We start from the raw sequence: 115,343 nt of genomic DNA on the forward strand, positions 1-115,343 counted from the left end.
GACTTTTCCGACGTTCTCTATTACATTCTCGTTCTTCTACAACATTCTCATTCTTCTACAACATTCTCGTCCTTCTACAACATTCTCATTCTTCTACACTGCTTTCCTGCAGCTTGAGTGTTTTAAGTTTCCCATCAAGGGTTTCAAGTTCCTGTTTCAGGAGCTTTATTCGGTTTTCAAGGGAATCAGCTTCAGATCCGATCTGTGACTGAGAAGGTGCAGGGTAGTAATATCCGGGGTAGTAATATCCAGGGTATTCACCCCGGGCAACAAATCCTCCGCCTCTTCCAAAACCAGGGGTTTTCCTGCACCTGAAACCCCTACAGGCTCCGCGGCCTGCACCTCGACCCATACCGCGCCCGGCTCCACCGCCAGCGCCCCGGAATGCGCCCGCCGGACCTCCGGTCATATAACCCGGGCTGTCACTGCCCGAGCAGTAACCCATGGTCCGTCCTGTCTTTGATCCCTGGCCCATCGGACCTGTTCTATCTCCATATGGCATTGTTTCCAACTTCCTTCATTGTATGTTTTAATTTAACATGAATTGTTTTATTCAGTTGTGGAATGGAGTAGCAAAGGAGCACTGATTGTACCTCCCTCCCACTTTTTTTTTCGAGCGCCCTTTAACTCATTTCCTGACCATAGGGCTTCCACATTTCTCACACTTCACCTGGCTGCAGGAGACTCCCGGAGTATGGGGAGTTTCATGCCCGCAGGCAGTACATACACAGTTTCCATCAGGTCCGCCGAACCGTCCGCCCTGGCCTCTGCCCTGTCCGCGGCTTCTTCCGCCACCAACCGGACCCTGGCCTGAAGGACCTGTTCCGTCTCCTCTTGGCATCCTGTAATCTCCTCCTTCAATTCTTATTGCTTTTCCATAAACAAGCGCTTCAGTTACTTTTTCAAGTGCTTTTTTCAGAGCCCTCTGAAAGGTAGACTGGTGGACCTCCATACGGACCGCAGCCTCGCCCTGGGAAAGGTTTTCCAGAAAGCTGAGCCTCATGGCCTCGAGTTCGTCGATTGTCAGCAGGATTTCTTCAGAAATTTCGCCTTCAGAACTCAAAGGCCTGAACTGCCTTGCCGAATGTTCGAAATCCACCATCCTTCTTTTTCTAGGACGCATAATTATGCATAATAATGCAAAACATAAATAGTTTTGCATTCGTACAGGCTCTTGCCCTAAAATAACATTCCAAAAATCGAATCGAAAAAAAACTTGCAAGAGTCGAAAAAGAAACTTGCAAGTATAGTATCAGCTCACACTTCATGGGAGTTTTCAAACCCATATAATCTGGGATCATCCGGGTTAACAGTCACTTCCTGACCATTGGGGTCCCACACTTTTCACATTTAATTTCAATACAGGGAACTCCTGTCTTGTGGGGTACTTCGTATCCGCATTCAGGGCATATGCATGTCCCTTCCGGACCACCAGTTCCTCCTCTGCTTCTGCATTGTCCTCTGCCTTCCCGGCTTTTACCCACCGGACCACTACCATTTCCGCCTGGCATCCTGTAATCCCCTCCTTCAAATATGAGATAAATTTCCCAGAAAACTGAACCTTATGGCTTCAAATTCGTCAACTGTAAGGACTATTTCCACAAATGAACCCTCTTCTAAATATTCAGGTTTGAAATGCCTCAAATGATGTTTAAAATTCACTATTTTTCATTTCCTTGGACGTACTATGGACGTACTATTATGCATTATTATGCAAAATGTCCTACATATAATTTACCCTAAATACTTTCTCCCAAAAAAATAGGTCAGGTACAGGATAAAAAAATCGTGAGGTCAGGTATTAATATATGAAGCCTGAAAAGCACCGTTAAATGTTAAGCAACCTGGAATTCGATATCGTGAAAAAAGGCTTCGAATGGCTCTCCACCCAGCAGATTCAATCCGTAAAAGAACTTGCAAGTACAGTATCGGCTCATGCTTTATGGGAACTCCCGAACCCCTATATTACCCGTCTAATCCGTAAAAAAGAAGGTGAATGCTGGAACTCCTCAATTAGAGATACGGCAAGAGCCTGTTCAGCCCTTTCGACTGAAGGAATTATATTCAAGGCACCGGAGAGGTGGCTGTTCTCCATGAAAAAAGAAGGCTCATGGAACGAAGACGTTTATGATACTGCCTATAGTCTTGGGGCTCTTGCTGATATGGAAGTTTCTGACAGGGAAGGATGTAACTGGTTATATGAAAACTACGGTCCTGCCTGGGAACAGGTTGGTACTACTTCCCTTATAATCACAGCCCTCAAAAAACAGGAAAACCTGACAGGAAACAGGGATTTTGAGGTTTTTATCCGGGAAAGGGCTGAGTGGGTCCTTTCAAAAAAAGGACAGGACGGAGGATGGGAGCATATTTCCACAAGCAACCTGGCAATCCAGGCTCTTCTCCTTGCAGGATTCAAAAAAGAAGTGGGAGATTCTATAGACTGGCTCCTTGGAAAAGTCCGTGAAAGCGGAGCCTGGGGAAACAAAGTAGACGACATAAATGCAACTGCTCTGGCTCTGAGCACACTCGGGATATATGAACTATCCTGAACGGGAAAAATTAAATTCATTTCTTTAGCCAATTTCTTTTTTATTCGGAGATTTTTCTCCGTCCCTTTCATCCGGATTTTTATATAGGACTTATTTTCTTCTCCGTATTTTATCAGGACCTGCCTATAAGATGCGATTTTCCCAAAAATATAAATAAGAACTCGAATCTGGCCAGGTATTCACCAATAAACATATATATTAAAGAATATTATTTTATTCATTAATTAAGATCGCTATAGAAAAAAAACAACAAATAAAATTTTAATCTATTTTGTCTAGGAGGAAACCTGATCATGTAGATCGAATGGACTCTAAATCCGTTCAGCCGGGTTAGATTCCCGGGGTTTCCGCCACGTTTCTGAATCCCGGAATGGCACTTGCATAACATTCCACTGAAATTTTTATAGAATCAGGAAACTCTTTCCAGAGTCTATAAACTATTCTATTGCCTGGGATTATCGATCTCTTTTCCGGGGTAGCTGTCAGCAATTGCTGGCTCCACGCTTATGTTCTGTAAGCCGGGGTTCTGAATACTGTTCTTGGAAATTATCCGGGTTTTAGTTCACCGAGGGTAACACTATGGATAAAAAACCACTAAACACTCTGATATCTGCTACAGGGCTCTGGATGTCCAGGACCGGAAAGCTTCACAAAATCAGGCATCATGAGGTATCAAAAAGAAAAATCTACATCGAAATGGAATGTGGAGAACGGCTTGTTGTGAACAATTCCCGGAGCTGCAGGACAGCACGGGCCCTGAGGCACCATAAGTACAGGAAGATCTGCAAACACTGCAGGGTTTCAGATGAGGACCTAAACAAGTTCCTCACAAGAACAAACGAAGACAAAAGCAACGCGAAAGTCACGGTAGTTTCTGCTCCAAAAATAAGAAAAGTAATGCCAAAATCAGTTGCAAGAACCCCAAAACCACTTGAAAATACGGCACCGGTACAGACTCTGCCTTCTGAGTCTCAACCTGCACCCACTACACCAATTTCTGCATCAACAACAGCACCTGCATCAACTTCTACAACAGCACCTGCGCCAGCTTCTACAACAGCACCTGCACCAGCTTCTACAACAGCACCAGCTTCTGCATCAACAACAATCTCCACTTCGGCAATGCCTGCATCTACATCAGCACAGGGAACAACAAAATCAACTACATCTCCGGCGGCTTCCCAGACCATCCCTGTTCAGGCGAGTGCTCCTGCACTTACAAAGAGCCAGATTGACAGGCTTCAAGGTCTGTTAAGCCCGAAGGATGAGATTTCCCTGGATTCCGGAACGCCCTTCAGGAAACTTGAGTCCGAACTGCTGTCCAGGAGAAGAAAGGACCTGAAGCAGATCTATGCCGAAGAAAGGGAACATTACCTGGGAAAACTCGAACGCGAGATTACGAAATTTTTTGTTGATCGGGGTTTTCTGGAGATAAAGTCCCCGATTCTGATCCCTATGGAGTATATTGAAAGGATGGGCATTGATAACGATAAGGAACTCTCAAAGCAGATCTTCAGGGTTGATAATAACTTCTGCTTAAGGCCCATGCTTGCTCCGAATCTCTACAACTACCTGCGCAAGCTTAATAGAGCCCTGCCTGACCCGATAAAAATCTTCGAGATCGGGCCCTGTTACAGGAAAGAGTCTGACGGCAAAGAACACCTGGAAGAGTTTACCATGCTGAATTTCTGCCAGATGGGGTCAGGCTGCACGCGCGAAAACCTTGAAGCCATAATTAAAGATTTCCTGGACTACCTGGGGATCGACTTCGAAATTGTAGGAGACTCCTGTATGGTCTACGGGGATACCCTTGATGTCATGCACGGAGACCTGGAACTTTCCTCAGCAGTTGTCGGGCCCGTGCCCATGGACCGGGACTGGGGAATAAACAAGCCCTGGATAGGGGCAGGTTTCGGGCTCGAACGCCTGTTGAAGGTTATGCACAATTTCAAGAATATTAAAAGAGCTTCAAGATCCGAATCATACTACAACGGGATTTCCACCAACCTGTGACCTGTGATTCCATAAACGCAGATAAAGACCCGAAAAATGTCGGGGAAGATATTAGAGAAGCAAATGAGACTCAAAACGGAAACAGATCTTAAAATGGCAAACTGGTCTGAAAGGACCTGAAATTAAAAAGATCTGAAAGAATGTCTGCAAACCTATAAGAGGGTGAAATTTTGATCCAAAAAATGGCAACCAACGAACTTGACAGTTTCGGGGAAAAAATCATTGACGGCTTTAACTTATCTGACGACGATCTGAGGGCTCTGCTCTCCCTTGAATCCGATGAAGAGCTGGAAAAGCTGTACTATGTAGCCCGAAAGGTCAGAAACTATTATTTCGGCAACAGGGTGTTTCTTAACTGCTTTATCTATTTCTCCACTTACTGTAAGAATCAGTGCGCTTTTTGTTATTATAACTGTAAAAACGAGATCAAACGCTACCGCCTGACCAAAGAAGAAATCAAAGAGACCTGCAAAACCTTAAAAGGAGCAGGTTTTCACATGATTGACCTGACCATGGGAGAAGACCCGTATTACTATGATGAGCCTGACCGCTTCGTGGAACTTGTCAGAATAGTGAAGGATGAACTTGGGCTTCCCATTATGATTTCTCCGGGAGTGATAGATAATTCCACCCTTCTCAAAGCCAGGGAAAAAGGAGCAAATTTCTTCGCCCTGTACCAGGAAACCTATGACCTGGAACTTTATAAAAAACTTCGGGTAGGACAGTCCTTCGAAGGGAGGTATAACGCCCGCCATTTTGCAAAGGAACAGGGGTACTGTGTAGAAGATGGGATTCTCACAGGAGTTGGAAACGACATTGAATCGACAATTAAGTCCTTGCGGGGAATGAAAGCAAACGACCCCGATATGGTCAGAGTTATGACATTCCTGCCCCAGGAAGGAACTCCGCTTGAAAGTTTCAAAGAGAGCTCAAACCTTTCGGAACTAAAAATAATTGCAATTCTCAGGCTCATGTTCCCGAAATGTCTGGTCCCGGCTTCCCTTGACCTGGAAGGTATCGACGGCATGGTGCACCGCTTAAATGCGGGTGCAAACATTGTTACCTCCATCCTTCCCTCGGATTCAAAGTTAGAAGGTGTTGCCAACTATGACCGCGGCCTTGAAGAAAGGGACAGGGATATAAGAAGTGTAATCAAAAGACTTGAAAGTATGGGTATGGAACCTGCCCGACAGGCGGAATTTGAGGCTGTCCTGGGGTGCTAGCTTGAGAACCATATGCCTTATAGGCGGGAAACTCCAGGGCTTTGAAGCTGCTTATCTGTCTAAGAAAGCCGGAATGAAAGTGGTTGTTATAGATAAAAATCCACAGGCCCTTATAAGAAATTACGCTGATGAGTTTCACTGTTTTAACGTAATAAACGAACCGGAAAAACTTCTAGAGATCTCAAAAAATGCTGACGCCATATTGCCGGTAAATGAAAACCTTGAATGTATAGAGTTCCTGAGTTCCATAAAAGAGAATTTCTCCTGCCCGGTACTCTTTGATTTTGAGGCTTACTGGATCAGCAGGGATAAGAAAAAATCAAAAGAATACTTTGCGTCCATAGGAGTCCCGACCCCACAGGACAAACCATCTGAACCCCCTTATTTTGTAAAACCCCCCTGTGAAAGCAGCAGTGTAGAAGCCAGGATAATTTATGACAAAGAGGAACTTGGAGAGCTTAAACCGGGCATGCTGATAGAAGAGTATGTAGAAGGAGACGTGATTTCTCTTGAAGTTATAGGAGACGGGACCCATTTTGCAGTGGTAAAGGAAACCCTTGTACATATTGACAAAACCTATGACTGTCATATGGTAACTCCTCTTCCTCCGGACCCTTCTTTCAGGGAGATATCCTATTCCCTTGCAGCAAACCTGCCCTTAAAAGGGATTATGGATGTGGAAGCAATCTCCGGCCCCCAGGGATTAAAAGTAATCGAAATCGATGCCCGCTTCCCGAGCCAGACTCCAACTGCGGCTTATTATTCTTCAGGAATTAACCTCATTGAACTCTTATTCTGCGCCTTCACAGAGGGAGTTGAAGAGACCAAAACCCTTCCTGAAGACAGATACTGCATTTACGAACACCTCATGCTTGCAGAAAGTGGAGCCCTTCTCCCTGTGGGAGAACAGATACTTTCCATGGGGAATGATTACGGAAAATATTATGAAGAGCCTGGCATTGAGATATTCCTGTGCAAAGGAGAAGACCCTGTATTCACCCTGATCTTCTGGGGCAAAGATAGGGAAGAAGCCGAAACAAAAAAGAGAACAGGACTTTCGATTCTGAGAGATCGCTTCGGAGCGGTCGTGTAAAACGGCAAGGATTTGCTCAAAATAAGAATATATTTAAAACAGAGTAAGGAGATAAAAAATGGCACTTTTAACCCCAGAAGACCTGGAAAACATTAACAGACAGCTTCATGAAGCTGATTCTGCTGTCCGGAGAGTTACAGGGCTTGATATAAAAGGAGTCTGCAAAGACTTCTACGGCACAACCCCATGCTGTGAAAAAATAGGCATTGTACCTGTGACCTCGGGAAACGGGATCATAGGAAACTTCTCGGAATCCCTGCATGCAATTACAGAATATTTCGGATTTGACAGTTTTGTTACGGATATTCCTGACGTGAGCGGGTACTACGAGGCAGTAAGGAACGGAGCGCAAATTATCCTTATGGCGGACGACAATACCTTCCTTGCCCATAACCTCAAAAACGGAAAAATAGCCAACAACCAGCCCTGTACAGGCATAATTTATGCGGAAATAGCCTCCAGATACCTGAAAGCCGATTCAAAGGATGTGCTTGCTGTTGGCCTGGGAAAGGTGGGCTTTCCGGGAGTAGCGCACTTCGTACATAAAGGCTTCAGGGTCTACGGATATGATGCTGACAGCACAATCCTCGAGAAAACCGCATCCAGCCTCGGGATTACTCCTTTCGACCCCAACAACCCCAGAAAATTCTCCATTATTTTCGAGGCTACCCCCTGTGCGGACACGGTCCCCGAATCCGTGATTTCAGAAAACTGCGTAATTTCCACCCCCGGAATCCCCTGTGCTATTTCCAACGAGCTTCAAAAGAAGTACGGAGTTGAACTTGTAATGGAACCTCTCGGGATAGGGACGGCATCAATGCTGTATTCGATTCTCTAAGCGCCCCCTGCAACACCTGGATTGCGTCTCCCGAATTGCGAGTCGGGAGCCCGCGGTCCTTTTCGCTGCGCTCAAGAGGAAGAAATTATTACGCAGGGGAAGGGTCAGTAAAGGAAAAGAGTGGGAAAATAGTTCCCACGAATTTTATTTTGCGCCGGTGATGCGGAGTTTGGTGATGTCGATGGCCTCTTCAGGGCAGATGCTCACACACCCGAATTCCGCTTCGGGAGCACGGGGTCCGTTTCGCTACGCTCAAGCGGACGAAATTATTACACAGGAATTATTACGCAGGTAAAGAGTCAGTAAAGGAAAAGAGAGTGGGAAAATAGACCCCACGAATCTTATTTTGCGCCGGTGATGCGGAGTTTGGTGATGTCGATGGCCTCTTCAGGGCAGATGCTCACACAACGGCGGCAGCTTGTGCCGAGGCATTTCTGGCTGTCGTATTTTGCGATCATTTTGCCATCGGTTTCGACGATTTCGAGGGCGTCTTCAGGGCATTCTTCTACGCATTTCAGGCAGTAGATGCACTTATCCACAGGGACTTCGAGGATTATGCCTATTTCTTTGAGGATGGCAAGCCCGCCAACTCCGACATGTTCTATATCCTTGCTGACTCGCTTTTCGATAATGGCGTGTTCCAGGGTTTTCGGGAGTTTGGGCAACCCGTAGAGTTCAAGCATCTGGTCGTACATTTCAAGCGGCATTCCCATGGTCCAGTAGGAGAGTTCGCAGAGATAGAAGTTATTGAAGGTCTCGCTGGTCGCCATCATGAGGTGATCGGCAGTAATTCTTTTTGCAATCTCGATAACATCCTCCAGCCTGGACCTGTTCAGAACAAGTTCCCGTGCAAGAGCAAGAGAGGTGTTTCCGAACTGGACAATTTTTTTGGCATAACCCGGGGTGGCCCCGAGCCTGCGGGAAGCTTCAGCGTCTACATAGGCTCCGGAAGCCCCTGACATGTATGCATACTCAAGGTCTTCATACTTTATTCCGGACTCCACAATGAGAGTCATGTGAGCTGCACGGATCGCCCCTATGGCCTTTCCGGCTTCTTCCACATCTTTTTCAGTGATTTCAATTCCAGGGCCAAGAATCAGCTTCCCATTGGGAAGTTTCGGAGATTTAGTTATCAGCCCGCTTCTCATGGCCAGGGAAAAAGCCGAGATTACCCCGGTACCTGTGATGCCCACGGTTTCCCCACCATAGGACTCCTTAATCTCGCCTGTGACCGGATGGATAAGGTAGGCATCCTGCTTTTCCATCTCCTTATCAAGGACTATAATTTTCCAGTATTCGCCCTCGGGTTTCACGTCACAGATAGCCCCGGGGCTTGCAAGCATGCCGGAACTTATGCCCTGCCCTTCAATCGCAGGGCCTGCGGCAGCACTTGCCGTGATAATCCTGTCCCCAACCTTCAGGGCCATTTCGGCGTTTGTCCCGTAATCGGTAACAAGTGCAGGTTCGGTCTGGCTAAGGAAATCAGTTTCCAGCATCATGGCAAGGGCGTCTGCTCCGATCTCATGCCTGATTGCGGGGGGCACGATAACTTCACAGTTAGGCAGGTCCGTATCCCCGAAAAGCTCTGAGGCTGGAAACACACGGGCATCTCTTTTTACATCCTGGACTCCGAGCATTTTCTGCTTGTTTTCCCCTGCGTATGCCAGATCCCTGATTTCTATGTTCTGGAAAAGGGAAAGCTGGATAGGGTTTCCGCAGACTGCAAGTCTTTCTACTTTAGAAAGGTCTGCATCGAATTTCAGGAACATTCTCCTGATAGTTTCGATAATTACTCCATGAGCCACATCCTCACCTGTTGTGATTGCAAAATCCAGGTGATCCATGACATTTCCTCCGGGGAGAGGATGACCCATGGTTATGACTGTTTTTAAAGTTTCATTCGTTTCAAGATCAATAAACTGGGCTCTAAAACCGCTGGTACCCAGATCAAGTGCTATTCCGTACATTTTATAGATCCTCCGGGAGTATGCATTATCAGGGGTCTCCTGGCACCATGGATAGCCCCATAAAAGAATGGAATATGATGAGTAGCTTGTTCTAATCCAGTACAGGAAAGGGAATATAATATTTTGATAACTTATTCAATATATAAGTTAATATATAAGTTATTCCTGTCCCACCCAAATTGCGCTTCGGGATCTCAGGAAATCGGAGATTTTCTGGAAGTTGCACTGAAAGTGCAACAGTACGCGGTCCTTTTCGCTTCGCTCAAGAAAACTAATTTGGGAGTTATAGCAGTAGTTTTTCTCGAGAGGACTTAAAAAGACACTGGTACAGCTTTTCCGCGTATTTCCGGTTTTCTGTGATTCATCTCTTCACCTGATATTGGTGAAGGGATTTTAAACCTGACTATACTTTAAAGAAGTTAACCTTAATTAAATCCATGGATCTCTTTATAATAGATTAAAGTTTCCCCATAAACAGGCATATAAAACAAATTTAGTTGTTTTGAGAGAATTTCCAACTAGTATAAACGGTTTAATTGATAAATTTTTATAATATAGAATTTAATTAATGAATAATAATACATATTTATATATAGTAGATTTTTTGATAATTAACGCTGTCTATATAACATAGAGAGGGATTATAGATGACAGAATACACACCAAAAGAAAGATTATACCGTGCATTAAGGAAACAGCCAGTGGACAGAATGCCCGCAGTCTGTTTCACCCAGACAGCAACTGTTGAACAGATGGAAGCCTGCGGAGCCTTCTGGCCCGAAGCCCATGCCGACGCAACAAAAATGGCAACCCTTGCAGAAGCAGGACACACAGTAATAGGCTTTGAAGCTGTGAGAGTCCCCTTTGACATCACAGCCGAAGCAGAACTTTTTGGCTGCGGGATAAAGGCTGGCGACCTGAAGCAGCAGCCGTCTGTGATCAAGCACGTTGTCAAGAACCTGGAAGACCTGGACAAGCTCAGGGACTACAAACTGAATGAAGGCAGAATTGGACAGGTACTCGAAGCCGTCAAGATTCTTTCCGAAAAACACGGAAAAGAACTCCCAATTATCGGTTCTATGATCGGCCCCTTCTCCCTTGCCCAGCACCTCAATGGGGACGCCTGGTTCGGAAACCTTTTCACCGGCGAAGACGTCGTCCCTGCACTCCTTGACTTCTGCTCGGACTTCAATATAGCATACGCAAAAGCAATGGCTGAAAATGGAATGGATACCCTTGCAATCATCGACCCCACAGCAAGCTACGAACTCATCGGCGGGGAATTCTACGAAAAGTACGCTCTCCCCTACCAGAAAAAGATCGTTGATGCAATGAAGGAACTCGACATAGCTACAGTCCTCCACATCTGCGGAAACACCACCAAAGGTCTTTCGATCATGGAAAAGACCGGGGTTGAAGGGATCAGTGTTGACCAGAGAGTTGACATCGCAACCGCAAAAGGTAATGTGGAAAACACACTCATCATCGGAAACCTCGACCCGGTAGCCGTACTCTGGAATGGAACCCCCGAAGACGTCGCAGCAGCATCAAAGAAGGTACTTGATGCCGGAGTTGGACTACTCGCACCGGGATGTGGGATTGTAAGCATGACCCCTACTGCCTGTCTCCAGAAAATGGTTGAATGTGCTAAAAACCACAGGTATTAAACGGAGTGCAGACAAAATTACCAGACTGAAAAACAACAAAATAACAATAGAAAACTAAAGTACCGGTATTCAAACCGGTTTCTCTTTTTAAGATTCTCACTGAAAGTTCAGCCTGAAAAACAACTTTTTCTGATTATGCCGATTCTGCTGGACCCCGATTTTTCAAACAACGGGTGTGTTTTGCGAAAGGTAAATCTAATATTTAAAATTTTCTATTATAAGAGAAAATATAATAAATATACTTTGAAGCCGAAGAGGTCATATATTAAGTGTAAGTCAGAAAAAGTACTATAACTTATATTTATAATTTTGGATTAATTGCCATAAGAGGGGGCCATCAGTAGAAAAAAGTGAGAAATGATCTGAATTTCAGGAGGCGGAGCCTAAAAAAAGTCGCGCATAAAATTTTCTGCAATAATATATTATAAAGAAATATAGTGTTTATTTATATAGGAGAATTTCCATATTTAATTTGAGGAATTCGAATCTGATATTCAGGACAATTCCAGCAGTTCCAGCAGGTATACTGTTGGAGAATTTGGGATATAAATTGCTACTTCGACTGGGAAAATAACAAATTTACAGTCTCCAGCAAAATTCCCCGGCTACAATGTAACGAGAAATGAAATTATTCACAAAGAGCCCCAAACTCTATTTGGGCAAAATGGCAAATGTAAGTGAATAATTCCAGTAATAGGCAATTAAGAAAATACCGCAAAGACATCCCTCACGCCTAATGGCTAAATAAGAGGCAGCAGGGACTTGCGATATAGTGATAACCCCATGCAACGCTTAATGGCTGGCGGAGCCTGGATTCAAGCTTTAAACCTTTACGAAGGACCGTTGTCTATTATTGTCAACATTGTACCCCAACGATACCGCATAGAACAGCGAGCTCAATGGAGGTTTTACAAAAATGGCGAACCAAGAGATTTTTGATAAGTTACGCGATGCGATAGTTAACCAGAACATCGCAGGCACTGCACAGTTAGCCAGGGAAGCCCTGGATGCAGGAATTTCCGCAATTGACATTATTACAAAGGGTCTTTCCGTTGGAATGAAGGTTGTGGGGGACAAATTCGAAGCCGCCGAGATTTTCCTGCCCCAGATTATGATGTCTGCAAAAGCAATGAACAATGCAATGGAAGTCCTTACCCCCGAACTTGAAAAGAACAGAAAAGAAGGAGAGGAAACCGGACTTGCAATCACCTTCGTTGCAGAGGGAGATATCCACGACATCGGACACCGCCTTGTTTCCACCATGCTCGGAGCAAATGGATTTGAGATCCTTGACCTCGGAACCGATGTCCTTAATGAAACCGTTGTAGAAGAGGCTGCAAAACACAAAGGACAAAAGGTTATCCTTGTCGGCTCAGCCCTCATGACCACCTCCATGCTCGGCCAGAAAGACCTCATGGACAGGCTCAGGGAAGAAAACCTCAGGGACAACGTAAAATGCATGTTCGGAGGAGCCCCCGTATCCATGAAGTGGATCGAGGAGATCGGAGCGGATGCAACCGCAGAAAACGCTGCAGAAGCTGCAAAAGTTGCACTTGATGTAATGAAATAATCCTGGGAGGCAAAAGAACATGACGTTCAGAAAATCATTTGATTGCTACGAATTTTACGACAGGGCAAAAGTAGGAGAAAAGTGCACTCAGGACGACTGGGACCTTATGAAAATCCCCATGAAGGCAATGGAGCTCAAGCAGAAGTACGGGCTTGACTTCAAGGGAGAGTTTGTTCCAACAGACAAGGACATGATGGAAAAGCTCTTCAAGGCAGGATTTGACATGCTTCTTGAGTGTGGTATCTACTGTACCGACACCCACAGGATCGTAAAGTACACTGAAGATGAAATCTGGAACGCAATCAACAACGTCCAGAAGGAATTCACTCTCGGGACCGGCAGGGATGCAGTCCGCGTTTCCAAGAGAGAAGTCGGCGACAAGAAGAAGCCAATCGTCCAGGGCGGACCCACTGGTTCTCCTATTTCAGAAGAGGTCTTCATGCCTGTCCACATGAGCTACGCTCTGGAAAAGGAAGTAGATACGATTGTAGACGGTGTCATGACCTCTATCCGCGGGAAAGCCCCTATTCCAAAAAGCCCCTATGAAATCCTGGCAGCAAAGACGGAAACCAGGCTCATAAAACAGGCATGCGCAATGGCAGGCCGCCCGGGAATGGGCATATAGGGCCCGGAGACTTCCCTGTCTGCTCAGGGAAATATATCCTCTGACTGCGTTGGTGGTCAGATAAGCTCGGATAGCCACGAAGTCTCACAGCTCAACGAACTCAAGATCGACCTTGATGCAATCTCTGTAATTGCCCACTACAATGCAAACAGTGATATCATCATGGATGAGCAGATGCCTATCTTCGGAGGATATGCAGGCGGGATTGAAGAAACCACAATAGTCGACGTTGCAACCCACATCAATGCCTTTGTCATGAGCAATGCAAGCTGGCACCTTGACGGTCCTGTCCACATCCGCTGGGGCTCCACCAACACAAGGGAAACTCTTACTATTGCAGGCTGGGCATGTGCAACCATTTCCGAGTTCACAAATATGCTCTCAGGTAATCAGTATTACCCATGTGCAGGACCATGTACCGAAATGTGCCTACTCGAAGCCTCTGCTCAGTCCATTACTGACACCGCATCAGGACGCGAAATCCTATCAGGTGTCGCAGCTGCAAAAGGTGTCGTAACCGACAAGACCACAGGTATGGAAGCCAGAATGATGGGAGAAGTTGCAAGGGCAACCGCTGGAATGGAAATCTCAGAGGTAAATAAGGTTCTAGACAAGCTCGTGCCACTCTATGAGAAGAACTACGCAAGCGCTCCGGCAGGAAAGACCTTCCAGGAATGCTACGACGTAAAGACCATCACCCCAACTGAAGAATACGTCCAGGTATACAACTCTGCAAGAAAGCAGCTCGAAGACCTCGGACTTGTATTCTAAGCCGAAAGTTATAGCCTGAATTTATACTGAATAAACGGCAAGCCAGCGAGTTCTCGCTGGCTAATTTTTTTTGGAAAAAAACAGCCCGGATTCGGGACTAATGTTTTGGGGTATTCCACTTCTGGATTTATCTATAGAACCTTCTTTAACCCCTAAATCTAAAACCCTTTTGATCCAAAACCCTTTTGATCCATTTTCTTACAGTTTTGTAATCTACTTTTAACTCTCTGGATATCTCAGTGTCGTTTTTTTCCATGATAGCTTAAAAGTATGAAAGTATGATTTTAGATCTTTCGACAATGCTTACTGCTTGATTTCTAGAGTGGCTGAGCTTGATAAGATAGTCTAAATCTTTTTGAGTGAATGATAATTTGAAGCGACGGCTCATACGAGGCATAAGGTAGTTAAAAGGTAGTTTATTGAATAATTAAGATAATTATTTTATAGATTTATATTAGAAACTATGCACTAGATTTTGGAACTGAGTCCAAGTTTCAATATGATTAAAAATTCTCATGGCTTGAGCATTATCCATTAAGCCTGTCAAAACTCATTTGCTTTTCAAGTGCATAGATGACGAGTCAGTACCTATCTTTATAGAAAAAACCCTCCCGGTTAGGTTATAATATTTCAGGGCATATACAAATATGATACTGTATCATGATACAGTATCAGGAGAAAAGAAATTATTCACAAAGAAATCCGAATCTCTTTCGGGTGAACAATGGCAAATGGCAGTGAATAATTTTCGATTATAGATAATTAAAGATCCTGCGGAGGCATTCCCTCATGTCTAATGACTGGAAATCAGGCAAAAGGGATTTGCGCCATAAATAAGAACCCCATGCAAATGTTTTTTTTCATCTAGCGGAGCTTGGGCATAATTGAGCGATAAACCTTTGCAAGATTCGTTGTCTATTGAAACTCCATACGCATTGTATTGTCCAACGATACTGCGCAGAACAACCAGTTTCGACTGAAATGGAGGTTTAAACAAAAATGGCAAACCAAGAGATTTTTGATAAGTTACGCGACGCGATAGTTAACCAGAACGTCGCAGGCATTGCACAGTTAACCCAGGAAGCCCTGGCTGCAGGAATTCCCGCAATTGACATTATCACAAAGGGCCTTTCCGTTGGAATGAAGATTATCGGGGACAAGTTCGAAGCCGCCGAGATTTACCTACCCCAGATCATGATGTCTGCAAAAGCAATGAGCGTTGCAATGGAAATCCTTACTCCCGAACTTGAAAAGAACAAAATAGAAGGAGAAGAAATAGGACTTGCAATCACCTTTGTTGCAGAAGGAGACATCCACGACATCGGGCACCGCCTTGTTTCCACCATGCTCGGAGCAAACGGATTTGAGATCCTTGACCTCGGAACCGATGTCCTTAATGAAACCGTTGTTGAAGAGGCTGCAAAACACAAAGGACAAAAGGTCCTGCTTGTTGGCTCAGCCCTCATGACCACCTCCATGCTCGGCCAGAAAGATCTCATGGACAGACTCAGAGAAGAAAACCTCAAAGACAGTGTAAAATGCATGTTCGGAGGAGCCCCCGTATCCAGGAAATGGATCGAGGAAATCGGAGCGGATGCAACTGCAGAAAATGCTGCAGAAGCTGCAAAGATAGCCCTTGAAGTTATGAAATAATCCTGGGAGGCAAAAGAACATGACATTCAAAAAATCATTTGATTGCTACGAATTTTACGACAGGGCAAAAGTAGGAGAAAAGTGCACTCAGGACGACTGGGACCTTATGAAAATCCCCATGAAGGCAATGGAGCTCAAGCAGAAGTACGGGCTTGACTTCAAGGGAGAGTTTGTTCCAACAGACAAGGACATGATGGAAAAGCTCTTCAAGGCAGGATTTGACATGCTTCTTGAGTGTGGTATCTACTGTACCGACACCCACAGGATCGTAAAGTACACTGAAGATGAAATCTGGAACGCAATCAACAACGTCCAGAAGGAATTCACTCTCGGGACCGGCAGGGATGCAGTCCGCGTTTCCAAGAGAGAAGTCGGCGACAAGAAGAAGCCAATCGTCCAGGGCGGACCCACTGGTTCTCCTATTTCAGAAGAGGTCTTCATGCCTGTCCACATGAGCTACGCTCTGGAAAAGGAAGTAGATACGATTGTAGACGGTGTCATGACCTCTATCCGCGGGAAAGCCCCTATTCCAAAAAGCCCCTATGAAATCCTGGCAGCAAAGACGGAAACCAGGCTCATAAAACAGGCATGCGCAATGGCAGGCCGCCCGGGAATGGGCATATAGGGCCCGGAGACTTCCCTGTCTGCTCAGGGAAATATATCCTCTGACTGCGTTGGTGGTCAGATAAGCTCGGATAGCCACGAAGTCTCACAGCTCAACGAACTCAAGATCGACCTTGATGCAATCTCTGTAATTGCCCACTACAATGCAAACAGTGATATCATCATGGATGAGCAGATGCCTATCTTCGGAGGATATGCAGGCGGGATTGAAGAAACCACAATAGTCGACGTTGCAACCCACATCAATGCCTTTGTCATGAGCAATGCAAGCTGGCACCTTGACGGTCCTGTCCACATCCGCTGGGGCTCCACCAACACAAGGGAAACTCTTACTATTGCAGGCTGGGCATGTGCAACCATTTCCGAGTTCACAAATATGCTCTCAGGTAATCAGTATTACCCATGTGCAGGACCATGTACCGAAATGTGCCTACTCGAAGCCTCTGCTCAGTCCATTACTGACACCGCATCAGGACGCGAAATCCTATCAGGTGTCGCAGCTGCAAAAGGTGTCGTAACCGACAAGACCACAGGTATGGAAGCCAGAATGATGGGAGAAGTTGCAAGGGCAACCGCTGGAATGGAAATCGCAGAGGTGAATAAGGTTCTAGACAAGCTCGTGCCACTCTATGAGAAGAACTACGCAAGCGCTCCGGCAGGAAAGACCTTCCAGGAATGCTACGACGTAAAGACCATCACCCCAACTGAAGAATACGTCCAGGTATACAACTCTGCAAGAAAGCAGCTCGAAGACCTCGGACTTGTATTCTAAGCCGAAAGTTATAGCCTGAATTTATACTGAATAAACGGCAAGCCAGCGAGTTCTCGCTGGCTAATTTTTTTGAAAAACTTCAGGCAAAACAAATAGATGTATACATTACGATTTATGTGGAAATTTTTCCATGTATAGTCTAACATATATAAAAATTTGATATTGAAAAAGGGGATATGAATAATGGATATGTGGACTGTTATAAACGGACTGATATATCTTCTGGCTTTTGGGCTGATGGCCTGGATCTTGCTGGACGCCAGCAAGATTTCAAAAAAAAGGGGCTGAGACAATATGTCTGAAAACCATGAATCCAGCAGCTTAGTCAAGACTTTGCGGCCTTTCCATGTATGGGCCCTCGGTGTCGGGATCGTGCTGGTCGGGGAATACATGGGCTGGAACTTCACCGTCGCAAAAGGAGGAATTCTGGGATCCCTGCTTGCCATGCTGGTTGCAGGAACCATGTATGTCATGATTTCTCTCTGCGCCAGTGAACTCGGATCATCAACCAAACTTGCAGGAGGCCCGTACGACTGGGCAAGGCTATTTATAGGACCAGGGGCAGCTGCCAGTGTAGGTCTTGCGGTGTACATGGAATATATCGCCCTTGAGGCAGCAGACGCCATTGTCGTCGCATTCATCGCACAGAGCATCTTCCCGGAGTTGCAGGTTTTCCCTGTAACATTGCTTGTTATTGCACTTTTGACCTTTATCAATTACCGCGGCGTCGTTGCGGCTTTAACCCTTAACTTCGTCCTGACCATGATAGCTTTCATTGCAATAGTGGCCTTCTTCTTCTCAACCGCTTTTGGAGCAATAGAGATCCACCCCGAATACCTGTTCCAGGGAGCTTTGCCAAATGGAATGATAGGTCTCTTTGCAGCTCTGCAATTCGGGCCATGGTTCTACCTGGGAATAGAAGGAGCAGCAATGTGTGCCGAAGAGTGCAAGCACCCTGCAAGAGCAGTGCCTCTGGGACAACAGGCCGGAATGATCACCCTGCTCATAGGAGCAGCAATGACCCTCTACCTCTGCTCAGTGCTGATTCCTGCGGACATGCTGGGTGTTTCAGTTTATCCGCTCTTTGAAGCGGCCCAGAACAGTGGTATTTTTATCTTCATTGCCCTCCTGGGACTGGGGACGTTCCTGACCTGCGTTGCAAGTGCCAACGGCTGTGTCTGTGACTCGTCACGCTCCTGGTTTGCACTTTCCAGAGATAACTATGTATCGTCCTGGTTCTCGGCAGTGCACCCCAGGTACAATACCCCTTACAGGGCTGTGATCTTCACCGTACCTGTTGCAATCGGATTTGCCTTTAGCGGATTCCTGGACCAGGTCATTACCTTCTCCATCATCTCGGGACTGCTCTGTTATGTCCTGATCCCCTTCTCCCTGATCCGCTTCAGGAACCTTTTCCCGGAAACAACAAGCAAAGTGCGTCCCTTTGTAGCCCCTCTTCAGCCGTATATCGCCTATTTTGCAATTGCAATCGCGATTACGATTCTTTCAACGTTGTTCTGGGGCTACAAGTATAACCTGATCTTCGCCTTTGTGTTCTACGGTATTGCGTACTTCTATTTCAGTCACAGGCACAAGAGTTCAAACATAGAAAATAACTGGACTGAAATGGGCTGGCCCGCACCAGAAGGTTCGGAAAATACAAGGATAGGAAAGGAGGTGATGGGTGTTGGAGACGAATGACCCTGCCCTTGAAAAAAAGTACCACAGCAAACTGAACGGAGACACCGTCCTTGTCCTCGGCATGCTTACCCTGCTGGTAAGCGTGGAAGGATTCGTCCTTTACAAGATCCTTTCCGAAACCTGGGAGATTGCTGGAAACTTTTTTTACCTCTACGTGATCTTCGTAGGTCTGCTGGTCTTAATAGAAACCATCGGCTGTCTGAGTGTACGCAACTCGATAAAGAACCACATGTTCGAGTTCAAATACTACGATTGAGGAGGCAGAAGATATGGCAGAAAAGAACATCTTTGTAGAGGTCTTTGATATTGTATTTATCTTCGTCCTTGCTTTCGCCTGTGTGGTTATTCCCACAGTGCTCCAGGGAGCTGTACTCGTTTCCTGGGGAGAAGGAGGAGCAGGAATAGGCTTTGTATGGGACCCGGTGGGCTTTTTCAGTTTCTTGCTGGTAATAGTCGCTTTTTTTGTAGTGATACTGTATCACTCGGTAAAGCGCTACAAGTACTGAAAGAGACCATAAATACCGAAAGAAACTGAAAAATACTGAAAGAGACCGCAAAAAAGGTTTAACCAGAAGTCTGCCTGAAAATGAAATCAGGCAGACAATACTTTTATTAAATCAGGCAGAATACTTCGTTTTTTTAAATGAAGCTAAAGTTTAATTCTGCCTCATGAGAAGTATCTCCCTGAAAAGAGGGATTATTCAGGGAGCAATGAAGGGATTTTTGTGGATTTGTTCTAGAAGACCCGAATCCGGCTTCTACTCGAGGGAATATAGGCTCAGAACCCTCTTATGGAAAGTACAGGCACACCATTTAAGATGTATCCTGAAATCTCAGGTCTGTACTCTTTAAGAAAGTATACTCGAGCCCCTAAACTCCTGAGAAGCATGAATTTCTGGTCCACTTACAATAAATGATAAAAACTAATTGTATATATAATTTGCTATTCAGAAAGTATTTAAAAGAATATAGTATATATATTTTGTTAATTGGATAGGATAGCTTGTAGAAGCATTTATATATAATATACCGAGAATAGAATGAAATGAGGGAAAAGTATAAAAGGATATCCTCAACATTTAAAATAAATTATAGGAAAAAAGAAGAGAAGAAACTATTTGATTTCTAAGAGGCTGTTTGAATAGTTACACCATTTTTACATTTGGATAGTGGTCATTGCTGACTTTAAATTCAGACTGTAAATTTATTACATCAGGCTTACTCGCTCGATGTATGAAACAAATACATTAGACATTATGGTTAAAAATTACACTTTAGACATTTAACAGTTTAATGACACCGTTTTTCAGTTCAAATGATGATTACTGTCACCATTGTAGAATCAAATTTAATTTTGAGACACGCTCTAAGATAAATCAGGAAAATGTAGAAATTAATTTTTCGAGCTGGATTCTTTCACTGGCGGCGTCTGTAAGCCTGGAATCGGTTTCTGAGATTTTAATAATATAGCGAGCAACATCGGCATCGGTTTCTCCTGAGTCTATAAGAGCTTCGGAAAGCCCTTCAAGGATATCAGTTCCAGAAAGCCCTTTTTCAATAATCATTTTATCTATAAGCTGGCGCCCCCTGGAGAATTCCCCTGCAAGAGCCGCATCAAGCAGTTCATCTACAATTTCGTCCCTGCCTTTCATGGTAGCTTCATACACGATTTCTTCCGTAATTTCAGCACCATCTGCCCTCAGGGCAGCAAGCTGGAGAGTCTGGACAGCTCTTGCAACATTCCCTTTAGCCAGATAAAGTATCGCATCAAGTGCACCGCCGGAAAGTTTCAGCTTTTCAGCAAGGGCGATTCTCTCAAGATGTGGTTTCAGAAGAAAATCCGGAACATAGGTAAAAAAGACCTGAAGACCTCTTGAACGGAGGGGGGAAATGAGTTTGGAAGGCCTTGTAGTGGAAAGAATAAACCTGCAGGTTTCACTGTACTTTTCCATGATCCGCCTGAGAGCGTGCTGTGCATCTGATCTCAGGGATTCTGCATTATCGACATAGATAATCTTATAATCAGCATCAATGGAAGCTATACCGGCATATTCGTTAATGATTTCCTTAAAAATATCTATTACGCTTTTGTAGATTTTTTTCGGATCATCAGTACCAATAAAGCGGACAAAACGTTTGTCCCGTACAAGATAACGTTTTCCCTGGTCGAAAAAGTCCGAGGCATTAAAATATACAAAGTTGTTTTTCCAGGTATCCCCATAGAGCTGCCTGACAAGGGCAAGAGAAGCCGTTGTCTTCCCTGAGTTATCAGGACCATAAAAAATAAGGTGAGGCAGGGTCCCGGACTGTACCAGTTCGGAAAGTGTCCTTACGGCATGTTCGTTTCCGAGCAGTCCTTCAAGGGCATCTGCCCTGTATTTTAGAGTCCAGAGATCCTGCATTAATTCCACCTTGTTTTTCAGTTTTTGAATATTCGGTTGTTAAGGGATTTTTATCTTTTCCCAGGCACTCACTCAGCCATACTTTCCTGGGTGCCACTCCCATCTGCCTCAAGCAGTTCCTTGATAACCACACCGTAAACAGGTCTTGCAATAACCACACCAATGAAAACACCAATGATAGTAGTGATGGCAAACCCCTTCAGGGCTCCAAAGCCCATTACTACCAGAGGAGACATGGCAATGATCGTTGTGGCGGCGGCCCCGAAAATGATTGCGAAGGCTTTCCCAATCCTGGAAATGAAGACCTTTGTTGGAGGAAGTTTGCCTTCATAAAGCACCTCGTCTGTGATAATTACAAGGTGGTCAATACCTGTCCCTATTGCAGCAATGATACCTGCAATTGCTGCAAGGTCAAGCTGCCAGCCAATGGCTGCTGCAACTCCAAGGATCATAATGACTTCACTGATGGAAGTCCCGACCATTGGCACCAGGATTTCGGGTCTCTTGTACCTGCGGAAAACAACTGCAGCAACTGCTATCAGGGAGAGTAAACCTGCTATGACTGCTTCGGTTTTGAACTGTGCTCCCAGGGTTGCATCAACGTGTCCTGAACCTACAAGTACCACGTTTACAGGTAGAGCCCCTGCCCTGAGGTGAATCTGGAGCATCGAAGCTTCAGTTTTGGCTGCCTCATCGGTACCTGTGGAAGCCTCCCAGGAGTATATGGGAGTTTCTTTCAGTCTGGCAGCTGCAGAATAACTAAGGGGAGCCCCATATATCTTATTTTCATCCAGATACATGTTCAGGTAGTGACTGTCGGGACTGTCCGTAGCCCCTGTCTCGATTGCAACTTTCTGGAGAGCCCGTGCTCCTTCTTCATTCAGGGTAAAAGGAGTGTGCCACTGATTATCGTGGAAAGTCGGAATCCCCACGTTTACGATGGAATCTCCATAAAGAACGTGCTGAGTCTCGTTTCCTGTAGTCTGTACACGGATCTCAAATTTCCCGGGCTTTTCAGCAATATCCTTTGCCGTTGCAAGGTCGATCCCTGCAAAATCGATGAGAATATAGTCTTCTCCAACAGTCCTGACAGGAATGTCCTTCAAGCCAAGGGAGTTAAGTTTGTCATTCAGAATTTCTCTGGTCAGGTCCCTCGTATCGGTGCTGACTCCTTCTTTATATGTTGAGGTCCCGTCTTCATTCTTGAGGATTGTGCCTCCAACTTTATTCATAACAGCTGAAAGCTCTTCTTCTGAGACTTCGGTCCGGATTTCATAGACAATACCATTTTCAGTACTGATCGGAAGCACTTCTGCATCAAAAGCTTTTGAGAGATAAGCCTGGATCAGGGTTTCTTTACTGGTAGTGATAGTTACCTGGGTCGTTTCCTGGTTCAGCCTATCAACGCTCACACTGCCAAGGTCCAGAAGCTCAAGCTGGGATGCGCTAACCGGAAAGGAAGTTGTGAATGTAATGGACTTTTCTGATGGACTCCCTCCACTGACATCCAGATTGTTATCTGTGATCTGGATAGGGGCGCCAATGACAGGTTCTACCATTTGACTGACTATCATACCAGAATCTGCATCTACCTGGGCGAGAGCTCCCTGCAATTTGATCTGAAGCCAGGAGCCTCCTTCAAGGTCAAGCCCGTAGTTCAGGTTAGTGGTTGCCCCTTCTGCAGAATTATAACCCGGGTGGATAACCACAATAGAGGCAAGTATAGCAAGTATGAAGATGATAACTCTTACATTTTTAAAGAGGCTTTTTTTATCACTCATCTGTTATACCTCCCTCTGAATTCGGGTTTCGTTACATACCACCGCAGGATCCCTGCATTGAGAAGCCAGGTGTTCATAATATCTGCTAGAAGTCCCACGATCAATACGCTTGAGATCTGCGAAAGCAGGGTAATCTGTGTGAATGAGGGGATTATCAGATAGGGGAAAGTTGAAACCACATACATAACCACAAGGGCTGCAAGGGTTGTTGTGGTCATGGTAATCCCTGTCTGCATCGCCCTTGAAACTTTTTCCCCCACCGTACCCCGGCGTTTGAGTAACCTGTTTGTTAGCAAAATGTCACTGTCTACGGAATAACCGATGAGCATAAGCAGAGCTGCAAGTGTTCCAAGGGAAAGGGAGATCCCTGCAACCCGCATGAAAGCAGCGGCAATTGTGATGTCTGAAAAAGCAGAGAGCACCACTGCAAAAGAAGGTGTAACACTCCGGAAAATAAGGAAAACCACAATGGACATTCCTATAAAGGATATAAAAAGAGCCTGAAGAGCCTGAACCTGCAGTTCCTGGCCGTAAACGGGCCCTATCTGTTTGATTTCCACGTTAGAATAGCGGCCCATTACATCTTCTTCAAGCTGGCGCTGTTCTTCGTTATCCATAACCCCGAACTGCATGCTAACCCTGTTTCCGGTCTGCCGAGCATCCTTGAGGGGATAAGAAGAGTATATTTCTTCAAGCATAGCGGGGGAATCGGTCGTCTCTACCGAAATCTGGGTACCACCCTGGAACTCCATTCCCAGGGTTACCGGCGACCCGCTGCTTGCAAAGGAAACCAGCAGTACAACTAAAGAAACTGCAAGTACTGCAAGGGGGATTGCCAGCAACTGGCGATTATCGTGATTTTTCACGAAATTATCTAAAAATTCGGTCAAACCTGTTGCCATAATTAAATACTCCGGATGAATGCATCTATTTTTTAGAACTTATCCGAGCTTATTTATTCCGGGTCTACAATCCGGAAAACATTCAGATTAGTAACACGGAAGTGTCCAGATTTACATTCCAGCACCACATTCCAGCACCACATTCCAGAACCACATTCCAGCACCATATTCCAGCACCACATTCCAAAACCATCCAGAATTATCGTTCAGAACGTGCATGGTAACTTAAAATCATCAGCCCTTTTCGAACTCTGGTTCCGGGAAGAAATGTGCCACATTCCATATAGTGTAGAAAGTTGATTCTTTCAGTCCTATATTCTATAGATTATATTAATTATTCCTCGAAAAACAATTATTTCTCTATATAGCGTTAATTCATTACATTTAAAATTTATTGTTGAAAGTGATACAAGTTTTAACGTTACAACTATATATACCAGTTACTGTTCATTAAAAATCATGATAGAAAGACCTTCCCTTGACGAATATTTCCTTGAAATCGCCTTCGTGGTAGGCAAACGGGCAACCTGCCTCAGGAACAACGTAGGAGCAGTAATCGTCCGGGATAAACGCATTCTTTCAACCGGATATAACGGAGCTCCAAGCGGCATGGAACACTGCCTTGAGATAGGATGTATTCGGGACATTGAAAATATTCCCTCAGGCACGCGGCATGAGAAGTGTCGGGCAGTGCATGCGGAGCAGAACGCCATTATCCAGGCTGCAATCCATGGGGTCAGCATTGCCGGAGCAACCCTTTACTGTACGCACCAGCCCTGCATTCTGTGTGCAAAAATGCTCATAAACTCAAAAATTAAAAGGGTAGTATACTCAACACCTTATCCTGACACCGATTCCCTTGATTTTTTCAAGAGCGCAGGTGTGGAAGTGGAATATATCCCCTTTAAGCTGAAAAACGAGAATGTCAACAGGGAATAAACCCACGGTCCCGAAAACATATTCATGCCGATATATAAAGACCCGCTTTTCAACATGTAAATCTTTAAAGACCTGCTTTTCAATTTTTTTTCTGCAAATTTCGAAGCCCTTTTTTGATAATATCCAGAGTTTCAGGGCGGTATGTCTCATTTATAAGCGCATTCCCTTCACAGTAATAATCTAGCCCGCGAATGACTACGACGGGAATCCCACCTGCTCCTTCTCCCATCAAAAGATTGGCAGCACCTGCAAGCTCATCAGCAATTGCTTCTTCTGTAATATCCAGAATTTTTCCGAAAAGGTCCTTTTCCCCGATCCAGCGTTTTATTGGTTTTATTTTGAAAATCCCTATCGCAACTCCGGTCTGTCCGATCTTGAAGGCTCTTCCGTTTGTGTCCGTAATAATGACGCTTAACTCTTTCCCGCTAAGCCTTTCAAGCTGTTCTCCGAGTTTTGAGGCACTGGTATCCGGATTTTCGGGAGGGTAAAGCAAAAATCCGTGTTCAATATTGGACTCGTCAATCCCTGCGTTTACACAGGTATGCCCTGCAAGTGTTGTCACGAGCATAAAAGGCGCCTCAACAAAGACCTCCCTGCTCCTGGAAAGAACAGCCTGGATGAAGCGTGCATCTTTCCCTGTCCGGGCTGCGACCTCAAGAGCCTGTTCCCCGGGGATGATGTCTTCGAGCCTGAAGATTTCCCCTTCGGCTTTTGCAACAATGGTTGAGGCAATAATAACAATGTCTCTGTCCTGAAGTTCAATTCTCTCACAGATGATGGAGGGCAGATCATCCCCTTTCTGTATCAGGGGGATCTTTTCTACGGCAATTGCTTCAAATTTCAAGAGGCTTCCTCAAAGTTTTAAAATTATAAGTTATAGAGTTAATAAGAGATTTAATAAAATTTAGAATGTCGGGCTCTGATTAAAATGATAAAATGTGATTTCTATGAATCCGGCTCATTTAACAGGGTTATGGAAACGATCCTGTAAACGAATAATTTATAGCAGTAAAGGCAGTAACCATAAATAAGACCACCGATATACTGAGTTTTGCGGCGATGATGAGAGTTACCCCAGCTGAGCAAAAGATGATGAGAACAATTTCCTGATGCCGCACTTTTCACTTTGTTTCTTACTTTATTTTGTTTATGAAGTGTCTTTTCAGAAGAATATTTAAAAATTTTTATATAGATTTCAAACCAAGTTATTAAGGGGTGTTAAGTATGAGCCAGTACGACCTGAGTGAAATCATACAGAAAATAAAAGAAAAAAGCCCTTTTGATTTTAAAGAAAGTCATCGAGGCAAATCTCGCGTCAAATCTCGCGTCTTAAGAATTATTACAAGCAAATTATACACTTCCCTGGACTATGAAAACGAGCCCCAGGCAACCCGGGAAAAAGTAACTCAACTTCTACTTTACCACGGGCAATTCAGCAGGGAAGAGATCGATGAAACCTTCAAATCATCATCCATGGAAACAACAAAGTATTCCATCGAATTTCTAAAGCAGCATCCAGAACTTGCAAGAGCCGAAGCCCGGAAGAGTAAAGAATTCTCGGATGAAGAAGACGAAGAAGGGGAGAAACCCATGGAAATTAAGTATATTTTCCCGCACTATACCTGAGCCTTAATCGAAACCTTTTCTGAAAAAGGTAAAATCAGGAAAAAGTAAATTAAAAGCAACAGATGAGAAAAACAGCAAATCAGTCGTAAATAAATTGATAAAAGGGAAAATGACTGGAAAGATAAACGAGCAAGAAGAAAAAAAATGAAAGTAAAAGACTGCGAGTTTTTTCGCAGTCCCTGTTACAACAAAAGTCACCTTCCTGCAATCAGGAGGGTCACTCAATTTCTATTTTCTTCGTTGGCTCTTCAATTTTCGCCTTTGGTAGTGATATTGTCAGGACACCGTTTTCCATTTTTGCGGTAGATCCTTCCTCTTTGACATTGGCAGGCAGGCGGACAGCACGGTAAAATTGTGTATATGCTCTTTCCCTGCGCAGGTACCCTTCTTCTTCGGTTTCCTTTTCCTTGCCGGACTTTGCGCTGATCTCAAGCATGTCTTCTTTGAGATTAATTTCCACGTCTTCTTTATTAATCCCCGGCAGGTCTGTGGTGATCAGAAGTTTGTCTTCTTCTTCCTTGATGTCAATGGCAGGAGTGTATACTTTTCCACCTCCCCATTCTTCCATTGGCATGAAGTCTTCAAAAAGCTGGTTTAAGCGTTCCTGTGTCCTTCTAATCTCTTCAAAAGGATCCCAGCGTGCGGGTCCTGAAAATGATCTCTTAGCAGGCCATTTCATCTTATATTCCCCCTTAATTAAAAAACTGATGCAGATATGTATGCGCTATTCTGAATATATTGAGAAAGGATATATATGTTTTCTTAGGAAATTTCACCAAAATGTATGAAGGAAGGAGAACCTGAAAAATAAAATAAAAAGCCTGAATAAAGGGCCTTTTAGCCTTTTACAAGCATTCCTATTAGATCAGAGGCTTTTACCAGACCCATAGAACCATTTTTGACCGCTTCCTCATCGAAGGTTTCCACACCATCCGGATCGACTTTATCAGTTCTGTAAACCGCAAACGGAATAGGGTCCCTTGTATGAGTTTTTATCGAGACCGGCGTTGGATGGTCAGGCAGTACAAGAATCGTAAACGGTTCCTCTGAAGCTTCGGCGTGTTTTAGAATAGGAGCAACTATCCGGCTGTCAAAATCCTCAACTGCTTTCAGTTTTTTCTCAATACTTCCTTCATGTCCTGCCTCATCAGGAGCCTCAACATGAACGAAGACAAGATCCCTGGTTTTCAGGGATTCAATAGCTGCACTGGCTTTTCCTTCATAATTGGTATCCAGATAACCGGTTGCTCCCGGGACTTCAATTACATCCAGCCCTGCATAGATTCCAATGCCTTTGAGCAAATCCACTGCTGAAATAATAGCTCCTTTTTTCTCGTAAAGTTCCTGAAAAGACCTGAACTTCGGGGCATAACCCTGTCCCCAGACCCAGATAGAGTTTGCCGGATTTTTACCCTCCTGTACTCTTTTCAGATTAACAGGATGCAGTTCCAGAACAACCGTAGATGCCTCAATCAACCCCGAAAAAAACTCTCCGTCTTTTCCTCTGGGAAGATAATCATCCTTTCTTTCTCCTGTAATATCATGCGGAGGCGTGCACTCCGTTTCTGCTCCCATGTCATTCCTGGCAACGATAAGGTGCCTGTAACTTATGCCCGGATAAAACCTGACGTTCTCGGTCCTGAGTTCGGAATCAAGCGTATCGATAAGAATTTCTGCTTCATCACTGCTTATATGCCCTGCACTATAGTCTTTTATCATTCCTTTTTCGATGGTAATAAGATTACACCTGAAAGCCACATCGTCAGCTTCAAGAGCTACTCCCATACTCGCAGCTTCCAGAGGAGCTCTTCCTGAGTAATAGGTTGCCGGATCGTACCCGAGAATTGACATGTTTGCAACGTCGCTTCCGGGAGGAAAACCATCAGGTACGGTCTGTGCGAGCCCGGTCCTTCCGCGCTCGGCAATGGAATCCATAGCAGGTGTTCGGGCTACCTGTAAAATAGTCCTGCCACCCAGTTTCTCTATCGGGTAATCCGCCATTCCGTCTCCTATAAGTATGGCATATTTCATTGCTTCACCTTTTTCCAACTACTTTACTCCTTTCATCTTGCAGATAAAATATATCACTTTCTACCGAATACCTGCCGCGGAATTTTACTGGCATCTACCAGCAAGCTTTTTCTGCCGATCCTAACTTTTAAATTCTTATACCCATTTTACACAAACATTATAATATAGTATCCATATCCTATACACGACAGGTTCTCAGCTTAAAATATATTAAGCAGCAGGAGAGCCGGAGCATGCTGTTCTTTACAGGCAGGAATATATATAAAGAAGCGACCTGTAAGCGTAACAGGGTTTCTCTCAGATTCTCTCAAATTATAATCAGTGCTAATATCAGGTTAACCTGAATACTTATCAAGATAATCAAAATTAATTAAACAAAATACTAAGACTAACATGATACAAAAAGAAAAAATGTTAAAATATCAGACTTAATGCTAAAACGTGATCTGATCATGAAAATTGTAATGAAATTTGGAGGAACTTCCGTTGGAGACGGAAAAAAAATCCGTCACGTTGCCCATCTCCTCAAAAAATACTATGAAGAAGGCAACCAGATCGTGGTGGTAACCTCGGCACTCGGTGGAGTAACCGATAGGCTTCTGGAAAATGCTCGCCTGGCCTCAACAAAAGGTAAGGTTTCGCTTGTAAAAGAATTTAAAACAGAGCTTACAAACAAACACCGTGAAGCCGTAAGGGATGCCATTGACGACCCAAATGTCGCAAAAGACGTCCTCCAGATCCTTGACCTCAGGATTGAAGAGCTCGAAAAAGCTTTGATCGGGATCTGCTATCTAGGCGAACTTACCCACAGGTCAATCGACTATATCTCCTCTTACGGAGAAAGGCTGGCGACTCCGATCGTTTCAGGTGCTGTCCGCTCCCTTGGGATCTCATCAATCGAATACACAGGAGGAGAAGCAGGGATTGTAACTTCATCGGATTACGGAAATGCCCGCCCTCTTGAAAAGACATACGAGCTTGTATCAAAGAGACTTGGGTGCAGAATTGAGTCCCATGTTCTTGTGGTCACAGGCTTTATAGGGGAAAATGAAGAAGGGATAATCACCACTCTTGGCAGAAGCGGGTCTGACTTCTCGGCTTCTATCCTTGGCGCAGCCCTGAAAGCCGACGAGATCTGGCTCTGGAAAGAAGTTAATGGGATCATGACAACGGATCCAAGAATCGTGCCCGAAGCAAAGACCATCCCGCAGATCTCCTATGCAGAAGCCATGGAGCTCTCTTATTTTGGGGCAAACGTGCTGCACCCGCGCACCATTGAACCTGCAATGCGCGAACATATTCCCGTACGTGTCAAGAACACCTTTGACCCGGAGTTCCCGGGTACACTCGTGGTGTCAGAGAAATTCCAGTGCAAACACGTGGTAAAAGCGGTAAGCCTGATCAAAAATGTGGCCCTCATCAACATCGCAGGCGCCGAGATGGCAGGAACAGTCGGAACTGTTGCAAGGCTCTTTACCGCACTTGCAAAGGCAGGAGTAAATGTCGTTATGATCAGCCAGGGGTCTTCCGAGTCCAACCTCTCTTTCGTTGTCAGTGAGGCGCATGTGGAGCCTGCATTAAACGCCCTCCATGCTGAGTTCAACCGTGAAATTGTAAAGGAAATTACTTCTGATAGAAATGTCTGTGTAGTTGCGGTTGTGGGTGCAGGAATGGCAGGAACCCCGGGAGTGGCAAAAAGGGTATTCGGGGCACTTGGAAATTCAATGATTAATATTATAATGATCAGTCAGGGATCTTCCCAGTACAATATCTCTTTCGTAGTAGGGGAAGATGACGCATTTGCCGCAGTCAAAACCCTGCATGATGAATTCGAACTCTACAATGGAAATGGAATTGAAAAACAGATATGAAGCAGGCAGGATGGGTAAGAGAGTGAGCGAAAAGCACCTAACATACGCGGATTCGGGCGTGGATATCACAGAGGAAGAAAAAACCGTCAGAACCCTGATCGACAAACTGAGTTATGTTCGAAAAGGAATTGGAGCCCCCCTTACAGGGATAGGTCACTATGCAGGGCTTCTGGACTTCGGAGAATATGCCCTTGCCATGACAACAGACGGGGTTGGCTCAAAAGTCCTTATTGCAAACGAAATGCAGCGCTGGAACACCGTGGGAATAGACTGTATCGCAATGAACGTCAACGACCTCCTTGCCATAGGGGCTGAACCTGTAGCCTTTGTGGACTACCTTGCCCTGGAAAAGCACGAAGAGGGCTTTGCAGCACAGATCGGAGAAGGGCTGCTGAAAGGAGCCGGAATATCAAAGATGTCCATTGTAGGCGGGGAAACCGCAACCCTACCTGATATCATAAAAGGTTTTGACCTTGCAGGCACCTGCCTTGGGTTTGTCAAAAAAGAGGATGTTATTGAAGGAGGAAAGGTCCAGATAGGGGATGTAATTGTCGGTATTCCGAGTACAGGGGTCCACAGTAACGGTTACACTCTGGTGAGAAAGATCATAGAGGAATCCGGATATTCTTACCATGATCCCTGCCCCTATGATAGTTCAAAAACCATAGGAGACGACCTTCTTGAACCCACAAGGATCTATATAGAAGTCCTTGATGTCCTTAAAGCATGTGAAGTGCACGGGCTTGCCCATATAACAGGCAGCGGGCTTTTGAAACTGAGAAGAGTAACAAAGCTTGGCTTTGACTTTTATGACCCTCTGGAGCCCCAGGAGATTTTCAAACTCCTGCAGAAAGAAGGCGGAGTCGAAGATCTTGAGATGTACAAGACATTCAACATGGGAATGGGCTTTTTGATCATCCTGCCGGAAAAAGATGCCGCAAAAGCTGCAGAGATTACCGGTGGAAAAATCGTAGGAAAAATCGTGGAAAGTGGGATCAGGGTCAAAAACCTTGTAATAGAGAAAGAATAAAAAGTAGAAAAGTATAAACCTCGATTTTGATGTCAACTTAGAGGAAAGTGAGGTAAAACTCTGTTCCCCTATGTTGAAATCCTTTTCTATGGCAGCCCTTTTCTATGGCAACCTTTTTCTATGGCAGCCCTTTTCTATGGCAACCTTTTTCTATGGCAGCCCTTTTCTATGGCAACCTTTTTCTATGGCAGCCCTTTTCTATGGCAACCTTTTTCTATGGCAGCCCTTTTCTATGACAACCCTTTTCTGTTGTCTTGTTCAGGGAAACCCCTTATAATTTTTTTTCCACATATCCAGGTAACCGCCAGAGGATGCCTTCGGGCTCTCAGGAGGTTTGCCCTTCTTCAAAGAAGCCTTTACTTTTTCTGTCTCCGTCTCTCTGAGACGACCTATCTCTTTAATGCTGTCCTCGTTATCTACGGTCAGGACAAAAGTTCCATAGCAGGGCTTTGTGTAAGTGAAGATCAGAGCATTACCCTTAGCCCCCAGAGCAATAGGAGGTACTCCTATTATGTGGTAGTCCTTGAAAATCTTGTAGCCTGGGGATACATAGTAAATCTCGTCCGAGTGATTCACAATGTACTCTCTAGCATCCTTGTAGGTCGTCTTATCCAGGAGGATCTCGTACTTTATCTGCTCAATACAGCTCATTTGACTATCTCCTCCACCACTTTGTCCAGCTTGTTCTTGAGACGAACGGGGTTGTGAACGTCCTTTGCGACGATCTTATCACAATCGAACTCGATGGTTTCAGCCAGAGCCTCGGCATTTCTGCCAAAGACTATAGAGTACAGTTTTCCCTGAGAAATGGCACTCATAGTCGCAGCATAGGTCATTCCGGCATCGTTATGCATAAAAGCAAAACATATGTCGAAATCCGCTTTTTTCTCAATAATGTCCTCTATAGTATTATCAAGATTTGCCAGCTTTTTTGCATAATAGCCGTCGGAATCAGAGACCTTCAAAAGCTGGGTTGCTGCACCTGTCCCGGCAACGGTTACATCGAAACCCGTGTTGGTCAGCTTATGGGAAAGATACAGAGCAATGCTGGTTTGAATCGGGACCTCTGGACACCCCATCATGAGGAGGACTTTTGCGACGGTCATAACATTTCATCTCTCACGTATTTTATCTGATGTATTATTTCTGATGTCTACTATAACGTATATTATCTATAAGAATGGGATATGGCTAATCCTGAATTTCAACCTTTGCAATTGATATTTAGGCGGAAATCCGTGAAACCGGGGCAACTTTTTAATTCAACATATTCATCATAGTTCCGTGTTTCAATCCCCTAAGGTCTGATTAACCATTACATGTTACACCAGTTTATGTATTAAACTTGTTGAGATCGATCTTAAAACGGTTCAATCTCCTCACACGCAAAAGGGTTGCAGAAATAATTTGGATTAAATTAAGGATTCCTATAGAGCTCTCTACAGAGCCCTTTGATTTCTACAGATCCCTCTTTTACTCGAGCCCTCTTTTACTCTTTTCAGAATGGACTATCTCTATATATCATCCCCCCGTAATTTAAATTTGTAGATATATTTAATTGAGATCATTTGAGGCAGTGACAGCTATCAGAATCTTTCCGGTTTAATTTAAGAAAAAAAAATCATAAAAGGTACAAAAATGGTATGTTTAAGCGAATTTGACTATGAGATCCTCCTGAAAAATGCAACCCTCAAAGAGTGTGAAAACCTAATTAAGGAACATTCGGAGGAAGTGTACCTGGTACCAGGAGGGTACGATATAAAAGGTATTTTTCTTCTGGGCACAGCTATTCCTGTTGGTTTTTCGAAAGATACCATTATATTTCAATTCATAAAGCCCTGCTTCGGCCTTTTTGTAATAAGGATGAAAAATGAAGCAGAAGAAATCAAGAAACTTAGAGAGCAGTATAAAAAGGATAAAAATGTAAAGAAGATAAAATAAGGGATAACAAAATGGCTGCCATCTTAGCTGTTTGTTTTCCCTTTAAAACCTTCTTTATGTTTATTATCAAGTTCTTTTTACGCGGATTTTTCCTGCATTTTTTAGTTTCAGGTTACATTAGATTCAGGTTACATTAGATTCAGGTTACATTAGATTCAGGTTCATGTGTCTTCGGTTAAGAAAGGAACCATAATAAATTGCCCTATTTCTACAACAGTTATCTAAAATTTTAATATAATATGGGCTGGAGCAGAGTATCGATTTTAGGTAAAGAGGGTAAAGTTTGAGATCGATTTATAGTACAAAATCGATAGCTTTCGGGCAAGAAAACTCCTTAACCGATGACCAATGGATTCAGGTTACATTATATTCAGGTTATGTACACAAAGCGAAGCTTTTGGTCTCTACAGAGCGAATTTTTTGGTCTCAAGGTTTCACTTTTCAGACCTTCACTTTTTTCGTACATGTGGCCCTGCACTCAAAGAACCCGGCTGCAGGCAGCTCATGGATTGTGGTTGCGACAATCATGCCTTCCCCGATTTCTTTTACGACCATGATAGACCTGCCTTTATCATCTTTGAGAACAACTTCGGCATTGGTTTCTGAAAAGTAGCCGTCACATCCTACAGGGGGAATAATGTTTTCAAAGAGTTTCTGAGCATCGTGTTCGCCCACAGGATGAGGTGTGCAAGGGTTTTCTTCCATTACATACTTCAGAGAGAAAGGCAGCCACTCATACTCATATTCGGGGATCAGAGGGCTGAAGACAAGCAGGGTCCCTCCTTTTGCCACAAATCTTTCAAGGGAACGTTTGCCGCGTTCGAGCCCAACACCTGTTTTCGTATACTGCTCATTTGCGAAACCGGTAGGCAGGACAAGAATTTTACAGGCAGGAAGATAAGGGGTACCAAGGGACGTTGAGAGCACTCTGCTGCACTCGAGCCCATAGTCAATAAACAGTTTTTCAAAGAGGAGAGGATTGTCCCAAAGCAGAATTACATCACTCATGAAAAAGGATAGGAAATTCCCACATATGAATTTATCTGTCCGGGTAAAAAACTCATGGCATAAAGGAAGGTTCCAACTCCGCCTCCGCGAATCCGGATTCGGAGATGTGGCTAAGACTCATATTTTTTCCGAATTCGAAAACAATCATATGGGGGCTGGAAGCGACTGTAAAAGGATAACCAATAGATCTGAAGATATTTGAGTAATACTGTATGATGCGTTCACATACTTTTCTATCGGAGTAATCGTGAATCAATTTAACATATTCACTGCCTCTCTCAATACAGATTTCAATATCACTTCCAATACTGTCAGTAAGGTAAAGTTCTTTAAAAATCATTATATGCTCTGCAAGGGTGAAAATCTCAGGGGGTTTGCCTGCGAGTAATTCGAATTCTCTCTCCATGTCGTCAACTGAAGGAAGATTTCCTGAGACAAATGCTTCAAAAACTTTTTTGTTCATGTTGAGCCGCTGGTAGTTCTGCTGTCTGTAGATCTTGACCAGATTTTTCCAGATCTCCGGTCTTTTCTGGATCTCCTGAAAAGTACTTTCCATTGCCCCGAAATGTTCCTCAAACCCTTTTGGGATTTTTTCATAATTAAGAAACTCGGCCCGCTTAAAATAGATTTTAGTTACGTTTGACCTGTTGAACAACCCCTGTACATCCAGTTTCATCTGCTTTGCCAGATAGAGGGCAAAGTTCTGGGCGAGTATCCCCCTGAACCAGGGGTTGCCGTTTGAAAGGGTCAGAATTACAGTTTCCGGTTCCGGGCTTCCGGTACATTCAGCATCAACTTTAATTCTCCAGCCCATTCTATCATTCAGTGCGTTTACATGCCTAACAAAATCAGGAATTTTTTTAATAGTATATGGATTTATTAATTCGTATACAATTGATTCTTCAATAAGCAGACCTGAAGTTTTCTTAATAAACCACTCAAGCATGGTATGATGGATAAGCAGAAATTCTTCTTCTTCAACCATTTTATTACGGGATTCGGCATTCTTTAAAGTTTTACTTGAATCTTCTCCCTTCTCATAATTTTTCCCATCAAGAGCCTGAGAGGCAATTTCGATAGAATCCCTTATCGCTGCACTTAAGTTTCCACTGTTTTTATCCAGAAAGGGTTTTAATTTGTCTATATAGCATTGATCAATCGAGATGTTTTTGCGGACTATCAAGTGAACTTCCTCTTTTCCCTTTTTGGAAGCACAGGAAATTGGAACTTTCCTTGGTCCCCGTACTTATCCATTTTTCTAATTCAGTATAAGATTGTAGCTTCTACTTATTAATTTTTTTGTTAGATGAAAGAATGGAAAGATTATATATGGAGATGGAGAATCCAGGAAGAAAAAAGAAAGAAAACCGTAACATAAGAAATAAAGACAAGAAAAATAACAAAAGATCCAGAATTCTGTTTACACAGATAAGTGGGAAAAAATATAAATTAAGTAAGAGAAAAATAGGAAGGAAGAGAAATTTCAATATTTACAGTTGCTGGAAGGATATGAAGAACAGGGTTCCTTGAATTCGAGGATAATAAGATTTGATACGGTCCTGACCTCAAATGCGTGCCCTGCAGCAAGGAATAATTTTGAAAAAAGCGCTATAAGTTTTGCAATAGCAATTTCTTCGGAAAATTGATGCCGAATTTTTATATGTATCTTTCCCTTCTCAACTGTCCTTTCAATATCATTTGCAAGCTGGGTAATAAAAAGTAATTTTTTGGAAATGGCAAACAGTTCGTAAAGCGGAATTTCCAGAATAGGCTTGCCTGCAGACGCCTCAAAAAAGCTTGTCACATCAGGAATCTCCCCTGCAAGAAATGTTTCAAAAACATCCTTGTTAAGGTTTATCCGCTGATACCTCTGCAACCTGTATCTTTCCACCAGGGAGGTCCAGAACTCCGGTTTGCTTCTAATTTCTTTAAAAGTATAGTCAAGAATTCCAAAATTCTTTCTAATCCCCGGAGGAACCTCCATATCGGATCTGTGTTCCTTAAGAAAGATGCGAATCGAATTGGATTTCCGATGGACAAAGGAAATGTCAAAGTTCAGATAGCAGCCTAGAAAAATAGAGATTAACTCACCAAGAAAAGCTCTTAAACTGGTATCCCCGTTTTCAAGCACAATTACCTCGGTTTTATCCTCCTCCAAGGTGTTGCTGGAAACTTCAATTTCCCATCCCATATTCCGGCTGCGCGTATTGAGATACTCCACGAGGTCTGAAATGTTCTTAATCTGATACGGATTGAAAAGTTCACTTACAAGTTCATCATCTACCAGTATCCCATCGGTATTTTCAATAAGCCACCTGAATGAAAGCTGGCTAATTAATATACATTCGCTGCTCTCAATCAGACTATTACGAATCTCAGGATACTTTGTTGAACCCTGTGTAAAATACTCCAGAGCATCTTCTACGGACTCATGGCCCTGGAGGGCAGCATCTGCAAGCTCTATTGCATCCCTGATTGCAGCACTCAGGTTCCCGTTATTTTTATCCAGGAAAGGCTGCAGTTTCTGAAGGTATTCATCTTCCATAGAAACATTTTTGCGAATCAAAGGATATCCCTGCTTTATAAAGAGTGTTTTTCCACAAACTGCCTTGAAGTGCAAACACACCATGAACTTAAATACTACAGGCAGGTTTACAAGATCAATGTATATATATAAAAGTTATTATTTATCATTAAAAATCCAGACCCGGAGAGACTTTTACAGCATCTCGTATTGAAGTGTCAGGAAGAGAAAAATCAAATATTATGAGCTTGGACACAGAACTTACACTGAATTTGTGCAAGCCAGCCTCAAATAAATTGGAAAACATCTGGATCAGCTTTAAAACTACACCCTCATCAGAATATTCGTGCCTGATTTTGATGCACTCTTTTCCTTTCTCAGCATATATCTCCACATCGCTGACAAGCTGTGAGGCAACTACAAGGTATTTAAAGAGAGGAAGCAGTTCCGAAAGAGGAATTTCATGGAGGGAACGGCCAGCTTTAATCTCAAAATATTTTGTCATATCAGGAAGTTTTCCTGCTACAAGGGCTTCAAAAAAGTCCTTATCCAGATTTACCCTCTGGTAATCGAATTTTTTGTAAAGATCTGCGAGTGTTACCCAGAAAGCAGGTTTTCGTTCAATTTCCCTGTACAGGACATCCTTAGAGCCGAAGTATTTCCTCACGCCAGGAGCTTTGTCCTGCATACCGTGCCGGAAAAAACTTCTCAGGTATATGGTAATTGAATTGGATTTCCGGTGTACAGCTTCAACGTCAAAATTCAATCCACACGCAAGGAATATGCAGACTGCCTCTACAACAAAGTCACGAAAATCCCTGTCTCCCCCGACGAAATCCATGGTGAAGGATTCTGGTTCGACTTCTTCCTTGAAGGAACACGAGACTTCTATTTTCCAGCCCATGCTTTTACTGCTGGTGTTAAGGAATTCCTTTAACTCAGAAACTGTAGTGAGCAGGTAAGGATTAAGCAGTTCGAGGACAACATCCTCATCCATAAGTTTGCCAGCACTGCTTTTCACAAGCCACTTCATGGCCCTCTGGTTCATCATTACACATTCGCCGCTCTGAATAAGCTGTTCCCTTACCTCAGAGTATTTCTTTTTTCCGGTTAATTCCTCAAAGGTTCCATGGCTTTCGGGGTCAGGAATAATCAGATCGATGACTTCCCTTACAGCTGCGCTTAAATTCCCTCCATTTTTGTCCAGCAGAGGCTGAAGTTTCTGGAGGTGAACTTCATCTAAAGAAACGTTTTTTCGAATCAACAAAATCCTCGATTTTTCTTTTTTAAAATGTGGTTGTTGCTGGAGAGATTCCGTCTGCAGGATTTAAGCACCCGAAAGTTCCTGAAAATTATACTTAGATATCTCGTTCAAATCAGGCAATAATTACTTTTTTATTTACGCTATTACGAAATTCGCACTTCCAGACAGTTATTGGATAAAATGTACAAAATATAAATAATTTATTATTTCATCAGAGAAATATAAATTTGTTGATCTTCCGAAAATTTAATTTATTAAGTCTGGAAGACCGGAACGGCTTTAAGGTCTGCATATATTATCTAGCCTCATGAACAACGGTGTAGAAAGAATTTCGAAGGTCCGTATGATTGCGGATTACCAGTTCGGAAAAGGTACAGGAAAAGAGCTTTTCCCTGACGGATCAACGTTCCAGTTATCCCGGACAAAAAGAGTACGCCAGGTCTTTTACTCAGGTCAGAGAATTGTAACGGCCAGAGCAAAGGACGGTTTTTTCACGCTCAGTATTGAAGGAGCTTCCATAATCCACAGGCTTCTCCCCGGAAAAAGACTCAGGGTAGTTGTTTCGGAAGAAGCTGTTCCTTTTGTGGAGGCAGGCAAAACAGCTTTTGCAAAGCATGTAATTGAGATTGATCCTGAACTCCGTGCAGGAGAGGAAGTACTTGTTACAGATAAAGCAGACAGGCTGCTTGCAACAGGGCAGTTGCTCTTATCCCCTGAAGAGATCCTGTCTCTTGACAGTGGAGCAGCTGTAGATGTACGGGTAGGGACTGCTTCGAAAAAAGAAGAATAACCTTTCCAGATAAGGAAGGGCAGCCAGTAAATCATAAATTTTAAATTTTATACAGAAAGACAAAAGGTATTTTTACATTATATACAAATTTTCATATAGCTAGATATAATATATAAGATGTTGTCCTTACTGCTCAAAAATGCCATCATAAGCGGAAAAAATGGATAAGAATATATCATAGATAGTTATTTTTGAATGAATACTACTCGCAAGATAAATAATTGTGTTTTCAGCACCGCGGTTTTAAAAACCACACTCTGAAACCTTAACACTAGATAGCAGAAAACAGTTTCTCCGGAGAGTGAAAGCATCTCAGAGCCAGAGCAGATTCTAAAGCACCTTCTGGTTCCCGATAATACCAGAATAGAAACAAACAGGATTATAGTTGAGGGAGACATTATTATCGGTAACCACTCCAGCATCCAGTACGGCATATCTGGAGATATGATCATTATGGGAGAAGGGGTTGCTGTTTCCGGAGACGTGGTAGCGTGCTCTGACGCCAGGATTGACATGTGGTCAAAAATGGGGAGCAGAGTAGAAGTCGGTAAAAACGCCTATCTGGGAGAATTCGTTACCATTGAAGGAAAACTGACCGTCGAAGGGGACCTGGACGTAGGAAAGGAAGTAAAAATCAAAGGAGGGTTTGAAGCCAAAGGCTGGATCGTTGTCAGGAACCCGGTCCCTGTAATCATGTTTTTGCTTCTGTACATAAGGGAAATGATGCGCCTTGGAAGGGGAGAGGAAGTAGAAAAAGCCCTGGAAGAGCTTTTTGACGACTCCGAAGAGGACCAAGAGTCTGATGGGAAGGAGCCCGCTGAAAAAATACTCGTCATACCCATAGGCACAAAAATCTCTCCTGAAGCCATTGAAGTTGGTGGGGACGCAGTTATCGGAAACAACTGTTATTTAATAGGAAACCTGAAGGCACAATCTGTCGAAACCGGAAAAGACCTGACCCTGAAGGGAAGTGTTTATTCCGAGAGTGAAATCAGCATAGGAGACAGCAGCACTATCTATGGGAATCTATCTTCAAAGGGACAGGTACACATTGGCCGAAACACCAGGGTCTTCGGGGGAATAAAAGCCGAGTCTGTCTTACTGCATGAAAACGCAAGGGTAGACGGCACGATAAAGGCACCTTCAGGAGTGTCTTTCTTAAGGGATGCTGCAGAAAAGCCAGTTCTTGCAGAAGTTAATGCTTTAGGGAAAGTGATTCCAAGAGAAATAAAGGGAGCAGGATCTCAAGACAACCTTCTGAAAGTTCTGGGCATAATTGAGATTGACTCGCTCATTAAAACCAGTGTAAAGGCTAAAGACGGCTTTGTGCCTGGCAGGGAAGGAATGTCTGCCAGGACCATGGCGTTAGGGAGGACCCGGCGCACTGTAGGAGTGAGAAGATTTAGAAGAAGAAGACATGAAGCCGGAGAGCATCAGAACTGATCATAATTCTGCCTTAAGTCTGAAGTTCCCGAAACCAGAATATTCCGCCCAGAATTATTCAAGACAAACTGCTCCTGAAATATCAAGTCTTTCTGTAAATCCTGATTTTGTTTTATACAGGAAAATTCCATAGAACATGAAAAATAATGCAGAAAATTTTCTTTTTTCAGAGAAAGGGCAGCAAATAGTCGGCAATATTCTCAGGGAATTAATTCTCAAGGAATCAGTTCTCAGAGAAGCAGGGGAAATTATCTGGTTTCTGGCGAAGGTAGTAGAAAAGCTTAAACTGAGAAGCCCATTAATCAGGAAATTATTAAATTCAAGTATACAGTCTATAGAAACCAGCAGCCCATTAAGATAATAAATACGGCTGAAACTAAATACGGCTGAAACTAAATACGGCTGAAACTAAATACGGCTGAAACAATAATTAAACTCCAAGAAAAGACTTCAACATTAACATTTGAGATAAATTTATGATCACAAATTCAAGGAAAGGAATTCACTTGACAGAAAACATTATTGAATCCGGGGACCTGCAAGCAAGGTACAATTCCGTTATAGAAAAAGACTCAAAGTATGTAATGCAGACCTATGGACACCAGCCCCTTGTGCTTTCAAAAGGTAAGGGAACAATTGTCCGGGATATCTACGGGAAAGAGTATATCGACTGCGTGGCAGGCATTGCAGTCAATAACGTTGGACACTGCCACCCGACAGTTGTTAAAGCAATCCAGGCACAGGCAGAGAAACTTATTCACGTTTCCAATATATATTATACCGAAATCCAGGCAGAACTTGCGGAAACCCTTGTCTCGATTACAGGAATGGAGCGCGTCTTTTTCTGCAACTCGGGAGCTGAATCCATAGAGGCTGCAATGAAACTGGCTCGTGTGGCTACGGGAAAAAGCACTTTTGTAGCAGCCGAACACTCCTTCCACGGGAGGACTATAGGAGCACTCAGCGTGACCCACAAAAACATGTACAGGGATCCATTCATGCCACCGGTCAGCTCCGAAACCGCCTTTGTCCCATATTCCGATGCCGATGCTATCAGGCAGGCAATTTCCGAAAATACCGCAGCAGTAATCCTTGAGCCCATTCAAGGAGAAGGCGGGGTAAACATACCGGGTCCCGAATACTTAAAAGAAGTAAGGGAAATCTGTGATGAAACCGGCACTCTCCTGATATTTGATGAAGTGCAGACAGGTTTTGGAAGGACAGGCACCTGGTTCTGCAAAGAACAGTTCGGAGTCGAGCCTGACATTATGAGTATGGCAAAAGCCTTAGGAGGAGGGCTCCCCATGGGGGCTATTGCAGCCCGCGACGGGCTCAGTTTCGGGCGTGGGCAGCATGCTTCTACCTTCGGAGGAGGACCTCTTGTCTGTGCGGCAGCTCTTGCTGCGATTAAAGTGATTAAAGAAGAAAAACTTCTGGAGCGCTCAAAGAAAATGGGAGCTTATTTTGTGGAAAAGCTCGCTGGCATGACAAGGAATGACGTTGTGGAAATTCGTGGGAAAGGGCTTATGATAGGAGTTGAGATCAAGTACCCCTGCAGCAAATTTGTTGACTTTGCAAGGGAACACGGCGTGCTTCTAAACTGCACCTCGGACTCGGTACTCCGCCTTGTCCCCCCACTTGTGATAACAAAAGAGCAGATCGATACGGTAGTTGATGTTCTTGAGCAGGCCTGAACTGATAAAAAAAGAAATCTTTGATATTGCAGAGTACGTTCCCGGAAAGTCCATAGAAGAGATAGCTTCCGCCTACGGGCTTGATCCGACTTCGATTATCAAACTTGGCTCAAACGAAAACCCTCTGGGACCTTCCCCAAAAGCTGTTCGGGCTCTTGTAGAAACAGCTCCCGGAGTAAATATCTACCCTTCAGCCGATGCACGGGAACTGAGAGAAGCCCTCTCTAAATACACAGGTTTTCCAGTATCGAACATTGTCGCCTCCGGACCCGGAATGGACGGGCTGCTTGACGGGCTTTGCAGGATAATCATTGAAAAGGGAGACGAGGTTATTGTCCCTACCCCGACCTTTGCCTATTACGAACTGCCTGCCAGAGCTTGCGGGGGAAAACCGATTTTTATCAGGCGAGACTCCGACTTTTCCCTGGACCCTGAAAAGATCCTTGAAGCCGTATCGTCCAGGACAAAGATCATTTTCCTCTGCTCCCCAAACAACCCTTCAGGCAACCTCCTTCCCGAAACCGACCTTAGGAAAATCGTTGAAAATACCCATGCCCTTGTGTTTGTGGACGAAGCATATGTTGAATTTGCAGACAGGAACCTTGCCGGGCTCGTAAAGGAATATGACAACCTTGCGATTGGGAGGACCTTCTCCAAGGCATTCGGGCTTGCTGGCCTGCGCCTGGGCTATGGGATAATGCCTGAATGGCTCGTAAAAGAGTATTCAAGAGCAGCCACCCCGTTTTCGGTAAGTCTCCTGGCTTTAAGAGCAGGAGTAGCCGCACTTTCGGATGAAGACCATCTGAGTAAAAGCATACATCTTGCAAAGGAAGGCAGGGAATACCTGAGAAAAAACATCCCATTTACGGTTTATCCTTCACAGGCAAACTTCGTACTCGTAGATGTTGCTCCTTTGAAAGCAAAAAAAGTCTCAGAAAGCCTTATGGAAAAAGGAATAATCGTGCGCTCCTGTGATTCTTTCAGGGAAGCTGGAGATTCCCTTATCAGGGTAACAATCGGTACTTCTGAACAGAATGAAAAGGTAGTCAGGGCTTTTGAAACTTCAAAAACAGAGGTTTAAAAACCCCTGATTTCTTCAATTAATAATTGATTTTTTAGGCATTCAAATTTTCAATTTTATTCAATATCTTCAATTTTCATCAATGGATAATTAAGTTCAAAGTCGAATTCCATCGCGACTTTCACCCGTGAAAAGCCGTATTTTACAGTGATTTTAACTTCAAGCATGGGACCCTGAAGCTCGGTGTATCCGAACTCACTATTTAACTTACTTTTTAAAAGGTCCCGGTCAATTTTTACCGAAATTTGTTCTACAAAAGGCTGAACTGAAATGCTTTCCTGAATAGCCTTTTCAAGACTTGAAACTGTTTTCAGGTTTACAGGGGAACCTGTAAATTGATGGTAGAGAGCTCCCAGTTTTATTCCTGCCTCGAAAAGTGCGTTATCCCTATCGGTTATTTTGTTTTCGGTCAAATAAACTTCCCCTTGTTAATCCAATGTAATCTTGTCGATTCGATGTGATGAGAAATTAGAGTAAAATACCAGATATCGGGGGGTTAAGTGTGAATATTTAAGTCCAAAACTACAGTAATCTTTGAACCGGCTTTACTGCTTTTCTTTTCCCCCTCCAGCTTTCAGTCCCTTTTTGTGCCCCTGATCTTTACTGCTAACAGGACTGATCAGAGGGACCTTAAGGAAAGGAGAGAACAGGTAAGTAAGCATAAGAATGAAGGGCAGGAAAGAAAAAAGCCGCATATACTCCAGATTAATAAAGTACAGGAAAACAGTTATCCCAAAAATCGCAGCTATAAAAGCCAGAATCTTGATATTCTTTATCTTCGGATAACTTACGGAACTCACCATAAGGATAGACAGGGCAAGAGTCAGAGCCAGAAGGAAGTCGATCCTTACGACACTTTCGCCAAGCAAAAGGTACGCAACCAGCATAATGCAGCCTGCGGTGATAGGAAGCCCTTCAAACCCATTCTTAGGGGTAGAGATCGTAGAATTGAAACGAGCGAGCCTGAGCACACCACATACAGCATAAAAAACTGCAAATATCGCAACAAGAGGTTCATTTTCTCCGAATTCCAGGAATATGAGAAGAGCAGGAGCAACCCCAAAAGAGACTGTGTCTGCCAGGGAGTCAAGTTGCTCCCCAAGTTCTCCCCCTTTGAATCTGCGGGCAATGTATCCATCTGCCCCGTCTGCAACAGCCGCCATCAGGAGTAAGATCAAAGCAAAACCAAAAGAGTTGCTCTGGGCAGCTACTGCAATGGAACCAATCCCGCAGATCAGGTTCAAAAGAGAGACCAGGTCCGGGAGTCTTAACATTTGAAATACGTTCATATTTAAAAGTCCCTGTCATTTTTTATTGTTGCTATAACGGTCTTGCCTGCAAGCACTCGCTCCCCTTTACGAACTGTAATGTCAAAATCATGAGGAATTGTTACATCTACTCTTGACCCGAAACGGATCATTCCGATACGTTGCCCCTGTTCAACAACTTCATTCACACTGGAATATGTGACAATCCTGCGGGCGATGATGCCTGCAATCTGTGTGACCTCTACATCCCCGTACTTGCTATGGATAATAAACTCGTTTCTTTCATTCCTTTCCGAATCCTTACAAAAAGCCGGGAGATAACCCCCTTTCTTGTAGGTAATTTCCTTGATTCTTCCGGAAATCGGAGCTCTATTTACATGTACATTTTGAAGAAACATAAAAATGCAGATTTTTCTGTCTCTGATGTCGATAACCGTACCATCAGCAGGGGAGATCATATAAGTGTCAGAGATTTCTACCTTTCTTTCAGGATCCCTGAAAAAGACAACCATAAAGAAAGTTAGTGCCATCCCCATCTGAGCTGCATGATTGAGGAAGGGTAAACTATCCATCGCCCTAGAGAGAATGGCAAACAGGGCAGTTACAGAAGCAACTGTAAAAAGCCAGGGTTCAGATCCTTTTGCAATCATTGATCTCAGTCCCTAGCAAATCTACGCAGCAGATATTTCAATTCTTCGGAAAGTATGACCCAGAGACCATCGATCATTCCCAGCAACTCAGGGAGAATCTTGAGTACTGCATATGAAATTATAAAGAGAGCGACCCCTGATCCTGCCTTTGCAATATAGTTATGAGCAATTATGAAACTATCAGCCCCAAACCACTGTTCTCCATAAGCTACAACCACAAAAATGTCCCTGATAAGGTTGAGCACATAGATCACAGGTACGGATACAATGAAAGCCATAACCAGACGATTCAGGGGAGCTTTGACCGCGCCTATTAGCCCCATAAAAAGAGCAATGCTTTCAATTGCGGTACAGGCAAGGATAATCTCAACAGTATACCCATTAAGAGTTATCATATTCCAGGCTTTCATGTATGCCGGAATCTCGAAGTACTGAAGCACCCAGAGAACCTGTGAAGTAACGTTTCCAATAATCCAGGTATTCAGGGAAGAGAAATTTGCAAAAGGGAAATAAACAAGAGCACCAAGAGCACTTGCACTTGTAAGCATTGAAGTTATGTCAAGGGAACCTCCCTCAATCTTAGCTGAAACTTCCGAGTGCATCACTTCTCGATTCTTTTGAATAAGAAGAGGACCTTCCCTGTACTCCCGAAACATTATATATGCCACAAGTAAGCAGAACAGAGTAAATACAAACGTAAGGACCACATTGGCATAGTCCAAGGTCTCAACATAGTGGAGAGGCTGGTAACCCCAATGGATGGAAAACACACCCCACCCTATTCCCCCTACCAGTTTACTAACTCTTAAGGTTCTGGGGATAACTGACGACGCTATCATTAACCCAACTGCGAGCCAGAGTACACTTTCTATCATTTTTCACGCACCTTTTTGCCCGGGACGAAGATATTCCAGATTCTATAGTTCTTTTTTGATATTGGAAAATCCCGAACAAACTCTGAAGTTTCCGGAAAGTAGAACATGGAATTCTATAAAATAATTAATAGATTTCCATAGAGCTTCTACAAAGGACTTAAAGTTTTCATAAGCATAAGTATTAAGGAATTCAAAGGTTATGGATTTTACTTTGATATAACGACTTTTACAGTCTTGTGAATAATTATCCCCTAGAAACTATTGCATAGCGCTTGCAGATACATACCTGAAAGATAATATCTACCAGATGAGGCAGTTTCGGCATTATGATAGCATGATGCAGACGGTTTCAGGGTAAAACTATTGAACATTGTGGATTACAAGCATCTGACCTAACTCTAGATATATAAATACCTGCCCAGATATTTGCAGTCAGGCATTTAATGATGTTAAGAGCCCTGTAGATAAATAACAAATTTCTATTATAGAAAAATAACGGATTATGAAGCATTTTTTTATAGGAAAAATTCTCCGGATTAAAAAGTTATGAAAAAAAGAGATAAAGAGCTTTTTGGTAATCTATAAAAGAGAAACCTTTAATAGAGACTACTGCATAAGGGGATTTTCTGCTTGATAGAGACTTGACTCAAAGCATAGAAAACCGGAGAACAACTCAAAAAAGAATTGAGAAGAATAAAAAAATTGAGAAGAATAATTGAAATATGATGACGAGTCTCTACAATATGCACAATAATAATATATTATTTTATCTGGCAAAACGCCAGAAAAAGCTAATCAGGAAGTAGATTGGCAGAGAGAAAAGATCTCCCGGAAAGTGAACTGTGAAGGCGTTTTATGAAAAATAATACCCCCAGCTTAACTGTTGATGCTGTAATTCTCTTTAAAAACAAGCTTGTTCTGGTGAAGAGAAAATATCCTCCTTATGAAGGAAAATTTGCCCTTCCTGGTGGCTTCGTTGAAATCGGGGAAAGTACAGAAAACGCAGCTTTCAGGGAAGCTTTTGAAGAAACGGGCCTTTCTGTAGAGATTCTCAAACTCGTCGGTGTCTATTCCGATCCTGAACGCGACCCCAGGAGACATACGGTCTCAGTGTGCTATCTTGCACAAGGACACGGAAATTTAGAATCGGGTTCTGACGCTGATGCCGTTGAACTTTTTGAGCTCGATTCAATTCCTGAGCTGGCTTTTGACCACAATAAAATGATAAATGACGCAAAAAGTGATATTAATGCAGTTCTGTACCAAATGCAAAAGTATGATGTTTCCTAAAGATGGTAACTACCATTGCAGAAAGTGTGGGAACATAATACCGATTGAAAATAACGCAAAGAATTTCGTCTCCAAAGCCAAAATTGACGATCATGAAGTAGTGGTACTCGAAGGTGAACAGACTTCAGGCCTGCCAACAACGAGTGTAAAGTGCCCGGAGTGCGGGAACAATACTGCGGCCTGGTGGCTCAGACAACTCAGGTCTGCAGACGAATCCGAAACCCGTTTCCTGAAGTGTACGAAATGCGGGTTTACCTGGAGAGAATACGACTAAATTCCACACCCTTTTCCTGCCGGACCCTTCTTATTTGGAAAATATACTTCTGGAAAACGAATTTTCAGGTCAGAACTTCTTTAATGTCTCAGACAGAGCCTGAAACTTCCTGATTTTCTGACCAAGATTTATATAGTTGCCGGGACTTTGAATCTAATAATTTATCCCGATTCCATATATGGCTACTTATTCCGATTCGGAAAATTTTCCTCAAAAGGATAAAAAATACCAAATTGTAAGGAAATTTATATATCCAGGGATAGATAAGGAGTTTAAGGCTTAAATTTATTTGATGGAGAAGAATCATGTTCAAGGCAGCAATTAATGCAGAGCTTCTGAAAGACGCGATTGCCGCACTGGCTGTAATTGTAGATGAGGTTCGATTCAAGATTAAACCCGAAGGTATTTCGGTAAAAGCAGTTGACCCTGCTAACGTTGCAATGGGAATTTTTGAGCTTGGATCATCGGCTTTTGATGAATACAGCGCTGATGAGTGTGAGATCGGGATTGACCTGAATAAGATTACCGACCTTCTGGGAATTGCGGAAAGGAGCGATACAGTCCGAATGGAACTTGAAGAAGGAAGCAATAAACTCCTGATTGATGTAGGAGGGCTGTCCTATACTCTTTCTCTTCTGGATCCTTCGACAATCCGTGCAGAACCCAGAGTTCCCCAACTCGAGCTGCCTGCCAAAGTTGTCCTGAATGGTGCAGACCTCAGGCGTGCCGTAAAAGCCGCGGAAAAAATAAGCGACCATATGCTCATGGGAGTTTCTGGCGATACTTTCTATATAGAAGCTAAGGGCGATACCGATAAAGTCCGCCTGGAGATGGGCAGAGACCAGTTAATTGACCTTAAAGCAGGTGAAGCCTGTTCCCTCTTCTCCCTTGACTACCTGACAGATATAGTCAAGCCCACAAACAAGGTAAATGAGGTTACTCTCTCTCTTGGCAGAGATTTCCCTGTCCTGATTGACTTTGAAATTGCAAACGGTGCAGGAAGAATATCTTACCTCCTGGCTCCGAGAATAGAATCAGACTAAGGATGGCATGCAGGCCGAAAAACTTGCATATTACCCATTTATTTCAGAAGCATCTGCCCATGTTGGAAACCTGGGAATTTCTCTGGAAAGCCTGCTCAATTCGCGAGCTTACAGGGCTGCAAGAGCCCGTGGAATAGAAAGGGCAAAAGAAGCTCTTGAAGGAGAAATTAAAAAATCCCCTGTATCTGGGGAAGCCCAGGTGCTCTCGGAACTCCTTTCCTATCCCTTTGCCAGGATGCTGGTTGCCTGTGTGGATGACCAGCTCTTTACCCGGCGCTATGCCCTGGCAGAAGCCAAGGCTGCTTATACTTTTTTGAGAAACGAAACCCCGGACTTTTTGCTCGAATTCGGGGAAGACTTTGGAATCCTGGCAGATTTCAGAGACTCCTATTTCAGTATGCATTTTACGGACTATATCCGCTTTTCAAATTCCCTCAAAGACCCCACCTGGAAACTGACAAACCGCCAGCTCAGGGCAGGTAAGATAAAAATAACAAAGGAAGAGTTTGCAAGGCTTCTTGAAGAAGCAGTCAGGGAAAGAATCGAACAGTCCTTCCCGATCTCGGAAATCCCTCCCGAAGTCTCCAGCTTCTGTTCCCCCCATGTTTCCGAGATAAAAGAACAGTTTGAGGTTCAGAAAAAGAAATTCGGAGCTACGAACTTTGGGGTTGTCGAGCCCGAACTCTTCCCCCCCTGCATTTCCCATGCCCTTGCAAACGTCCAGGGAGGGGTTAACCTTGCCCATTCGATGCGTTTTGCAATGACTTCATTCTTGCTGAACGTGGGGATGTCAGTGGATGAAATCCTAAACCTTTTCAACATCTCTCCTGATTTTGATGCGGAAAAAACCCTCTACCAGATAGAACACATCGCAGGCGCTACAGGCAACGTATACAAACCCCCTGCCTGCGACACTATGAGGACCTACGGCAACTGTATCGGAAAAGACAGGCTCTGCGAGAAAATTAGCCATCCTCTGGGGTATTACGAGAGAAAAACATTTATAAAAAATAAAGAAAATGAACAGAGAGAAGAAAAAGAAAAAGAAGAGGGAGGGAAAAAGGGAAATGAAAAAGAGAAATGAAATTAAAGAGAAATGAAAGGTTACCAGCCATTGGCTGATTATAAAAACTGTCTGACAAATTCCTCTGGCATTAAAGTGCGTTTTGCAGTTTCTTCTACCGACGATCCTTCACTCAGGAATCTTTTTACTACGCTTTCCATTGGTTCCCCAACCTCAACAATATGCATATCAGGATCGTAAAATCTGATAACCCGCTGTCCCCAGGGCTGGTCTTTTATTCCGTGTACATATTCAATGGAATTCACGTCTTTCAGCTTTTGAAGGAAACTATCTAAATCTTCTTCTTCAAAATACAATTCAGAATTATTTGATTTTTGAATGATGTCTTTTTTGTTTATGTTTATCAAATCTGAAAAATGCGACTTTAAATGTATCGCAAAACCACTCTCAAATGAAACGTTTTCACCAAAATCACACTGTACTTTTTGATCGAGAACTTTTTCGTAAAAGTTTCTGGAAATTTCCATATTGTTGACAACAATAAGTGGACATATAAATTTCATTTAATTCCCTCCTTTTGCGGTGAGCACGATACTGGATATTCATTGTTCCAAATCATTGATAATACAATGGTGAAACCTCGTTCAACAAATCTTCTCAGTATCCATTTTCAGTATCCATTTTAAGAAATTGCCTCTATTCCTAAAAATTACTTCGGTATTTATAAATCTCAGCCTAGCAAGCTGAAAGTATCAAATTCGATTAGAGACCAAATAGTCAAACATACCAACATTTAAAAATGCCGAATTACGTAAAAGATAATGAAAAAGTAGGAGGATTGAGAAATGAAAAATCTATTTGATTTAACGGGAAAAGTTGCTGATGAGAAAATGTCTAAACCTTATGCACCATAATAAATTGCAAAGACACTAGGTTCCTGCCAGCTATACCGGTCACCACCTGGTCAGTAAACAGGGTATCTTCCAGACTCATCCCAGGTTAGTCACGCCACCTATCACGCCACCTATCACACCACCTGGTTTTGATGACATCATCGTTCGATACGTCAACACTGGTTCAGTTTCATTCAGCTCCCTAGCATGCACCTGACGAAGTCACAGCCTCGCTTTTTCCCATAACACTCACTACCGTGGCTTTTGACCAAAGTAGCTTATGGGTGATTTGGAATCACATCCTGTAATGCGAATCCGAGGAACCAATCCTCATCTTTTCTGTAGCATAGCACAAAACAACGTTCAGAAGAGGCATATTTCAATACAAAAATTATGAAAATTAAATACAAAGGCTATGAAAAATAAAAGATTGCCCGTTTTACAGGCAATTACGTAAGCCATTGAATCTTTACCTGAGTCCTGAACATGATCTAAGTCCTGAACATGATCTAAGTCCTGAACATGATCTAAGTCCTGAAACTTTACCGTCTTTTGTATTCCCTGCACTTTCCCACGAACTTACCTACCGGGAAACTGGCAGGATGAGAGTGCATATACCCTGCGAGGGTATTGTGCTCGATAAGCCCGTCAAAACCGTCCTGTATGCCTTTCCCACGGATCATTTCGTATGCAAACCTGGAATCTCTGTCGCATTCCGTGATGGAGTAATGGAACTCATGCCCCCTGATATTGTGGGAAGAGAAGTTTTTGTCGAGAGGACGGGCTTCGGTATATCCGAGAGCTTTCAGACGGTTTGTCATGCGGGTATTTGCAGGCACAACATCAGCCAGTTTATAAGTCCTGTCATCAACTTCATAGGTCCCACAGAGATAGAGCAGGCCACCACATTCCGCATAAATGGGCAGGCCGTCAGCTGCAAGCCCTTTGAGTTTCCGGGTGGTTTCCGAACTTTCAAGGACTTCTGCATAGAGTTCAGGGTAGCCGCCTCCGAGGTAAATCCCATCCACATCCGGAACATCACCTTCCATAGGGCTAAAAAATACGACTTCTGCTCCGTTATCCTCGAATGCATCAAACATATCCCGATAATAGAAACAAAAAGCAGGGTCCCAGGCAACTCCGATCTTGAGGTCTGTTCCCTGTTTCTGAATTACATCAACTTCCGGAACGGAACAGGGCTCAGCAAGTTCAAGCACCGCATCAAGGTCAACGTTTTCTTCAATAAAAGATGCCATTTCCGCAGTGTTGTAATCCTTTTCATGCGCCATGTAGAGTCCAAGGTGCCTTGAAGGAACCTCAATTTCTTTCCTTCGGGGAATTGTGCCGATGATAGGAATGTTGCCCGGAAGCGCATTCTTTACAAGTTCTGCATGGCGAAGGCTGCCTACCTGATTCAGGATAACGCCTGCGACCCTGACTTCCGGATCGAATTCTGAATAGCCCTTCAGAAGAGCTGCGGCACTTCTGGACATGCCATGGACATTGATTACCAAAATCACCGGAATATCCAGAGTCTTTGCAACGTGCGCCGAGCTTGCAATTTCCGTAGAGTCAATCCCGTCAAAGAGCCCCATGACCCCTTCAACAACAGCAATGTCAGCGTCTGCAGACGTACGGGCAACTGTCTGCCTCACCCCTTCCGTCCCCATCATATAGGTGTCCAGATTCCTAGAAGAACGCCCGCAGATAGCTGTGTGGTGGGAAGGGTCAATGTAATCCGGCCCTACCTTATAAGGCTGGACTTTTAGTTGCCTGTGCTTAAGGGCAGCCATAATACCCATGGAAACTGTGGTTTTTCCAACTCCGCTATGAGTTCCTGCTATAAGTATTCCTTTTGTCATTTGGTAACTATTGTATAAATTAATATATATAAGGTTATTAATCAAGCTGTTTCGAGCATTTTATAGAAGTTTCAAAAAAGAAATGCAAACAATGAAACAAATTTTCGAGAAATAATCCATATTTCGAACCCCTGCCAGGATAGGAAAACAATACTTGACTATTGGTCATTTTGTTGATATTATATCAGTAAAATGATTTTTTTGATATAGCAGATTGTCACAAATTTGAAAAAATATGAGGGGTATTAGCGTCGACATACATGAATATTAACCTTAAGTAAATATGCGCTACCAATTTATATTAGCTACAATTATGTATTATAGTAGATGAAACATATCACTATCAAATATTCTTTTTAGCCATTATACATTTGATCGTTGCACTTTTGGTAATTCCAGATAACCAGATCATTATTCTACCAAAAAATATTATTACCTAGATAATATAAATACGCCAGAGAAATATGAAGGACAACAATTCAGGGAAAAATTCCCCGCTTCCGGAAAAAAAAGGAACAGAAATCCTGGTTGACCCTTACGGGCGCAAAGTAACCGGGCTCCGCATATCCATTACCGAAAGGTGTAACCTTTCCTGCATGTACTGCCATAATGAAGGAGCAGACTGTTGCACCTGTGGCCCCGTAGGACACGAGATGAGTCCGGAGCTTATCTGCGGGATTGTCCGGGAAGCAGCGAAATTCGGAGTCCGCAAAGTAAAGTTCTCAGGGGGAGAACCACTTTTTAGAAAGGACTTTGAGGAAATCCTTGCCTGTCTCCCTCCTCTGAAAGAAGTCTCAGCAACCACAAATGGCATCCTGCTTGAAAAGCGTGCAAAAACTCTGAAAGCTGCGGGTCTGGACAGAATAAATGTGAGCCTGGATTCCCTTGTCCCCGAAAAGTATGAAGCGATTACCAGAGCCCCAAAGGGCTCTCTTGAGAAAGTCATAAAAGGCATCGACAGTGCAGTTGAAGCTGGACTGACACCGATAAAGCTGAATATGGTGCTTCTGAAAGGTATAAACGACAATGAGATCGATACAATGATAGACTTTGTCCGGCCTTATAAAGGAAAAGTTATCCTCCAGTTGATCGAACTCATGGATATTGACCCTCAACTTTCAAAGTATACTATTGACTCAAAAGCCCTTGAAAAAAGCCTCGATGAACGAGCAAGCGAGGTAAGAGTCCGGCACCTGCACCACCGGAAAAAATACATTATCGACGGGGTGGAAGTAGAATTTGTGCAGCCAATGGACAATTCAGAGTTCTGCGCCCACTGCAGCAGGCTCAGGGTCACTGCCGATGGGAAGTTAAAACCCTGCCTGCTTGTACACGATAACCTTGTTGATGCCCGGGAAGCAAAGAACCCCGAAGAGATCGAAAAACTGCTCAGACTTGCGGTAAGCCGGAGGAAACCTTACTGTACTCCTAAAATAGAAATAAGGAAAAAAACAAAAGAAGACATAAAAAAGTAATGAAAGAAAAGGAGAAAACTCTGGAAAATTAGGAGGAAAAAAAGTGAAAATAGAACTTTTAGTAGATGACAAAAAAATTCCCACGAACGAGTTTATCCAGAAAATCTTAGGAAACGTGGTCAAAGCGATGGTTGAGTCACTCCACGCAGTTGACGACGAATGGAAAGAAATTTCCATAAAAGTAGAAAAAGAATAAAACAAAAAACAAACAGGGTTTCAGGCTGAGATGGAAAAAAAACCAGTATTTTTGTCGGAAAGCTCTTCTCCTACTTTTTGGAAAGTTATTTTATTCTTTTTTCAGTGAGCCTGTCCTTCTATTTTAGAGACTATTAAGGACTCAAAGGCTCAGAGATATTTTTCGATCTCTGAAAACTCTATTCTTGCCGTCGAGTCCAGGGAGATCGGAGTTATTGAGACGTGCCCTTTCTGCATGATAGCGTGCACATCAGTCCCTTCCTCTTCTTCGCGGATCAGGTCCCCTGCAATCCAATAATAAGGCCTTCCCCTGGGGTCACACCGCTCTTCCACATCAGTTTTAAAGATCTTCCTCGCAAGGCGGGTTATCTCTATCGGAGTATCTTCTTCAGCATGATAGGGAATATTAATGTTCAGGAGATCCACATTTTCAGGCATGCCGTACCTGAGGACGTTTCGAGCCACTCTGTTTACGATTTTAATCCCGGCTTCGAAGCGTTCCCTATGGTAGTCCCTGGGATCGTCGAATTTCTGGCCTTCGTCAAGCACCTGCATGGAGGCGGCAATTGCCGGAACGCCATAGCTTGCAGCTTCAAGGGCTCCTCCGATAGTCCCGGAGGTGGTGATCGTATCCGTGCTGATATTCTCTCCAATGTTAAAGCCAGAGAGCACCAGGTCTGGCATTTGCTTGAGGATAGTAAAGATGCCCAGAATTACAGAATCCGTTGGAGTGCCGCCCACAGCATAAGCAGGTGCGCCTCCTACGTCTGTTTTTGTAATCCGGAGAGGCTCAAAGATAGAAATCGAACGTCCGACCCCGCTCTGCTGGACAGCAGGAGCCGAAATCGTAACTTCCCCCAGATCTGAAACGCTGTCAAAAGCAGCTTTCAGGCCTGTGGAATAAACACCGTCATCATTGGTAACAAGAATTTTTGGGGTCATCTGTTTTCCCATAAGTTTCAGGATGATTTAAAATTAATGGAAAAAGGATGCATGGAATGAAAAACCGGAGGAAAGATTCTATGTTAATATTAGTATAAAAATAAGAAAAAATATATGTGGAGCGATATATTTTATAATAATATGTCTTCGGGGGTGGAACAAACCGGGGGGTTCCGACACAAAAAGAATAACAAAAGGAATAAGAAAGGGAACTGTCACAAAAGGAATGAGAAAGGGAACTGTCACAAAAGGAATGAGAAAGGGAACTGTACAGAATTGTTTTTCTTTTCATCATATTCGTGACTCAAAAGGTTCCGTACAGAACCTTTCAGTAGTGCTACTGCTTGTGATAATCAAAATTAGAATTGAAAATCTCCAGTGAATTGAAAATCTCCAGTGAATTGAAAATCTCCAGTGAATTGAAAATCTCCAGTGAATTAAAAATTTCCATTAAAATTCCGGAGAAAAATCCGGGGAGTGATATTGATGGTAGAAGCACAGGAAATGATAACAGACATAAAGGACAGGACCGCAAACCCTACACCTCTGGGATTTACGGGTCTTGGTCTTTCAGCAGTCCTCCTGAGCCTTAGTTACATAGGTGTTTACCCTGTGGACTCGATGATAGTGTCTATGGCAATATTCCTCGGCGGCTTTGCCCAGGTCTTTGCAGGCTTAATGGCCTGGAAAAAGGGAAGTGTTTTTGGAGGAACAGCCTTCTGCGCATTCGGCCTGTTCTGGTTCTCCCTTGCAGGTCTTATACTCATGCCCGAAATCGGCTGGATTGCAGGCCCTGAACCTATGTCACTTGCAGCCTACCTCTTCCTCTGGGGAATTTATACCTTCGTTATGCTTATAGCCACCCTGAAACTGGGCAGCAAAGCGATAATGTTCGTATTTGTGACCCTCTTTCTGCTGTTCATGCTGCTGGCTATCGTAAACGCCACAGGAAACGCAGGCCTGCTCGTCATAGCCGGCTATGATGGACTTATCATGGGACTTGGAGCCCTGTACACCGGCCTTGGGGAAGTGCTAAATGACGCATACGGCAGGAAAGTTGTTCCTATCTGAGATAGAAAGATAAAGAAGCGATAAAGGGAAACTAAACAAGGAATAAGCGTGAACTACCCCGTCCTGCTTTCTGATGAAAGCAAGGACGGAGCTTCCTTCGAGTAATTACGTCACCTGGATATTTGCATAATGCAAGTATCCATCTGTAATCCTGTTTGTCGAAGATTATCAGAAAATTTCTGATAGCCTGTCCGCAAAGCATTTTGTGATAAGAATCACTTCATGATGTTGATAACATTGTTTCTATCAATAACGTTTCCACAATCACATATCATAATTCTTTCCCAAAGAGGCATGCCGTGTCTTTTTCCACAGATACAGCACTCCTTTGATGTATAAGCTTCATCAATTCTTATTACTCTTTTACCTGTAAGCTCTGCTTTGTAGGTCAAGAATTCGATGAAACGAGAAAGGTATCCTTGATTCTGGGTTGATCTATTCTGAGAACGTTTTCTTTTTCCAGTTACTTTCTTTGATTGAGCCATTTTTTTTACATTCAGATCACCAACAATTATTGTATTGGCTCTGGTGTTTTCAATCATGGTTTTAGAAAGCTTATGTTGAAAATCTTTTATCTGATTAGACTTTTTTGCTTCCATCTTTATACATGTTTTGTGCAGTCTATTCCATCTATTGCTTCCTTTTTTACAGTGATCTTTTCTGGATTTGATTGTATCTATTTTAGTATTCCAGTATTGATCTGAACGTGGTGTTTTAACTTCAAAGAATTTTCCTTGAGTGTTTACTGCTGTTACTATTTTCGTGATTCCTAAATCTATTGCTTGATACAAATCGTTATCAACATACTCTGTTATAGGACTTATAGGATTTTCATCATATGTTATTGATACAACGAAATTTCCTCTACCCTTGTACGGATCATAATTGTAGATTTCTATCTGCTTGATTGCCAACAAATCACGGACGTTTCCGACTTCAAAAGATAATGGAATTTCATTTACCTAATGAGAGAAACTGATTTTACCACAATTGATTTTGAATCCGCTTTGATTGTAAACCAAAGTCATAAAGTATTTTCCACTTATGAACTTTGGAGGTCTTGCAGACTTATCACCATTTTTCCAGAGTGAGAAGAATGATTTATAATTAGCATCGAGCTTTTTCAACACTGATTGTAATATTTTGGAATATACAATATTGTACTCAGGGAATTTTTCTTTCAATGCTGGAAGCTGATTCTGTTGTTCTACGTACATTACAGTTCTCTGTTCGATTTCCCACACTTCTTTTCTTTCAGCTAAAGCGAAATTATAGAGGCATCCATTGGTCATCGGTTAAGGAGTTTTCTTGCCCGAAAGCTATCGATTTTGTACCATAAATCGACCTCAAACTTTGCCCTCTTTAATAAATCGGCCTCAAACTTTGCCCTCTTTACCTAAAATCGATACTCTGCTCCAGCCTATATTATATTAAAATTTTGAGACTTTTTATTATTTTCTGGTCTTTAGATTTTCCTCTCTAAATCGTACAAAACAGTAAAATTTTAATTATATTTTAATAATTTCTCTATTTATGGGAAAAGGAAACGTCGCAATAGATAAGTCAATGATAAAAACGGTAGTTGACGGTAAAATAATGATTCCTTTGCCAAAAGTTTTGGTTGGAAATCGATACTAACCTATGTTCTCCGTATTATCTCCTATTCATTTTGATGATTGTGGCAATAAATTACATGTGAACTCTTACTACACTCGTTTTATTTTGTCAAGTCACGACACTATAGCTCGCAATGTTACATACTGGTTTTGTCCTGCTTGTAAGAAACCTTTTCATGATCAGATTATTGATGTTCCTGGTTCTGCAAATTACAGTTCTGAACGTTAGGATAAACAAATGAATGTTAGATATGATGGACGATGCAGTCTAAACAATTCTCGACTAATTGGAGAAACATATACATAGGGCTTGATAGCCTTCTGTGGAAGAGCTCCTTGTGCAACTTCACTATGGTTATATGAACAAAAACAAGCAGAACTTTCAAAGCAAGAACTTTTGGATCAAAAAGTTGCCTTTGGCAAAACATTGTATGTTGATGGAGATTGGATCAAAAAAGGCTGGAAAAAAAGTTTGGAAACCTATTGGGAAGATTTCATCAATTAAAAAACGTTAGCAAGAGATATTATGAGGAATTTAACTCTATTGAAGAGATCCCAGATAATGACAGGGTTGTGTACAATGAGATCTGTCAGTTGATCCGTTCTTATACGGCCATCAGTGCTGTTGCATATATTCAAAAGATACGAAAATTTGACTCTAATCTGGAACTTTCAGAAGCGTCTCATAAAGCGATTTCTTATGCAGAAGAGATTTTCAAGAAGAATGTAAACTTCTTGAAAAAAGGTTTTACACCTGAGACGGATAATACAATGAAACAGATATTTTCTTTGATATGTGATATCGTAGACAAAGCAAGACCATTTAAAACCGATAGTGGCCTAACTAATTTTTGTTATAATTTATTTACTTATTTCAACAAACGGTGTTTCAGTACTGGTAAATGGAAAGGATTCTCACCCTTAATGAGGGCAAGATTCCAATATGGATAAAAGTAAAGGAAAAATGGAAACTTAGAACCTAAACTTAAAGTATTCCAGTCGTAGCTATTGAAAAATCCCACAAGAATCAGTTCATCATTGAAGAATATTTAAAACTGTATGACTCTGATTTGATGATACTTTCTTTTAGTTTGAACGTTTATTTTGATCTGAGTTTTGATCTGACAACACTTCTTCTGGTTTGAGAATTTTTCCTTTTATGACTCTAACTGGTTATTTATTTCCAGTTAGCTTTTTGCACCCGAGGATTTTTGAAACAGGCGGGGTATTAGAGGAGGAGGTTTGAGCCACCCTATATGGATTATTTCAACCCCGGGCGTTTTGAAGCCATGTTTGAAGCAAAGCCTCCTTTTCTGCGGATATGATTTATACGGTTATGAAATGGAACCTGACAGACCCGAGCTTTGAAAAAGCATTTTGCCTTAACGTTTGGGGCCTCAGATTTACGGTTCTCATTTTATTTTACCTCTCATTTCTCATTTCTCATTTCTCATTTCTCATTTCCCGTTTCATATGAGTAAAGTTGAAATGCATAAGTCCTGCCATACCAAAAGTGGCAGCCGTCTGTCTCTTTAACTGAACACTGGTATCCCACCGGATCCCCCTTAACATTAGCCTGGATACATTTCGTTCTCAGTAGAAAGCAGACTTTTCGATTTAACCTCGAAAGGAGGCAAACCTGCAGTACCATATTGGCCGCACTTTTAAAGTGCAGTTTTAAAGTACAATTGTTTTAACCGTATATTCATACAGGTGATAAACAGTTAAAGAAAATATTATCACCTTTATTGTTAGAAACTCCAGACTATGGACCCATTCCGCCATCTTCATAATCGTTTCCGTTTGTACACTTTTCTCTTCTATTACAGTTTTTATGATTTCTTTTAAACTTTTTACTAACATTTTACCATTACCCCACTGACAATGTATTCTATCAGACATTACCTCAAAGCATTCTCTGTTTGAAAATGCCCTGTGTATAACGTATTCTACCCAACTCTATCTCAAAAAGAAGCCTTCTGTTTGAAGACATCCTGTATAGTATACACTATCCGACGTAATCTCAAAGAGGCATCTTCATATTGAAAATGCCATATTTACCCCACCGACTCTAGCTTTAGAAACTTGTGATATTAAAAGCTGTTGAGCTTGTATAAGAGAATTATATATGAACACCCAAATAATATCCAGACTCTCCAATGAACGTTTCAGGCATCAAACAGGAGAAAAAAGCTGAGTATTAATAGTAAAGAAGAAGAGGTCACAAAAACAGTACACACCCGTATTGTAATGCACACCTGGCGCAGAGATCAAGCTTTCAAAAAGTATTTATCATAATTCAAAACATTATTTTCATGAAAAACGGAACCTTTGACCATCCCTTTTCATTAAAAGTCTATTTGTTAATTGTTTTTGCTCTTTCATGGCCTTTTCAGATTGCCTACCCATATTTAGGGGAAGCCTTCAAACCTCTCCTTTTAGTATCAATGATCATGGTTGCTGTCGGCACTTATATTGCCGGCAAGTTTGTATTCAGGGATGGGTTTGAAAATGCCGGCTGGCAATGGGGCAAACCCAGGCATTATGTATACGCTTTTGCACTGGCATTATTTTTGTGGGTTTTCCCGAGAGTAATTGAACAGCTGCTGGGAATATATAAAGCTCCTCAAGAAGTAAGCCCCACAACTATTCTGGCTGGGTTTTTACTTAGCTTTACAATCACGCTTATTCCGGCTTTTGGAGAAGAGTTCGGTTGGCGTGGATATTTGTTACCCCGCTTATTTGCTCGATACAGTACCCGCCGCGCACTACTTTTGCATGGTTTTATCACCTGGGTCTGGCACCTGCCAGTTTTAGTTGTGATGGGACTGAAAATGACGGGTAATCCTCTGGTTTCAGTGCCCCTTGTTATGCTTATCAGTTTAATACCGACAATTATGCATGCAGTTGTATTTGCCTACATCTGGTCAAGCACACAAAGTTTAGCTGTAGTGACTGTGTATCACGCCGCATTTGATGAAGTCCGTGATACCCTTGAAGGATCGGTTGGTTTAGGCCCGCTTTCACAAAACTGGCAAATGCTAATTCTTACTATTTTAGGAATTGCACTATTATGGAAAGCAAAATGGAAAACGAGGCAGCTTCAATAGCTGTCTCAAACCTGTCATGTCTCACACCTCAGCGCGGCCAGAGCGCAAAACCCCTGAAAAAACAAAAAACAGAGAAATCATCCCCATTCAAAGAATCAAAAAACAAATCCCAACCGGATTTTTACAACTTTATTTTTATTTTTCTGCCGGGCTCCCCGGAAAGTCCAGCTCTATTTTTTCAACAACCCGCCTGCAAACCTCATCCATAAGTTTCCAGTAATCCTTTATTTTGCGATAGATTTCTTCCGCGACGTCCTCATGGTAAGTGTGAGATGTGAGATTTCTGTCATCCACCATTTCAAGAATTTTTACGGTTTCCTCTTCAGAAAGAAGACCAACCTTGAAAGCTTCCTTGAAACAGGACTTGGGAGAGTTGCAGATGATTCCTTCTTGAATATCAAGGTAGCCCTTAACGACTTTCCAGAAGACCTCAGAAGTATATTCAAACCTCTGGATAGCCGCATCCCTAACTATTACTGAAAAAGGTTCTTCTGTGATAGCTTTTAAAGTTCTGAGTGCTTTTTTGGCGTATTCGATCCTGAGCTTTAACGTGTCCATACGACCCCTTCTCTTAGCGCTTTGTTTTTAAAAACTTCCGAAACCCGGGAAAGATCTACAACATCAACTGTATATGGAATATTAAGGTCCTCAATTCTTTCTTTTAAGAAAACCAATTTTCTCCGGTCAAAATGTTTCCCGGGAATGATCCCAATGTCTATATCAGAGACCCGACTAAAATCCCCCCTTGCCCTGGAACCGAAAAGTACGACAATAACATTTTCTTCTTTTAAAGTTTCAAAAACAAGGAATTTCAGATCCTTAATGCTTTTTTGATAGATAGGGGAAAGATTGCTCATCTAGTATTCATTTAAGGGTTTTCAATACTTGAATTTAATGTTAGTCACAGACAATTTTCAAGTCCAACTCAAAATGTACCTAAACGACTCGCAGACAAATCCCTCATGGACACAGAGATAGTCTTTCAGGAGCTACCAGAAGATTTCGACGCTGCACTGGAATCTGAGCAGAGTGGCATCGCGGATGATTGGAGAGTAAGGTTCGGAGAGGAATTCGTGGAAAGAGATTAAGGATTTTGTTGTGAGTTCGAGTTTGGAGTTAAGGTTTTGCATTGATCATTCTTTGATGTCTGTTTGCTTAAAATTATCTGAACTTCCTGAATTAGGGCCTGATAGTCACATTCATTAAAGTTACCAAAAACAAACCTAGAGTCAACCAGCCCAAAAATCCTTCAATCGGATACCAATCTCCATACCCAATTGTAGCAAAAGTAACCATGCTGAAATAAAAGGCATCAGAAAAAGTTGTTTTTTGAATTTCACCTTCATTATTTTCCGTCATATTATCCTTCTCTTCTTTTAATCGAGAAATCCCATTTCCCCCCCAGTAAAGCAGAGAAAATAATAGAACTATTCCACCACCTAAACCAAATGCACGAAAAGGTTTCACACCATATCCGCAAGTAAGCCGCATAAAAATATCCCCCCATTTTGGGAACGAAATCCATGGCCATTCTGTTTGGAACAAAATCCACGGCTTTTCCGCTTGACGGTGTTTTCGATATTGGAAATAAGCAGCATCTGCATCACCAAATTGTTCAAGATTCCTAAAATTGCGAACTAATTTAACATAAGTTAATCCATCAAAAACAAGTGAATTTTCTAAGGAATCCCAACTAACCCGCATTTCTTCGAAATCAGTATTATTTAATGTAACTTCTTTGAACTGAGTACCTAAAAAATCGACAGTGTCGGTAAAAGTAGCTTCATCGAAGAAGGCAGAATCGCCAAAAGTAGCACCCACGAAGGTGGCAGAATCACTAAAATTTGTACTTATACAATTAGCTGTAGAAGAGCAATTTACGTCAACAAAAAAGAAGGACTTTTTAAATAGTGCATTTGAAAAATCAAGATCATTCTCAAATATTGAATTATGAATTTTAATATTACTCTCAACAACCTTTAAATCTTTATTTCCTCCATAATATCTCCATTTTTCCTCATTAAAGGCTCCAAATTCCAATGATTCATTATACCTTGGATTTGGAACAGTTTGAAGTTCTATTTCACTTAAATCGAGTTCTCCAATTATTCGACAGTCTGTAAGATTTACATCATCTCCATTTTCAATTTGTTTTAAGATTTCACTAGCCTGAACTTCTCTACTATATTCGGCTGCCAGACTGACCATTGACATGGAAGTAAGCACTAAAAATGAAAAAATAGCCCAAAAAAAAAAAAAAAATAACTTTCAGAACCTCATCAGAATGTCTTTTGATATTGTACATATTAAATTTTGTGAAATGATCTCAATAAGAATTTATCAAAACTTTCAGTTTGATTTTCCAGAGATATTATTATTCTCGAACTTTCTCCACAATCCCCTTCACACCCTCAACCCGCCCCAGAGCAGTGCAAATTTAATATAATGATTTCCTTTATCCATCTAATATTTCGGACAAATTAAGAATTTACAATTACCCTGTATCCCCCAATCAATTTCACGAGGATTATAAAATGGACAAGTACGAGAAGGTATTCGAGCTGGCAAAACGCCGCGGCTTTTTGTGGAACTCCTTTGAGCTGTATGGCGGAAGCCGTGGGTTTTATGATTACGGGCCGCTCGGGAGCACGTTAAAGAGGCGGATTGAGCAGATCTGGAGAGAGTTTTACGTCATTCAGGAAGGGCATATGGAAATCGAGTGCCCGACAATAGGGATTGAGGACGTTTTTGTTGCATCCGGACATGTCGGAGGTTTTTCGGACCCTCTCTGCGAGTGCAAAAAGTGTGGAGAAGCTTTCCGGGCGGACCATCTGGTGGAAAACGTCACGGATGCGGCAGGAACCCTGAGTGCAGAACAGCTCACAGAGGTCATAAAAGAAAAGGGGATCACCTGTCCTGAATGCGGTGGAGAATTCAACGACGCATATGAGTTTAACCTGATGTTCAAGACCACAATCGGGCCCGGGACTGGAAGACAGGGTTACCTCAGGCCGGAAACGGCGCAGGGGATGTTTGTGGACTTTCAGAGGCTGTCCCGCTTTTACAGGGATAAACTGCCTTTTGGGGCAGTACAGATCGGCAAGTCCTACAGGAACGAGATCGCACCAAGGCAGGGCGTAATAAGGCTCAGGGAATTCACGCAGGCTGAGTGTGAGATCTTTGTTGACCCCAGGAACAAGAAACACCCCAACTTCGACCGTTTTGCGGACAGGGAACTTATGCTTTATTCGCAGGAGGCACAGCAGCAGGGTGAATCTTTCAGAATGACCGTGCGAGAGGCTGTAAAGGCTGGAGTCATTGCTCATGAGGTTCTCGGCTACAACATCGCACTCACAAACGAGTTCCTGACAAAGGTAGGTATCGACCCTGCAAGGCTCAGGTTCAGGCAGCACCTGAAAGACGAGATGGCGCATTATGCAATCGACTGCTGGGACGCCGAAATCGAAACGGACCGCTTTGGATGGGTGGAGATTGTGGGAATTGCCGACAGGACGGACTATGACCTCAAAGCCCATACAAGAGTCAGCAAGACCGAACTTTACGTTTATGTGGAATACGACGAGCCTAAAATGGTTACCCGCTTTGTCGTGAAGCCAAATATGGGCAAACTCGGCCCTCTCTTCAAGGGCAAAGCAAAAGCCGTTTCAGATGCCTTAAAACAGCTTTCTGAAGCAGAGCTCTCGCTCTCAAAAGATCAAATCAAAGTCACCGTAGATGGGGAAGAATTGACAATCAGCTCCGATGTGGTGGACTTTGCTGAAGAAACCGTAAAAGTCAGCGGAGAAAATGTCATTCCTCACGTTATTGAACCTTCCTACGGTATAGACAGGATCTTCTACGGCGTAATGGAACATGCCTTTGACGAAGAAAACGTTGCCCAGAAGGCAGCCGAATCCAGACTTAAAGGCACAGGAGAAGCAAAAGAGACAGAAGAGATAGAAAAAGAACCCGAAACAGCAAAGGGTGAAGGAGAAGGCGAAGAGGAAACCCGCCTTGTGATGCATTTCTCAAGTGCAGTCGCTCCTGTACAGGTTGCAGTCCTTCCCCTCCTGACCCGTAAAGAGCTTGCAGACCCGGCAAAGGAAATTGTTGCAAAACTCAGGGAAAAGAACCTGCTTGTCAATTACGATGACTCCGGGACCATCGGGCGCCGCTACAGGAGAAACGACGAAATCGGAACTCCTTACTCAGTTACCGTGGACTACGACACCCTTGAAGATGGGACCGTTACAATCAGGGACAGAGACGCCATGCGCCAGGTCCGGGCTCCTATCGAAGGGATCGAAAACGTGCTATACGAATTGATCTACAGAGGCAGAAGCTTCGAATCCGCAGGCAAGCCCTTTAACTTTTAAAATAAAGGATACTGCAATTCCTGAGCTGCGGGTTAAAAATCCTGCAGCAAAACTTTTATTTTTTATTACAGATTAATATTACTTTTTTAGAATTGAATTAGAGCTTTGAAACAAAATAACCTTGAAACGGAATAGGCTGAAAAAAGATTTACCTGAAATAAAATAATCCTGAAATAAAATAATCCTGAAATAAAATAATCCTGAAATAAAATAATCCTGAAATAAAATAATCCTGAAATAAAATAATCCTGAAATAAAATAATCCTGAAATAAAATAAATCTGAAGCAAAATGACCGAAAGTCTTTTTCCTGATAAACAGGCATGTATGAAACATCCATTGATAAAGCCCGAAACAGTTGAGCAGAGGCTTTACCAGCTTAACCTTGCAGGAAAAGCCCTGGAGGGATCAAGCCTGGTTGTACTCCCCACAGGGCTTGGAAAAACCATTATAGCTCTTTTTGTAATTGTTTCCAGGCTCCAGCGTTTCGGGGGAAAAGCCCTGATCCTTTCTCCTACAAAACCTCTTGTAGACCAGCATGCCGCCTTTTTTAAAAAGGTGATGACCCTTCCCGAAGAAGAGATTCTGGCTTTTACAGGCAGCATTGCCCCTGCTGAGCGGGAAAAGCTCTGGGCACGGGGGAAGCTGATAGTATCTACCCCCCAGGTGATTGAAAACGACCTTCTTACGAAACGGATCAGCCTTGAAGATGTAAGCCACATCACCTTTGATGAAGCCCACAGGGCAGTCGGAAATTATGCTTATACCTTTATTGCGGAAAAGTACTTTGAGAGCGCAAAAAATCCCCATGTGCTCGGAATTACTGCAAGTCCGGGCAGCTCGGACGAGAAAATCGCAGAGGTTTGCCAGGCTTTACATGTTGAAAACGTAGCTGTGAAAACCGAGAAAGACAGAGATGTTCGCCCTTATGTGCAGGAAAAAGAAATAGAATGGCTCCAAGTTCTGCTTCCTGCCGAAATGGCTGAAATTCGGGGCTATCTTGAAAAGATCTTCGATGATCGGCTGAAAACCATAAGAGAGCTGGGCTTTTCTGCAGGCAGTGGAAAATACATCTCCAAAAAAGACCTCCTGCTTCTCCAGAAACAACTTCAGGGTGAAATCCGTATAGGGGGAGACCCTGCAATATTCTCTGCCATGTCTGTGGTCGCGGAGATGATGAAGGTGAACCACGCTGTGGAAATGGTGGAGACACAGGGGCTTGAGACTCTAAGAAAATACCTGGAGAAATTGGAGGCTGAAGCCTCTTCCAGCAGTGCGAGCAAAGCTGCAAAACGGCTCATGGATGATCTTTACATGAGAAAAGCCCTGTACAGGGTAAAGGAATGTGATGTAGAACATCCTAAACTCGAGCTTTCACGGAAGATCGTATCCGAACAGCTGGAAGAAAACCCCGATTCCCGGGTAATTGTGTTTACCAACTACAGGGACACTGCCGAAATAGTAGCAAATGCCCTTTCTAAGGCTCCGGGAATTGTCCCTATTCGTTTTGTGGGGCAGGGTTCGCGTCATAAAGACAAAGGACTTACGCAAAAGCAGCAGGTGGAAATCCTCGAAAAATTCAGGGCAGGGGAATACAATGCCCTTGTAGCCACTTCAGTTGCTGAAGAAGGGCTTGATATCCCTTCCACGGACATGGTTTTATTTTACGAACCCATCCCCTCGGAAATCCGCAGCATCCAGCGCAAGGGCAGGACCGGCAGGCAGCAAAAAGGTAGAGTAATTGTGCTTGTGACAAAAGGCACGCGGGACGAAGCCTATTACTGGAGCAGCAAAAATAAGGAAAAAAGGATGCTTAACAGCATGCATGGGCTTGAAACCATCTTTACCCCAAAAGCTTCAAAGAAGAGTGCAGAACTTTCGGATTTCGAAAGCCGATCCTGTACTTCAGACTCAAAGTTGAAAATAGAAGAAATCGAAATGGAAAACGAGGATGAAGACGAGAACGGCATCAATATCAGTTCTGAGAATCTCAGGAAAAACGCAAAAGAGAGGCAACAAACCCTGGTAGACTTCGAAGCTCTTTGCGGAAAGAAATCTGAAAATAAATCGGAAATATCCGGAAAAGAACCCGAAACCGAGCCTCTCAGAATAGTGATTGACCACAGGGAGACGAAATGCGGAGTTGCAAAGACCCTGGACAGGCTCGGGATGGAACTCAGCTTTGCGGCTCTCGAAATCGGAGACTACGTGGTAAGCGACCGCCTTGCAGTAGAAAGAAAGCGCACGGATGACTTTGCAAGTTCTCTGATCGACGGAAAACGCAACCTTTTTGCCCAGCTCTCTGACCTTGCGCGAGTGTACGAAAAACCTGTCCTGATTATTGAAGGGGAAGATCTTTTTACTTCCAGGCAGATCAACCCGAACGCTATTTACGGTTCACTTGTATCCATTACAATCGACTTTGGAGTATCCATCCTTAATTCCAGAGATGAGGCAGAAACAGCTTCTATTTTGAAACTACTCGCAAAAAAGGAGCAGACAGAAAACAAAAATGAAATCAATCCTCACGGAAAGAAATCTGCCAGCACTCTTGCCGAGCAGCAGGAATACCTTATTTCTTCTATTTCGAATATCGGGCCAAAAGCCGCAAGAAACCTCCTTTTGCATTTCGGCTCGGTAGAAGCTATTATGAGGGCTAATATTGAAGAGCTGAAGAAAGTAAAACTAATAGGACCAAAAACAGCAGCCAAAATCAGAGAAATCCTCGAAAGTTCATATAAAGGGTAATTGTACGAAAACAAAGTAAAAGAATGTAAAAGAATAAAAAATAAATTTTCCCAAGATTCAGGCTGAAAAAGATATATTATGATAATAGGAGGATATCTGGCAACAGCATTTGAGGAAAACTGCATACTAAAGCCTGAAATAACAGTACTCAACCTGTAGTCTCCAGGAAAAAAAATCGTTTTTTAATGAGGAATCCCCAGAGGAATTCCTGCGAGAAAAAACCTGTCCTATCAATACCTTTTGACGTTGCAGAGTGTTTTTTCAAGATGCTGCCTGTGAACTGTACATTTGGGCTCAGGCAGTACACCAAGAAAGATGAAAACCCACCCTAAAGGGAAGAGAAGGATCATCGCTCCAAGCATCCTCAAAAAGGTAATCAGACATGAAAGCAGGTCTCTGTATATCTCTCGCATGCTTTCATCACCTCTCAATATACATTCATATGGTCATAAATATAAACACTCCTAAAAGAAATTTACGATAAATCATGATAGATTTGATAGTTTCAAAATACCGATTTTCAAAAAAATGGAGGAATCCTTAACGATAAATAATTATGGAAAAAACCTCCTTTCAGATCACCTTGCTTAAGTTAACGGAGTTAAGATTAAAAACAGCATCACATGAAGAAGAAGCCCACTTATTTAAAAAACATCTTCTGTAAAAATTGAAACCAGAAAAGTAGATTCCTGTAATCAAAAAGTGTAAAACTGTAATGAAAGATCAGGAAATATGAAATAAATAATCGCTATTTGATATATAATAGATATATATGGAGATTAAAATTAAAATACTAGTATATGATGGGGAGAAAAGCCTTAAAAATATCCTGGACAACAAAATCGACATTGGTTGGAGTTTGCCGCAGGCAGGGGAGAAAAAGGTTACACCTCCAGACCAGAGTTTACTGAGAAAAAACTTCGGGTTTTCAGGGAAATTCCTGCCAGTCGGGGCATACTAAACTTAGTAAAGGCGGAAACGGAACAGGGAAATCCAGATCCTTTGGAACAGGGAAATCCAGATTCCTCAAGCAAATCTTCAGAAGAACTGCCTTCTCCAGATTTTGTCTGAAAAATATCTTTAACCCTGCATATTCTTAGCAGTATTTCTACCTATTGTTAGCTTGAATTGATCTTATTTCTGGCTCGCCCATCCCTGCCCCTGGCTATTTCAACCCTGCCTATAATTAGATATTTCCTGCCTGCAATTAGATATTATATCTGCCTGCAATTAGATATTATATCTGCCTGCAATTAGATATTATATCTGCCTGCAATTAGATATTATATCTGCCTGCAATTAGATATTCCCTGCCTGCAATTAGATATTCCCTGCCTGCAATTAGATATTCCCTGCCTGCAATTAGATATTATATCTGCCTCAGCCGCTCTATCAAACCAATACCTTTTTCGACCAGGTCGAACTGCTCAGCAATGCTGCGAGAGTTCTTTTCATCCTGAAGAGAAGATGCAATACTGACCATCTTTTTAAAGAGAAGGTTTTCCAGCACCTCGCAATCTCCATGAGTTGTAGAAACCGTGGATGATTCTGTTCTTTTTCCTGCCCGAACTGCAGAGGCGGCCTTAACTTCAGGAACCGTTTTTCTTACCTCTTCAGCCTCATAAGGGGTCTCAGGAATCTCTTCTTCGGCAAACTGAGAAACTTCATCTTCTTCCTCTCTGGTATCGGGTGTTTTTTGCCCTAACCTTGCTTTCTGTCTGCGTGCCTGTACTTTCTTTCTGGTCTCAAAAGAGTACCTGTCTCTCTCAGTAGAAGAGCTGGCTTCTGGAGCCTGGACTTCTGCCACAGGTTCGGGAGCCGGAGTTTCTTCCGTTTCTTCCCGGACATCACAGATAGGACAGATTACCGTGCCCTGGTAACGAAATTTTGGGGCTCCGCAGACTTTGCAGTGTTCGGCGAGCATTGTGCCCCCGAGTTCCAGGAAACGGGCTATTCGCTTTACTTTTTTGTCTTTGTCAGAATCCATATGCCTAACCGTCCTTTTTGCACAGTTTATCACTTATTTTATAATATTTTTCCTGTAGCTCCCTCTATATGAAACTACCTTTACCACGCACAAAGCAGAAAAATGTCTGTGCCAGGAATCGCAAAGAGAAGACATCGACACAATCAGGCTCATGGATTACCGATAATATTTTATATAACAAGCCTGTCTTACACTAATTTATAAGCTCTAATTTTTAATCATAATTGACTGCGAAGGTGATTCAGATGTCATCAAATGATTCAGCAGAAGTTATCAGACAATGTCTTCATGTCCTTGACAGCATAACCAGTGACTCTTCAGTTCCAAGAAATATCAGGCGTTCTGTGAATGAAATCATGGATATCCTGAACAAAGAATCCGAACCTCTGTTCCTTAGAGCAGCATCAAGCATTTCCATTCTCGAAGATATAAGCAACGACCCGAACCTTCCTCTGCACACCAGGACTCTGATATGGAATCTTTCAAGCCAGCTTGAAACCATTCCAGTAGATGAGTAAAGCCAGAGACAGCAAAAGAATTTTTCTAATCCTGTATAAAAAGGATTTTGCCCGAGAGCGTCTTAAAAAAGAATTTAGCTCCCGGGAAGAAAACACGCCCAGATTCGTTTCTTGAAACGCTTCTGTTAAAAATCCCGAACTTCATAAAATTCTAAACAAAAAGCTGAAAAGAAGCTACTTGGTAATTTTGATAGTCGTTTCCAGCTGATTTTAGAATTAACTTTGAAAAAGAGGGATGTCGATGAGGTAAAAACCTTTTTCATCTTTTTTATAACTTCTATCTATTTTCTATCTTTTTTCTCTGAACTGAATTTTAAATCCATACAATGATCAGGACTTCAAAAGAATAATAAATGCATAGAGTTTATGCGTGAAAGAAGAGCTAAAAAAAGGGATAAAGATATAAAGAATCTCAGAATCATTTTATACAGGCTAAATAAAATAATATACTAAATAAGGCAATAGATTAAGACTATAGCCATAAAACAAATGGAGAATAACATGTTACAGGGGGGCAAAAGTAATGCTGGAAGAAATTTCTATCCGGATAAGGGAGAATTTCGAGGTTAAAGATAAGATCAGGGAAGAAGGACTGAAAATTTCAAGGGAAATTGTAAGGGAATGCAGGACAGCAAGTTTTGCCCTGCATGGAAAGAATTTTGAAAAAGCAGGTAACAACATAGAGGCGGCTGGAAAGGCTTTAAAAAAACTTGAGTCCCGGTTCGAAGGACATGCTGACATTTACCACGCCGGATTTGTAGAACATGCCCAGCAAGAATATTCGGAAGTTGCAGTTCTCTACAGCCTTTTAAAAGACGAAGGAAAGACACAGAATATTCCATCTCCGGACGAACTGAGAATTGAGTACGCCGCCTATCTTAACGGGCTTGGAGACGTAGTGGGAGAGCTCAGAAGGCATGTCCTTGACCTTATCAGGGAAGATTCTTTTGAAAAAGCCGAAGTATTTTTAGGGATCATGGAAAATATTCATGCAGTCCTTATGGACTTTGACTACCCTGACGCGATAACCGGCGGACTCAGACGAAAGACCGATATATCCCGCTCCCTGATAGAAAAAACACGCGGCGATGTGGTAAACTCAATTCAGCAGAAAAAGCTTGAGCTTGCAATGCAGAGCCTGAAATCCAGACTGTAAGACGATTCTCTCCTTCAGTGTTGACAGAGCTACAGGCTGAGAAGGAGAACTAAATAATTTTCACAATAACCACTAAAATCATTTACTATTCAGTGTAGTTACATTACAATTTAGCGCTCAACTACCTGACGCCCATTATCCAGTGTATTTCACCGCGCCGCCAAACCATTCAACATATGCATATAAACGATAAAATCGTAAGGGTCTGACAGATCCAGAATTCCAATAATCAGTTACAAGAGGATAGCCATGAGATTTGATCCAGAAAAAATAAAAAAGGATGCAAAGGAAAATTTTGACCTTGCCTGGAACGAGGGTAAAAAAATAGTTAGAACACCTACCCTTAATGAGCGCTACCCGAGGACCACCCTGAGTTACGGGAAGGCTCATCCTGTTTATGATACAATCCAGAAACTGAGGGAAGCCTATCTGCGCATGGGTTTTGAAGAGATGATGAACCCTCTTATAGTTGATGAAAAAGAGGTGCACAAACAGTTCGGAAGCGAAGCCCTCGCAGTCCTTGACCGCTGTTTCTATCTTGCAGGTCTACCCCGCCCCAATGTAGGGATTTCTGACGAGCGCATTGCACAGGTAACAGAAATCCTGGGCGACGTAGGAGACGAAGGAATAGACAAAATCAGGAAAGTCCTGCACGCTTATAAAAAAGGGACGGTTGAGGGAGATGACCTGGTTCCAGAAATCTCAGCGGCCCTCGGAGTTTCAGATGCCCTTGTAGCCGACATGATTGAAAGGGTTTTTCCTGAATTCAAAGAGCTTATACCCCAGGCAAGCACAAAAACACTGCGCAGTCACATGACAAGCGGTTGGTTCATTTCCCTGGGCGCCCTCCTTGAGAGAAAAGAACCTCCATTCCACTTTTTCTCAATAGACCGCTGTTTCAGGCGGGAACAGCAAGAAGACGCTTCCAGGCTTATGACCTACTACTCGGCTTCCTGTGTTATTATGGACGAAGAAGTAACCGTAGACCACGGAAAAGCCGTTGCTCAGGGGCTCCTCTCCCAATTCGGCTTTGAAAAGTTCCTCTTCAGGCCCGATGAAAAACGCAGCAAGTACTATGTGCCTGACACCCAGATAGAGGTCTTTGCCTTCCACCCGAAACTCGTGGGCTCGAACTCCAAGTACTCTGACGGCTGGATCGAGGTTGCAACTTTCGGTATATACTCTCCAACAGCCCTTGCAGAATATGATATTCCATACCCTGTAATGAACCTCGGGCTTGGGGTTGAAAGGCTTGCCATGATCCTGCATGATGCCCCTGATGTCCGTTCCCTGACCTACCCGCAGATTCCGCAGTACAGCGAGTGGGAGATGCCCGACAGTGAACTTGCAAAGCAGGTCTTTGTAGACAGAATGCCTGAAACTCCAGAAGGGCAGGCAATTGCAGATGCCATCGTTTCTCAGTGCGAACTGCATGGAGAAGAGCCGAGTCCCTGTGAATTTCCAGCCTGGGAAGGGGAGATTTGCGGGAGGAAAGTAAAAGTCTCCGTGGTCGAGCCAGAAGAGAATACAAAACTCTGCGGTCCTGCAGCCTTTAATGAGGTCGTTGCCTATCAGGGAGACATTCTGGGAATCCCGAATAACAAGAAATGGCAGAAAGCTTTTGAAAACCACTCTGCGAGGGCTAGCATACGTTTTATAGAGGCTTTTGCTGCCCAGACTGCGCGGGAAATTGAAGAAGCTGCAATGTCCGGAGCAGATGAGCATATTGTCAGAGTAAGAATAGTCAAGGTTCCCTCTGAAGTCAACATTAAAATAGGCTCTACTGTCCAGCGGTACATCACAGGTAAAAAGAAAAAAATCGACATAAGAGGCCCGATTTTCACTTCTGTAAAAGCGAAATTCGAGTGAGATAAGCAGTAAAAACAGGAATAGGCTGTATGCAAATAGAAAGAGTGCCGTTTTCAGGATACCCGAAACTCAGACGGTTGATGGAAACGGGAGAGCCTGTATGTGTAACCTTTGAGATAGAAGAGGGGGACACAAGAGAAAGATTCCGAGAAGTGGTACCAGCCAGTGGATCGGTACCAGTCCAGGAAACAGTACCAGCCCAGGAAACAGTACCAGCCCAGGAAACAGTACCAATCCAGGAAACAGTGCCTAAAAAAAAAGTAACCGGAAAAGGAAGTGAAGAGCTTCCTGAAAAATCCGGCTTTCTCTTTTGCGAACTTGTGCAGAAAGCCCGTATGGGAGAGAAGTTCCGGATTTCCGGGCAGAACTGCTCTCCCGGGGACTACGTCCTGGGCCTCTCTGAGGAAAACCCTGCTGAATATTATCTTAAATCCGGAAGATACAGGGATACTCAAGCTGCAGAAAAGGCAGCTCTATCCCTTCCAAGATTAAAGAGAAAATTTTGCTCCGTAGTGGTCGAGCCGCTGTCCCTGAATAAGGGTAACTTTGATGTGTTAATTCTTTTCCTTAAACCTGAGAAAGCCATGCGAATTGTCCAGGCAAATGCTTATTCAGAAGGAAAAAGGACAGTAATGGACACAATGGGTGCAGCTTCAATCTGTGGAGATTGTACCGTACTGGCTCTGGAAAAGGGCATGAGCTTATCTTTCGGGTGTAAAGGATCAAGAAAACACAGCAGATATGAAGATTTTGAAGTTCCTCTCGGAATTGCTTTTGAAAAAGTCGAGGAAATTGAGGAAGGGCTTTCAAAACTTCCCGAAACAATGTGTTAAGAGACAATGAATAAAAACTGACCCGGAGAAACAACTGCAACGGTTACCAAAAGAAAGATCAGGACGAGAGCAAAGACAAAACTCTTCAGAAAAAATGATCCAGCTGAAAAACGCTTTTTGCGCTTGCTGTCATCGACTTCTTCTACTACTGCATCGATTCCTAATTAATTCCTCTTTCTTTTAGATTATAAAAGTATGATTTTAGATTTTTCGACAATGCTTGCTGCTTGATTTCTAGAGCAGCTGAACTTGATAAGATAGTCTAAATCTTTTTGAGTGAATGATAATTTGGGGCGACGGCTTATACGGGGCATAAGGTAGTTAAAAAGTAGTTTATTGAATGATTAATGTAATTATTTTATGGATTTATATTAGAATCTATGTACTAGTTTTCATCTAGTCTTTTTAATCTGGTCTTTTTTGTTAAAGAAATCCGGTATAAAACGAGTTCATCTCATGCTGTTCTTTGAAGAAAGCAAATACCAAAGTATACTTATTACAGAGAGATCGATGGGATGAGTTTATATAGAAGTACAAACATGTAAAATGCGATTTTAATTACAGAACTATTCCAAATTCACACTAATGGAGGATTTAAATCGTGGCAGGACAGCCAATATTCATTTTGAAAGAAGGAAGTAAGAGAACCAGAGGCAGAGATGCCCAGAGTAACAACATCATGGCTGCAAAGGCAGTAGCCGAAGCAGTCAGAACAACCCTTGGTCCCAAGGGCATGGACAAGATGCTCGTGGACTCAATGGGTGATGTGGTCATCACAAATGACGGGGCAACCATTCTCAAAGAGATGGACATCGAGCACCCTGCAGCAAAGATGGTGGTAGAAGTAGCCAAGACCCAAGACGATGAAGTGGGAGACGGAACCACCAGTGCAGCTGTTGTCGCCGGTGAGCTCTTAAAAAAAGCCGAGGACTTAATCGAGCAGGAAATTCACCCGACAATCATTGCATCCGGATACAGGCTGGCAGCCGAAAAAGCTGTTGAAGTCCTTAATTCCCTGGCAATGAATGTGGATATGTCTAACCGTGACCTGCTGGTCAGCATCGCTGAAACCGCCATGACCGGAAAAGGTGCAGAGGCCTCTAAGAGACTCCTCTCCGAAATCGCCGTAGACGCTGTCACAAGCGTTGTCGACACGAATGGTAAAAAGACAGTTGATAGGGAAAACATCAGCGTTATCAAGAAAGTAGGTGGCAGAGTCGAGGATTCCGAACTTATTCAGGGCATGATCATTGACAAGGAAAGAATCCACTCCAACATGCCTGAGAAAGTCAAGGACGCAAAGCTCCTCCTTCTTAACAGTGCAATCGAACTCAAAGACACTGAAGTAGATGCCGAAATCTCAATAACTTCTCCTGACCAGCTCCAGTCCTTCCTCGACCAGGAAGAGCAGATGCTCAAGAAGACTGTCCAGAAGGTAATCGGCAGCGGTGCAAACGTTGTCTTCTGCCAGAAGGGCATTGAAGACCTTGCCCAGCACTACCTTGCAAAGGCAGGCATCTTTGCTATCCGCAGGGTCAAGAAGAGCGACATGGAAAAGCTCGCAAGGGCAACAGGCGGCAAACTCATCACCAACCTGGATGAAGTCATCCCCGAAGACCTCGGATATGCAGGGCTCGTGGAAGAGAAGAAAGTTGGTGGCGACAACATGACCTTTGTCACAGGCTGCAACAACCCCAAAGCCGTTACTATCCTCCTGCGCGGCGGCACAGAGCACGTAGTTGACAGCATCGACAGCGCTCTTGAAGATGCCCTCCGTGTAGTAGGAGTTGCAATCGAAGATGAAAAACTTGTTGCAGGCGGCGGCTCTCCTGAAGTTGAGGTTGCCCTCAGGCTCCAGGAATACGCAGCAACTCTCGAAGGCAGAGAACAGCTTGCAGTTAAAGCCTACGCCGAAGCTCTCGAAGTTATCCCCAGGACCCTTGCAGAAAACGCAGGTCTCGACCCAATAGACATGCTCATGGAACTTCGCTCCCAGCACGAGAAAGGCATGAAGACCGCAGGGCTTGATGTCTATGAAGGCAAGGTCGTTGACATGTGGAAGAACTTCGTAGTCGAACCCCTCAGAGTCAAGACTCAGGTCATCAACGCAGCTACCGAATCTGCAGTCATGATCCTCAGGATCGACGACATCATCGCTTCTACCCGTGCAGCCCCTGGCCCAGAAGAAATGGGTGGCGGAATGCCCCCAGGAATGGGCGGAATGCCCCAAGGAATGGGCGGTATGGGCGGAATGCCCCCAGGAATGATGTAAATTCCTTAAAAATAAGGTAAAACCGATAAATGATTGACTCCAAAAAAGGTGCAGTTTCTTTACTGCTCCTTTTTTAAAGTTCAATCAAAAAATATTCCAAGCCTGAAAGCCTGTTTCCGGCCTCTCACCGGAAAAGCCATATGAATTTCCGTTCATTTTTTCTCTTTCAGGCTTTTTTAAGGCAGCTAAGGATAGCCTCAGCTTCATACTTTGTTTTTATTATCCTTGTCCTGCCTCGCTTGCCTTTGCCTGTAAAGTCAGCGTCCACATAGTTAAGAGCCTGAAGCCTGTTGACCATACCGTAAAAACGAGTGTATCCGAGCTGTGTCAGCTCATGGAAGGATTTGTAGAGTTCCCCTGCCTTAACATCATCTGCTCTTGCTATCAGTTCAAGCAGCTGTTTTTCAGAGTCCGAGAGGAGGCTTATGCCCCTGCACAGATGGAGCAGTTTAGAAGCCTCGTAGGCTTTTTCCACATCTTCAGATAAGATCATGCGGCTTCCCCTGCGCTCGGCGTTGAAACCCGAACGTTTTAGAAGATCGATTCCGACCCTCATATCACCTGTTTTTTCCACATACGAAACAACAAGTTCCAGCACTTCGTCAGAAATTACTTTTGGATAAAATCCGTACTTGACTCTGTCCTTAAGGATGTCCAGAATCTCTGTCTCCCCATACCTTGGAGAAGCTATTTCTTCAGGCAGAAAAACAGAGTTGACTCTTGAGTCCAAACAATAAAGGTCAGATGCATCATTTACGATCCCGATAACCCCTATCTTTGCTCCGGGGTACTGCTCGTGAGCCCTGAGCAGGGAATACATCACTTCATTGGCATGTCCCTCACAGCAGAGATAATTAAGGTCATCCAGCGCCACAATCAAAACTTTTTCCGAAGAAATCAGGAAATTTACAACATTTTCAAATAGTTTACGGAAAGCAATCCCGGAATTAGGAGGAGAGATCCCAAACAGCTGCCTGTAAATTCTGGAAATTACGGCAAAACGGGTGGAATCAATCTGGCAGTTAATCTTTACAGCCACAACGCCCGGAGCATGAGCCTCAACTTCCCTGAAAACCTTCATAACCGCACTGGTCTTTCCTGTTCCTGGAGGACCGACCAGCAAACAATTTAAAGGCCGCATGCCGCGCAGGGAAGGTCTGAGCGCAAACCTGAGCGCATTTAACTGTGAGTCTCTGTGGGGGAAATATTCCGGGAGATAATCCGGCTCAAGTACCGAAAGGTCCTTAAATAGGGTTTCGTCCCAGAGTAGTATATCGTTGCCTGTCAAGGAAACTTGCTCCTTTGTTTTGATGTATCCTTTATAATGTATCCTTTTTGCTGCCGGACTTTTATAACTGGATCTCTTGCAATTGCTGGATACTACTGGTTGAGTGAAAGGCTGTAAAAGTATGGGTGAATGGCTGGATCTCAATCGAATGCAGCATAAGTAAATACTCAGTGTAATTAGAGATTCAGTGTAATTAGAGATTCAGTGTAATTAGAGATTCAGTGTAATTAGAGATTCAGTGTAATTAGAGAGTATGAGTTCCAGAGTTTGAACAGAAGTTTTAAAAGATCATACTCCCGGTTTGATATAAATAAGTCAAATTTTTGGTAAATATATCCATTGCTCTGTTTAAATTTTTAATAAATACGTTTTATTACATTTTAGCTTTTTTGAATTGTTACTGATTAATGCCTACTTCTGAACCACTATTTTGCAGTTTGAGTAATCATCCAGAAAAGTAATCCAGTGATATAACAACCAATCCCCGGGTAAAGAAAAAACATATGATTTAACCTTGTTGACAGTATTTAAATTACTTTATAAAAAGGATAATCACTGGCTAAAGGGAAAATGAAGGAAGGAAAAAAAGAGGAAGGAATTTAGAGAATAACTAAAAATATCATAGATTCCTGAGTACAGTACATATTTGAAGATTGGCTACACATTTGAAGAATAAGCACATATATACTCAGTATTCACAGCGGGCGGGAAGAACTAATATGGAAATTGAGTCAAAATTTTTGGTCCCGGAAGAGACAGATTTTAAAGAGCTTGAAAATCTCTCCAGGCTTGCATCTTATACTATTTCTGAAGCTCAGATCCAGATAATTGAGGACACTTTTCTTGATACCGAAAACAAAGACATTATGGCTGCCGGGTATTACCTGAGAATAAGAAAAGCCGCAGGGGAAAAAGGGAAATGGGTGACAATCAAAAGCCTGGGAGGTTTTGAAAATGGAACCCACTGGAGAGAAGAATATGTCAGTTTCTTGCCTGAAAGACTTTCTGTGCTTGAATGTCCCAACCTCAGGATCAGAAACATGATTTTTGAGTTTACCTCAGGACTTGACCTTTATCCACTTATCACCCTCAAACAGAAAAGGCTAATTCACAAGTTAAATCTTAAAGAAAAGCATGTAGCTGACCTCTATCTGGACAGGGTAAACCTCAAAAGCGAAAGCCGGAAAAAACTCTACAATGAGTTTGAGGTGGAACTTAAAAACGAGGGGACTGTCAAAGACCTTGAGATCATCCGGGATTTCCTGCTAAGTCATTACAGCCTTGTAGAGAGCCCTTTTTCCAAGTTTGAGAGAGCCTATATTTTCAGGGAAAATCTCCCGGAAAAAACTTTCATGAACCTGAAAGAAAGAGCTGTCTGTGCACAGCTTGCGGGTCACAAAAACATATACGGGAAGCAAGCTAAGATTCTTCTTTTAATTGACAGGGGCTGTAGTCCTGCAGAACTCGGGCTTCTACTTAAAGTTCCGGAACCGGAGATCAAAGCTCTACTCTCGCGGTTTAAAAAAGAAAGGCTTTCAGTCTTTCCTTTTACAGTAAATAAAAGAAAAACTCCAGAAAAAAACCTGGCATTTCATTTCCAACCCGGAAGAGGAGTACCTCATAAAGGCTGGACTGAGATGGGCATCGAGGAATGGACCCCTGAAGCCCTTATGGAACTGTATGGAGTTAACAAAGTAAGGTCAGCAGGCATCAGAACAGGAATTCTCGCCCTTTTTGACGGGCTTTCTGCTTATCACGGGCTCGGAAAGAAGGAAAAAGAACTTCTCGGACTTGCAGCCCTCTTGCATGGTATCGGAAGTTCGGTATACAGAGGAGAAGAAGCCATAATGAGCAGAGAAATTCTTCTTACCCATCCGATTAAAGACCTGAAAAATAGCGAACTGCAAATGCTTGCCCTTATCATGGAACTTCAGGCCCCCGAAATAAGTGAAAAAAAGCTTTCTGCAGTCTTTGAAGAAAAGAATACAGGTCTTTCTCCGGCTTTTCAGAATAAAGCCCTCATTCTTACAGCTTTACTCCGGATTGCAAACCTTTCCGATACAGTAACTCAGATATTTCAACCCTACAGATTCAGGCAACTTGATGAAGCAGTTGAAATAGAACTTCTGGGACCTGATGCAGAAAAAATTGCAAAAAAGGCGGAAAAAAGAAGCGAACTCTGGGAATATCTCTTCAGCACCAAACTACGGTTTACGCAGGCGAGGGAACTTCCAGAATCAGAAGGCTCAGAAAGAGCCCTGAAAATAGCCCCGGGAAGAATCTCAGAAAAAACACAAAGAGAAAAAGGAGGAGAAGCTGAAGAAAAAAGAGGAGAAAAACCCCGGGGAAAAGTTGAGGGTAAAGCTGAAAAAAGAATTGAGAAGAAGAAAAGAAAAGAAACTCAGAAATTCACGGTCAGCTTGGAAGATTCCATGGCTTTTGTTGCTCACAGGATCTTTACATACCAGTTATCCCAGATGCTAATCCATGAAAAGGGAACCCGAAAAGGAGAAGACATCGAAGAGCTGCATGCCATGCGCGTTGCGATCCGCAGGATGAGGGCGGCAACAACAGTCTTTAATGAATACCTTGAATCCGAAAAATTGGAACCTCACCTTAAAGGACTCAAGAGAACACTTGGAGCTCTCGGAGGAGTCCGGGACCTGGACGTTTTCAGGGAAAAAGCAGAAACTTATTTGAAAACCCTGCCTTCAGGGCATGAACACGACCTTGACCCTCTTTTTATCACACTTACAGAGGAGAGAGAAAAAGCCAGGGAAAATATGCTTGATTACCTTGACAGTGAAAAATACAGCCGTTTTAAGAAAGACTTTTCAGAATTTCTGGAGTTCCCAGAAACCTGGGCTCTCCCCACAACTACGGAGAAACATGACGCTCTGCCTCACAGAATAAAAGATGTGCTCCCTTCGATCCTCTATGCCCGTTTAGCCGACATAAGTGCCTACTCCGAATGGGTGGAAGGACCCTATGTTTCTGTTGAAAGGTTGCACAGACTCAGGATTGCGGCCAAAGGGCTGCGTTATACTTTGGAGTTCTTTGAAAGCGTACTCGGGAAAGAAATCGGACTCTTAATAAAAGATTTCAAAGTTTTGCAGGACCACCTTGGAGACCTGCATGATGCAGTCGTTGCAACCGAAATGCTTGGCTCTTACCTGAGAACAGAGACCTGGGGATCTTTAGAAAGTGAAAAGGCATCGAGTAAAACACAAATTTCCAAAAGCCTCGGAGGGGTGGAAGCTTACCTTGCGTACAGGGAAGAAGAACTCTTAACTCTGCTCAATACCTTTCCGGATGCCTGGGAAAAAGTCCAAAACAAAGAGTTTGGAAGGAGAATTGAAAGTGCAGTCATAAGCCTGTATGAAAGCCTCTGATGGATTTTCAGTTTATTTTTAAAAACCAATTTAAGTTTTGAAGAATATTGTGTTTTTGAAGAAGTTTCATCCCCGTGGGACTTCCTCAACCTCAGCACTTCCCTCAAAAACTACAGGGACCCCTGCCGCCTGTTCGATAAGAACTTTGGACTGGAGGTTATACCCAAACATCTTTTTGAAATATTTTTTCTGTTTCTCTACCTCCCAGATTTCGAGCTGGCACTCCCACCGGGCATGCATCTCGAGCACAAGGCTGTCGGTGGAGGCAATATAAAAACGGACATGGGAAATAATTCCTGTATGGGAACGGTCAAGCCCTTCGGCAATACGGAGCAGGGCGCTGAGAAGCCTCACGCTTTTTACTGTTTCTTTGCTGAGCCCTTCAAGATTGGGATGCTTCTTTTTAGGGGTGTTTTTCCTGTGGAAATACGCAAGGTTTGAAATTATTTCGATTTCTTCAGGCTGGAAACCCGGGAGGTTGCTCTCTCTTATGAGGTGATAGGCATGTGCCTGATGGGTATCATATGAGAGAAATGTTCCTATATCGTGCAGGGTTGCGCCGTATTCGAGAAGCTCTCTCTCACTCTCTTGAAACTCATAGATCCCAAGAGCCTGGATACTGTCAAAGAGTTCAAGAGCAAGCCTGGTGACGATATGGGCATGTTCTTCATCAAAGTTGCAAGCAAGGCCAAGCTGCATGATGCTGCGTTTTCTTACCGACATCTGCGTGACCATGTAAGAGAACTCACTCTTTGAGATATAATCTACAAGCAACCCTTCCCTGAGCCCGCGCTTGCTGATCGTAATCTCTGAAAGTTCAAGCTCCTCCATAAGGGTCTCTATGATTGCAGCGCCTGCAAGAATGATATCTGCCCTCTGAGTGTTTATCCCCGGAAATTTACGCCTCTCTTCAAGCGACAAGGCGCACATTGCCCTGACAATTTTCTTCAAGTCTTCGTATTCAAGCTTCTCAAAACTTTCATGGGCTGTTTTATGCAGGTAAACAAAAGCGATTTTTGCAAGGTTTTCGATAGTTCCCGAGCTTCCAATAGCACTGTCCGCCCTGTACCGGGAAAGTTCTTTTGTTATATCCGCGGTCTTGCGCCGTATGTAGGCTTTGATCTGCTCATAACGCTCCTCGGAAACCGGACCTGTTTCATCCGGAAGGAACATGTTTGTCAGGCGGATTGACCCGAGGTTAAGGGAGTGAAGGAAGTAACACTGGCTCTGATCCCCTATCGACACTTCAGTGCTCCCACCCCCGATATCAATAAAAAGAGCTTTTGAATAACCAAGGCGGAGCCCACTTGAGACCCCCAGATAGATCAGGCGAGCTTCTTCGGACCCCGAAATAGTACAGACCTCAAGGTTTGCCTCTTTTTTAATCATTTCAAGAAACTGAACCCTATTGCTCGCATCCCGGGTTGCAGAGGTTGCCACAGCTATGATCTCTTCTGCCCTGTAAGCCCTTGCAAGCTCCATGAACTTTTTACAGACAACGGTTGCCCGCTCTATTGCTTCTGGCTGCAGGATTCTGTCTATAAACTCCTTTTCTCCAAGCCGCACCGTTTCCTTCTGCTTGGTCAAGGGCTGGTAAGACCCGTTGGGATTGATCCGGACCAAAAGAAGCCTGACTGAGTTAGTCCCTATATCAATAAACGCAACAACCCTGCCTTCGGAAATTTTCTCGGGTTCCATTCATGACCACCTGAAAGCCTTGCTTTTTTGTTTTTCTAGAAGGATAAAGAGAGCATTATAAACTTCAAAATGTCCGTTTACATTTTTATTCAATTTGAGATTTATTTTCGGATAGTATTTTCCTGAGTTCTATCTTCCTATATATGTGAAATTGTAAGTTCAAAAACCCTACCCATGTCAATTACCCCTTAGCTAAAGACTCAAGGGTTTCCTGCTGGGGGTTTATGAAACTCCAGAGAGTAGCATAAAAATTTCAGGTGGAAAAGGAAAACACAGCAACTAAGGAAAAGAGAAAACAAAAAGGAAAAATTAAAGTTTTCTTTCAACTTTTTTCCGTTTTAAGCTCCCAGCTGCCTCTGTTCTCAAGCATCCAGAGCTGAGAATCCATTTCTTCTTCATCGGGCTGCGGGTAGATCCTTTCAGTCCTGCCGTTAGGAAGGAGAAGACGAGCTTTTATGTTATCTTTCAGGTGGGTACCGAGGATGACGTCACGCAGAATAGGGATGTAATCCGAAGATACGGGAAAGAGGATTTCGACCCGGTTGTCTAGGTTGCGGGGCATAAGGTCGGCACTGCCCATAAAGATCTCTTCTTTTCCGCCGTTCCTGAAATAGTATGCTCTTGAGTGTTCAAGAAAACGCCCGACTATCGAAGTGACCCTGATATTTTCGCTCAAACCGTAAATGCCGGGCCTAAGGCAGCAGATACCCCTGACAATGAGATCTACCTTTACTCCAACCCTTGAAGCCCTGTAGAGTTCCCGGATGCACTGATAGTCCACAAGGGAATTCATCTTGAAGATAAGGTGTCCGTTCCCGAATTTCTCGTGCAGGTCAATCTCACGCCTGATGCGCTCAAGGATCTGGTGCCTCATGTTCTGGGGAGCCACCAGGAGCTTGATGTAATGGTCTTTCCTTGAATAGCCTGTAAGGGCATTGAAAAGGTCAGAGATGTCTTTGCCTATGAAGGGGTCACCTGTGAGGTAACCGAAGTCTGTATAAAGTTTTCCAGTGACAGCATTATAGTTTCCAGTGCTCATATGCACATAATACCTGATGCCTTCTTTTTCAGCCCTTACAATAAGGCACATCTTGGCATGGGTTTTACGCCCGGGAAAACCATAGGCTACGTGAACACCCTTGCGCTCGAGTTCCTTTGCCCAGCCAATGTTATTCTCTTCGTCAAAACGGGCTTTAAGTTCAACAAGGACTGCTACCTGCTTGTTCCGGTCCGCAGCTTTCATAAGAGCCTGGATAATCCTGGAGTTGTCATCTACCCTGTATAACGTCATTTTAATTGCCAGGACATCCGGGTCATCAGCGGCTTCTTCCACCAGATCAGTTACCGATTCGAAACTGTCGTAAGGGTGATAGAGCAGGATATCCTTCTTTTTCAGGGCTGAAAAAATGTTTTCCTTATCGGCCATAAGAGAATGTTTTCTCTGCTCAAAAGGCTCGTATTTAAGCTCAGGGCGATTGATTTGTACAAGCTTCATGAGGCTTGAAAGGCCCAGAGGCGCCGCTGCCCTGAACATCAAAGGAGGTGTTAACTCCAGATTCTTAAGGAGAATATAAGAAACCCTTTCAGGCATAGTATAGTCGGTTTCAAGCCGGACAGCAGGCCCGAAGTAGTTTCTCCCCACCCTCTGCTTAACAGCCGTCAGAAGGTCCTTGTCCCCGTCTTCATCAAAGCCGAGGTCAGCATCGCGCGTGATCCTGAAAGGATAAGCTCCGAGAATACGCTGCCCGGGGAACAGCAGATCGAGGTTTGCAGCAATCAGCTGTTCGATCCACACAAAACGCCCTGATTTCAGATCTTCAAAACTGGAAATTATTTTTTCCTGGCCCTCTCCGGGAACAACAATCAGCCTTGTGAACATAGGAGGGATCTTGACCCTGGCAAAACGTTCCCCGTAGTCCGGGTCATCGATAAGTACGGCAAGATTAAGACTGAGATTTGAAATATGGGGGAAAGGATGCCCAGAGTCAAAACCAAGGGGAGTCAGTAGTGGGAAAATATTTCTTTCGAAATAGTCCCTGAGTTTTTCTCTGTCTTCTCCGGAAAGTTCAAAGTAGTTCAGGACTTTAATTCCCTTTTCCCTTAGAGCCGGTTCGAGCACTTCATTCCAGCAACTGTCGTTTACAGGAAGCTGTCTTAGAAGTTCTCCCCGGATGACCTTCAGCTGTTCCTGGGCCAGTTCATCTACACGGTCTCCCTTTGCCCCTTCTGTAATACGTTTCTGAACCCCGGAGACCCTGACCATGAAAAACTCATCAAGGTTGCTCCCGAAGATGGAAAGAAATTTAACTCTTTCAAGCAGAGGATTACGTTCATCCAGGGCTTCTTCGAGTACACGGTCATTGAACTGAAGCCAGCTGTATTCCCTGTCCGCATAAAGGCATGGGTCGCTCAGATCAGACATGCCTGATACTTCAACCCGGATCCCCTCAACACTATCCGTAACCAATCTATCAAAATCTGCACACTGAATTGGGAAGTTCCGTTCCATTCCTATCACGCGTGGCCTGGAGTTTGTGTTTCTTCAGATCCATCCTCAAAAATATAAGAAGATTGGAATATAAGATTTTTGTCTGTTCCATTATTTGACATTATTACCAGATGTTTTTTCAGTGTAATTAGCAGGGTTAGAAAGAAAATAACCTCGAATCCACTCGACAGCCAAAATAACCAGTTTTCGGAAAAATATTCCCTGAACTGCATATCAACCCATTCAGTAACCAGTTAACCGGCTGAGTTTTCTATTTCCTGTCCGGGGGTAAGGCGCATCTTCTTAAATAGTGATCGGAGATGCATTGACACTAAGACATATATAGACTTTTGGATTAGCAAGAATATAAGAACTGTCCAAAATCTTAGCCAACTCACTACTATTTATCAATATATAGTACTAAAGATTTATAATATTATCTCTTAGAAAACTGAAAAAACAAACAAAAAAAGAATATAGCGAATCTACAAAAACAAAAATAACAGGATATTATCCGGGTAAAACCGCCAAGAATAACCAGAAAATGGCATACGAATTCGAGAGTGAGATATTTTAAAAAAATGTTTAAAAGACAATAGATATTACCCGAAGAGTAAACTTTTGGTTAAGATTTTATCCTGTAAAGTTACCCTCTAAATAACTTAATCCTCAATTTAAAGGCCAAATAATTCGTAACCTGACACTCAAATTTGAACCTTAATACCCACTTTTTCTTTAATTTTTAAATTTATCCTTTAAATGGGCATAAAATTCCTGCTCTTTTCCCGTGGTTTTTCTCAGTAACCTTTCCACAATCAGTTCCGGGGTGCTTCTTGCTACACGATTGTATATCGGGTTTCGGTTTACTATCAGTTCCAGGCTGGAATCCAGACCCTTGGCTTCGATTCCGTCCACTCTGATATCTGTCCCTGTATTTTCAAGGATCAGTTCCGAAAGATGTGAAACAAAAACTCCAAGACTCTCTTCACTCCGGGAAAGGTATTCAAGAATTCCTGCTATAATCCGGGCTGAAGCTCCGGGTTCGGTAATCGATTCCAGCTCATCGGCGAGCACAAGTTTCCCGGAAGCTTCGGAAAGCACGGAAAATTGCTTGAGGGTTGTTTCAAAGGCTCCTGCATCAAGAGTTCCTTTTGATTTTCCAAAATAATAGAATTCTTCTACAGGGCCCAGCTCAAGTTCTTTTGCAGGGACAGGAAAGCCCATGTGCCCCAGGACCACACACTGGGCAAGCAGTTCAAGTAAAGAGGTTTTGCCCCCTGAGTTCACCCCGCTCAAAAGTACAACCCTGTTTTCCAAACCTTTCGGGGAAAAACTCGTTTTCCCGACGGAATAACTGACAGGGTCAATTTCTCCGTACCTGGCTTTCAAGAAAAGGTTTTCTCCCTCTTCAAAGCCAATTCCAGCTTCAGAAACTGTCTCAGGCATTTTTAGCCTGAATTGAGCAGCAAAGCAGGCTATAGAAAAACCCAGGTCAAAATCAAGGACCTCCCTGACAAGCCTTTCTACAGGCTTGCGGAAGGTTGAAAGGACTTTTGCAAGCTCTCTTTTGCGGGAGAGCCTGGCCTTTTCAAGGGACATATTGAGTTTTTGTCTGAGAAGCTGCAGTTGAGCCTGTTCTGCCCTGAGGGGATAGGCGATTTCATCGGAAAAGAGGACGTCAAGCATCAGTTTTTCCTGTTTCTGGAAATTGAGCTTTTCTGCAAGTTCCTCTTTTACGGCTTCGATCTCGCCTTTGTAAACCCTGTGGAGTTCCTTTGCGAGCAGGTCTTTAATTTCCATTCCTCCGCTCACAAGCTTGATGAGTTCCTGCCCGGTCAGGGTAAGGGAGCTTGCTTCGAGTGTTCGATTCATGTGCTGGTTTGCTTCATTTAAGGCAGAGGTCAGCACGGGATCAAGAATTTGCAGGGCAGCCTCAAGCCTGTCAAGTTCGGGGTCAAAACCCTCAGCCAGCTTCCCATTCTCTCCTACTTTCAGAAGAGCTGTTTTAAGGATTTCAAGGTATTCTTCTGAGAGTTCCTCAAAGAAATCAAAGCCTGAAGCCCGCAGAATTGATGTGATATTCAGGCAGGCAAGGATGCAGTCCAGATTCCTTACAAAAAAAGCCAGCTCTACTTCAGGCAGGATCTGCCAGAATTCCGCTTTTGAAGGGTCCTGGAAAAACTCGGGCTCAAGCCCTTCAGGCAGGTCAAAACTAAGATAGGTATCATCAAAAACAATCACACTCGGGTAGCCTCTCGCGAGATCTATGAACTCAGAAAAATTCTCCACAGCCTGAACAGGCAAAAATGCCTGGAACCTTTCCTTTGCTGCGTTCAGAGTTTTCCGGTCCCCAGAGAGGACGATCCTGTCTCTTACCCTCAGATTTCCCGGGATTGGCCTGAGCTTTTTCACGCTGGAAAGGAGATTCAGGAACGCCGTATCCGCAGATAAGACATCTGCCAGCTCCAGGTAATCTTCTACAAAAGCTCTTCTCTCCTGAATAAGGTCCATGCGAGACGCAGGAAACGGGTAAAAAAGATCCAGCTTGTCCCTTGCATGCGGCGTGTGAGCAAACGTTTTTATCAACTCAAGAAGGCGGGAGTAGAGGTCAAGGGCTTCTTTTGTCTTCAGAAAATCGGAAATTGCACATCCTGCAGCCCGGGCCCTGGCATCCCTGGCAAGGGAAAGAGCAAATGTACGGCTGACCCCGTTAACCTCGGAAAGCGAAGTTATATCCCCTTCAAGAATTACCTGGAGAGCTGCATCCTCGCTTCCGAAGTGCTCGACAAGCCTGCAGGCTACTCGCTCGCCTATTCCATTAAGTTCCCGTAAGCCTGAGAGTTGCTGAGAAGATGCCATATTCAAAACACTTTTGGAGAATCAATCGGAACGGGGCCCATACCAACGTTTTTCAGTTCAAGAAGAGTTCAAGTTCTTTTTCAATATCAGGACGCATGGAAACTGTGTATCCGTGCGTTTCTTCAGTAGTATTATACATTGCCTTTGGTTCTTTTGCAAGGTCAAAGGTCCTGAGTGCCATTTCATGAGGGATTACAGTATCATTAAAAGAATGAATCAGCACAAGCCTTGAAGGGGGCAGGGCACTGAGGTAAGTGTCCGGGTCAATTGAACGGTAAAACCGATAAGCTTCGGGATCGGTCACGCTGGCAGGATCAATCTCTTCGGTACCGTACCCCGACGTGCTGATCCCTATAACTCCTTTAAGGGAAGGCTCAAGGGCACAGGCAATAATTGCAAACCTGCCGCCGTTACTTTCCCCAAGGACTGCAAGCCTTTCAGGATCGATTTCAGGCTGGATGGAGAGCACGTCTGTGGCTTTTAGGGTGTCATAAACCATAAGATATTCAACAGGTTCAAGCCCTGCCCTGAAAAGCTCAAGGTCCCTGTTAACGTTTACTCCACCCTTGTTGCGCTGGTCAAGGGTAAGGGTTGCATACCCCATTTTAGAGAGTTCTCCAGCTAGCCTCTGTTCACCTTCTTTGTTAACTCCTGCTCCCGGAAGTAGAACTATGCCAGGGGAAGAAGAAGCATTTACAGGAATTCTCAGGAGAGCCTGGATATTTTCACCGCTGCTCTCAAAAGAGACCAGTTTCAGAATATCCGGGTCTTCAGGAGAGTACTGGTCTTCAATTTCCTGAACCATAAAAATGGGCTCTTCTCTCGGAGAAAAAGATAATGTGCCTGCTTCCGAAACCTCCCACGGAAGAGTTTTCTCTATGGAATTGGAGGGATTGTACAGGACTCCGAAAATACCCACCACTATCAGGAGAAAGCCCAGAATAAAAACTGTGGGTTTTGGGGTTCTGGCGCCTGAAGAAGATTTCTTCGTTTTTTTGAATTCTTTTTTTCCAGAACTATGCCTGCTCAAGGGAACCCTGCCAGAAAAATATAGTTACGGCCAGTAGCCGTTTACAGCACTTAAGAATAGTACTACTATACCCGCAAGGGCGCCGACAATCAGCACTGTTTTAGGCTGGATGTGAACCGCATTTTTGTCAGCTTCGTAGTAGCGCATGAGCCCTGCTGAGGACTGAAGTCCGGTACCTGATTTTTTAGCCATGAATAAAACACCTTACGAATGCATATGATATTGATTAAAAGTTTCTTCCTTGATTGGAAGTTGCATTTAGTTAGAAATTTAGTTTAAATATTTGTATTATCATGAGACTGGAAAATATAACTTAACCATATTAAACTGTAGATCTACTGTTAGTTTTAAACTCCTCATTTAGACAGTTGCCAGAAAATTTACAGTTTTCATATAATTTACAGTACTCATATATAAATCCTGCAGAGCTATTCCGGAACATTCCTGCGGCAGAAAGGAAACCTGAGATTTAAAGACTCCAAAAAATCAGAAACAGAGAGACAGAAGATCTCAGACAAGAACCTCGTCCAGCAGGAAAGGCGGGTAAAATGCACCTCTTTCAGTGATTATCGCAGTCACATTTTCCATGGGAGTTGCATCAAAAGCAGGATTATAAACTTCAACATCTTTCGGAGCAAGCTGTTCACAGCCTGAAAACCGCAGTTCATCAGGATTTCGCATTTCAACCTTTACACTTCCTTCCCAGCCTTTGAAGTCGAAAGTCGAGATCGGGGCTGCCACATAAAAAGGAATTTCATGTTCTTTTGCAAGGATAGAGTGCGTATAGGTACCTATCTTGTTAAAAACAACATCCTGGGTAATTCGGTCGGCTCCTACGAGCACGCTGTTTACGAGTCCCTGGTGCATTGCCCAGCCAGCCATCGAATCTGCAATAAGGGTTACAGGAATTTTGTCCTGCATGAGTTCCCAGGTAGTGATCCTGCTCCCCTGGTTCAAAGGTCTTGTCTCGCAGGCAATAACTTTGATATTTTTACCTGCTACAATAGCCGAACGTACAACCCCAAGAGCTGTACCCCAGTCAACACAGGCGAGCCTTCCTGCGTTGCAGTGTGTGAGTACGGTATCTCCATCTTTCAGGAATTTTGCCCCATATTTACCTATCAACTTATTAGTTTCGATATCCTCTTCTGCAATATCCCTGGCTTCCTGAAGGGTAATATCCCTGACTCCCTGAACATCGAAGGCATCGGAAACTGCTTTTAAGACCCTGTTAACACCCCAGCCCAGGTTTACGGCTGTAGGGCGAGTAGATTTAAGCACTTTTGCCGCAACCTCGAGGTCTCTGGTTATGGCTTCGATATCTTTTGCCCCGCTAAGGGAAGCTGCCAGGGCAATTCCAAAGCCTCCTGCAGCACCGAGCGCAGGTGCACCCCTGATCCTGAGAGATTTTATAGCCTCACAGAGCGAACTCAGGGTTTTGCATTCTATTACTCTGTACTCCTGCGGGAGTAAGGTCTGGTCTACCAGCACCACAGAATTGGACTCTTCGTTCCAGTCAATTGTCCTCATTAAATCACTTTCCGATGTGAACATCAGGTTCTGCCGGAAAATATTCCGACTTCCCTTTCAAGCCACCCATCCGATAAAAACCTATTTGACCCTTCCTTTTACAGAGGGAATGTTTTGGTTTCCGGTCACAATCAGGCAAGCTGAAAACCTGAATAAAGGGTTCAAATTAAGAAAAAAGGGATTCAAATTAAAAAAGCTCTGTTTCGGATTAAAAATAGAATATAAGTGAGCTGTTCAGAAGCCGGACATCAGATTAATAATTTTGTTCCATTATAAGCCAGCAAATTTTGGAGTATGTTCTAAAGGCATATAAAAAAATATAAAAAAATATATAAATAGATATAAGAAATTACATAAATAAATATAATATTTCCTTCCCAAAGGGCAAAGTTAGATATAATAGATTTATAAAGTAACAGTACAAATAAGAGAAGATTTAAAATCCATAGCTGAGATACAGGAAGATTTGTAATTTCAGGAATTTATACTTGCATAACTTCAGGGACCTTGAATCCGTAAATCCTTGGATCCGTAAATTTAGAGAGTTTTGAGAATCTATTGTTTCATGCAAATTGTGGTTTATGAGAGTCAGGGTATCATCGGAGAGTAAGCGCTTATGACAAAAATAAAAATAGCAATTGCAGGAATCGGGAACTGTGCAAGCTCTTTGATACAGGGCGTCGAGTACTATAAAACCGAAGATAAAGATCCCATCGGACTGATGCACAGGAACATTGGAGGGTACAGGCCCGGCGATATCAAAGTTGTTGCTGCCTTCGACATTGATGCCAGGAAGGTAGGAAAAGACGTATCCAATGCCATTTTTGCTCCCCCTAACTGCACAGCGGTTTTTTGTCCTGATATCCCCCCCACAGACGTGAAGGTTAAGATGGGGAGAGTTCTTGATGGGGTCTCTGACCACATGAAGAATTATGGGGAAAATTACACTTTTGTTGTCAGTAGGGAACCTGAAGCCACAAAAGCAGACATTGTAAAAGAATTAAAGGACTCCGGCGCCGAAATGCTTCTTAATTACCTTCCTGTAGGTTCTGAAGAAGCTGTCCGTTTCTATGCCGAATGTGCTCTTGAAGCCGGAGTGGCTTTTATCAACAACATGCCTGTTTTCATTGCCAGCAATCCTGAGTGGGCAAAGCGGTTTGAAGAAAAGAATATTCCTGTTATAGGCGACGATATCAAAGCCCAGCTTGGAGCAACGATTACCCACAGGATCCTTACAGACCTATTTGAAAAACGCGGTGTAAAGCTCGAAAGGACATATCAGCTGAATACTGGCGGAAACACCGATTTCCTCAATATGCTCAACAGGGACAGGCTTGTTTCCAAACGTGAATCCAAGACCGAAGCCGTCCAGTCCGTGCTCTCGCACAGGCTTGCGGATGAAAATATTCACATCGGACCGAGCGACTATGTTGCCTGGCAGAAAGACAACAAGGTCTGTTTCCTTCGAATGGAAGGAAAACTCTTCGGGGATGTGCCCATGAACCTTGAACTGAGGCTCTCAGTAGAAGATTCCCCTAACTCTGCAGGTGTGGTAATTGATGCAATTCGCTGCTGCAAGCTGGCTCTTGACCGCAGGATAGGAGGTGTGCTCTACTCCCCGGCTTCCTACTTCATGAAACATCCGGCTATCCAGTACCCGGATGATGAAGCTTACAGAAGAACCGAAGAGTTCATAGCCGGCACCAGAGAACGTTAAAGCAAGACGGAGAAAAACTTCCTAAGGAGAAAAAATCCCCGAAGGAGATGAAATTCTTATTGAAGGTCGTTTTGATGCCAGAAAATCCCGGAAACATCCGGGAATTTTACGTTTTTACCGATTTAACGAAGCCCCTCTGCTGTAATCGTAAACTCCGCACTTGAACCTTCAGGACGGGAACGGTGTTTGTAGAGAATAGCGCGTCTTGTCCCTGTGCCTGTTTTTTCCAGCTGGATGATTGTCTTTGAGATATGCTCCAGGGAACTGCCTCCCAATGGGCACACCCCTCCTGCAATAATATTTGAATATACCTGATTTGTTATAACTGCGGTAAACCCGTGTTTACGGGCAAGTGCATGCAAGAATCCTATCTGGTTAGCAAGTTCTCTGCGGCTTTTTATGCCAGTTTCCTCATCTTCTAGTTCAAACCGGTAGTAGGAAGTTGCAGAATCCAGAATCACAAGCCCGATATTCTCACCTGCTATCCTTTCCACCTCTCTTACGGCTGCATACTGCTCTTCAAAACTCAGGGGTTCGTAGATAATTATACTCCTGGCAATTTCCTTTGCATTTTCCCCTGCAATCTGCTTGAAACGAACAGGAGAAAGCCCTTCCGTATCTATGAAAATTACTTTCTGCCCCTGCTTTACACATTCCACTGCAAGCTGGATGCAGACGTTTGTTTTTCCGGTCCCTGCGGCTCCAAAGATCTGGGTTACGATCCCTCTCTCGAAACCGCCTCCCAGGAGATCGTCAAGGGGTTTACAACCGGAAGATAAAAGTTTCTCTATGGCGTGACACCTCTCTTTGAACTTGATAGTGGTATGAAAGACCAATGATATAATGCTTTTTTCATATTTTTTTGTGTTTTTTTGAAAATAAAGGCTTAGAAACCGAAAAAGTAAGAAGAAGCAGAAACGGAGGACAAGTTCTCAGACATTTCCCTGAAACCGAGAGGAATTCTTTACTAAATATATTATAATGTTTTCAAGGAATAAAGCCATATAGATGGTATCCATACCTATATCCATTAAAGTGTCTTCCACACCAGATAAAGCCTTCTGTACTTGAAAATATTCCCACAAACCAGGCATTTTTTAAAAAACAGAAGCCCTTAAGTTTGTTATCAGATCTGGTAACAAACTAAGATCTTTGTATACAAAGTAAGTGGGTGATTGTATCCAAAGATGAGTTGAAAAACCATTATAAGCAAGCTAAGGCATTTAGAATAATTACCTGGAAATAAAGATAACATTCACTCAATAGAGTGAAAAAATGATATCTAAAGGGGCACTCTGTGGGAACTTCATGCCCTGTTCCGATATTGCTGACTGGTCTGGGAGAGTTATTATACAATAAATTGGGTTGGCTAAGGAATAGTACCCATGCGGGGTTTTGTTTTGTTGCTTTGATGCGCTCTGCGCCGGCACACTCAACCCCTGCACAATAGAAATAAAATAAATAAGTAGATAACGAAACATGTAAAAGGCATGTAAGAAACATGTAAAAAAAGAGACTGTACCACAAATCAGAGGGGCGCAAATCATGGCAAAAATAATCGTCTATACAACTGAACGTTGTCCAAAGTGTAACAAATTAAAAAAATTTCTTGAAGCAAATTCAGTACCCTTCGAAGTAGCAGATATGTCTACCCCCGAAGCTCTGACAGAACTGCGTTTTAACGGAGTCTTCACAGTGACAGCGCCTGTATTACAGATTAATAGTGAGTTCCTCACGTATACCGAAATCTTCCACGGGGAAGAAGTAAATCCGGAAAAACTCCGGGGAATTCTGTGACAGAAACCGTCTAAAGCTTTAAAAACAACTTAAATAACTTACATATCTCCCTTTAAAACAACAACTGAAGATGAGAAAATGACAGGCGATATTCTCTTGACCGATAATGAATTATCTGATAATCAGCCAGTGCAAAAAACACTTGACGGGCTCTCCACTTCTTCCCTCCCCAAAAATGACCAGTTATCTGACAATCAGCCCGTGCAAAAAACACTTGATGGGCTGTCCGTCTCTCCCCTCCCCAAAGTCAGGACAACCGAAGGTTTCATTCTTAACTGGGACAGAAACATCATTGTAAGTCAGCTTCTGAAAGAAACAAAATTAAGCGAGATCTTCTACAACAAGCCTGCAATCACAAAAGAAGAAGCCGTTGATATTGCAAAAGAAGCGGAAAAAATCATCCGAAAGATGAATATTAAGTTTCTTTCAGGACCTCTTATCCGGGAAATAGTCAACAATATACTTCTTGACAGAGGGCACGTAGAATGGAGAAATATCATGACAAGAGTCGGGGCTTCGGTCTACGATGCCTACGAAATCGACTCCGGATACGGCTTTGGGGCAAACGATAATGCAAACCAGCTGAACAATGCCGAAACCTCACATAAAAGAAAAGCCGACAAAATGTCCAAAGAGCAAAATCTCCTTCTGATGCCAAAAGAGCTTGCAGACCTGCACCTGAACGGGGACTTCCATATCCACGACCTCGAATACATGGGCACAAGGCCTTTTTGCCAGGACTGGGACCTCCGCTACTTTTTTTATTACGGGCTCATGCCTGACGGCGTAGGAACCCAATCAAGTGTTGCAAAACCTGCAAAGAATGCCGAAGTAGCTTTCCTTCATGCTGTAAAAGCAATGGGTTCAGCTCAGACCAATTTCGCAGGTGGGCAGGGTTTTTACAATTTCCTGACCTTTATGGCCCCCTATCTGGAAGGCAAGTCCGAAGTTGAGATCAGACAGCTTATGCAGATGTTCGTCTATGAAATGATGCAGATGATGTGTGCAAGAGGCGGACAAACTGTCTTTTCATCCGTGCAGCTTTCCCCTGGTGTTCCAAAGCTCTGGAGAAACATTCCGATTGTTGCCATGGGCAAGGTCTGGGACGGCAAGCAGGCTCCCCTCAGAACCTACGGAGAATTCGAAAAAGAAGTCCGCCTCGGGTTCAAAGCCCTCATGGATGTCATGCTTGAAGGAGATGCCTGGGGTAAACCTTTCAGCTTCCCAAAGCCAGAAATCTCTATCGAACCGGACTTCATGGAAGAAGACGAGAGTTTTAACGGAGCTCACCCCGAGCTTCCGACTTATAAAGAGCTGTACAGGATGACCTTTGAACTGGCTGCCAAATTCGGGACTCCCTACTTTGACAACCAGCTTCCCGAGTACAGGGGCGCAGGAGAAGGAATTTCATGTTACCAGTGCTGCGCCTACCAGTTCTCTTCAAACCCCACCGACGATAAAGACTTCGGGGACAAGCTGCATTTCAAAGATGGAAGGCATTTCTCCATGGGCTCATGGATGGTCCTGTCCTTAAACTGCCCCAGAGCAGCATACCGGGCTGAATATGATGATGAAAAACTTTTCACCGAACTCAAGACCCTGATGAACAGGGGTGTGGAAGTTTTTAAGATCAAACAAAAATGGATGAACAGCCTGATCAAGAAAAACAGGATTCCTTTTGCATCCCAGTGTCCCAAAGACCCGATCACCGGAGAAAAAGGGGCAATAGCTGTGGACTTCGACAGCCTTGTGTATACTATTGGAGTGATAGGAATTAATGAGATGGTCCAGTATCACACAGGCTACCAGATCCACGAGTCTCCTATTGCGTATAAGCTTGCCATCCGGGCTATGTTCGAAATGAAAATGCATGCCCAGAAGCTCTCAAAAGAAAACGGAATGGAAATTGCCCTTGCAAGAACTCCTGCAGAAACTACAGCCCAGCGTTTTGCAGTCTCAGACCTCCTGCACAGGGAATATGCAGACAAAGCCGAACTCACAATTAAAGGGGACCTGGAAACCGCAAAGAAAGAGTTTAATCTGACCCACGACCTGCCGATTTACTATACTAACGGGACTCATATCCCACCTGGTGCAGACGTGTCTTTACCTGAAAGGATAAAGTATGAGCACACTTTCTTCCCGATCGTAGATGGCGGAAATATCATGCATATCTGGCTTGGAGAAGGAAAACCGGACCCTGACGGCCTGCAAGAACTTGCCATGCATATAGCAAAAAATACACAGACTGGATACTTTGCCTTCACAAGAGACATGACCGTATGCACTGATGGGGGATATGTAGCCGCCGGCCTGCTCGACAAATGCCCAAAATGCGGATCTGAAAATGTGCAGCACCTCTCAAGGATTACTGGCTATCTCCAGTCCGTGGAAGGCTGGAACAGGGGCAAGCGTCAGGAACTCAAGGACAGGAAACGCTACAGCACAAGGGAACTCAAATGAATTCCCTTAAATTTTTTTACACAAACTAAAAATGGTAACTGTTATGAAAGTAAATTATGCAGGCACTGTCCCAATCTCAACCCTTGACTGGACAGGAAAAGCAGTGGTCACCATCTTTTTTAGGGGATGCCCTCTTCGATGCCCTTACTGCCAGAACCACCCGTACCTTGAAGGACCGGGGCTTGTGGAACTTGACTTTGTGGAAGAGCAGATTAAAACATCGAAACCTTTTGTAAGTGCGGTTGTTTTTTCGGGCGGGGAACCCCTTATGCAGGAGGCTGTTATTCCCCTTGCAGAGTTTGCAAAAAATCTCGGGCTTGCAGTAGGAGTCCACACAAACGGATGTTACCCCGAGAGAGCAGCCGAACTGGTTGAGAGAAAACTGGTTGATAAGTTCTTTATCGATGTAAAAGCCCCTCTTGACGATCCCGAACTTTATGGAAAGGTTGCCGGATGGGAGGCGTGCAAAGAGGCAAGCAGTACAGTAAAAAAGACACCAGAAGATATCACCACAGCCATTGCAAAAACGATCGAGGTTGCCGATACCAGCGGCCTGGAACTGGAACTCCGGACAACAGCATTCAGAGGTTTTATCGGAAACGAAAAAGAAATCTCCCTGATAGCATCCTGGATTTCGGAACATATCGAAAACAGAGAGATTATCTATGTGCTGCAGCAGGGAATTCCGGAACACAGCCTGCAGGAGGAACTCAAGGAAATAAGAGTTCTGGAAAGGGAAGAACTTTTGGAACTTGGAAAAATAGCAAAAGGTTTCCTGGGAAAAGTGAGGATCAGGACAAAAGAAGAAGGAGAAGAAATAGTCTAATATTATCTAGTCTAATATTATCTGGTGCCTGATATTTACTGATATTTAGTACAATATCTACGGCATTTTACTGGCATTTTACTGGCATTTTACTGGCATTTTACTGGCATTTTACTGGCATTTTATTGGCATTTTACTGGCATTTTATTGGCATTTTACGGACACTTTTTTCATTTTTTGCCTGTATTCCGAAACAGATTTTGATCTATTAACCCCTTCATCTTTCCATTAATTTTTATTTTACCAGCTTTTTACAGAAAAAATATGTTTTAGGTTCAAATGAATTTGAAGTTTACAAAAGTCTTATACATGCCAAAGCATAAAAGACACTTATCAAACCTTTGTTAAAACCCTTAAATGGAATTCAATAATCCTGTACCCAAAAATACAGGTATCCCGGAAAATTTCCCATCGTTTCTCCGTGATATTCCCTGTTGTACTCCGGACAATATATCGAAAACTCCTGTATGTACGCCACCAAACTTTTGTGTAACCTCCGGGGTTACAAAAATTACATAAAGGAGAGAGACTCAGTGCATTTTAACCCGAAGAAGGATACGTATCTATAAAAAAGAAAGCAAGCAAGAAGGATAGCTAGCAAAAAGGAAAGCAAGTTATCACTTCCAGAAAAAGACCATGAAAGAAATAAAAGTATCTTCAATCGGAGAGCGCGCTTTAATCTCCCGCTTATCTGAGATTTTCAATGCCCCTGAAGGAAAAGAGAAAGGACAGGAAGGAATCCTTATAGGTGCCGGTTCCGATGACTGTGCCGTCCTTGACCTGAAAGGTGAAGACTGTCTGGTTATTACGACTGATATGCTGCACAGGACCACGGACTTTCCGGCAGAGATGGCCCCCTGGCAGATGGGCTGGATGTCCGCAGCCGTAAACCTGAGCGATATCGCAGCCATGGGTGCAGAACCAGCAGGGATCCTTATGGCAATAGGCATGCCTGCAGACACTGAAATTGCTTTTGTAGAGGAACTTGCAAAAGGCATACAGGCGTGCGCTGAGTTCTGCGGGACTACTGTTGCCGGAGGCGACCTCGATACACACGCAGAACTGACAATTACAGGTACGGCTCTGGGAAGAGTCAAAAAAAGCCAGCTTCTCCTGCGAAAAGGAGCAAAGCCCGGAGACTTTGTTTGTGTTACAGGATATACAGGGTCAGCCGGAGCCGCCCTTAAAGCGATTCAGTCAAAAAAACCAGTCAGTGAAACCGTCATGAAGGCTCTTTTTGAACCCGTCCCCCGCATCAGAGAAGCCCGGAAACTGGCTGAGTCGGGTGCCATTACATCCATGATGGATACAAGCGACGGACTTGCTATGTCTCTTTACGACCTTGCCAGGCAGAGTAAAGTAGGTTTCAGGGTATGGAAAGATTCCCTTCCTATCCTCCCGGAAGTCAGAGAGTTTGCCTCAGGTCCCGAGGAACTGCTGGAACTTGCCCTTTACACAGGTGGAGACTTCGAACTTATCTTCACAGTCGACCCTGGACGGCTGAAAAAAGTACAAAATATATGTAACTTGACTATCATAGGGGAATGCACAAAGTACGAAGCGGATATTGTACTCGAATCCCCGGAATGCAGGCTGACAGCTATAGAGCAGCGGGGATACCTGCAGCTAAAAGCCGAAACGGCTGATTAGCTTTCCTGAATAAGCTGATGTTAACCCCCCATAAATAAAAACCTGGAGTGAGATTTAAAAAAATTAAAAAATACTGGCTGATAAAGCTCACATGATCACAAAAATAGAGTAAACTTCAGGCTAAATTAACTAAATTCGTAACTATAAAATTCATAACTATACAAATTATGCACAAGGTTCAGAAGGATAGAATATGAAAAAAGCTAGTCTACAAATATTTACAGCAATTCTGGTGCTGGGACTATTATGCGGGACTGTGACTGCAGCTCCAGGTATAATAGAAGGAGTAGATCCCACGCCCTCAAATTCGACTACTGTTACAGGGATGGTGGGCGCACTTCAAACTTTCACCATTCCTTTAAACGAGACCGCTGAGGTTATATGGACCGAAAATGGCGTAAACACAACAATACCAACTGGTGACGGCAATATTTCAACTCTCAGCCATACCATCCAGTCAGGTTCGTACCAGGTGACAGCTTCCATAGACGGTGTTGGGCAACTATCAGCCTGGAATGTGGAAGGTACTGCAGGAGTTCCAGTAATCACTTTATCTGATCCTTCATCGTCAAGTGTCAGCAATAACGTAGGAGAATCAAGGACATTCACCGCGACTGTGAGCCCGACATCGGATATGACATGGTCTCTTGACGGCGTTACTCTTTATACAAACTCGTCTGTAGATTCATCTTCATATACGAACAGTTCCGCAACAGAGGGCACACATACAGTCACAGTAAACGCAGTGGATGGAAACGGAACCGCAGCAGAATCAAAATCCTGGACATGGATAGTATCCCCATCATCAGGCGACGGTGAAGTAGATGTAGATATTAACCCCACCGATGACACTATTGAGATGTCTGAAGGAAAATCCCAGACTTTCTATGTCAATTCTACAAACAGCCAGAATATCAACGTAGATTGGCGTGTCAATGACGTGTCGAAAAAAACCGAAACAGGGGTAACTTCCTCTTCATACGAATTTGAACCAGATACTTCCGGCACCTACACTCTTGAGGCGGTTGTCAGTGACCCCAGCGGCACTTATGATTCATTGACACAAGAGTGGAATGTGACAGTCCAGTCCAAGTACTATTCAAGCGGGAACAGGATCTGGGATGAAGACCTTGGGATGGCTACTACATACACATGGACTGCCCAGAGTTACTCAGGCTTCTATTATGACCTTGATACCGGCGTGTCTTCTGAAGAGATGACCATCAAGGACATCGGCAGAAACATAAATGACGGAGATATCGAGTACAGCACAAAACCTACTGAAACTGACTTTGAATACGGGAGCTGGGGCTCGTACCAGGTCATAGGGTTCATGGCAGAGAAATACTTCGCAGGCTACAGTGATAACACCTCAGTTGACGGAGTAGACGATGTCAGCCTGATATCCGACGGTATACTTGCCAAAATCCTGACAGACAACGATGATAAAGAGTCCGCATATTCAGGAGACGCCCTTGTACTTGAAGATGGTTATTCCCTGAACATCGTGGAAGTCGATGTTAACGGAGACACCGTCTGGATCCAGCTTGAAAAGGACGGAGATGTGGTGGATGATGATTTCATCACCTCTGGACAGGACTACGTTTATGAAACCGAACTCGGAGAAGCAGAAGCGTACCTATAATCATTGCCCATTTCGGCACGGTTTTTGCAGGCGCTGAGACCTCGGCTGTCTTCATAGAGGGCCTCTTCCAGATATCAGACAACTATATAGAACTTTCAAATGGAGACTCCTACGGGGAAATGGAAGTAACATCCCTCAGCAGCAGTGAAATAAAAATGAAGAATGAGGACGATATAAGCCTTGATAAAGGTGATACAATCGACCTTATGGGTAAAATACAGATTCAGGTGGCTGATGACAACACACTGCGCTTTGCTCCGGTCCTTGATACCACAGAAGAAGGAACTTACGAACTGCGCGGAACAGTCTACGATGAAGATGTCGACGGGGACTCTCTTCCAACCTGGACACCCTACAACTTTGAAGGTTTCTATTACAACATAGATGAGGGAATAGGGACCGAACAGCTGAAAATCGAGGAATTAAATGACCGGGAAATTCCCGACGGAAAACTGGTCTACACATCCGAACCCCAACCTGTTGAGTTTGAACATGACGAGTGGGGCAATTTCACAGTTGTCGGGTTCATGGCAGAAAAATACTTTGCAGGATATCCCGAGGGTAACGACAACAGCGATATTGAAGATGTGAGCGTTCTTTCGGATAATGTCCTTGCCAAAGTCCTTACAGACAGCGATGACAAAGAGTCCATGTACTCGGGTTCTGCCCTTGTGCTTGAGGAAGGCTATTCTCTTAACATCCTGGAAGTCGATGTTAATGGAGAAACCGTCTGGATCCAGCTTGAAAAAGACGGAGATGTGGTGGACGATGATTTCATTACCTCTGGGCAGGACTACATATATAAAACTGAATTAGGGGAAGCAGAAGACGTACCTATAATTATTGTCCATTTCGGCACGGTTTTTGCAGGTGCTGAGACCTCTGCTGTCTTCACAGAGGGAATCTTCCAGATCTCAGATGATTACATTGAAATTAATAGTGGAGATACCTTCGACGAGATGGAGATATCCAGCATCTCAGAAAGCGGCATCACAATGAAGAACGATGATGACATCGGGCTTGGTGATGACGACACCATTGATATTATGGGTGACATCAAGTTCAAGACAGCTGATGATAACACACTCAGGTTCTACCCCTTCGTTGAAGTCGACAGTGAAGGTGGAGCCAGCAAGACACTCAAGATAAATTTGCCTGATGAGATAATTGTAGGCGACACTTTTGAGATCGAGGTTACTGCAGGTAACGAATCGATAGAAGACGTCACCGTAAATTTCAATGAAGTCAGCGCAGGCAAAACCGATGAAGATGGGATTGTTGAGTACACTGCCGAAGAGGAAGGAACCTTCAAGATAACCGCAGAGAAGGATGGGTACACCACTGCAAACACGAACGCAAAAGTTATTCCTCCGAAAGAGAAGATGAGCCTCAATATCTCTCCTGAAACAGTGTATGTAGGAGATACAATTACCATCGGGGCCTTAAAAACAATCGGAGGAGACCCTATTGAAGGTGCAAACGTCTCAATCGATGGTAAAGTTATTGGAGAAACCGACTCCAACGGAACGCTTACGTACACAGCAGAGGAGATCGGCAAAATAAAAATAAGTGCTACCCAAGAGGGCTTCCTTGACAAGAGCGTTGAAGTCAATGTGAAGGACTATGAAGCTATCTTCGAGTTCTCCAACCTGGTAATTGACCCAATAGAGGTCAGAGCCGAAAAGGAAGCAACAATCACTATTGATGCCGAAAACACGGGTAATGCTGCAGGAGAATACGATGTTGAACTGGTTGTGAACGGAAGTTCAGTTGATTCACAGAAGATTTCCCTTGACGTGGGAGAAAGCATGACAGTAACCTTTGTACACAGTGAAGAGGTACCAGGAACCTATACTGTCGAAGTCGGAGGACAGGAAGCCACCTATACGGTAAAAGAAAAGTCTTCTATGATGCTTTATGCCCTGATAACTATTATCCTGTTATTGGGCGGCGGGATTGCTTACATGTTTACCAAAGGCGGCTGGAATGCGGCAACCATGCAGGCAAAAATAGATGAACTTATCAGGTCGGTAAACCTGAAAAAGTAAAAGTAAAAGCAATAGAAAAACTAAAAAAACAGGAAATTCAAACAAAAACGAATTAAAATTCCCGCGTTAACTAAAAAACGCGGGTTTTTTTCTATTTTTAAAAAGAGTTTAAATTAATAGCTTTCAGTTTATTCGAGATATGCTATTAAAACGAGTTATACATGTTTCATTCCATCTTCTTGAGCGCAAGTTCGATGGCGTCTACAAGGCTGCTTTTTGGGATAATGGTTGTGACCGGAATGTTCAGGATTTTTTCAACTGTCGGGCTTACTATAGGAGCACAAACCAGGGCTTTTGCCCCATCCCTTTCAGCATTAACGGCTGCGATTATGGCTTCTTCCATTGAGGTCGCAGAATATTCCCTTATTGTGACCAGCCTGCCAGCGATTTTTTTCTTCGTTTCCACGATGTTGTCAAGTACCGATCGGGCTGCGATTACAGCGATAAATTCTCCACTATCTGACTCCTTGATATCACGGATCGTTTTTACAATCTGACGGAGGGTTTTGATGTTAGGGTCACGGTTACCCGATAGGATCTTATAGAGGGTACTGGGGGGGATGTTTGCTTTTTTCGCAAAATCCACAGCAGTCAGGTTAAGGTCCTCCTTAATTACAGCAGAAAGTGTTTTTTGAAACACTTCATCGGACTCGAATGCGGATTTTATGACCTTATCTGCAACGTTCATTAAAATTCAACCTCGGATCCTGTAAAAATGTTCAATGAGTAGAAAGGACTTACGTTTTACAGGAGTTTCGTTCCTGAATGAGAAATATCTCCAGAGGTATTAATACATTTGGGATATAATGGAAAGGCATTTGAGAAAATATATATAGCAAACTTCGAAGAATATTAACGCGTAAGAGACTGCTATTTATTTTCACGAGAATTGTTCTTTCAAACAAAAAATGAAAGAACGGGAGGAGGGGAAGGGAAAAGATGGCTTTTTTAACAAATTTGTAAAAAGCCAACAAAAAAGCGGTGTAAAAACCTTCAGTTTTTCCCGAAGAAAACCCGATCCCAGTAGACCTTATTTAGCAGGTGAAATCTATTAGTGTTATTAGTGTTAGAAGAGGCAATTATTGAGGTGAAGTTTTGAGAAAATCAAGCATACTTATCCTTGCTTTACTGCTGGTCGTATCGATCTTTGTATCCGGTTGTGTATCCGAAGATACAGATGAAAACGTAACTAAAGAAGCCCCTGCAATTACTCAACTGAACATCGGCTACCAACCTAGTACCCATCAGCTGGCATACATGACAGCTGCGGAAAAAGGTTGGTGGGTAGAAGACCTTGCACCTTATGAAATTAAGGAAATTAAAGACTACGAATTCCCTACAGGCGCACCCGAAATGCAGGCTATGATGGCTGGGGATCTGGACATTGCCTATGTTGGAGCAGCCCCTGTGATTACAGCCCTCAGCCAGGGTCTTGACGCAAAAATTATTGCCCCTGTTCAGATCCAGGGTTCAAACCTTGTCCTCAGACCAGAATACGAATACAACAGCCCTGCCGATTTAAAAGGGCTAAAAATTGCCACCTTCCCTACAGGTACAATCCAGGACACCCTCCTCAGGGAATGGCTCAAGCAAAACGGACTTGACCCTGAAAAAGACGTAACAATCATAGGAATGGGCCCGGGAGATGCTATTACCGCCATATCAGCCAAACAGGTCGCAGCCGTGTTCCTGCCGCACCCTGCCCCCGCAACCATTGAAAGTCAAGGCAACGGGCGCTCCATTGTGGCGTCGGGAGAAATGCAGGCAAACCATGCCTGCTGTGTGCTCATAGCAAGTGGAAAAATGATCAGGGAACACCCCGATATCGTGGAACAGGTTGTAAAGACCCATATTAAGGCAACAGAATACAACAAGGCCAACCTGGATGAAGCTGCTCAGATCTTTTCAAACAAGACCACCCAGGACATCGAAACTGTAAAGCTGTCTCTTAAGGAATGGGACGGAACCTGGATTACAGACCCTGCAATGATTGAAAACTCAACTCTCGAATATGCCAGGATCCAGTATGAACTCGGGTATATCCAGAAGCCTCTGACAAAGGAAGAAACTTTTGACACTAGCTTTTACGAAGCAGCCATAAAAGAGGAATAAAAAAGAATGTTAAAATAAATTTTTAAATCAGTTCAACTGCCCCGGTTGCAAGAAGGGGCAGTTTGAACCCAAATTTGTTCTAAAAAATGGGAAAACGCCGGAAAGATAAAAAACTAAGAATCCTTTTAATAAACATGAAAATTAATTTCATAAAAACAATTGAAGAAAAAGGCATTGAAGCATTATCTCTTATATTCATAGTTGCCATATGGCAACTTATAGCGGATAAGATCGTACAGAACAAATTGCTTCTACCGAGTTTTTATGATGTAGTAATCGCTTTTTTCGTGATTGTCAAAAACGGGCTAATTTATACGGATACCCTGACAAGTTTACTTCACTTTTCAATTGGCATTGCTGCTGCATTTCTCCTCGGAATTCCTCTGGGAATAGTCATGGGATGGTTCAAAGCAGCAAACAGGGCACTCGATCCTATAATAGAAATCCTGCGTCCGATTCCCCCTCTTGCCTGGATCCCCTTTGCAATAGTATGGTTCGGGCTTACCCATCAGGCAGCAGGTTTTGTTGTGTTTGCAGGAATGATCTTTCCTATTATCATCAATACATATACAGGTTTCAAAAATGTACCACGGGTTTATGTTGAAGCAGCAAAGGTTCTCGGTTGTAACCGGAACATAGACCTCATCCGCTATATTGCGATTCCCTCAGCCATGCCCTCAATTGCAGCAGGAATCAGGATTGCAATGGGTGTGGGCTGGATGTGCCTTGTAGCTGCGGAGATGTTCGGAGTCAGCAACAGAGGGCTTGGCTACCAGATCTGGCACAATTACTACCTGCACAAGATGGACTTTGTACTCGTCTATATGCTCCTGCTGGGGTTCATAGGTCTTCTAATAGACCGCTTCTTCAGATACTACGTGGATGAAAAAATGCTAAGATGGAAGTCAGGGACTGTGGTATAAAATGAGTATAGTAAGTGTAAAAAACGTTTCGCGTGTCTTCACCAAAAAAGAAGATGAGTCCGGGACTGAAGCTTTGCATAATATAAGCTTTGATGTACAGGATGGAGAGTTTATCTGCCTCCTCGGACCTTCGGGCTGTGGGAAAACAACGCTGCTCCGGATAGCTGCAGGACTAGAGACCATGACCTCAGGAGAAATCACACTCAATGGAGTCCCCATAAAAGGCCCTGACCCCAAAAGAGGCATGGTTTTCCAGCAGTATTCCCTCTTTCCCTGGAGGACCGTTATAGACAACATCACCTTTGGGCTGGAAATGCAGGGAATAAAAAAGAGCGAAGCCCGGAAACAGGTAGAAAAGCACCTGGAACTTGTTGGTCTGAGGCAGTTCAAAAATAGCTACCCTCACGAGCTCTCAGGCGGTATGCAGCAAAGAGCAGCCATTGCAAGAGCCCTTGCCAACGAACCGGAGGTCCTCCTTATGGATGAACCCTTCGGGGCCCTTGATGCCCAGACTCGAAATGTACTCCAGGATGAACTTCTGAAAATATGGGAACAGAAACATGTAACATTCCTTTTTGTAACGCACAGCGTGGACGAAGCTGTCGTCCTCTCTGACAGGATAGTGGTCATGACTTCAAGACCGGGAAGGATAAAGGAGATTGTAAAAGTAGAACTCCCACGCCCACGAAGCCGCACAAGTCCGGAAGTAAACAGTTTAAGGGATCATGTCCTCAAACTTTTGGAAGAGGAACGGTTCAGCAAATGAATTGTTAAAAAAGTGCAGTTATAGAAAGAGAAGTTATAGAAAGAGAAGTTATAGAAAAAGGAAATTATCGAAGAAAGGAGCCCTTGAAGGAAAAAAGAGGAAGCTGTTAAAGAGGAAGCTGTTAAAGAGGAAGCTGCTGAAGAGGAAGCTGCTGAAGAGGAAGCTGCTGAAGAGGAAGCTGTTAAAGAGGAAGCTGTTAAAGAGGAAGCTGCTGAAGAGAAAGCTGTTAAAGAGGAAGCTGCTGAAGGAATTTACTGAAAAAAGTGCAAATAAGTCACGAAAGAACCGAAAATCATTGTTCGGCACGAATTATTACTTTTGTTAGCGGCTCTACTCTTTTCACGGCAACCTTTCCCACAAGCTCAAGAGTACCACCCGCTTTCACTGAACCGAGATAGCAGCCAGGCCTTGCACGGATGTCCCCCTCACAGGTTGCAATATTTGCCCTTGCTCCATCAAGAAGAACAAGTTCGGAAACCGTTTCTATACTTCCCAGAATTTTTGCTGCAGCACAGACAAGGGCACTTTCGGCTTTTACATTGCCCTGAATGATCGAACCTTTCCCGAGTTCAAGCCTGCCCGATACGGTAAGACTTTTCCAGAACTTCACGTCCTGCCCAACAATAACATTGCCATCCAGCATAAGGTCCTCTTCAAGAAAAACCCTTTTTTCAATCACGTAAGTGTTGGATCGGGGGTGGTACTTGATAAAGCGCATCACTATAAATCACTCCAGGTTACTGTCCCCTGCTATCGATAGAAGAAAGCCGCAAACAAATGGTTTTAAGGTATCTGTAAAAACTTTGCCAATTGGATTTCAAAGTATGATTGAACATCTATTATATAATAGCATCGAACGTTCACTAGCAGAAGCCTCAACAAAAGGATTGGTGAAGGCTAATGTATACACAAAAGAACTAAACCAGAAAAAACCAGACTGAAAAAAAAGAGATTCCGGCAAATTCTAGAAACCGGAAATTCGTGAAAATATCTGAAATTAACAGTAAAAAGACTGAAAAATGAAAGACTGAAAAATGAAAGACTGAAAAATGATTTATTTATGATTTTTCAGTCCCGTTTTCTTATTTTAAACTGTCCTGCTTACTCAACAAGGCTGGCAAAACCGTATTTGGGGAGTACCCTTTCGATTTTAATTCTGACCTCATCGCCGACCTTGGTGCCCGGGACAAAGATTACAAAGCCATCTATGCGGGCAATGCCATCTCCCTGACGGGCGAGATCTTGAATAGTAACATCGTAGACTTCGCCTTCTTCAACAGGAACAGGGCTACTTTCTTCTCTGAACATTAAAAATCATTCCTTTAATTTAGTAAAATTTAGCGTAACCGAGTAGTTTTTCCGGCCGCATTTACTCGACAACGCTTGCAAATGCAAATTTTGGAAGTACTCTTTCGACCTTGATGCGAACTTCATCGCCGACCTTGGTGCCCGGGACAAAAATTACAAAGCCCTCTATTCGAGCAATGCCGTCTCCCTGACGAGCAATATCCTGAATTGTAACATCGTAAACCTCGCCCTCTTCGACAGGGACTGAGCGACTTTCTTCTCTGAACATGAAAACCATTCCTTAATTACTTGAGTTAATTTTTAGTTTAATTAAATTGATTATCTTACCCACACTTACTCGACAACACTTGCAAATGCAAACTTGGGAAGAACCCTTTCGACCTTAATCTGGACTTCGTCACCAACACTGGTGTTAGGGACAAAGACTACAAAACCCTCAATACGAGCAATGCCGTCTCCCTGGCGAGCGATATCCTGAATTGTAACATCATAAACTTCGCCCTCTTCGACAGGGACTGAGCGACTTTCTTCTCTGAACATTAAAATCATTCCTTTAATTTTTACTTTAATTAGAACTTAACTTAATTAACTAATTTCTCAACCCAAACTTACTCGACAACGCTTGCAAATGCAAATTTCGAAAGTACTCTTTCGACCTTAATCTGGACTTCGTCGCCAACACTTGTATTCGGGACAAAAACTACAAAGCCTTCGATACGGGCAATGCCGTCTCCCTGGCGAGCAATATCCTGAATAGTTACGTCGTAAGTTTCGCCCTCTTCAACGGGCACAGAAATACGTTCTTCTCTAAACATTAGATTCATTCCTTTAACTTCTATTAATCAACTTATGAAAGCTCCATCGATAAAACAGAAAAGAGTAAAAACAGTACTTAACAAGCCAAACTTGAAAAACCAAATTCAGGAAGTACACATTCTACTTAATCTATTACGGTGAACTAATCCCCAATAGAGCTTAAGATAAGTCAATTGATGGTCATACTCATATCCGCTTGTATATAATATTTTGCTTTAATGCACCCAAAAAAGAAAAATAAAGAAGTTAAGAAATGACCTGAAACTCAATTTCCAGAATTCAGGATTTTTACTTCAAATTTAGATTCTGAAAAACTATATTAAGTGCCTTCGTGGGCGCAACCTATAAATATTTGAAAATACATTGTGAGAGTCGCTCATTGAATGAGAATTACAATGCGTGGGCTCGTAGCTTAGTCAGGCAGAGCGATGGACTCTTAATCCATAGGCCGGGGGTTCAAATCCCTTCGAGCCCGCTGATCTCATTAATCTCTTTTTACAGCCTCTTTAGCGTTATATCAATTTCAAAAATCCTTTTCAAAAACCGTTTTCAAACCCAAAATCCTTTTCAAAACCGTTTTCAAACCCAAAATCCTTTTCAAAAACGTTTTCAAACCCAAAATCCTTTTCAAAAACCGTTTTCAAACCCAAAATCCTTTTCAAAAACGTTTTCAAACCCAAAATCCTTTTCAAAAACGTTTTCAAACCCTTATCTGACTCTTTAATTTCACCTATCTCACCTCAGGTTATTCAGATAACTCACCTAAGGAGTATTTCTGAGGTTTTAAGCAGCATCTGATGAAAAACCTTATCCCTATGCTCTCCTAAGCATTGTACAGCTCTAACAGCTCCTAGGCGACTTTAAAAGAACCCACCGGATCTGAAAGAGAGAAATATGAGTTGAAGAAAGAAGTTATCAACCAGAAAAGACAAAATTCGAAATCAAAAAAGAAAAACATTGGAGTGCAACCCTGATGCCAAAAGTAAGTGTTGAAATCCCTCAGGAGCTCCTTGATGACCTCAACAGGCATGTGGGAGATAACAAAAAATTCGTCAGCCAGTCTGATGCTATCCGAACTTCCATTCGTAAAATGCTGGACATGATGGACGACATAGATAGAAGGCGTGGAAGGCTTAATGAGTAAACCACTGTTGGTTAATGAACAAATTCATAAGCTTCAAAAGACAGAAAAGTATGAAAAAACATGATAAAAACATAAATTTAACCAGAAACCTTATCAAACCGGAAAACCACCGGAAAAGACCACCCCTTTATTTCTACTGTGTTTTGATATCAGAGGACTAATATAGTGAGTTTTCACTGCCCAGCAGAGTTTCTACTGGAGATAAAAATGGGGGTTGACCTGGATATAGTTAAGAGAATTTTCTAAATATCCAGGGTTGAAATTTCTGGTTGAATCATTAAAAAAATGGTTTAAGGGTTAACAACTTTCCCTGAAATCCCTAATACCCTGCGCAACGTTCGAAAGCAGAATAAAAGTTATCTTCTGGTTGGGCCAAGCACCCAGACCGCAGTCAGGACCCACATACTTAATCAAGCTGCCAAACCGCCTGTATGCTAGCTTCAGCCTTTTTGCAATGACAGCCGGGGTTTCCAGTTGCGTAACGATTTCAGGAAGATACTGCTGATCCTTCCAGATGTTGGTAGAGTATTTCTCGTTCAGGACTCCTGCCAGGGAGTAGATATCTGTTCTTGCAATTCCGAGCCTCAGGAAAGAATCCGTGTCTTCAAGCATTTTTTTGTCAATAAGCTCCAGATAGGAAGGCGTGCCCGCAGACTCCACCCCTATCACATTGATTGTAGGAGTCTGGCAGGCAAAATTATAGTAAAGGGCAGAATGAAGATGAATTTCCACATCAGCCCCCCACTTACTCGCTGCCCTGGAAGCTTCGGTTAGGGCAGAGATGATATCGTTCTCATCAAATGAAAGTTCAGGGTTCAGCCCTATGCTTGGCTCGTCAATAGAAACTGTTGTAATCTTGAAATGTTTTGCAGATTTCATTGAGTTCCGGACGAATTTGTTTACACTTTTTGCAAAAAGAGAATATATGTCCGTATACTGTGTACCCCCAAATTCCTTCAGGTAAAGTTCAGTTGGGCCGGTTACACAGATCCGGACCTTTAAAGTTTCCCCGAATTTTTCTTTATAGGCTTTTGCAACCGTTTCTATAGCCTCAAGCTCTTCAATCCTTGCGCACTCCAGTTTTACCTCAAAGGGGCTTTCAGTGCAGTCAGAGTCCCGGATAACCTTCAGGAATTGTTCATTCATGTCCTGGTACTGAGGATAAGTGGGGACCTCTACACCTGCATCTATTTTCTGCTGAAAAGCATCATTGATTACCGTAAAGAGTTTCTCATCTTCTGTTCTCGTTTTAAAGGCGTTTTGCACCCATTCTTTACTGACTCCTTCGGGTAAGGGATAGCTTCCGATATCGTCAAAAATGATTTCTTGCATGCTCTCTTAGTATACCTTTAAGAATTTATCATTATTGGGAAGACAGTAAAATTATAAAAAAGTAGAGAAGAAAACTTGGAGAATTTTCTCGCACGTCTCCCATCGTTTCCCCAAGTTACTCCTGACTTTTCATTTCTGCATTAAATGTATTGATGCCTTTTGCCGTATTCTCAAGCAGCCTGAAAGCAAGTTCCTGATCCGGCCAATATGCCAGCCCACAGTCCGGACTTGCATATTTGATACGGTCCCCGAGAATGTAAGAAGCTTTTTCAAGCCGCTTTTTAATGATTTCAGGCGTTTCCATATCAGTAATAATTTTTTGCATGTACTCTTTTTCCTTCCAGGCATTGACCCCATAGGTCTCGTTAACCATACCGATAAGGCTGGAAATATCAGTCCTCGAGACCCCAAGCCTTATGTAAGTATTCGAGTCTTCCAGGACTTTTTTATCCATGAGGTCTATGTAAGAGGGAGTTGCAGCATACTCAAACCCAATAACATTGATAGGGGTCTCACAAACAAGTTTATACTTTAATGGAGAGTGCAGATGGATCTCCATATCTGCCCCCTGTTTTCGCGCGTAGGTAGAAGCCAGAGTAAGGGTAGAGATGATATCAGAGTCAGAAAACTGGATTCTGTCATTCATTCCAAGACTGGGTTCGTCAAGAGAAATAACTCTGATTTTGAAATTTTTCGCAACTTTAAATGCCTGCTTGATGAAATTCTCGATATCCAGTGCCATGACATGGTATGCATCTGAAAAAGCAGTAGCTCCGAAAGCCTGAAGGTACAGGTCCGTAGGACCGGCAACGCAAACCCTCACTCCCAGGGTCTCTCCTGTTTCTTTCCTGTATTGCTTTGCAACCTCGTCAATAATCTCCAGCTCAAGAATTTTTGCGTTTTCCTCTTTGACCACATAAGGCTCATAACAGTTCTTTTCATCTTTGATTATTTCCAGAAACTGTCCGATCATATCCCTGAACTGCGGATAAGTAGGAACGTGTACTCCAATATCGATTTTTCTCTGGAAAGTCTCCCTTACCAGAGAAAAAAGTTTTTCATCCTCGTCCCGGTTTTCAGCTGCAGCTTTCACCCATTCCCTGGTGAGACCCTCGGGTGTGGGAAGGCTGCCTCCGTCGATAAAAGTGATATCCTGCATATGTGCTATGTAAGACAGATCGGGTATTATAAGTATTGGAATTACCCCGGGTAATAAATTAAAAAGTGATCGATGCTGAAGATACTGAAATTTTTTTGATTAAAGAATAGATGCTGAGGTATCTTAAATAAAGTAAGGCTTTATTGGGGAATAAATAGATTGACAAGGCATTAACTGATCTAAAATAGATATGTATTACACCCTTAGAGGCTGTCTGAATATTTATTTCGCCTCTCGATGATGTGGAGTTCTTTTAAGACACTCAGGTATTTCGTAATCCTGCCCTTCTCAAGCTCTTTATCGTTCATTATCTCTCCCAACCTGGTATTTCCCTTTGCAACGGAATTTATGATCGAGTAATATATCTGATCGAGTAATATATCCTGGGCTCGGTGAACTCCTGCTGGAGCACGAACATCGTATCATGATAAAGAAAAGTATTCTTTTGCAAAATTCGACCCTTTATGTTTTCCAGAAGGGGTTTTCTGTAATCAAATTCCAAAAGATACGCAGGTGTTCCTCCCAGCACCGCATAAGTAAGGACCTTCTCCTCCGCCTTCAGCTGTGGAAAAAACTCACAGACCTCCCTGAACTTCAGGGGCTCAAGCAGGATCTGTTCTGTCCTCCTGCCGTAAAGAGGAGATTTATATCCGAGCAGAGATTCCATCATGACAATAGAAGAACCGCAGAGCACGAAAAAAGCTTTTTTTACTGAAATAACGGTCACAGTACTCCTGAAGAATACTTTAAAATATATTAAAGAAAAAGTAGTGTAAAAATTAAAGTAATCAATGCCTCTTCCTGTACTTCGCGAGGACTTCACTATTTGCCTCAAAAGCTTTTTCCTCAATGTAACCCTTTTCCAGGGTCCATTCAAAAAAGCTCTGGAGAACTTTTGCAGCTGTCCCGATGAATTTTTTACCTCCTCCTACCTCAACCACGTAGTCATCAAGGAAATCCTTAATTCCGGCGGGACTGAGATGTTCGGGACCAAAAACATCAAAGTAATTTTTGTCTTCAGGCAGGGCGGTACAAAGAGCCCTGTCTTCATCTGACAGGTAATCCTCCGCACTGAGTTCCAAGAATTCCTCGTAAAGAAGAATCACATCTTCACAGTCCATGAAGACATCAGGCTTTAAACAGGCTTCCTGTTCACTCAAGAATGTCCGAAAAGCTTCATTTATTGTGATCATACTTATCGCTGCAATGGTATTTTGTTGAATACTATCAGTTTGCTATAAAAGATCTTATATTTTTCTAAAGATGGAAGGAAATAGAATATTTTCATTACTATTTTCCTTTTTTCCTGTTTCTGTTATATCTTCATTACATCTGCTTTTATCGTTTTTCACATTGATTCCGGAGCACCTATTCCAAGGGTATCAAGAGAGTTTGCAAGGACAATCTTTGCACAGTCCACAAGGGCAAGCCTTGAAGCCCTGACCTTCTCATCCTCGGCTGCGATAACCGGGACAAAACGGTAGAACTGGTTAAATGCGTCGGCAAGTTCGCGGGCATAGATAGCAAGGACGTGAGGCTTGAGTTCGCGGGCTCCAAAGTCGATTACACTGTCAAACATTGCCATTTTCTTGATGAGATCGATTTCGCTGTCCTCGACAAGAAGAGAGGGGTCTATTTCCATGGAAGAGTCCCAGGCTGCTTCCTCTTTTGCTTTCTCAAGGATGCTGCAGGCACGGGCATGGGAATACTGGATATAGGGAGCACCCTGTTTCTCAAAATCCAGAGCTTCTTTCCAGTTGAAAACTGTGGATTTTTCGGGGGAGACCCTAACTATATCGTATCTTACTGCCCCTATTCCGACCATTTCTGCAACCTGCTTCTTGAACTCGGCTGAGGTTTCGGGGCGACGAGTTTCAACCTGCTCGAAGGCAGCTTCAGTAACCCTGTCAAAGAGGTCATCTGCACTTATGAACTGACCGCGGCGAGTGCTCATTGAGCCTTCAGGGAGAGAGACAAACTCAAAAATAACGACCTCAGGTTCCTTGATTCCTATAGAATTCAGTGTAGCCCTGAGTTGGCCGGAAATAAGTTTGTGGTCGGCTCCGAAAACGTCGATTATTCGGTCTGCCTGCCCGGCTTTCCATTCGTGGTAGGCAAGGTCGCGGGTTGTGTAGAGAGAGGTGCCGTTTGAGCGCTGGATAACAAGGGTCTTTTTAAACCCGTAATCAGAAAGGTCAACCACAAGGGCTCCTTTATCCATCTTTGTCCTGCCGGTAGCCTTGATGCGCTCGACTATATCGTGTACTGCCCCGGATTTGAGGAAAAGCGACTCACTTACGAATTTATCATGAACAACATTTAAGCGGAGGAGAGTTTCCTTAATCCCGGCAACAGCCAGGGAAACTGCCTTATCAAAACGTTCAATAGTCCTGACATCCCCGGCTTCAATATTTTCCATAAGGGCATCGATTTCCTTTACATCCTCAGGGTTTTTGTCCAATTTGGCATTGGCTTTGATATACACGTCAGCAATTGCAGCATCAGACTTTCTGGAAAGGTCAAGTTCAAAGCGTTCGCAAGCCCAGGAGACCACTGCAATCTGGCGCCCCATATCGTTAACATAGTACTGGACCTCGACATCGTATCCTGCGC

The 115,343-nt window shown here is 43.3% G+C and carries 102 protein-coding genes, 1 tRNA gene and 2 pseudogenes (1 of these 105 only partly in view); 54 read left to right on the forward strand and 51 right to left on the reverse strand.

Annotated features, from left to right (window positions below; genetic code table 11):
- Positions 1–85: 85 nt before the first annotated feature.
- The 3 genes from MSWH1_RS16545 to MSWH1_RS20410 form a co-directional block, all read right to left on the reverse strand.
- Positions 86–502, reverse strand: a complete 417-nt coding sequence (locus MSWH1_RS16545; protein ID WP_048129997.1) for a DUF5320 domain-containing protein — start codon at positions 500–502, stop codon at positions 86–88.
- A gap of 126 nt (positions 503–628) precedes the next feature.
- Positions 629–1,102 (reverse strand): DUF134 domain-containing protein, encoded by a 474-nt coding sequence (locus tag MSWH1_RS16550; protein WP_231591841.1) that lies wholly within the window; start codon positions 1,100–1,102, stop codon positions 629–631.
- Positions 1,103–1,313: 211 nt separating this feature from the next.
- Positions 1,314–1,511 (reverse strand): hypothetical protein, encoded by a 198-nt coding sequence (locus MSWH1_RS20410; protein ID WP_231585510.1) that lies wholly within the window; start codon positions 1,509–1,511, stop codon positions 1,314–1,316.
- A gap of 321 nt (positions 1,512–1,832) precedes the next feature.
- Between MSWH1_RS20410 and MSWH1_RS16560 the strand changes: the two genes are divergently transcribed.
- The 5 genes from MSWH1_RS16560 to pylD all read left to right on the forward strand — a co-directional run bounded on the left by MSWH1_RS16560 (position 1,833) and on the right by pylD (position 7,716).
- Positions 1,833–2,549 (forward strand): hypothetical protein, encoded by a 717-nt coding sequence (locus MSWH1_RS16560; RefSeq protein ID WP_048130000.1) that lies wholly within the window; start codon positions 1,833–1,835, stop codon positions 2,547–2,549.
- A gap of 579 nt (positions 2,550–3,128) precedes the next feature.
- Positions 3,129–4,562, forward strand: coding sequence for a pyrrolysine--tRNA(Pyl) ligase (pylS, locus tag MSWH1_RS16565; protein WP_048130001.1), 1,434 nt, complete (start codon positions 3,129–3,131; stop codon positions 4,560–4,562).
- Positions 4,563–4,732: 170 nt separating this feature from the next.
- Positions 4,733–5,785, forward strand: a complete 1,053-nt coding sequence (pylB, locus tag MSWH1_RS16570) for a methylornithine synthase PylB (RefSeq protein WP_048130002.1) — start codon at positions 4,733–4,735, stop codon at positions 5,783–5,785.
- Between the two features lies 1 nt (position 5,786).
- Complete coding sequence (gene pylC / locus MSWH1_RS16575; protein ID WP_197073984.1) at positions 5,787–6,878, forward strand: 3-methylornithine--L-lysine ligase PylC; 1,092 nt, start codon at positions 5,787–5,789, stop codon at positions 6,876–6,878.
- A gap of 58 nt (positions 6,879–6,936) precedes the next feature.
- Positions 6,937–7,716 carry a 3-methylornithyl-N6-L-lysine dehydrogenase PylD gene (gene pylD / locus MSWH1_RS16580; RefSeq protein WP_048130004.1) on the forward strand — a complete coding sequence of 260 codons (780 nt, stop codon included), beginning with the start codon at positions 6,937–6,939 and terminating at the stop codon, positions 7,714–7,716.
- A gap of 341 nt (positions 7,717–8,057) precedes the next feature.
- Here the strand turns inward: pylD and MSWH1_RS16585 are convergent, their stop codons facing one another.
- Positions 8,058–9,683, reverse strand: coding sequence for a methylamine methyltransferase corrinoid protein reductive activase (locus MSWH1_RS16585; RefSeq protein WP_048130005.1), 1,626 nt, complete (start codon positions 9,681–9,683; stop codon positions 8,058–8,060).
- Positions 9,684–10,330: 647 nt separating this feature from the next.
- Between MSWH1_RS16585 and mtbA the strand changes: the two genes are divergently transcribed.
- From mtbA to MSWH1_RS16640, 8 genes and pseudogenes are all read left to right on the forward strand, one after another.
- A complete protein-coding gene (gene mtbA / locus MSWH1_RS16595) occupies positions 10,331–11,350 on the forward strand; it encodes a methylcobamide:CoM methyltransferase MtbA (protein WP_048130007.1) in 1,020 nt (339 codons plus the stop codon).
- Positions 11,351–12,266: 916 nt separating this feature from the next.
- Complete coding sequence (locus MSWH1_RS16600; protein ID WP_048130008.1) at positions 12,267–12,920, forward strand: methyltransferase cognate corrinoid protein; 654 nt, start codon at positions 12,267–12,269, stop codon at positions 12,918–12,920.
- A 19-nt stretch (positions 12,921–12,939) separates the two neighbouring features.
- A pseudogene (locus MSWH1_RS19505) lies at positions 12,940–14,316 on the forward strand (monomethylamine:corrinoid methyltransferase).
- A 999-nt stretch (positions 14,317–15,315) separates the two neighbouring features.
- A complete protein-coding gene (locus MSWH1_RS16615) occupies positions 15,316–15,969 on the forward strand; it encodes a methyltransferase cognate corrinoid protein (protein ID WP_048130009.1) in 654 nt (217 codons plus the stop codon).
- A 19-nt stretch (positions 15,970–15,988) separates the two neighbouring features.
- Positions 15,989–17,365 (forward strand): annotated as a pseudogene (locus tag MSWH1_RS19510) (monomethylamine:corrinoid methyltransferase).
- Between the two features lie 294 nt (positions 17,366–17,659).
- Positions 17,660–19,066: an APC family permease gene (locus tag MSWH1_RS16630; RefSeq protein WP_048130012.1), complete on the forward strand. Its 1,407-nt coding sequence runs from the start codon at positions 17,660–17,662 to the stop codon at positions 19,064–19,066.
- Positions 19,050–19,322 carry a monomethylamine permease gene (locus MSWH1_RS16635; RefSeq protein ID WP_231585511.1) on the forward strand — a complete coding sequence of 91 codons (273 nt, stop codon included), beginning with the start codon at positions 19,050–19,052 and terminating at the stop codon, positions 19,320–19,322. Before MSWH1_RS16630 ends, MSWH1_RS16635 begins: the two co-directional genes overlap by 17 nt.
- Positions 19,323–19,335: 13 nt before the next feature.
- Complete coding sequence (locus MSWH1_RS16640; RefSeq protein WP_048130014.1) at positions 19,336–19,572, forward strand: efflux RND transporter permease subunit; 237 nt, start codon at positions 19,336–19,338, stop codon at positions 19,570–19,572.
- Positions 19,573–20,442: 870 nt separating this feature from the next.
- On the opposite strand, the gene MSWH1_RS16645 is transcribed toward MSWH1_RS16640, so the two are convergent.
- The 4 genes from MSWH1_RS16645 to MSWH1_RS20650 all read right to left on the reverse strand — a co-directional run bounded on the left by MSWH1_RS16645 (position 20,443) and on the right by MSWH1_RS20650 (position 24,333).
- Complete coding sequence (locus MSWH1_RS16645) at positions 20,443–21,468, reverse strand: AAA family ATPase (RefSeq protein ID WP_048130015.1); 1,026 nt, start codon at positions 21,466–21,468, stop codon at positions 20,443–20,445.
- Positions 21,469–21,536: 68 nt separating this feature from the next.
- Positions 21,537–23,249, reverse strand: coding sequence for a preprotein translocase subunit SecD (locus tag MSWH1_RS16650; protein WP_048130016.1), 1,713 nt, complete (start codon positions 23,247–23,249; stop codon positions 21,537–21,539).
- Positions 23,246–24,151, reverse strand: a complete 906-nt coding sequence (locus MSWH1_RS16655; protein ID WP_048130017.1) for a protein translocase subunit SecF — start codon at positions 24,149–24,151, stop codon at positions 23,246–23,248. Before MSWH1_RS16655 ends, MSWH1_RS16650 begins: the two co-directional genes overlap by 4 nt.
- Positions 24,152–24,204: 53 nt before the next feature.
- Positions 24,205–24,333: a hypothetical protein gene (locus tag MSWH1_RS20650; RefSeq protein ID WP_255350473.1), complete on the reverse strand. Its 129-nt coding sequence runs from the start codon at positions 24,331–24,333 to the stop codon at positions 24,205–24,207.
- A 277-nt stretch (positions 24,334–24,610) separates the two neighbouring features.
- Between MSWH1_RS20650 and MSWH1_RS16660 the strand changes: the two genes are divergently transcribed.
- Entirely contained in the window at positions 24,611–25,090 is a 480-nt protein-coding gene (locus MSWH1_RS16660; RefSeq protein ID WP_048130018.1) for a cytidine/deoxycytidylate deaminase family protein, read from the forward strand.
- 79 nt (positions 25,091–25,169) lie between these two features.
- On the opposite strand, the gene MSWH1_RS16665 is transcribed toward MSWH1_RS16660, so the two are convergent.
- Positions 25,170–25,934 carry a coenzyme F420-0:L-glutamate ligase gene (locus tag MSWH1_RS16665; RefSeq protein WP_048130019.1) on the reverse strand — a complete coding sequence of 255 codons (765 nt, stop codon included), beginning with the start codon at positions 25,932–25,934 and terminating at the stop codon, positions 25,170–25,172.
- Positions 25,935–26,314: 380 nt separating this feature from the next.
- Between MSWH1_RS16665 and MSWH1_RS16670 the strand changes: the two genes are divergently transcribed.
- Positions 26,315–26,716 (forward strand): hypothetical protein, encoded by a 402-nt coding sequence (locus tag MSWH1_RS16670; protein WP_231585512.1) that lies wholly within the window; start codon positions 26,315–26,317, stop codon positions 26,714–26,716.
- A gap of 217 nt (positions 26,717–26,933) precedes the next feature.
- Here MSWH1_RS16670 and MSWH1_RS16675 read toward each other — a convergent pair whose 3' ends face one another.
- Entirely contained in the window at positions 26,934–27,395 is a 462-nt protein-coding gene (locus MSWH1_RS16675) for an Hsp20/alpha crystallin family protein (RefSeq protein ID WP_048130021.1), read from the reverse strand.
- Positions 27,396–27,553: 158 nt separating this feature from the next.
- The gene (locus tag MSWH1_RS16680; protein ID WP_048130729.1) at positions 27,554–28,747 is read right to left on the reverse strand and encodes a cofactor-independent phosphoglycerate mutase; all 1,194 of its coding nucleotides are present in this window, start codon (positions 28,745–28,747) and stop codon (positions 27,554–27,556) included.
- Between the two features lie 452 nt (positions 28,748–29,199).
- Between MSWH1_RS16680 and MSWH1_RS16685 the strand changes: the two genes are divergently transcribed.
- Entirely contained in the window at positions 29,200–30,618 is a 1,419-nt protein-coding gene (locus MSWH1_RS16685) for an aspartate kinase (RefSeq protein WP_048130733.1), read from the forward strand.
- 22 nt (positions 30,619–30,640) lie between these two features.
- Positions 30,641–31,648, forward strand: coding sequence for a phosphoribosylformylglycinamidine cyclo-ligase (purM, locus tag MSWH1_RS16690; RefSeq protein ID WP_048130735.1), 1,008 nt, complete (start codon positions 30,641–30,643; stop codon positions 31,646–31,648).
- Between the two features lie 258 nt (positions 31,649–31,906).
- On the opposite strand, the gene MSWH1_RS16695 is transcribed toward purM, so the two are convergent.
- Together MSWH1_RS16695 and MSWH1_RS16700 are read right to left on the reverse strand one after the other, a co-directional pair.
- On the reverse strand, positions 31,907–32,299 hold the full coding sequence (locus MSWH1_RS16695) for a DUF1894 domain-containing protein (RefSeq protein ID WP_048130022.1): 393 nt from the start codon (positions 32,297–32,299) through the stop codon (positions 31,907–31,909).
- Positions 32,296–32,754: a DUF1890 domain-containing protein gene (locus MSWH1_RS16700; protein ID WP_048130023.1), complete on the reverse strand. Its 459-nt coding sequence runs from the start codon at positions 32,752–32,754 to the stop codon at positions 32,296–32,298. The genes MSWH1_RS16695 and MSWH1_RS16700 overlap by 4 nt, the downstream gene beginning before the upstream one ends.
- 532 nt (positions 32,755–33,286) lie before the next feature.
- Here MSWH1_RS16700 and MSWH1_RS16705 point away from each other — a divergent pair.
- Positions 33,287–33,589, forward strand: coding sequence for a DUF1894 domain-containing protein (locus tag MSWH1_RS16705; RefSeq protein ID WP_048130024.1), 303 nt, complete (start codon positions 33,287–33,289; stop codon positions 33,587–33,589).
- Positions 33,590–34,030: 441 nt separating this feature from the next.
- Here the strand turns inward: MSWH1_RS16705 and MSWH1_RS16710 are convergent, their stop codons facing one another.
- The 4 genes from MSWH1_RS16710 to MSWH1_RS16730 form a co-directional block, all read right to left on the reverse strand.
- Positions 34,031–34,597, reverse strand: coding sequence for a hypothetical protein (locus MSWH1_RS16710; protein ID WP_048130025.1), 567 nt, complete (start codon positions 34,595–34,597; stop codon positions 34,031–34,033).
- A gap of 52 nt (positions 34,598–34,649) precedes the next feature.
- Positions 34,650–35,780, reverse strand: coding sequence for a hypothetical protein (locus tag MSWH1_RS16715; protein WP_048130026.1), 1,131 nt, complete (start codon positions 35,778–35,780; stop codon positions 34,650–34,652).
- Positions 35,781–36,080: 300 nt separating this feature from the next.
- Complete coding sequence (locus MSWH1_RS16725) at positions 36,081–37,163, reverse strand: hypothetical protein (RefSeq protein ID WP_048130028.1); 1,083 nt, start codon at positions 37,161–37,163, stop codon at positions 36,081–36,083.
- Between the two features lie 127 nt (positions 37,164–37,290).
- Complete coding sequence (locus MSWH1_RS16730; protein ID WP_048130029.1) at positions 37,291–38,385, reverse strand: hypothetical protein; 1,095 nt, start codon at positions 38,383–38,385, stop codon at positions 37,291–37,293.
- Positions 38,386–38,692: 307 nt separating this feature from the next.
- Here MSWH1_RS16730 and MSWH1_RS16735 point away from each other — a divergent pair, with 307 nt between their 5' ends.
- From MSWH1_RS16735 to hisC, 5 genes are all read left to right on the forward strand, one after another.
- Entirely contained in the window at positions 38,693–39,175 is a 483-nt protein-coding gene (locus MSWH1_RS16735; protein ID WP_048130030.1) for a PUA domain-containing protein, read from the forward strand.
- 444 nt (positions 39,176–39,619) lie between these two features.
- Positions 39,620–40,618, forward strand: coding sequence for a hypothetical protein (locus tag MSWH1_RS16740; protein WP_231585513.1), 999 nt, complete (start codon positions 39,620–39,622; stop codon positions 40,616–40,618).
- Between the two features lie 136 nt (positions 40,619–40,754).
- Positions 40,755–40,979: a hypothetical protein gene (locus tag MSWH1_RS16745; RefSeq protein WP_048130032.1), complete on the forward strand. Its 225-nt coding sequence runs from the start codon at positions 40,755–40,757 to the stop codon at positions 40,977–40,979.
- 115 nt (positions 40,980–41,094) lie between these two features.
- Positions 41,095–42,312, forward strand: coding sequence for an acetylornithine transaminase (locus tag MSWH1_RS16750; RefSeq protein WP_231585514.1), 1,218 nt, complete (start codon positions 41,095–41,097; stop codon positions 42,310–42,312).
- Positions 42,293–43,393, forward strand: a complete 1,101-nt coding sequence (gene hisC, locus MSWH1_RS16755) for a histidinol-phosphate transaminase (protein ID WP_048130033.1) — start codon at positions 42,293–42,295, stop codon at positions 43,391–43,393. The genes MSWH1_RS16750 and hisC overlap by 20 nt, the downstream gene beginning before the upstream one ends.
- 56 nt (positions 43,394–43,449) lie before the next feature.
- Here the strand turns inward: hisC and MSWH1_RS16760 are convergent, their stop codons facing one another.
- The 4 genes from MSWH1_RS16760 to artA form a co-directional block, all read right to left on the reverse strand.
- Complete coding sequence (locus MSWH1_RS16760) at positions 43,450–43,806, reverse strand: dihydroneopterin aldolase family protein (RefSeq protein WP_048130034.1); 357 nt, start codon at positions 43,804–43,806, stop codon at positions 43,450–43,452.
- Between the two features lie 132 nt (positions 43,807–43,938).
- Positions 43,939–44,682 carry an archaetidylserine synthase gene (locus MSWH1_RS16765; RefSeq protein ID WP_048130035.1) on the reverse strand — a complete coding sequence of 248 codons (744 nt, stop codon included), beginning with the start codon at positions 44,680–44,682 and terminating at the stop codon, positions 43,939–43,941.
- A 2-nt stretch (positions 44,683–44,684) separates the two neighbouring features.
- Positions 44,685–45,311, reverse strand: coding sequence for a phosphatidylserine decarboxylase (locus MSWH1_RS16770; RefSeq protein WP_048130036.1), 627 nt, complete (start codon positions 45,309–45,311; stop codon positions 44,685–44,687).
- Positions 45,312–45,316: 5 nt separating this feature from the next.
- Positions 45,317–46,186: an archaeosortase A gene (artA, locus tag MSWH1_RS16775; protein WP_048130037.1), complete on the reverse strand. Its 870-nt coding sequence runs from the start codon at positions 46,184–46,186 to the stop codon at positions 45,317–45,319.
- An 855-nt stretch (positions 46,187–47,041) separates the two neighbouring features.
- Between artA and MSWH1_RS16780 the strand changes: the two genes are divergently transcribed.
- The 4 genes from MSWH1_RS16780 (at position 47,042) to priL (ending at position 49,877) form a co-directional block, all read left to right on the forward strand.
- Positions 47,042–47,476: an NUDIX hydrolase gene (locus MSWH1_RS16780; RefSeq protein WP_048130038.1), complete on the forward strand. Its 435-nt coding sequence runs from the start codon at positions 47,042–47,044 to the stop codon at positions 47,474–47,476.
- A complete protein-coding gene (locus tag MSWH1_RS16785) occupies positions 47,436–47,750 on the forward strand; it encodes a transcription factor S (RefSeq protein WP_048130039.1) in 315 nt (104 codons plus the stop codon). Before MSWH1_RS16780 ends, MSWH1_RS16785 begins: the two co-directional genes overlap by 41 nt.
- A 305-nt stretch (positions 47,751–48,055) precedes the next feature.
- Complete coding sequence (locus MSWH1_RS16790) at positions 48,056–48,793, forward strand: DNA polymerase sliding clamp (protein WP_048130040.1); 738 nt, start codon at positions 48,056–48,058, stop codon at positions 48,791–48,793.
- 7 nt (positions 48,794–48,800) lie between these two features.
- Positions 48,801–49,877 (forward strand): DNA primase regulatory subunit PriL, encoded by a 1,077-nt coding sequence (priL, locus tag MSWH1_RS16795; protein WP_048130041.1) that lies wholly within the window; start codon positions 48,801–48,803, stop codon positions 49,875–49,877.
- Positions 49,878–49,915: 38 nt separating this feature from the next.
- Here priL and MSWH1_RS16800 read toward each other — a convergent pair whose 3' ends face one another.
- Together MSWH1_RS16800 and MSWH1_RS16805 are read right to left on the reverse strand one after the other, a co-directional pair.
- Complete coding sequence (locus MSWH1_RS16800; RefSeq protein ID WP_048130042.1) at positions 49,916–50,380, reverse strand: glyoxalase/bleomycin resistance/dioxygenase family protein; 465 nt, start codon at positions 50,378–50,380, stop codon at positions 49,916–49,918.
- 872 nt (positions 50,381–51,252) lie between these two features.
- On the reverse strand, positions 51,253–52,572 hold the full coding sequence (locus MSWH1_RS16805; RefSeq protein WP_048130043.1) for a cobyrinate a,c-diamide synthase: 1,320 nt from the start codon (positions 52,570–52,572) through the stop codon (positions 51,253–51,255).
- Positions 52,573–53,036: 464 nt separating this feature from the next.
- Here MSWH1_RS16805 and moaA point away from each other — a divergent pair, with 464 nt between their 5' ends.
- The gene (moaA, locus tag MSWH1_RS16810; protein WP_048130044.1) at positions 53,037–54,047 is read left to right on the forward strand and encodes a GTP 3',8-cyclase MoaA; all 1,011 of its coding nucleotides are present in this window, start codon (positions 53,037–53,039) and stop codon (positions 54,045–54,047) included.
- Positions 54,048–54,090: 43 nt separating this feature from the next.
- Positions 54,091–54,243, forward strand: coding sequence for a hypothetical protein (locus tag MSWH1_RS19770; RefSeq protein ID WP_197073987.1), 153 nt, complete (start codon positions 54,091–54,093; stop codon positions 54,241–54,243).
- Between the two features lie 149 nt (positions 54,244–54,392).
- On the opposite strand, the gene surE is transcribed toward MSWH1_RS19770, so the two are convergent.
- On the reverse strand, positions 54,393–55,196 hold the full coding sequence (gene surE, locus MSWH1_RS16815; RefSeq protein WP_048130045.1) for a 5'/3'-nucleotidase SurE: 804 nt from the start codon (positions 55,194–55,196) through the stop codon (positions 54,393–54,395).
- A gap of 474 nt (positions 55,197–55,670) precedes the next feature.
- Here surE and MSWH1_RS16820 point away from each other — a divergent pair, with 474 nt between their 5' ends.
- Positions 55,671–56,255: an acetate uptake transporter gene (locus tag MSWH1_RS16820; protein ID WP_048130046.1), complete on the forward strand. Its 585-nt coding sequence runs from the start codon at positions 55,671–55,673 to the stop codon at positions 56,253–56,255.
- 215 nt (positions 56,256–56,470) lie between these two features.
- Here MSWH1_RS16820 and MSWH1_RS17700 read toward each other — a convergent pair whose 3' ends face one another.
- Positions 56,471–57,169 carry an RNA-guided endonuclease TnpB family protein gene (locus MSWH1_RS17700; RefSeq protein ID WP_197074606.1) on the reverse strand — a complete coding sequence of 233 codons (699 nt, stop codon included), beginning with the start codon at positions 57,167–57,169 and terminating at the stop codon, positions 56,471–56,473.
- 48 nt (positions 57,170–57,217) lie between these two features.
- On the reverse strand, positions 57,218–57,547 hold the full coding sequence (locus tag MSWH1_RS17705; protein ID WP_052722780.1) for a hypothetical protein: 330 nt from the start codon (positions 57,545–57,547) through the stop codon (positions 57,218–57,220).
- Between the two features lie 768 nt (positions 57,548–58,315).
- Here MSWH1_RS17705 and MSWH1_RS20415 point away from each other — a divergent pair.
- Positions 58,316–58,822, forward strand: coding sequence for a hypothetical protein (locus tag MSWH1_RS20415; protein WP_048130047.1), 507 nt, complete (start codon positions 58,316–58,318; stop codon positions 58,820–58,822).
- 1,364 nt (positions 58,823–60,186) lie between these two features.
- Positions 60,187–60,981, forward strand: a complete 795-nt coding sequence (locus tag MSWH1_RS16840; protein ID WP_048130049.1) for a CPBP family intramembrane glutamic endopeptidase — start codon at positions 60,187–60,189, stop codon at positions 60,979–60,981.
- Positions 60,982–61,116: 135 nt separating this feature from the next.
- Here the strand turns inward: MSWH1_RS16840 and MSWH1_RS16845 are convergent, their stop codons facing one another.
- From MSWH1_RS16845 to MSWH1_RS16855, 4 genes are all read right to left on the reverse strand, one after another.
- Positions 61,117–61,539: an HI0074 family nucleotidyltransferase substrate-binding subunit gene (locus MSWH1_RS16845; RefSeq protein WP_048130050.1), complete on the reverse strand. Its 423-nt coding sequence runs from the start codon at positions 61,537–61,539 to the stop codon at positions 61,117–61,119.
- Positions 61,527–61,838, reverse strand: coding sequence for a nucleotidyltransferase family protein (locus MSWH1_RS16850; RefSeq protein WP_048130051.1), 312 nt, complete (start codon positions 61,836–61,838; stop codon positions 61,527–61,529). The genes MSWH1_RS16845 and MSWH1_RS16850 overlap by 13 nt, the downstream gene beginning before the upstream one ends.
- Before the next feature lie 132 nt (positions 61,839–61,970).
- The gene (locus MSWH1_RS19775; protein WP_156151256.1) at positions 61,971–62,111 is read right to left on the reverse strand and encodes a hypothetical protein; all 141 of its coding nucleotides are present in this window, start codon (positions 62,109–62,111) and stop codon (positions 61,971–61,973) included.
- Positions 62,112–62,160: 49 nt separating this feature from the next.
- A complete protein-coding gene (locus MSWH1_RS16855) occupies positions 62,161–63,195 on the reverse strand; it encodes a potassium channel family protein (protein ID WP_048130052.1) in 1,035 nt (344 codons plus the stop codon).
- A 320-nt stretch (positions 63,196–63,515) separates the two neighbouring features.
- On the opposite strand from MSWH1_RS16855, the gene glyS reads away from it, so the two are divergent.
- Entirely contained in the window at positions 63,516–65,357 is a 1,842-nt protein-coding gene (gene glyS / locus MSWH1_RS16865) for a glycine--tRNA ligase (protein ID WP_048130054.1), read from the forward strand.
- Between the two features lie 290 nt (positions 65,358–65,647).
- Positions 65,648–68,104 carry a DEAD/DEAH box helicase gene (locus MSWH1_RS16870; RefSeq protein ID WP_048130055.1) on the forward strand — a complete coding sequence of 819 codons (2,457 nt, stop codon included), beginning with the start codon at positions 65,648–65,650 and terminating at the stop codon, positions 68,102–68,104.
- A 230-nt stretch (positions 68,105–68,334) separates the two neighbouring features.
- Here the strand turns inward: MSWH1_RS16870 and MSWH1_RS19515 are convergent, their stop codons facing one another.
- Positions 68,335–68,517 carry a hypothetical protein gene (locus tag MSWH1_RS19515; RefSeq protein WP_156148227.1) on the reverse strand — a complete coding sequence of 61 codons (183 nt, stop codon included), beginning with the start codon at positions 68,515–68,517 and terminating at the stop codon, positions 68,335–68,337.
- Positions 68,518–68,876: 359 nt separating this feature from the next.
- Here MSWH1_RS19515 and MSWH1_RS19520 point away from each other — a divergent pair, with 359 nt between their 5' ends.
- Positions 68,877–69,065 carry a hypothetical protein gene (locus tag MSWH1_RS19520; protein ID WP_156148228.1) on the forward strand — a complete coding sequence of 63 codons (189 nt, stop codon included), beginning with the start codon at positions 68,877–68,879 and terminating at the stop codon, positions 69,063–69,065.
- Positions 69,066–69,473: 408 nt separating this feature from the next.
- Here MSWH1_RS19520 and MSWH1_RS16880 read toward each other — a convergent pair whose 3' ends face one another.
- Entirely contained in the window at positions 69,474–70,091 is a 618-nt protein-coding gene (locus MSWH1_RS16880) for an Sjogren's syndrome/scleroderma autoantigen 1 family protein (protein ID WP_048130742.1), read from the reverse strand.
- Between the two features lie 245 nt (positions 70,092–70,336).
- Between MSWH1_RS16880 and MSWH1_RS16885 the strand changes: the two genes are divergently transcribed.
- From MSWH1_RS16885 to thsB, 5 genes are all read left to right on the forward strand, one after another.
- Positions 70,337–70,609 carry a UPF0147 family protein gene (locus MSWH1_RS16885; RefSeq protein ID WP_048130057.1) on the forward strand — a complete coding sequence of 91 codons (273 nt, stop codon included), beginning with the start codon at positions 70,337–70,339 and terminating at the stop codon, positions 70,607–70,609.
- A 523-nt stretch (positions 70,610–71,132) separates the two neighbouring features.
- Complete coding sequence (locus MSWH1_RS16890) at positions 71,133–71,765, forward strand: haloacid dehalogenase (protein WP_048130058.1); 633 nt, start codon at positions 71,133–71,135, stop codon at positions 71,763–71,765.
- A 249-nt stretch (positions 71,766–72,014) separates the two neighbouring features.
- Positions 72,015–73,634, forward strand: coding sequence for an O-phosphoserine--tRNA ligase (gene sepS / locus MSWH1_RS16895; RefSeq protein WP_048130059.1), 1,620 nt, complete (start codon positions 72,015–72,017; stop codon positions 73,632–73,634).
- Between the two features lie 29 nt (positions 73,635–73,663).
- Positions 73,664–74,467: a DUF169 domain-containing protein gene (locus MSWH1_RS16900; RefSeq protein ID WP_048130060.1), complete on the forward strand. Its 804-nt coding sequence runs from the start codon at positions 73,664–73,666 to the stop codon at positions 74,465–74,467.
- Between the two features lie 601 nt (positions 74,468–75,068).
- Positions 75,069–76,739, forward strand: a complete 1,671-nt coding sequence (gene thsB / locus MSWH1_RS16905; RefSeq protein WP_048130061.1) for a thermosome subunit beta — start codon at positions 75,069–75,071, stop codon at positions 76,737–76,739.
- Positions 76,740–76,905: 166 nt separating this feature from the next.
- Here the strand turns inward: thsB and MSWH1_RS16910 are convergent, their stop codons facing one another.
- Positions 76,906–78,027 (reverse strand): ORC1-type DNA replication protein, encoded by a 1,122-nt coding sequence (locus MSWH1_RS16910; RefSeq protein WP_048130062.1) that lies wholly within the window; start codon positions 78,025–78,027, stop codon positions 76,906–76,908.
- 719 nt (positions 78,028–78,746) lie between these two features.
- On the opposite strand from MSWH1_RS16910, the gene MSWH1_RS16915 reads away from it, so the two are divergent.
- Positions 78,747–81,419, forward strand: a complete 2,673-nt coding sequence (locus tag MSWH1_RS16915; protein ID WP_048130063.1) for a CHAD domain-containing protein — start codon at positions 78,747–78,749, stop codon at positions 81,417–81,419.
- A gap of 66 nt (positions 81,420–81,485) precedes the next feature.
- Here MSWH1_RS16915 and ppx read toward each other — a convergent pair whose 3' ends face one another.
- The 6 genes from ppx to MSWH1_RS16950 form a co-directional block, all read right to left on the reverse strand.
- Positions 81,486–83,117 (reverse strand): exopolyphosphatase, encoded by a 1,632-nt coding sequence (ppx, locus tag MSWH1_RS16920; RefSeq protein ID WP_048130064.1) that lies wholly within the window; start codon positions 83,115–83,117, stop codon positions 81,486–81,488.
- A gap of 322 nt (positions 83,118–83,439) precedes the next feature.
- Entirely contained in the window at positions 83,440–85,626 is a 2,187-nt protein-coding gene (gene ppk1 / locus MSWH1_RS16925; RefSeq protein ID WP_082088269.1) for a polyphosphate kinase 1, read from the reverse strand.
- 714 nt (positions 85,627–86,340) lie between these two features.
- Complete coding sequence (locus tag MSWH1_RS16935) at positions 86,341–88,464, reverse strand: endonuclease MutS2 (protein WP_048130066.1); 2,124 nt, start codon at positions 88,462–88,464, stop codon at positions 86,341–86,343.
- A gap of 52 nt (positions 88,465–88,516) precedes the next feature.
- Positions 88,517–89,494, reverse strand: coding sequence for a S9 family peptidase (locus tag MSWH1_RS16940; RefSeq protein ID WP_197074607.1), 978 nt, complete (start codon positions 89,492–89,494; stop codon positions 88,517–88,519).
- A 24-nt stretch (positions 89,495–89,518) separates the two neighbouring features.
- The gene (locus tag MSWH1_RS16945; protein WP_048130067.1) at positions 89,519–89,686 is read right to left on the reverse strand and encodes a preprotein translocase subunit Sec61beta; all 168 of its coding nucleotides are present in this window, start codon (positions 89,684–89,686) and stop codon (positions 89,519–89,521) included.
- A gap of 318 nt (positions 89,687–90,004) precedes the next feature.
- Positions 90,005–91,024, reverse strand: coding sequence for an S-methyl-5-thioribose-1-phosphate isomerase (locus MSWH1_RS16950; RefSeq protein WP_048130068.1), 1,020 nt, complete (start codon positions 91,022–91,024; stop codon positions 90,005–90,007).
- A gap of 616 nt (positions 91,025–91,640) precedes the next feature.
- Between MSWH1_RS16950 and MSWH1_RS16955 the strand changes: the two genes are divergently transcribed.
- Positions 91,641–92,741: an inositol-3-phosphate synthase gene (locus MSWH1_RS16955; protein ID WP_048130069.1), complete on the forward strand. Its 1,101-nt coding sequence runs from the start codon at positions 91,641–91,643 to the stop codon at positions 92,739–92,741.
- A gap of 122 nt (positions 92,742–92,863) precedes the next feature.
- On the opposite strand, the gene radB is transcribed toward MSWH1_RS16955, so the two are convergent.
- Entirely contained in the window at positions 92,864–93,577 is a 714-nt protein-coding gene (radB, locus tag MSWH1_RS16960) for a DNA repair and recombination protein RadB (protein WP_048130070.1), read from the reverse strand.
- Between the two features lie 709 nt (positions 93,578–94,286).
- On the opposite strand from radB, the gene MSWH1_RS16965 reads away from it, so the two are divergent.
- The 6 genes from MSWH1_RS16965 (at position 94,287) to MSWH1_RS20425 (ending at position 103,170) form a co-directional block, all read left to right on the forward strand.
- Positions 94,287–94,538, forward strand: coding sequence for a glutaredoxin family protein (locus tag MSWH1_RS16965; RefSeq protein ID WP_048130071.1), 252 nt, complete (start codon positions 94,287–94,289; stop codon positions 94,536–94,538).
- A gap of 78 nt (positions 94,539–94,616) precedes the next feature.
- Entirely contained in the window at positions 94,617–97,001 is a 2,385-nt protein-coding gene (nrdD, locus tag MSWH1_RS16970) for an anaerobic ribonucleoside-triphosphate reductase (protein WP_048130072.1), read from the forward strand.
- A 43-nt stretch (positions 97,002–97,044) separates the two neighbouring features.
- Positions 97,045–97,827 (forward strand): anaerobic ribonucleoside-triphosphate reductase activating protein, encoded by a 783-nt coding sequence (locus tag MSWH1_RS16975; RefSeq protein ID WP_231585517.1) that lies wholly within the window; start codon positions 97,045–97,047, stop codon positions 97,825–97,827.
- A gap of 636 nt (positions 97,828–98,463) precedes the next feature.
- Positions 98,464–99,477: a thiamine-phosphate kinase gene (thiL, locus tag MSWH1_RS16980; RefSeq protein WP_048130074.1), complete on the forward strand. Its 1,014-nt coding sequence runs from the start codon at positions 98,464–98,466 to the stop codon at positions 99,475–99,477.
- Positions 99,478–99,670: 193 nt separating this feature from the next.
- Positions 99,671–101,122: an S-layer protein domain-containing protein gene (locus tag MSWH1_RS20420; RefSeq protein WP_231591842.1), complete on the forward strand. Its 1,452-nt coding sequence runs from the start codon at positions 99,671–99,673 to the stop codon at positions 101,120–101,122.
- Positions 101,123–101,124: 2 nt separating this feature from the next.
- Complete coding sequence (locus MSWH1_RS20425; protein WP_231591976.1) at positions 101,125–103,170, forward strand: S-layer protein domain-containing protein; 2,046 nt, start codon at positions 101,125–101,127, stop codon at positions 103,168–103,170.
- 166 nt (positions 103,171–103,336) lie between these two features.
- Here the strand turns inward: MSWH1_RS20425 and MSWH1_RS16990 are convergent, their stop codons facing one another.
- Positions 103,337–103,858, reverse strand: a complete 522-nt coding sequence (locus MSWH1_RS16990) for a helix-turn-helix domain-containing protein (RefSeq protein WP_048130075.1) — start codon at positions 103,856–103,858, stop codon at positions 103,337–103,339.
- Between the two features lie 407 nt (positions 103,859–104,265).
- Between MSWH1_RS16990 and MSWH1_RS16995 the strand changes: the two genes are divergently transcribed.
- The 4 genes from MSWH1_RS16995 to MSWH1_RS17010 all read left to right on the forward strand — a co-directional run bounded on the left by MSWH1_RS16995 (position 104,266) and on the right by MSWH1_RS17010 (position 107,296).
- Entirely contained in the window at positions 104,266–105,282 is a 1,017-nt protein-coding gene (locus MSWH1_RS16995) for an ABC transporter substrate-binding protein (RefSeq protein WP_048130076.1), read from the forward strand.
- A gap of 134 nt (positions 105,283–105,416) precedes the next feature.
- Positions 105,417–106,205, forward strand: coding sequence for an ABC transporter permease (locus tag MSWH1_RS17000; RefSeq protein WP_048130747.1), 789 nt, complete (start codon positions 105,417–105,419; stop codon positions 106,203–106,205).
- A gap of 1 nt (position 106,206) precedes the next feature.
- Positions 106,207–106,971, forward strand: coding sequence for an ABC transporter ATP-binding protein (locus MSWH1_RS17005; RefSeq protein ID WP_048130077.1), 765 nt, complete (start codon positions 106,207–106,209; stop codon positions 106,969–106,971).
- A complete protein-coding gene (locus tag MSWH1_RS17010) occupies positions 106,931–107,296 on the forward strand; it encodes a hypothetical protein (protein ID WP_156148230.1) in 366 nt (121 codons plus the stop codon). Before MSWH1_RS17005 ends, MSWH1_RS17010 begins: the two co-directional genes overlap by 41 nt.
- Here MSWH1_RS17010 and MSWH1_RS17015 read toward each other — a convergent pair.
- From MSWH1_RS17015 to MSWH1_RS17040, 5 genes are all read right to left on the reverse strand, one after another.
- Positions 107,264–107,689 carry a polymer-forming cytoskeletal protein gene (locus tag MSWH1_RS17015; protein WP_048130079.1) on the reverse strand — a complete coding sequence of 142 codons (426 nt, stop codon included), beginning with the start codon at positions 107,687–107,689 and terminating at the stop codon, positions 107,264–107,266. The genes MSWH1_RS17010 and MSWH1_RS17015 overlap by 33 nt on opposite strands.
- A 383-nt stretch (positions 107,690–108,072) precedes the next feature.
- Positions 108,073–108,279 (reverse strand): TRAM domain-containing protein, encoded by a 207-nt coding sequence (locus MSWH1_RS17025; protein ID WP_048130081.1) that lies wholly within the window; start codon positions 108,277–108,279, stop codon positions 108,073–108,075.
- Positions 108,280–108,340: 61 nt separating this feature from the next.
- Positions 108,341–108,547: a TRAM domain-containing protein gene (locus MSWH1_RS17030; RefSeq protein ID WP_011033303.1), complete on the reverse strand. Its 207-nt coding sequence runs from the start codon at positions 108,545–108,547 to the stop codon at positions 108,341–108,343.
- A gap of 65 nt (positions 108,548–108,612) precedes the next feature.
- A complete protein-coding gene (locus MSWH1_RS17035; protein WP_048130082.1) occupies positions 108,613–108,819 on the reverse strand; it encodes a TRAM domain-containing protein in 207 nt (68 codons plus the stop codon).
- A 68-nt stretch (positions 108,820–108,887) separates the two neighbouring features.
- On the reverse strand, positions 108,888–109,094 hold the full coding sequence (locus MSWH1_RS17040; protein ID WP_048130083.1) for a TRAM domain-containing protein: 207 nt from the start codon (positions 109,092–109,094) through the stop codon (positions 108,888–108,890).
- A 402-nt stretch (positions 109,095–109,496) separates the two neighbouring features.
- On the opposite strand from MSWH1_RS17040, the gene MSWH1_RS17045 reads away from it, so the two are divergent.
- Both MSWH1_RS17045 and MSWH1_RS17050 read left to right on the forward strand, forming a co-directional pair.
- Positions 109,497–109,570: transfer RNA gene (locus MSWH1_RS17045), tRNA-Lys, on the forward strand.
- 498 nt (positions 109,571–110,068) lie between these two features.
- The gene (locus MSWH1_RS17050) at positions 110,069–110,239 is read left to right on the forward strand and encodes a CopG family transcriptional regulator (RefSeq protein ID WP_048128601.1); all 171 of its coding nucleotides are present in this window, start codon (positions 110,069–110,071) and stop codon (positions 110,237–110,239) included.
- Between the two features lie 297 nt (positions 110,240–110,536).
- Here the strand turns inward: MSWH1_RS17050 and MSWH1_RS17055 are convergent, their stop codons facing one another.
- The 5 genes from MSWH1_RS17055 to argS all read right to left on the reverse strand — a co-directional run.
- Positions 110,537–111,571: a methionine synthase gene (locus MSWH1_RS17055; protein ID WP_048130084.1), complete on the reverse strand. Its 1,035-nt coding sequence runs from the start codon at positions 111,569–111,571 to the stop codon at positions 110,537–110,539.
- A 115-nt stretch (positions 111,572–111,686) separates the two neighbouring features.
- Positions 111,687–112,730, reverse strand: coding sequence for a methionine synthase (locus tag MSWH1_RS17060; RefSeq protein ID WP_048130085.1), 1,044 nt, complete (start codon positions 112,728–112,730; stop codon positions 111,687–111,689).
- Positions 112,731–113,076: 346 nt separating this feature from the next.
- Entirely contained in the window at positions 113,077–113,553 is a 477-nt protein-coding gene (locus MSWH1_RS17065) for an ATP-binding protein (protein WP_255350474.1), read from the reverse strand.
- The gene (locus tag MSWH1_RS17070) at positions 113,519–113,923 is read right to left on the reverse strand and encodes a hypothetical protein (RefSeq protein WP_048130087.1); all 405 of its coding nucleotides are present in this window, start codon (positions 113,921–113,923) and stop codon (positions 113,519–113,521) included. Before MSWH1_RS17070 ends, MSWH1_RS17065 begins: the two co-directional genes overlap by 35 nt.
- Before the next feature lie 155 nt (positions 113,924–114,078).
- On the reverse strand, positions 114,079–115,343 hold the 3' portion of the coding sequence (argS, locus tag MSWH1_RS17075) for an arginine--tRNA ligase (protein WP_048130088.1). 445 nt of this gene lie beyond the right edge of the window; the window shows 1,265 of its 1,710 coding nt (coding positions 446–1,710); its start codon lies off the right edge, out of view; the stop codon is at positions 114,079–114,081.

Source organism: Methanosarcina sp. WH1 (assembly GCF_000970005.1).
Classification (GTDB): Archaea; Halobacteriota; Methanosarcinia; order Methanosarcinales; family Methanosarcinaceae; genus Methanosarcina.

Coding starts and splice junctions, on each gene's coding strand:
- MSWH1_RS16695 (WP_048130022.1), bottom strand. CDS start 32,299: ATGAGCTGTATTGAGCAGATAAAGTACGAGATCCTCCTGGATAAGACG.
- MSWH1_RS16955 (WP_048130069.1), top strand. CDS start 91,641: ATGACAAAAATAAAAATAGCAATTGCAGGAATCGGGAACTGTGCAAGC.
- MSWH1_RS17040 (WP_048130083.1), bottom strand. CDS start 109,094: ATGTTTAGAGAAGAACGTATTTCTGTGCCCGTTGAAGAGGGCGAAACT.
- MSWH1_RS16945 (WP_048130067.1), bottom strand. CDS start 89,686: ATGGCTAAAAAATCAGGTACCGGACTTCAGTCCTCAGCAGGGCTCATG.
- MSWH1_RS19775 (WP_156151256.1), bottom strand. CDS start 62,111: ATGCAAAACCTTAACTCCAAACTCGAACTCACAACAAAATCCTTAATC.
- MSWH1_RS16685 (WP_048130733.1), top strand. CDS start 29,200: ATGAAAATTGTAATGAAATTTGGAGGAACTTCCGTTGGAGACGGAAAA.
- MSWH1_RS16990 (WP_048130075.1), bottom strand. CDS start 103,858: ATGAACGTTGCAGATAAGGTCATAAAATCCGCATTCGAGTCCGATGAA.
- priL (WP_048130041.1), top strand. CDS start 48,801: ATGCAGGCCGAAAAACTTGCATATTACCCATTTATTTCAGAAGCATCT.
- MSWH1_RS17030 (WP_011033303.1), bottom strand. CDS start 108,547: ATGTTCAGAGAAGAAAGTCGCTCAGTCCCTGTCGAAGAGGGCGAGGTT.
- MSWH1_RS16740 (WP_231585513.1), top strand. CDS start 39,620: ATGATCATTATGGGAGAAGGGGTTGCTGTTTCCGGAGACGTGGTAGCG.
- MSWH1_RS16660 (WP_048130018.1), top strand. CDS start 24,611: ATGATAGAAAGACCTTCCCTTGACGAATATTTCCTTGAAATCGCCTTC.
- MSWH1_RS16765 (WP_048130035.1), bottom strand. CDS start 44,682: ATGAACGTATTTCAAATGTTAAGACTCCCGGACCTGGTCTCTCTTTTG.
- thiL (WP_048130074.1), top strand. CDS start 98,464: ATGAAAGAAATAAAAGTATCTTCAATCGGAGAGCGCGCTTTAATCTCC.
- MSWH1_RS16750 (WP_231585514.1), top strand. CDS start 41,095: ATGATCACAAATTCAAGGAAAGGAATTCACTTGACAGAAAACATTATT.
- MSWH1_RS16655 (WP_048130017.1), bottom strand. CDS start 24,151: ATGGCAACAGGTTTGACCGAATTTTTAGATAATTTCGTGAAAAATCAC.
- MSWH1_RS17055 (WP_048130084.1), bottom strand. CDS start 111,571: ATGCAAGAAATCATTTTTGACGATATCGGAAGCTATCCCTTACCCGAA.
- pylD (WP_048130004.1), top strand. CDS start 6,937: ATGGCACTTTTAACCCCAGAAGACCTGGAAAACATTAACAGACAGCTT.
- MSWH1_RS16645 (WP_048130015.1), bottom strand. CDS start 21,468: ATGCAGGATCTCTGGACTCTAAAATACAGGGCAGATGCCCTTGAAGGA.
- MSWH1_RS16840 (WP_048130049.1), top strand. CDS start 60,187: ATGAAAAACGGAACCTTTGACCATCCCTTTTCATTAAAAGTCTATTTG.
- MSWH1_RS16845 (WP_048130050.1), bottom strand. CDS start 61,539: ATGGACACGTTAAAGCTCAGGATCGAATACGCCAAAAAAGCACTCAGA.
- MSWH1_RS16600 (WP_048130008.1), top strand. CDS start 12,267: ATGGCGAACCAAGAGATTTTTGATAAGTTACGCGATGCGATAGTTAAC.
- MSWH1_RS17705 (WP_052722780.1), bottom strand. CDS start 57,547: ATGACCAATGGATGCCTCTATAATTTCGCTTTAGCTGAAAGAAAAGAA.
- MSWH1_RS16550 (WP_231591841.1), bottom strand. CDS start 1,102: ATGGTGGATTTCGAACATTCGGCAAGGCAGTTCAGGCCTTTGAGTTCT.
- MSWH1_RS16850 (WP_048130051.1), bottom strand. CDS start 61,838: ATGAGCAATCTTTCCCCTATCTATCAAAAAAGCATTAAGGATCTGAAA.
- MSWH1_RS16650 (WP_048130016.1), bottom strand. CDS start 23,249: ATGAGTGATAAAAAAAGCCTCTTTAAAAATGTAAGAGTTATCATCTTC.
- MSWH1_RS16855 (WP_048130052.1), bottom strand. CDS start 63,195: ATGTCAATGGTCAGTCTGGCAGCCGAATATAGTAGAGAAGTTCAGGCT.
- nrdD (WP_048130072.1), top strand. CDS start 94,617: ATGACAGGCGATATTCTCTTGACCGATAATGAATTATCTGATAATCAG.
- hisC (WP_048130033.1), top strand. CDS start 42,293: ATGTTCTTGAGCAGGCCTGAACTGATAAAAAAAGAAATCTTTGATATT.
- MSWH1_RS16670 (WP_231585512.1), top strand. CDS start 26,315: ATGAGCCAGTACGACCTGAGTGAAATCATACAGAAAATAAAAGAAAAA.
- ppk1 (WP_082088269.1), bottom strand. CDS start 85,626: ATGGAACGGAACTTCCCAATTCAGTGTGCAGATTTTGATAGATTGGTT.
- MSWH1_RS16700 (WP_048130023.1), bottom strand. CDS start 32,754: ATGACCGTCGCAAAAGTCCTCCTCATGATGGGGTGTCCAGAGGTCCCG.
- MSWH1_RS17015 (WP_048130079.1), bottom strand. CDS start 107,689: ATGCGCTTTATCAAGTACCACCCCCGATCCAACACTTACGTGATTGAA.
- MSWH1_RS17035 (WP_048130082.1), bottom strand. CDS start 108,819: ATGTTCAGAGAAGAAAGTCGCTCAGTCCCTGTCGAAGAGGGCGAAGTT.
- MSWH1_RS16545 (WP_048129997.1), bottom strand. CDS start 502: ATGCCATATGGAGATAGAACAGGTCCGATGGGCCAGGGATCAAAGACA.
- MSWH1_RS17005 (WP_048130077.1), top strand. CDS start 106,207: ATGAGTATAGTAAGTGTAAAAAACGTTTCGCGTGTCTTCACCAAAAAA.
- MSWH1_RS16885 (WP_048130057.1), top strand. CDS start 70,337: ATGTCATCAAATGATTCAGCAGAAGTTATCAGACAATGTCTTCATGTC.
- MSWH1_RS16705 (WP_048130024.1), top strand. CDS start 33,287: ATGGTATGTTTAAGCGAATTTGACTATGAGATCCTCCTGAAAAATGCA.
- moaA (WP_048130044.1), top strand. CDS start 53,037: ATGAAGGACAACAATTCAGGGAAAAATTCCCCGCTTCCGGAAAAAAAA.
- MSWH1_RS17050 (WP_048128601.1), top strand. CDS start 110,069: ATGCCAAAAGTAAGTGTTGAAATCCCTCAGGAGCTCCTTGATGACCTC.
- MSWH1_RS16615 (WP_048130009.1), top strand. CDS start 15,316: ATGGCAAACCAAGAGATTTTTGATAAGTTACGCGACGCGATAGTTAAC.
- sepS (WP_048130059.1), top strand. CDS start 72,015: ATGAGATTTGATCCAGAAAAAATAAAAAAGGATGCAAAGGAAAATTTT.
- MSWH1_RS17000 (WP_048130747.1), top strand. CDS start 105,417: ATGAAAATTAATTTCATAAAAACAATTGAAGAAAAAGGCATTGAAGCA.
- MSWH1_RS16820 (WP_048130046.1), top strand. CDS start 55,671: ATGGTAGAAGCACAGGAAATGATAACAGACATAAAGGACAGGACCGCA.
- MSWH1_RS16870 (WP_048130055.1), top strand. CDS start 65,648: ATGACCGAAAGTCTTTTTCCTGATAAACAGGCATGTATGAAACATCCA.
- MSWH1_RS16880 (WP_048130742.1), bottom strand. CDS start 70,091: ATGGATTCTGACAAAGACAAAAAAGTAAAGCGAATAGCCCGTTTCCTG.
- glyS (WP_048130054.1), top strand. CDS start 63,516: ATGGACAAGTACGAGAAGGTATTCGAGCTGGCAAAACGCCGCGGCTTT.
- MSWH1_RS16680 (WP_048130729.1), bottom strand. CDS start 28,747: ATGAAATATGCCATACTTATAGGAGACGGAATGGCGGATTACCCGATA.
- MSWH1_RS16745 (WP_048130032.1), top strand. CDS start 40,755: ATGAAAAATAATGCAGAAAATTTTCTTTTTTCAGAGAAAGGGCAGCAA.
- MSWH1_RS16785 (WP_048130039.1), top strand. CDS start 47,436: ATGCAGTTCTGTACCAAATGCAAAAGTATGATGTTTCCTAAAGATGGT.
- MSWH1_RS16735 (WP_048130030.1), top strand. CDS start 38,693: ATGAACAACGGTGTAGAAAGAATTTCGAAGGTCCGTATGATTGCGGAT.
- MSWH1_RS16965 (WP_048130071.1), top strand. CDS start 94,287: ATGGCAAAAATAATCGTCTATACAACTGAACGTTGTCCAAAGTGTAAC.
- MSWH1_RS17010 (WP_156148230.1), top strand. CDS start 106,931: ATGTCCTCAAACTTTTGGAAGAGGAACGGTTCAGCAAATGAATTGTTA.
- MSWH1_RS17025 (WP_048130081.1), bottom strand. CDS start 108,279: ATGTTCAGAGAAGAAAGTAGCCCTGTTCCTGTTGAAGAAGGCGAAGTC.
- ppx (WP_048130064.1), bottom strand. CDS start 83,117: ATGGAACCCGAGAAAATTTCCGAAGGCAGGGTTGTTGCGTTTATTGAT.
- MSWH1_RS17060 (WP_048130085.1), bottom strand. CDS start 112,730: ATGCAGGATATCACTTTTATCGACGGAGGCAGCCTTCCCACACCCGAG.
- MSWH1_RS16890 (WP_048130058.1), top strand. CDS start 71,133: ATGCTGGAAGAAATTTCTATCCGGATAAGGGAGAATTTCGAGGTTAAA.
- MSWH1_RS16800 (WP_048130042.1), bottom strand. CDS start 50,380: ATGAAATTTATATGTCCACTTATTGTTGTCAACAATATGGAAATTTCC.
- MSWH1_RS16640 (WP_048130014.1), top strand. CDS start 19,336: ATGGCAGAAAAGAACATCTTTGTAGAGGTCTTTGATATTGTATTTATC.
- MSWH1_RS16915 (WP_048130063.1), top strand. CDS start 78,747: ATGGAAATTGAGTCAAAATTTTTGGTCCCGGAAGAGACAGATTTTAAA.
- MSWH1_RS16770 (WP_048130036.1), bottom strand. CDS start 45,311: ATGATTGCAAAAGGATCTGAACCCTGGCTTTTTACAGTTGCTTCTGTA.
- MSWH1_RS16950 (WP_048130068.1), bottom strand. CDS start 91,024: ATGAGGACAATTGACTGGAACGAAGAGTCCAATTCTGTGGTGCTGGTA.
- MSWH1_RS16805 (WP_048130043.1), bottom strand. CDS start 52,572: ATGACAAAAGGAATACTTATAGCAGGAACTCATAGCGGAGTTGGAAAA.
- MSWH1_RS17070 (WP_048130087.1), bottom strand. CDS start 113,923: ATGATCACAATAAATGAAGCTTTTCGGACATTCTTGAGTGAACAGGAA.
- MSWH1_RS20650 (WP_255350473.1), bottom strand. CDS start 24,333: ATGTGGTGCTGGAATATGGTGCTGGAATGTGGTTCTGGAATGTGGTGC.
- MSWH1_RS16935 (WP_048130066.1), bottom strand. CDS start 88,464: ATGGCATCTTCTCAGCAACTCTCAGGCTTACGGGAACTTAATGGAATA.
- artA (WP_048130037.1), bottom strand. CDS start 46,186: ATGATAGAAAGTGTACTCTGGCTCGCAGTTGGGTTAATGATAGCGTCG.
- surE (WP_048130045.1), bottom strand. CDS start 55,196: ATGGGAAAACAGATGACCCCAAAAATTCTTGTTACCAATGATGACGGT.
- MSWH1_RS19520 (WP_156148228.1), top strand. CDS start 68,877: ATGGAGATTAAAATTAAAATACTAGTATATGATGGGGAGAAAAGCCTT.
- MSWH1_RS16780 (WP_048130038.1), top strand. CDS start 47,042: ATGAAAAATAATACCCCCAGCTTAACTGTTGATGCTGTAATTCTCTTT.
- MSWH1_RS16560 (WP_048130000.1), top strand. CDS start 1,833: ATGTTAAGCAACCTGGAATTCGATATCGTGAAAAAAGGCTTCGAATGG.
- MSWH1_RS16790 (WP_048130040.1), top strand. CDS start 48,056: ATGTTCAAGGCAGCAATTAATGCAGAGCTTCTGAAAGACGCGATTGCC.
- MSWH1_RS16900 (WP_048130060.1), top strand. CDS start 73,664: ATGCAAATAGAAAGAGTGCCGTTTTCAGGATACCCGAAACTCAGACGG.
- MSWH1_RS16585 (WP_048130005.1), bottom strand. CDS start 9,683: ATGTACGGAATAGCACTTGATCTGGGTACCAGCGGTTTTAGAGCCCAG.
- mtbA (WP_048130007.1), top strand. CDS start 10,331: ATGACAGAATACACACCAAAAGAAAGATTATACCGTGCATTAAGGAAA.
- MSWH1_RS19515 (WP_156148227.1), bottom strand. CDS start 68,517: ATGCGAGAGATATACAGAGACCTGCTTTCATGTCTGATTACCTTTTTG.
- MSWH1_RS16975 (WP_231585517.1), top strand. CDS start 97,045: ATGAAAGTAAATTATGCAGGCACTGTCCCAATCTCAACCCTTGACTGG.
- MSWH1_RS16710 (WP_048130025.1), bottom strand. CDS start 34,597: ATGAGTGATGTAATTCTGCTTTGGGACAATCCTCTCCTCTTTGAAAAA.
- MSWH1_RS16630 (WP_048130012.1), top strand. CDS start 17,660: ATGTCTGAAAACCATGAATCCAGCAGCTTAGTCAAGACTTTGCGGCCT.
- pylS (WP_048130001.1), top strand. CDS start 3,129: ATGGATAAAAAACCACTAAACACTCTGATATCTGCTACAGGGCTCTGG.
- MSWH1_RS20420 (WP_231591842.1), top strand. CDS start 99,671: ATGAAAAAAGCTAGTCTACAAATATTTACAGCAATTCTGGTGCTGGGA.
- MSWH1_RS16675 (WP_048130021.1), bottom strand. CDS start 27,395: ATGAAATGGCCTGCTAAGAGATCATTTTCAGGACCCGCACGCTGGGAT.
- MSWH1_RS20410 (WP_231585510.1), bottom strand. CDS start 1,511: ATGCCAGGCGGAAATGGTAGTGGTCCGGTGGGTAAAAGCCGGGAAGGC.